Here is a 115,343-nt window from a genome sequence, read left to right as displayed (position 1 = left end):
CCAGCAGGTTGTCGACATCGCCAAGTCCATCCGCCCCTCAGCACGCGGCGAGCTGGAAATCACCGACGTCAACAACCACTATCTGCAACAAGGCCAGCTGGATGTACAAACTATGGGCCGTGGCTATGCCTGGCTGGATACCGGCACCCACGAATCCATGCTGGAAGCCAGCCAGTTCATTGCCACCATCGAAAGTCGCCAAGGCCTGAAAATTGCTTGCCTTGAGGAAATTGCCTACGTGCAGCACTGGATTGATGCAGCCCGGCTAGAGCAGCTGGCGCAACCGCTGAAAAAGAATGCCTACGGGCAATATCTGTTGCAGCTGCTGAAGTAAGAAAGCAAGCCATTCATGAAAATCATCGATACCGCCATTGCGGACGTCAAAATCATAGAACCAGCTGTATTTGGCGACGAGCGTGGCTTTTTCTTCGAAAGTTTCAATCAGAAGCGTTTTGAGGAGGCCATTGGGCGCAAGGTGGAATTTGTCCAGGACAACCACAGCCGCTCTGCCAAAGGTGTGTTGCGCGGGCTGCACTACCAAATGCCACCGTTTGCACAAAGTAAGCTGGTGCGCTGCACGCTGGGGGAAGTATATGACGTTGCAGTGGATATCCGCCGCAGCTCACCCACCTTTGGCCAGTCAGTCATGGTGATCTTGAGCGAAAGCAATAAACGACAAATATGGATACCCCAGGGATTTGCCCACGGCTTTCTCACAGTGAGTGAAGTTGCCGAAATTCAATATAAAACAGACGACTACTGGAATGCCCAGTCTGAACGTAGTATTTTGTGGTCCGATGCGCAGTTAGCTATTTCATGGCCACTGCAAGGCCAGCCCATTCTATCAATCAAAGACGAACAAGCTGGATTGTTCAGTCTGGCAGATACTTTTGCATAATTCCGCAATGACAAGACAAGTAAGCATCACAGCCTCTCTGGTGCTATTTCAAAATCCGAAAGATCAGATTACAGCTTTGCTGCATTCTGTGCAAAACAGCAACAGGAAAATTGATTTAATCATTATTGATAATTCTCCGACAAACGAACTGGAAAAAATATGCTCTGCGCATGAATATCATTTTGTCGGGGAAAATATTGGATTCGGAAAAGGACATAATCTTGCTATCAAATCACTACGTAGTGATTTTCACATCCTCTTGAATCCAGACATCACTTTTGAATCAAATTTAGTGAATCTGCTTATCATGCCGATGATAGAGGATCCATCAGTAGTAGGATGCAGCCCCAAAGTTCTTTATCCAGATGGCCGCCTACAACGGCTGACCAAGTTGTTACCCACACCTATCAATTTGCTTGCCCGGCGCTTTCTGCCCCCGTTAAGCAAAATGTTAGATTATGACTATGAAATGCAGTGGCTGGATCCAGACAAACCTTTTGAGCTTTCTAATGCAAGTGGTTGTCTTTTTGCTTTTCGTACAGATGTTTTCCAAAAACTAAACGGCTTTGATGAGCGATTTTTTATGTACATGGAAGACATTGATTTAAGTAGAAGAATGGCTGAAATAGGACGACTGCGATACATCCCGCAAGCAGAAGTAGTCCACATTCACGCCAAAGAGTCATATAAAAACAAAAAATTATTACTCATTCACTTAAAATCTGCATGGGTATATTTCAACAAATGGGGTTGGTTTTTTGATAAAAAAAGAAATTTATGCAACAAAAAAACATTAGCGCAAAAAACTACTGCAAATATTGGATAAACCATGCATAAAAAAGTTGAGCGAATCAAAAAAAATCGTTCGCAAATGATAACACTTTCTGAAAACAATACACCATTGCTGCGCAGAGGAAGACGCCGTGTTGGGCAACTATTAAAGACAAAATCTATTCCTCATGTATTGGCATATTGCATTGATCGTGCAGTAGCCATCGGAGTCCGGGTTACCAAAACCAAGATCATCATTCCCAGCTCTATTAAAATAAAGAGAAAACTCGGCATTCGCACACCATTGACAACAGCAATGGAAAAGGAAAGCAATCAAATCAGTTACAGCCTAAAAATATCAGGAGGCTTAGGCGACTCTATCATGATTGCACGCATGGTTCGTGATTTACAACAAGAGCTAGGAAACAGTTCCATTTTCGATGTTTATTTTCACTCTCCTGACTCGATAAAAGCTTTCTTTTGCCATATTCCAGGCTTTAGAAATGTATTGAATGTGGAAGCCTTCCCGGCCACTCAAAAATTTTATACATTTTCGCTAAACGTAAACCAATATGTCACATTTTGTCATGTGAGCCAATTTGAAGATAAAAATCTAACGCATGGCATGCAGCTACATAGCATGATTAAACATGCCGCTCTGGCAAACAAGAGTATCGAGAAATACATCCTGACCCATCCATCGCTGGATGGAGAGTTCTCCGACATCGCAACGCAAGAAGGGCATAGACGCTACCAGTACCTGCACGAGATGCTGGGGATTCCCTATGGCGGACATCAGCTTCAACTTGATCTGTCGCCAGAAGTCATTGCCCAACAAGGCCTCAGTAAAAAAACCTATATCACTATCCATGATGGCTGGGATACCAAGTTCAAGCTGGTCGCGCATCGTCCAACCAAATCCATGCCCCTACCCACTTTGGAAGCGATTGTCAGGCAGATAAAAGAAAAAAGACCCGATTTGATCATTGTGCAACTAGGTGGAGATACCGGAGGAGATATCAACGGTGTCGATATCAATCTGAAGGGAAAGCTTTCATTCAAAGAGTCCATGTCTATCCTGGCCGGCTCTCGCTTGCATATGGATACGGAGTCCGGCTTGGTGCATGTAGGTATTTCACTAGGGGTAAAGAGCGTGGTCATGTTTGGCCCTACCAATCTGGACTGGTTCGGCTATCCAGAAAACATCAATATTGGCCCCAAAGAGTGTGGAAATTGCTGGTGGGCGACCGATACCTGGATGGATGCCTGCCCTGCTGGTTATGACATTCCTCCCTGTACTGCCAGCATTAGCGCAGGAGATGTCGTAGCTGCGGTAGTGGCAGAATTACAATAAAATTGTGCACACTGAATTCCCCCATCACCAATATCTATCACCAAACAGGCGTATTTATGTTTAGCAATGCTATTGAAGACATCAAGGATGCTTATCACTCCCGGCACTTATGGCTGGCATTGGGGTGGCAAGATATTCGGCTACGCTATCGTAGATCAAAGATCGGCCCATTCTGGATTACCATCAGCATGGCTATTACCATTGCCGCTATGGGCCCGCTATATGGCATGCTATTCAAGAATGATCTCAACACCTTTATCCCCCGGCTTACCCTTGGGCTTATCCTATGGGGATATATGTCTGGCATGATGAATGATTTCAGCGACAGTTTTGCTGGCTCGGCCCACTACATCAGGCAAATGAAGCTACCGATGAGTCTGTTCATTTTCCGCATCATGTGGCGCCACACCATCATCATGGCACATAATCTGGTTATTTTTGTTATTGAGCTATTCCTGCTCCCCATCCAGCTTAACTGGCATGACCTGCTATTCATCCCTGGCATTGTTCTGGTGGCAGCAAACCTGTTCTGGATAGGCGTGCTCGCAGGTATTTTCTGTACGCGCTTTCGCGATATGCAGCCTATCGTCAGCAACCTGATCTCATTACTGTTTTTTGTTACACCGATTCTGTGGAATGTGGACCAACTCTCCCCCACAAAGCAGCATCTCATTTATTTGAACCCGTTTACCGGTTTTCTGGAAATTACCCGCCAGCCGTTATTAGGGCAGTTTCCTGCGCCATGGATTTGGGGATTTGCCATCGCCACCCTTGTGGTGGGCACTATCATTGCCCTAGCCCTATTCAGCCGCTACAAGCACAGAATTGCCTACTGGATTTAGAAAATAGCCATGCATATCTTTTTCAAAGACGTTACTGTCCGCTTTCCCATTTATGATGCCAAGCAGCGTTCGTTTCGCCAGACTCTGTTGTCTGCCGCCACTGGTGGCAACATCAACCATGACAGCAAGATCACCATGGTGGAGTCACTGAAGGGCATCAACCTGGACATCCGCAAGGGTGACCGCGTCGCTCTGATCGGCCACAATGGCTCAGGCAAAACTACGCTGTTGCGTGTCATGGCTGGCGTATACAAACCGGATATCGGCCATGTCGATATTCAGGGCAAGGTGACCAGCCTGCTGGACTCCCAACTGGGGATGGACCCTGAAGCAACCGGTTTTGAAAACATGCGTTTGCGTGGCCTGTTTTTGGGGCTAAAACCAAACCAGATTGAAGGAAAGATTGATGAGATTGCAGAGTTCAGCGAACTGGGTGATTTTCTCAATATGCCGGTACGTACCTATTCCAGTGGGATGGTACTGCGTTTGGCCTTTGCCATCTCCACCTGTATCCAGCCAGAAATCCTGTTGATGGACGAATGGATTAGCGTAGGGGATGAGAGCTTCAAGCACAAGGCAGAAAAGCGCCTGCATGAATTTGTAGATAATGCCGGGATCTTGATTTTCGCATCACATGATCATGAACTAACAAACCGTGTTTGTAATAAAAAAATACATTTAGAACATGGCAAAATTATCAATATTGAATAATTACTTAAGCGAAAAATTACAACCGCCTAATTATTGGAATGAAATACTTTTCAAACATACAATTCAATATAGACTATATTAATATATGACAACCAATTCAAAATTAGTAGCACTTAAAAAAAAGCAACAATTAATCATTAATCCAGGACATTCAATAATAAACAAAATTAAAAGCCGCTACCTAGCTTTACGTCTTAAAAAAAGTAGAATACAGACACTCACACATATAACAAGGTTAACAATCGCCAGTTTAATCAAAAAATTTGATATTAATAAAAAGATTAAAAAACCAAACGGTAAAGAGAAAATTTTTAGTGTTCGCATTACAGGCGGAATTGGCGATGCCGTCATTATCGCAAGGCTTGTTAATGATCTTACAAAGCAACTAAAAGATCATACGTTCGATATTTATTTTCAATCACCTGATATCGTTGAGCCCTTTTTCAGAAAGATCAAAGGATTTAGATCGGTTCTGCACATTTCCGCTTATGAAGACACAAGACAATACTATCAATTCTCCTTGATTGCGAATCAATATGTACATTTTGACATGAAGGGAACTAATTTAAAAAAAATAACACAATGCGAGCCAAGCATACTAAAAATGTATGCCCATTCTGAAGCAATAAAAGCGAAATATATTAGATTCATTAAAAGCCACCCTTACTTGGATGGCGCATTTGCCGATATTCTTGTTGAAACTGGGATTCGTCGGTATGAATTCCTTCACCAAACACTAGGCATCACTTACAGTGGCAATGCATTACCTATTGAAATTACAGCCAGCCTACCTACCGAATTAATTGGAAAAAAATACATTACTATCCACGACGGATGGGATAGCAACTTTCCATTGTCTTCAGCAAGGCCAACTAAAGCTGTCCCTACTGAGAAATGGAATGAAATAACCAAGAAGCTGAAGAAATCGCATCCAGAATTAACAATTGTACAGCTAGGGGGAAATACTGGCAGTACAATCGAAAATATAGATATTAATCTGAAAGATAAAATAAGCTTTGCCGAATCCACAGCAATCATTGCAGGGGCATCATTACATCTGGATGCCGAGTCGGGATTGGTACATATAGCCTCAGCCTTGAATGTCAAGTGCCTAGTCATATTCGGGCCGACCAATGTAGAATGGTTTTCATATCCGGAAAATATTAACATCGCTCCCAACCAATGTGGCAATTGTTGGTGGACTACGACTACGTGGATGGAAAAATGTTTAGAAAATCACGAAGTTCCTATCTGCACAAAAAAAACTGATTCTAATAAAATTGCCCAGCAAGTTATATCTTACATATTCAATCAAAATTAACCAATTGAATTCATAACCTATAAAGTCAAAATGTGCAAAACGAAATAAAACAGTTAACGGGACTTCGTGGAGTTGCTGCCATTGTCGTAGCAATTGCTCATTTCAACTTTTCCTCAATTTCATTCTTCAAATTTATTGCATTCCACAACGAATCAGTAGATCTATTTTTTTGCCTTAGCGCTTTTACACTATGCATTGTTTACAAGCCAGATCATCAATCATTAAATTTTAAAAATTATTTCGCATCACGCTTCGCACGGATTTACCCTCTATACATACTCACTCTTATTGCTTCAACAATTCTTTGTTTTAAATTAAAAATATATGGATTTGATTCTTATACTTTTGAATCTGGCATTTTTGAATTTATTAAGCAGGCGCTATTGATAAACGCCTTACCATTCTTTAGTGGTATTCACTGGAATCCTCCTGCATGGTCATTATCAGTTGAATTTTTTTGCTACTGTTTTATATTTCCTGTTTTTTTTATATTTAAAAATACACCATTAACAACCAATTCCGCCATTAGATTTTTAACAATTTTACTTTTATGTGCAACATCCGCCTATTACACTACTCATTTTTTTAATCCTGATATCTCCACTCCAGGACATCCACCAGCCAATATCACTGTCCATTCGGCACTGATTATTCGTGGAGTATTATTATTTACAGCCGGATGGCTGACTTATGAATCTTTCACAAAAAGGGACTGGCTATTTATTGCAAGCCAAAAATATAAAAATTGCATTTTTACTTTAATAGTAATTATTTTAATAGCAAAATATTTAAACAAAATCCCCGGTTCTGTATTATTTTTTCTTTGGCCAATATTAATACTCACTTTATTGGATGAGCAATTCTGGCTTTCAAAATTTTTATCAACAAGATTGATGCATCAAGTAGGATTAATTTCATACTCAGTATATCTTTGGCACTTTCCAATTAAACTTATCATAGAGCACTACCACTTACAATCAAAGATAAGGCTTGCCATTTTCATCCCAAGCGTGCTGACACTAACAATAGTAGTGTCTATAATATCTTACTACTTATTTGAAAAAACTCAGCGAGACAAATTAAAGCATTTCCTTCAAAATATATGAAAACGAATTATTACCAATTAGATGGCTTGCGTGGCATTGCAATTTTGATGACCATATTTACACATGCAAGCTTTGGAATGATGGGAGTTTTATCAATCACTCCCCTCTTTCAACAATCGAAAAATGAAATAATATTACCGGATTACATTAGACACATTGGCGACCAATCAGGCCATGGCGTTCAGCTATTTTTTATTATTAGTGCTATTTCGTTGGTATTTAGTCTATCCAGCAACACTTCATTTCACCTAAAACACTACTTAACAAAGCGTTTTTTTAGAATAGCCCCAGCATTTTATATTGGCATAATATACTACTTAGCAATTCTCGGATTTAAAAGTCGTCAATTTGCACCGAACGGAATATCAGCCAGTGACATATTAGTCACTTTGTCATTTTTTCACATCTGGTCGAGTAAAGCATATAATGCTGTAGTACCCGGCGGCTGGTCCATTAGTAACGAGGTGATGTTTTATGTACTACTACCAACGATGCTATGCATAATAAAAAAATCTCGTATTTCTTTTATACTATTAACAATAGTGAGTTATGCATACGCGCAGTTAAATTACATATGGATTTCAAATAACGCACAATGGAGTGCATTTCAATACTTCAACTTCACAAATCAACTGCCCGTATTCATGACTGGATTGCTCTTGGGCCACACCCTTTTTAATTTGAATATTACAAAATTCAAATCACCATTCATTTTAATAAAGTACTCTAAATCCTTATCAATAATTTTCATATTATTTGCAATTTTAGCATTGCCACAATTTAATATTGATCGTACACTTCAATCTCACTTGGCATTTACCATTATTGCTTGTCTTTCTATATACTTTATTTTTATCAACCCAAGTATTTTATTTACAAACAAAATACTTGTCCACATTGGGAAAGTATCATTTAGTATTTATCTTGCTCATTTTTCTTTGATGAGAATATGCCATCAGCTTGCCAGTATACTTATCCATACTCATGGTATAACTTTTCTTCTTGCATATTTTTTATTATTGTTTACACTTTCATACTTAATAGCCATTGTGACATACCGTATAATTGAGCTTCCATTTATTAAATTTTCACAAAAAATCACTTCATCAACAGCTGCTCAATAATATAGCAATACAGCATGCTGCCTTTTGAGTATTGAAATGAATTTAATCAAAAACAGTCTCTGGAATTTATCTGGTTCTATAATCCCCAGTTTGTTTGCAATTCCAAGCATTGGTTTCATAGCTCGTCGGCTAGGCATTGAGTCATTTGGTATATTTACCATTGCCTTTGCATTTATCGGCTATGCCAGTATGTTTGATGTGGGTATTTCCAGAGCAGCCATTCGCTTGGTCAGCCGCTCGCGACAGAATCGGGATGGATTGATCCTGATTATTGCCACCTCGACTATGGCTGTCATACTGCTCAGTCTAGTGGCGATGGCTGCACTGTTTTTTTCCACTCCCACAATTTGCCATTTCCTGAAAATATCACCAGAGCATCTGGACAATACCATCAGCGCCATACGCCTGCTATGTATCGCCATTCCATTTTTCTTGCTGACTCAGGTATGGACCGCGTATCTGGAAGGGATGGAGTTATTTTCCGAACTTAACATCCAGAAAACCTTAGCCGGTGTAGTAATGGCCTTACTGCCCGCTCTCATGCTGATCATCGGGTCTGGCCTGTATTATGCAATACTAGGTATTCTCTTTTCCCGAATCATTGCAGCTCTAATCAGTTATCTGTTTTGCAAGCGCCACATACCTATTTCCTTTAAGCTTGACCACGCCACACTCAAGGAGTTGCTCAGTTTCGGTGGTTGGCTGACCATCAGCAATATTATCAGCCCCATCATGGTATATATCGACCGCTTTGTGCTATCTAATGCACTGGGAGCAAAGAATGTCGCGTTCTATAGCTCGGCCTCTGAAGCGGTTACCCGACTGCTGATTATTCCCGCTTCCATTGCCAAGGCACTTTTCCCTAGGTTAAGCTTTGATAACCGAATAGAGCAACCCAGCTCGCTTTGGGAAAATTATCACTTCATATTATTCTGTCTTTGCCTCGCAATTGCCCTTCCTATTTTCATATTGTCTGGCTTTATCATGAAAATATGGATGGGTGAGGAATATGTATTGATTGGCACTGAAGCACTTCGGATTTTGTTGATTGGCTTCATCTTTAGCTCCATGGCTCATTTGCCATATGTCGAAATACAAGCACGTGGTCATTCTCATATTACTGCAGCAATTAATGCCATAGAACTACTACCCTACCTATGGCTTCTTTACCTGCTGATAGCTCATTTTGGCGTTATTGGTGCCGCCATCAGCTGGACTTGCCGCATGGTTCTGGATTTCTGTCTGCTCAAACTGGCTGCATTATGGCTGGCGAGTAAGGAGAAAAAGCAACAAGCATCTTGAATGGCTACCTGCATATGCTTAGCCGGTAGCCAGCAAGCATCAACCCGAAATCTGCTATCACGTATCTCTCCCAGCATGACAGTCATTTAACTAACTGATACACTGTTTTGTGTTATATCAGCTCATTTTGTGCATGAAAATAATGGGCTGCTAGACATTAACTTGATTGCCTTCATCAAATTTTCGTTTCGTATTTATTAAAATTTCCAGCTTTTTTTGCAGGTGCATAAAATGAATCTTAAAAATTCAACCATTATGGTGACCGGTGATGTGATGATTGACCGCTACTGGAGTGGTGATAGCCACCGTATTTCTCCAGAAGCTCCCGTGCCTGTAGTGCATATCCAAAAATCACGAGATGTACCTGGTGGTGCGGCCAATGTTGCCATGAATGTTGCAAATCTGGATGTAGCCACCACGCTACTATCTGCTCGTGGTGATGATAGCGATGGGCGTGCACTGGAGTCGCAGCTGCAAGAAAACAAAGTCAGCTGTGCATTTCTTACCGACCCCGCTTTGCAAACAATTGTCAAACTGAGAGTTCTTGCTCGACATCAGCAGGTGGTGCGCCTGGATTTTGAAGAAATACCCGACCATGAAACCCTGTTGCCATTGGTGGATATGTTTGAAAGTCGTATCCATTCCCAGGATGCCGTGATTTTTTCAGACTATGGCAAGGGGGGCTTAGTCCATATCCAGCAAATGATTCAGCTGGCAAGATCGGCAGGAAAACCAGTGCTGATCGACCCAAAAGGTACTGATTACTCCCCCTACCGTGGGGCAACTATTATTACCCCAAACCGGGAGGAGTTTGCTGCCGTTGCAGGCCGCCCACGCGATATGGCCGATTTTGTTCAGCGTGCCTTTAAACTAAGAGATGATCTGCAACTACAAGCCTTACTAGTTACACGATCTGAAGAAGGAATGAGCCTGTTCCTTGGCTCGCAACATATCCATATACCCACTCAAGCCCGTGAAGTATTTGATGTTTCTGGTGCTGGAGATACGGTCATTGCCACGCTGGCTGCTGGTATTGCGTCCGGAATGGGGTTTGAAGAGGCAGCTCACCTGGCTAATCGTGCAGCTGGCATCGTAGTTGGCAAAATGGGAACGTCACCCATCACTATCGAGGAGCTAATGAGCCATGCCTGAGCGTGTCATTGTAACGGGTGGGGCAGGCTTTATTGGCAGTAATATTGTACGCGGATTAAACGCTCGTGGAATTACTGATGTTATTGTTGTAGATGATCTGCAACAAGGTAATAAATTTTGCAATCTTGTTGATTTAAAAATATCTGATTACTTCGATCGTAGAGAATTCTACCAGCGATTTGCTGATGGATACTTTGGTAACGTTGAAGCTATTTTTCATGAGGGTGCTTGTTCCGATTCCATGGAGCATGATGGTGCATTCATGATGGACGTCAACTATCGCTGCAGTCGTGACTTGCTTGGAGCTTGCCAAAAAAATGGCACTCGCCTTTTATATGCATCGAGTGCCGCTACTTACGGCAAGGGCCAAACATTTATCGAGCACCCAGACAATGAGCATCCTTTAAATGTCTATGGCTACTCAAAGCTTTTGATGGATCAAGTAGTAAGACAAGTAGCTAATGTTAAATCTCAAATTGTCGGATTTCGTTATTTCAATGTTTACGGACCTAATGAACAGCATAAGGGCCGTATGGCATCAGTTGCCTTCCACAATTACAATCAATTAAAAGAAGACAAAACTGTAAAACTTTTTGGTGCCTACCTTGATTGTGGCGATGGCGAGCATACACGCGATTTCATTTATATTGATGATGTTGTAGCAGTTAATTTATGGTTTTATGACCACCCGGAAAAGAGTGGCATTTTCAATCTAGGTAGTGGTTATGCGCAACCATTTAATGATGTTGCACTTTCCGTTGTAAATACGTTCCGTAACATTGTTGGTGAGGCTCCTTTAGATCTTGCCAGTTGCGTGAAATCGGGCCTAATTCAATATATTGATTTCCCAGAGTCTTTGGTCGGGAAATACCAAAATTTTACGCAAGCAAACCTATCAAAACTACGTGCCATTGGTTGTGATTATCAATTTCATACCGTACAAACTGGTGTAGCCAAGTATATTAGACATCTGATGAAAGTAAATTCGTAATGAACATCATTATTGAACAAGATTTGAATAAATGGATCAAGCTTGGTGAAGAAGTTTCGAATCAGTTGAGTGTTCCTTTACAACATGCCGCAATGGTACTAAGGGGAGCACTCTCCATGGGAAGAAAGGTATTAAGCTGCGGCAATGGTGGTTCTGCTGGTGATGCACAACATATTGCTTCCGAGCTGGTCAATCGCTTTGAAACTGAAAGAATGGCATTACCAGCTATTTCTCTAGTTCCTGACAGTTCGGTAGTGACTGCCATTGCGAATGACTATGGTTATGAGGTGCTGTTTTCCCGTCAAGTGGAGGCTTTGGGACAATCTGGGGATATATTATTGGCATTTAGCACTTCAGGCAATTCAATCAATGTCATGCGCGCTATTGAAGCGGCTCATCATCGTAATCTGCGTGTGATTGCCTTCACGGGGAAGGATGGTGGTAAGATTGCTAAAATGCTTGGCAAGCAAGATGTGGAAATTCGTGTCCCATCGAATGAAACCGCACGTATCCAGGAAATGCACCTGTTCTCAATCCATAGTTTGTGCAAATACATAGACTTGCACTTTACTGAACAGCAATTCCAGAAACCTGAAAAAATCCAATTTGATCATGCTAGTTTGGCGACACTGACTGCTGGCCTTATGCCTATTGTATTCACCAATGGTGTTTTTGATATTCTGCACCGAGGGCATGTTCACATCTTGCAGCAAGCAAAAAAGCTAGGTGCTTATCTTGTTGTTGGTATTAACAGTGATGCTTCGGTCCGTCGTCTGGGCAAAGGGAGTGACCGCCCTATCAATAGCGAGAATGACCGAGCAGCTTTGATAGCCGCGCTGGAATGTGTTGATTTTGTTACCATTTTTAATGAGGATACGCCTGCGCAATTGATCTCCACAATCAAGCCAGATGTACTTGTCAAAGGCGGAGACTATCAACTTGATCAGATTGCTGGCGCCGATTTTGTAAAGCAGAATGGCGGTATTGTCACAACGATAGCCTTTGAACATGATCGTAGCACCACGCAACTAATTACCAGAATTCGAAATAGTTAATTTTGCAATATCCGCTTATTTTTTTCATAAAAACAAATAAGCCCGCCATCAGGCGGGCTTATTTTCAATTAGCCACTTGCTTAAGGTTTTACCACACCTGCAAATAACTCAGCATCCCCTCCGCTGCCTGGCGGCCTTCGAATACGGCGCGGACCACCAGGTCGGCACCGCGTACCTGGTCGCCGCCAGCGAAGATCTTGGCATGACTGGTCTGGTACTTGAATTTTGATTTTTCCGAGGCGATGGTGCGGCCGTTGGGCTGGCTGCTGATGCCGGCACGGTCAAACCAGCTGGCAGCTTCCACCTGGAAGCCGAAGGCGATGATGACGTGATCGCATTCGATACGCTCTTCGCTGCCCGCTACGATTTCGGCGTTACGACGGCCCTTGGCATCCGGCTCACCCAGGCGGGTTTCAGCCAGGATCACCGCCAGCGCGCCATTGGGTAGCTGTTCGATGCCTACCGGCTGGCTGTTCCAGCGGAACTCCACGCCCTCTTCCTTGGCATTGGCCACTTCGCGCTTGGAACCCGGCATATTGGCTTCGTCGCGGCGGTAGGCGCAGGTGACGCGCTTGGCACCCTGACGGATGGCGGTGCGGTTGCAGTCCATGGCGGTGTCGCCACCACCCAGTACCACCACACGCTTGCCGGCCATGGAAACGGCGGCTTCGCCTGCCGGCAGGGTTTCCATGCACTGACGCACGTTGTTCACCAGATAAGGCAGCGCTTCCAGCACGCCCGGCAGGTCTTCACCGGCAAAGCCACCCTTCATGTACTTGTAGGCTCCCATGCCCATGAACACGGCGTCGTACTGTTCCAGCAGGGCTTCGATTTCGATGTCCTTGCCGATTTCAGTATTCAGCACGAATTCCACACCCATGCCTTGCATGATTTCGCGGCGGCGTTGAACCACTGCCTTTTCCAGCTTGAATTCGGGAATGCCAAAGGTGAGCAGGCCGCCGATTTCTTCGTAGCGGTCGTACACCACCGGCTTCACGCCGTTGCGCACCAGCACGTCGGCACAGGCAAGGCCTGCCGGGCCGGCACCGATGACGGCGACTTTCTTGTCGCTCCAGATCACCTTGGACATGTCCGGACGCCAGCCTGCCTTGTAGGCTTCGTCGGTGATGTATTTTTCGATGCTGCCGATGGTGACGGCACCAAAACCACCCTGATTCAGCGTGCAGGCGCCTTCACACAGACGGTCTTGCGGGCAGACGCGGCCACAGATTTCCGGCAGGCTGTTGGTCTTGTGCGACATTTCGGCCGCTTCGAACAACTTGCCTTCGTCCACCAGCTTCAGCCAGTTGGGGATGTAATTGTGTACCGGGCATTCCCATTCGCAATAGGGATTGCCACAGGACAGGCAGCGCCCGGCCTGTTCGGCTGCATCCACCTGGTGCAGCGGCTGGTAGATTTCCTTGAACTCAATCTTGCGCACCGCAGCTTCGACTTTTTCGCCGGGGTTGCGGGAGAGCTTCATGAACTGGAATACGTCACTCATGATCGTTTCCTGACTGCGGGTCCGGCCGTATAGGGCAGCAGACCCTGTTGTTTCTATTGTGGCGGGGCAAGCGCCCCGCCCTTGATCGTCAATCCTTGAGCAGGCTGTCCAGCGTGGCGGCCTTCGGCTTCACCAGCCAGAAGTAGTCCACGTAGTCGTCGAAGTTTTGCAGCATGGCGCGGCCGGTTTCGGAGCCGGTCAGCTCGACATGCTTGGCAATCTTCTCCAGCAGGAAGGCACGGTACATGCCCATTGCTTCGCCGTTGATCAGGTGAATGTCGACCAGTTCATTGTTGTAGCGGTAAGCAAAGCGCTCGCCCGGGTCGTAGACGAAGGCAAAGCCACCAGTCATGCCGGCACCGAAGTTGTAGCCGGTTTCGCCCAGGACGATGACGGTACCGCCGGTCATGTATTCGCAGCAGTGGTCGCCAGCGCCTTCGATGACGGCCAGTGCGCCGGAGTTACGCACACCGAAACGCTCGCCAGCCACACCTGCGGCAAACAGCTGACCACCGGTGGCACCGTACAGGCAGGTGTTGCCGATGATGATGGCTTCGCCGCTGTCATAGGCTGCGTTCTTGGGCGGGTAGATGGTGACGCGGCCACCGGCCATGCCCTTGCCGACGTAGTCGTTGGCATCGCCTTCCAGTTCCAGGTGCAGGCCGGAGGCATTCCACACGCCAAAGCTCTGACCGGCGCTGCCGTTGAACTTGACCTTGAGGCAGCCAAACGGCAGGCCTGCCGCACCATGCACGCGGGCAATTTCGCCGGACAAGCGGGCACCGATGGAGCGATGGATGTTCTCGATCGGGTAGGACAGTTCCAGCATCTGCTTGTTATGGATGGCAGGCAAGGCATCCACCAGAATCTGCTCGGCCAGCTCGCCCTTGTCAAAGGACGGGTTGCTATCGCTGATGCAGAAGCGCGGCACGTCGTCCGGCACCGTGCCTTGCGACAGCAGCGGCGACAGGTCCAGCTTGTTCTGCTTGGCAGTTTCGCCTTCCAGTAGCTCCATCAGATCCATGCGGCCGATCAGCTCTTCCATGCTGCGTACGCCGAGCTTGGCCATCCACTCGCGGGTTTCGCGGGCAATGAACAGGAAGTAGTTCATCACCATTTCCGGCAGGCCAAGGAAGTACTTGGAGCGTAGCTTGATTTCCTGGGTGGCCACGCCGGTGGCGCAGTTATTCAGGTGGCAGATACGCAGGTATTTGCAACCCAGCGCCACCATCGGGCCGGTACCGAAGCCGAAGCTTTCTGCACCGAGGATGGCTGCCTTGATCACGTCCAGGCCGGTTTTCAGGCCACCGTCGGTCTGTACCCGTACCCGGCCACGCAGGCCGTTGGCACGCAGCACTTGCTGGGCTTCGGACAGGCCCAGCTCCCACGGCGAGCCGGCGTATTTCACCGAAGTCAGCGGCGAGGCGCCGGTACCACCGTCGTAACCGGAGATGGTGATCAGGTCGGCATAGGCCTTGGCCACGCCGGCGGCAATGGTGCCCACGCCCGGCTCGGCCACCAGCTTCACCGATACCAGCGCAGTCGGGTTGACCTGCTTCAGGTCGAAGATCAGCTGGGCCAGGTCTTCGATGGAGTAGATGTCGTGATGCGGCGGCGGCGAAATCAGGCTGATGCCTTCCTTGGCGTGACGCAGGCGGGCAATCAGGCCGGTGACCTTGTCGCCCGGCAACTGGCCGCCTTCGCCCGGCTTGGCGCCCTGGGCTACCTTGATCTGCAGCACTTCGGCATTCACCAGGTAATGCGGGGTGACGCCAAAGCGGCCAGAGGCCACCTGCTTGATCTTGGACATGCGCTCGGTGCCATAGCGCGAAGCATCTTCGCCACCCTCACCGGAGTTGGAACGGCCACCCAGACGGTTCATGGCGGTTGCCAGTGCCTCGTGAGCTTCCGGCGACAGCGCGCCCAGCGACATGCCGGCGGAGTCGAAGCGCTTGAGAATGGCTTCGATCGGCTCGACTTCGTCGATGGAGATCGGCTGCTCGGCCAGTTTTACCTTCATCAGGTCGCGCAGCATGGACACCGGACGGGTATTCACCGTATCGGCATATTGCTGGTAAGCCTGGTAGTCGTCGTTTTGTACCGCTTTTTGCAGCAGCTGCACCACGTCCGGGTTGTAGGCGTGGTATTCCTCGCCGTGCACGTACTTGAGCAGGCCGCCCTGCGAAATCTGGCGCATCGGGTTGAAGGCGAAGCGCAGCAGCTGTTGCTGGTCGTCTTCGAAGTCCTCGAAGCTGGCACCGGACACGCGGGACACGGTGCCCTTCAGGCACAGGTCCACCACATCCTTGTGGATACCCACGGCTTCAAACAGCTGGGCACCGCGATAGGAAGCGATGGTGGAAATACCCATCTTGGACAGCACTTTCAGCAGGCCCTTGTTGATGCCCTTGCGGTAGTGCTGCAGTGCTTCATTGATCTTGCAGTTGACCACACCGCTGTTCACCAGGTCGATGATGCTCTGGTAAGCCAGGTAAGGATAAACCGCAGTGGCACCATAACCGATGACACAGGCCATCTGGTGCGCGTCGCGCACGGTACCAGTTTCCAGCAGGATGTTAGTCTTGCAGCGCAGGCCGGTTTCGATCAGCGCATGGTGTACCGCACCAGTGGCAAACAGCGCATGGATAGGCAGGCGGCCCTGGGTGATGATGCGGTCAGACAGCACCACGATGACCGTGCCCTCTTTCACTGCTTCGATCACGTACTGGCACAGCTTTTCGATGGCTTGCTGCAGCGAGCTTTCGCTCGGGTCGTAGCACAGGTCGAAAGTGGTGGCCTTCAGATAGGTTTCCGGCCGGGTGGTCACGCGCACGAATTTTTCATGCGACAGCACCGGCGAGCGCACTTCCAGCCGCTTGGCGTGTTCGGCGCTCTCTTCAAACATATTGCGTTCCGGGCCAAACACGCTGTTAAGCGACATCACCACCGCTTCGCGGATGGGGTCGATCGGCGGGTTGGTTACCTGGGCAAACTGCTGACGCAGGTAGTCGAAGGGCGAGCGCACTTTCTGGCTCAATACCGCCATCGGGGTATCGTCGCCCATGGAGCCAACGGCTTCCTGACCGTCTTCGGCCAGGACACGCAGGATCTGGTCGCGCTCTTCATAGCTGAAGTTGTACAGCTTCTGCAGGCGGGTCAACTCATCCTTGGCCATGGCTTCGATGCCGGCGTCGTCTTCAATCGACAGTTCCAGATACTTGGCGCTGTCCTTGATCCACTGGCGATACGGCTTGGCGCTCTTGAGCATGGCGTCGATGTCTTCCGGCATCAGCAGCTCGCCGGTGGCCAGGTCGGCAGCAAACAGCTGGCCCGGCTTGACGCGGCCCTTGCGGACGACATCTTCCGGCTTGTAGTCCCACACGCCCACTTCGGAGGCGATGGTGAGGATATTGTCGCGGGTCAGCACCCAGCGTGCCGGACGCAGGCCGTTGCGGTCCAGCATGCAGGCAGCGTAGCGGCCATCGGTCAGCACGATGCCGGCCGGGCCATCCCACGGCTCCATGTGCATGGAGTTGTATTCGTAGAAGGCGCGCAGGTCCTTGTCGGTGGAGTCGACATTCTGCCAGGCCGGCGGTACCAGCAGGCGCAGCGCACGGAACAGCGGGATGCCGCCCATCAGCAGGCCTTCCAGCATATTGTCCAGGCTCATCGAGTCCGAGCCATCGGTCTGGACTATCGGACGGACTGCATCCATATCCAGATGCGGCGACGCCATGATGCGTTCGCGGGCGCGCGCCCAGTAACGGTTGCCCTGCACGGTGTTGATTTCACCGTTGTGCGCCAGGAAACGGAAAGGCTGTGCCAGCTTCCATTGCGGCCAGGTATTGGTAGAGAAGCGCTGGTGGAATACCGCCAGGCTGGATTCAAAACGCGGGTCGTTCAGGTCCAGGAAGAACTTGGGCAGGTTTTCCGGCGTCACCAGACCCTTGTAGGACAGGGTATGCGGCGACAGCGTGGGCAGGTAGAAGGACGGATCGTCCACCTTGTTGGCTTTTTCTGCCTGGCGACGGCCCATGTACAGACGGCGCTGGAAGGTGAGTTCGTCCATCCCGAAAGGACAGTTGACGAACACCTGCGAAATGGCCGGCAAGCTGGCCAGCGCCGCTTCGCCACAGGCGCTGATATCGGTGGGCACCACGCGGAAACCAGCCACTTCCAATTGCTGGGCTTCCAGGAACTCCTTCAGCCGGCGCAAGCTGCGAGCACCGATTTCACTGTCGGGGTGGTGGAATACCAGGCCGGCGGCGTACACTGCCTTGAGCGCGATATCGGCTTCGGCGGCTACTTCACGCAAAAAGCCATCCGGCTTGCGGAACAACAGGCCACAGCCATCACCCGATTTGCCATCTGCCGCCACCGCTCCACGGTGGGTCAGTTTGGCCAGCGAGGAGATGGCGGTTTCCACCAGCCAGTGGCTGGGTTTGTCGTCCAGCTGGGTGATGAGGCCGAAGCCACAGCTGTCCTGCTCGAAATCCGGGTGGTACAGGGTACCCTGCAACCAGCGCTGTCTGTCCATTGCTTTGTCCTGCTTATAATTGTGAATCGAATGAATTGATTCTAAGGGCAACTTGCTTGACCTTGCAACCAGTTATTGCCGTGTTTTCCGCAACGCAATAACTGTTTTAATTCAATGGCTTGATAGAAATTTTCTGAAAAAAAATCAGGGAAAACCCGCAAAACTGGCATATTTTTCTTCCATTTTTGTGACGCCCATATTCATATTTACGACTTTCCTTGTCGTGCGCAGCCTTTATCCAAAACCAGAAAAAATAGCTTGTTTTGAATATTGTCTGACAACATTCACGAGGCGATATGCGTAGCGATGCCACTACACCGGCAACACAGGATTTCGTCCGCAAGCTGGCCGACCAAGCCTTCGCACGTTCGGCTGGTGCGCCACTGATTGCCGGCAATAGTGTGCAGCTGCTGTATGACAGCAGCGATAACTTTCCGGCCTGGAAACAGGCGATTGCCGCTGCGGAAGATTCGGTATTCATTGAAATGTACATCGTGGCCAACGACCACTTTGGTCGCGAGATACGCCAGCTGCTGATGGACAAGGCTGCGGCAGGCATCAAGGTATGTCTGCTCTATGACTGGATGGGCTGCTGGAAACCCAGCCTGGGCGGATTTTTCCGGCCACTGCTCGCTGCCGGTGCCGAAGTCCGCGCCTATAATCCCCCCACGCTCACCGGCGGGCTGACCCTGCTGGGGCGCAATCATCGCAAGCTGATCGTGGTAGATCGCCAGACAGCTTTTATTTCCGGGCTGTGCATCAGCTCCAGCTGGGAAGGCCAGCCAGATGCGGGCATCGCTCCCTGGCGCGATACCGGGCTGGCCCTGCGCGGCCCGCTGGTGGCCGAGGCGCTGGCCGCGTTTGCCGACAGCTGGGCCAGCTGCGGCACGGCGTTGGCCGACACCTGGCAACAGCCACCCGGCCCGCAGCCAGAGGCCGGTACGATTGCCGCCCGGCTGATTGCCACCACCCCGTCCACCGCCCACATGATGCGGCTGGACATGCTGATTGCCAGCTTTGCCCGCCGTACGCTGTGGCTGACTGATGCCTACTTCATGGGCACCAGTACTTATCTGTCGGCACTCAAGCAGGCAGCACTGGATGGCGTGGATGTACGCCTTCTGGTGCCACGCTCCAGTGACATCCGCTGGATCGCCACTGTCTCGCGCACCATGTACCGGCCGCTGCTGGAATCCGGCGTGCGGGTATTCGAGTGGAACGGCTCGATGATTCACGCCAAGACGGCAGTGGCGGATAGCCGCTGGGCCCGTATCGGCTCCACCAATCTGAATATCTCCAGTTGGCTGGCCAACCGGGAAATCGACGTCGCCATCGAAGACGAAACGGTAGCCGGCGAACTGGCCGCGCGCTTTCTGCAGGATCTGCAGCAGTCAACCGAAGTGGTACTCAGCGGCCACAAGCGTACACCGGTCCTCACCCACCCACGCCAGCGCCAGTCGCCCTCCTTCCTGTTTCCGGCAGCCAGTCATGCTGCCCGCAGCAGTGCCAGTGCCGCCGCACGCCAGGCGGCGCGGATTGGTGATGCGCTGGGTGCGGTAGTGCGCGGTACCCGCAGCATTGATACCAGCGAGGCCGCTGCTTTTCTGACCATTGGCCTCGCCTTGCTGGCGCTGGCGCTGCTGGTAGTGCTATTTCCCTGGCTGGTGGCCGGGCCGCTGGCCTTCCTGCTCCTAGTCAGCGGTGGCGCCATTGTGCTGAAGGCGTTGGGGCTGTACCGCCGCCGCAATGAAAAAAAACAACAGTTGGCCGCGACAAAAAATAATCTCAAACCACCAGCCCCGCCGGCTGGCTAATGTGCCTTAAAACAAACCTTTAACTGCTGAAAATTCAGCGCAAAGCCTTGTCCGGCAAGGCTTTGCGCTGAATATTTGATCAAACCTGCAGAATATTTTCACCCTCTGATATTGCCTTGCAACACAAGGGCGGTAAAAGGTCTACAATGCGCGCTTTCTTGGGATGTTCTCCAAGCCGGCCGACGTGAAGGACGCACGCTAAACGTGCTCCCTAAGGAAGCCGGGGATCTGCGGCCACTCCACGTCAGCCTGCAGGACTCACCCCGGACTTCCGTGCGCACCGCGGCGCAAAGCGCCCCGTTTTTACGCGCCTCAAGGCCAGCCTCGCCAACCCGGCGACTGCGCCCCAACGCGCACCGAGTGACACTGCAGCAAGCTGCGGGCCGACAGGCGTTACAGGTGCACGGTATTGTCTTTGCCCTAGCAAAGGCTGCCTTCCTGAACGGCCATCCCCGGCTGTGGTGTCCGAGTTTTGACCGACAAGGACTCAGGTATGCGTTTTCACTTTCCCATCGTCATCATCGACGAGGACTTCCGCTCGGAAAACACCAGCGGCTCCGGCATCCGCGAACTGGCAGCAGCCATGGAGGCCGAAGGCATGAGCGTGATCGGTTACACCAGCTATGGTGACCTCACCTCCTTTGCCCAACAGCAAAGCCGGGCAGCCGGTTTCATCCTGTCCATCGACGACGAAGAATTCCAGACCGACGACGCCTCGGAAAACGCCCTGGGACAGCTGTACAGCTTCGTAGCAGAAATCCGCCGCCGCAACCCGGACATTCCGGTGTACCTGTATGGCGAAACCCGTACCGCGCGCCATATTCCCAACGACATCCTGCGCGAGCTGCATGGCTTCATCCATATGCACGAAGACACGCCGGAATTCGTGGCGCGCCACATCATCCGCGAATCCAAGAGCTATCTGGACAGCCTGGCCCCGCCGTTTTTCCGCGCGCTGGTGGACTACGCCCACGATGGCTCCTATTCCTGGCACTGCCCCGGCCACTCCGGTGGCGTGGCCTTCCTGAAGAGCCCGGTGGGCCAGATGTTCCACCAGTTCTTTGGCGAAAACATGCTGCGCGCCGACGTGTGCAATGCGGTGGATGAGCTGGGCCAGCTGCTGGACCACACCGGCCCGATTGCTGCCTCGGAACGCAATGCCGCACGCATCTTCAATGCCGATCACCTGTTCTTTGTCACCAACGGCACCTCGACCTCCAACAAGATCGTCTGGCATAGCTGCGTGGCCGCCGGCGACATCGTGCTGGTGGACCGCAACTGCCACAAGTCCAACCTGCACGCCATCATGATGACCGGTGCCATTCCGGTATTCCTGATGCCCACGCGCAACCACTACGGCATCATCGGCCCGATTCCCAAGTCGGAATTCCAGCTGGAAAACATCAAGAAGAAGATTCTGGCCAACCCCTTTGCCCGCGAAGCGCTGGAAAAGAACCCCAAACTCAAGCCGCGCATCCTTACCATCACCCAGTCCACCTACGATGGCATCCTGTACAACGTGGAAGAGATCAAGGGCATTCTGGATGGCGAAGTGGACACCCTGCACTTTGACGAAGCCTGGCTGCCGCATGCCAGCTTCCACGACTTCTATGGCGATTTCCACGCCATTGGCGAAGGCCGTCCGCGTTGCAAGGACAGCCTGATCTTCTCCACCCAGTCCACCCACAAGCTGCTGGCCGGCATCAGCCAGGCTTCGCAGATCCTGGTGCAGGACCCGCAAAACCGTCAGCTGGATACCGCCTGGTTCAACGAGGCTTATCTGATGCACACCTCCACCAGCCCGCAATACTCGATTATTGCCAGCTGCGATGTGGCTGCCGCCATGATGGAGCAGCCGGGCGGCCAGGCACTGGTGGAAGAATCGCTGGTGGAAGCGCTGGATTTCCGCCGCGCCATGCGCAAGGTGGACGTGGAATACGGCAACGACTGGTGGTTCAGCGTGTGGGGCCCGGACGAGCTGTCTGACGACGGCATCTGCGACCCGGTGGACTGGGAACTGAAACCCGGCGCGCACTGGCATGGTTTTGCCGGCATCGAAGAAGGCTTCAACCTGCTGGACCCGATCAAGGCCACCGTGCTGACGCCGGGCCTGGATGTGGACGGCAGCTTCGAAGAGATGGGCATTCCGGCCGCCATCGTCACCAAATACCTGACCGAACACGGCGTGGTAGTGGAAAAAACCGGCCTGTACAGCTTCTTCATCATGTTCACCATCGGCATCACCAAGGGCCGCTGGAACACGCTGATTTCGCTGCTGCAGCAGTTCAAGGACGATTTCGACAAGAACCAGCCGCTGTGGCGCGCCATGCCGGACTTTGTCGCCCGCTACCCGCAGTACGAACGCGTGGGTCTGCAGGACCTGTGCCAGCGCATCCATGCGCTGTACACCAAGCACGACATCGCCCGCCTGACCACCGAGATCTATCTGTCCGAGATGGAGCCGGCCATGCGTCCGTCCGATGCTTTCGCCAAGATGGCCCACCGCGAGATCGAACGCGTGCCGGTAGACCAACTGGAAGGCCGCGTCACCGCCGTGCTGCTGACCCCGTATCCGCCTGGCATTCCGCTGCTGATTCCGGGCGAGCGTTTCAACAAGACCATTGTTGACTACCTGCGCTTTGCCCAAGCTTTCAACCGTGAACTGCCGGGCTTCGAAACCGACGTGCACGGTCTGGTGGCTACCGAAGTGGAAGGCCGCAAGGTCTACTGCGTGGACTGCGTCAAATAAGCACAGTCACTGCTCCATGCCAAAGCCGCAGGCACTGTCCTGCGGCTTTTTCTTTGCAGCAGCCTGACGCCGCTTAAGGCGGCCAACAGAATAACGTAGCGTCTCTGGGGCGAGCCGACGCAGGCAGTACAAGGGTACGGCTAGGCGGCACCACGCCGCACCAGCTAGGTTGTTAGCGACGCCTAATGGCGGCACAAGGTATTGCGCCCGGTCGCCTTGGCCTGATACAGCGCGATATCGGCACGCGCATACACCTGGGCCAGGTCATCGCCCGGTAGCCACATGGTGAATCCAGCCGAGCAGGTATAGCCAAAGCCCGGCTGCTCGGCCAGCGGCCGCGACGCCTCCACCGATGCCAGCATGGCGCGCAAGGACAGCTCGGCCTCCGACTGGCTGTAGCCAGGCAACAGCAACAGAAACTCCTCGCCGCCCAGCCGGCCAAAACCGTCGTGCGGCCGCAACATCGGCTGGATGCGCTGCACAAAGTCGATGATGACGCAGTCGCCTGCCGGATGACCCAGGCGGTCGTTGATCTGCTTGAAATGATCGAGATCGATAATCGCCACCGCCAGCGGCATGCCGGTGACCTCGGCCCGACCCAGCAATTGCTCAAACAGCCGCATGATGCAGGAACGATTGCTGATGCTGGTCAGCGGATCGGTCTGCGCCGCACGCTGTGCCATATCGCGCGCCTGGCGCAACTCGCGCTCTGACACTTTCAGTTCGCTCATATCGGTGGCCACACACACCATGCTGCCATCCGGCTGCATCGCCTCGGTCATCCAGATCCAGCGGCCATCGGTCAGGTCAGCCTCGAAGGCTCGATAAGGCTGTTTGCCACGGCGTGAACGGGCCGACACCAGCCAGGCTTCAAAATCATGGGTATAAATCAGCGCGCCGATGCAGCGCTGGTAATTGCGCCGCATCAGTTCGGACCAACTGAGCGTTTCATCCGGCGCCACATCATAAGCCTGACAAAACGCCGCATTGGCGTAGCGCAACCGGTCATGGCGATCAAACAGCGCCAACAGCACGGGCGAATCATGCAGCGCCGCCTGCAGCTTGCTGGCCATGGCATTTTCTTCTTGTAAGGGCATCCCCTGGTTTCCCGCATACTTTGTTATGGGCCGACAGCGTGCTCTCACCTTCACACTGGCGTACCGCTCGGCAATGCCGACATTCTGTTTAAAGATAGTTGCCAATTCTTAATACAGCTAATGATTTTGCCGCACGCTCTTGCATTTTGCTGAGCGCTGGCAGGGCCAGTCAAAAGCCATGGCCATGGCAGTCAACTTGCCTTTCCCCCAGCCCGTAAGCTGAAGTCCCGCCCGGTACGGGCGCAGGAGAACAAGGAGAAGGCAATGCAACATTATGACTATATCGTGGTGGGTGGCGGCTCGGCTGGCTGCACCATCACCTGCCGGCTGGTCGAAGCCGGCAAGCGGGTGCTGCTGCTGGAGGATGGCCCGCCCGACAACAGCCCCTTCATCCACATGCCGGCCACCTTCATCAAGGTCATCGGCAGCGAGCGCAGCGTCATCTACCACAGCGAACCACAGGCCAGTGCTGCCGGTCGCCGCATGCATGTGCCGCAGGGCCGCACCCTGGGCGGCGGCAGCTCGATCAACGCCATGGTGTATATCCGTGGCACCGCCGCCGACTACGACGACTGGGCGGCCCAGGGCTGCACCGGCTGGGGCTGGGAACAGGTGTTGCCGGCATTCAAGAAAGCCGAAAACCATATGCGCTTGTCCGGCCCCTACCACGGCACCGAGGGGCCGCTACGGGTCAGCGATACCCGCTATCGCCACCCGCTGAGCCTGGCCTTCGTCAAAGCGGCACAAGAGTGCGGCCTGCCTTATAACGATGATTTCAACGGCCCCGTGCAGCAAGGCAGCGGCTTTTTTCATACCACCACTTTCAATGGCCAGCGCGGCAGCACCGCGGCCACCTATCTGGCAGCGGTAAGACAACGCGACAATTTGCAGGTGCGTACCGGCTGCTATGTGGAAAAGCTGCTGTGGCAGGGCCGCCGCGCCGTTGGCGTAGCCTGGCGTACGACCGATGGCCAGCACCACCAGGCCCACGCCGGGGCCGAAGTCATTCTGTGTGCCGGCGCGCTATCCACGCCCAAGATCCTGCTGCTATCCGGTGTTGGCCCGGCGGCACAGCTGCGCGAACAGGGCATTGAAGTGCTGCATGATGCGCCGGAGGTCGGCCAGAATTATCAGGATCATCTGGAGGTATCGGTGTATGGCCGCTGCCGCGAGCCGATCAGCCTGCTGGGGCAGGATCGCGGCTTCAAGGCCTTGCGCAACGGCTTGCAGTGGCAACTGCTGCGCAGCGGGTTGCTCACCTCCAATGTGGTGGAAAGCGGCGGCTTTGCCTGCACCGACGGCGGCAGCCGGCCGGATATCCAGTTTCACGTGCTGCCGGTGCTGGTGGGCGATGTGGAACGTGAGCCACTGCCCGGCCACGGCATCTCGATCAACCCCTGCCTGCTACGGCCGAAATCACGCGGCTCGGTCAGCCTGGCCAGTGCCGATGTCCGTGCCCCACTGCGCTTTGTCAGCGGCGCACTCAGCCATGAAGATGATGTGGCCGGCCTGCTGCGCGGGGTCAAGCTGGCACGGCGCATTCTGCGGGCAGCTTCGCTACAGCAGGTCATCTGCGAGGAGCTGCTGCCCTCCCCCGCCACACAGGCCAGCGATGCACTGCTGATCGAACACATCCGCAGCCATGCCAAGACCGTCTACCACCCGGTAGGCACTTGCCGCATGGGCAGCGATGCCGCTGCCGTGGTCAACCCGCGGCTGCAGGTCAATGGCGTGGAAGGGCTGCGCATCTGCGACGCCTCCATCATGCCCAGCATCATTTCCGGCAATACCAATGCGCCGGTCATCATGATTGCCGAGCGCTGCGCCGACTTCATCCTGCAAGCCTGACCCCCGGCCCCCAAGCGAAAAGCCCGCTGCCGCAAGGCAACGGGCTTTTGCTGGTTAAGCTGAAACAATCAGAAGGGCAGCACCAGCTTGGCCCACAGCGAACTACCCTCGGGCCGATTACGCACGGCAAACTCCTTCAGCAACCGCACTTCCAGCCCCGCCTTGCCCAATTGCACCCGCGCGGCCGGGCCGATGGCAAAGGCCTGGCCACGGAAACCATCGCCATTCACCGCCTGGCCATGCTGGGTATCGTCGGTGGTCTGCTTGACGAAATAGCCGTTCACGCCCAGCCGCCAGTCCTGGTTGACGGCATAGCTGAGTGCATAGTCAAAGTGGAACAGCTGGCCGGACTGGTAGTCAGTTGTACGGTTCTTGCTGTTGAAGGTGTAAGTGACCTTGGCCGAAGCCTCCCAGCCGCTGGCCGGAAGCCAGGACAAGGCCAGCACCGGGCGCAGGGAGTAATAGTTATTACCCAGGTTGAGCATGCTGTGCTGGTCGTAGCTACCGGTAGGCAGCGAGATATCCAGTGCCAGCACGCTGTGCAATGGCCCCTCATCCCCCCAGGCCAGTAGCGGCCCCACCACACTGTCACCCAGCCCGCTACGGCTGGCATGTTGCCCACCGGCATCCAGACTGAGTGTGGGCAGGGCGGTGAGTACAAAGCCACCCAGCCGCCCACCCCATAGCTGGCTATCCGACATATACAGCAGCCGGGGTACCACGACATCGGCAGTCAGGCCGAAGCCCGGCACCGAAGACTCACCCGCGCCATTATTGAACTGGCTGGCGTGATAGTGGTTGTAGTAGAACACGCCATACCAGCCGGCCGGCGGCAAGGCTCCGGCCAGAAAGCCCTCGGCCCCGACGCCGATGGTATCGGCGCCAGACTGGGTGGCCTGTGCAGCGGAGGACAGCATTACGCCAGCCAGCAGGCTAGCTGCCAGCAAGGGCATGGATTGTTTGATTCGCATGATGATGGACCTCGATGACCGCGGCAGGGGCCTGCCCTGCCCGGCGAAATGGGAAGGCAAAGCAGGGTTTAGCGGGTTGCGGTATCGCCGTGACACAGGGTGGCTGCAGACGCCATGCGGCGCGGCGCAGTCTCGCGCAGGCCCAGCGACAGCAAGGCCGGCAACAGCGCTGCTACCATGGCAATCCACATCACCACGGGCAGGCCGTAGCGGTCGGCAGCCATGCCGGCTGCCGTGGGGGCGACAAAGCCCCCCACCAGTTCGCCCACGCCCATGATCATGCCCAGTGCGGTGGCGATGACCGTGGGTGACACCGTTTCGGCGGGTATGGTGGCCATGAACAGGGTGAAACAGCCCAGGCCGGTATAGCTGAGAAACACCAGCAGCAGCAGGGTGCTGAAGTCGTTTACCTGTAACAGCACCAGCGGGCAGCAGGCGGCAATCAGCGAAAACACCACCATGGCAGGCTTGCGGCCGATACGGTCGGAGATGGCCGGCACCAGCGCCCCCCACACCACCCAGGCCAGGCCCAGGCTGCTCATCACCGCGCCCATGCGGGCCGGTGTCAGCCCCTTTACCTGCACCAGAAAAGTGGGGGTAAAGGAAATCAGGATGATGAACCAGGTGATATAGCTGCAGGCAATCAGCACGCACAACAGGATATTGCGATGCCGCAGGAGCTGCAGCATGCCGCGCGCCGGCAGGCCATGCCGTACTGACAAGGTGGCGGACGATACATGCGGTGCCCGCTCGCAGACATGACGCCAGATCAGCCAGGCAATCAGCAGGCCGGGGATGCAGGACAGGTAAAACGCCGTGCGCCAGCCATAGGCCGTGGCCAGGGCGATCAGCAGCGGCGGGCCGATCACCGCGCCCAGCAAGCCAGGGGCCGAACCATTGACGATGCCCATATTGAAACCACGCCGCGCCGGGGTGGACGCTTCGGCCAGCATGGACTGGGCAATCGGCAACACTGGCCCCTCTGCCACGCCCATCAGCGCACGGAACAACAACAGGCTGACAAAACCACCGACCAGCCCGGAGGCGGCGGAGAACAGCGAAAATGCCAGTACCGCCAGCAACAGCATGGGCTTGCGCGCCTGCAGACGGTCGGACAAAGCCCCCAGACCGACGCCGGACAAGGACCAGGTCAGCGCCAGGGCCGAAGCCAGCATGCCCAACTGGGCATTGTCCAGCTGCAGTTCGGCGGCGATGAAGGGGAACAGGAAGGATAGCGCCAGCCGGTCGAAAAACACGAAACCGAAGCTGAGCGCCAGGATGCCCAGCAACTTGTTTTCATAGGAAAGTCGCATGCTGGCGCCCTCCCCGGCAGACAGGCTGGCGGATACGGGCCAGCAAAATGGCAAATGGCATGACAAAGTCTCCTCTTTATTGTGATGAACACGACGGCCTGTTGCGACCGTGAGGACACTGTAGCCACTGCCCCGGCGCCATCCTTGCCTGAGCCGGACGCCGCTGTTATCCGCAGCGGACATGGTGTTAACCGGCGGCTGCCGGTGCGCAGCCTAGCGCGGGGCTGACTGGCTGCGACCTTGCAGGCGGGTATGGCTGGGCGTTTCGCCAAAACGCTGTTTGTAGCTGCGGCAGAAATGGGCGATGTGATTGAAGCCCCAGCGGAAAGCCAGCTCGCTCACTGACAGGTGGCGCAGCGCCGGATCTTGCAGATCGATACGGCAACGCTCAAGCCGCCTCCCCCACAGATAGCGGCTGACCGACAGGCCTTCCTGCTCGAAAATGCGCGCCAACTGGCGGGCAGACAGCCCCAGCGCACGGCTGATGCGTTCGCCGTCCAGCTCGTCTTCGGTCAGGTGCTGCTCGATATAGGCCTTGGCACGCCACAGACTGCACAGGGTCGACTTGCCGGCCTGCGCCTGGCCGCACTGCACGGCCCACAAGGAATGCAGCCATTCCAGCAACTGGCTGGCCTGATGCTCGCGCGCGGCAAGCTGTGCCTGCACGCCTTCGGCCAGCAGCTGGCGCACCGCCTGCGGCCCCCAGCCGGCAATACCGACACTGTGGTCGATCTTGACCAGCCCCTTCCCCTGCCAGCCACCCACCTGCTGCTCGAACAGCTGGCGCGGAATATCCAGCACCGCCATCTCCATCTGGTCGGGAAAACCATGGCCATAAGGCTGGGCGGTGTCATACAGCACCACATCACCCGGCACATGCAGCGCGCAGTCCACGCCCTGATGGCTGAAACCACGCCCCTGCAGCATCAGGCAGGCAAAGATGCTGTCGCGACCATCATGGCGGATGCTGTGGCCGCTGCGAGCCACGGCATGGGCATTGGCCTGGATGGTGGCCATGCGGAACAGGCCGAAGTCCTGATAGCGCAGGCTGGCGTCCAGCTCCTGCTCTGGCGGGCGCTGGCACTCCACATCGATCAGCAGCTGTCCTACTTGTTCGCGCCAGAAATCTACCCGTTCACTGCGGCTGACTGCACGGGTGGAAATGCTGACATCCGCCAGCACGCGGGCGGTCATCGGCGGCTCCCGGCTGACGGCAGGCAAGATACGGGACGACACATGGCAGGCGGCCACGCAGGCCGACCGGCGCGGTGGGTAATGGTGTGCATGGTTTCTCCTCCGGGTGGCCCTCTTGCGCGGGGCCGTACAGCCGGCGGTGTCATCACCGCTCGGCCTTGCCAGACGCGGAAGTAGCCCGGGCCTGACCTTGCTCCATATTATTAATATGTTAAGCAAAGTCAAGACCGGCCATTAGCCAGCCCCATGCTTACCAGCCATTCTCCAGCACCAGATGGCCCGGAGCGCTCAGCCGGCTCAGGCGGAAGCCCATTTTCATCAGCTGGCGGTGGGTGTCCTCCACCATGGCCGGATTACCACAGATCATGAAGCGGGAGCGCTCCACGGTCAGCGGCAGGCCGGCGGCCACAGCCAGTTCGCCACTGGCCAGCAAGGCCGGAATACGCTGCTGCAACATGCCCGGCTCAGCCGCCCGCGTCACCACCGGCAGATACTGCAGGCGCTCACCCCACTCCGCCCACAAGGGGTGCTGGCACAAGGCGGCAATTTCCTCGCGATAGGCCAGTTCGCTCACCTCGCGCACACAATGCACCAGCACGATATGGGCAAAGCGCTGCCATAGCTCGGGCTGCTGCAGGATGGATAGATAGGGGGCCAGGCCAGTACCGGTGGCCAGCAGCCACAGGTCCTCCCCGTCCGGCAGGCGGTCCACCGTGAAAAAGCCATTGGCCTTGTTGTCCAGCAGTACCTCGTCCCCCAGCTGCAAGTGCGTCAGGCGCGAGGTAAACAGGCCGTCCGGCACCACGATGGAAAAGAACTCCAGATACTCGTCCCAGTTGGCCGAGCACATGGAATAGGCACGCCACACCATGCCGCCGTTTTCCAGTGGCAAACCCAGCCGGGCAAACTGGCCAGGAACAAAGCGCCAGGATTCAGGGCGGCTCAGGCGGAAGCTGAGCAGCTTGTCGCTCCAGCGGGTCAGCGAAAGAATGGTCTGGCGGGTGAATTTTTCTTCTGCGGGTGCGGCCATGGCGAATACCTGATTAATTTACTCAGGTAATTTAGCGCAACAGGCCGCCTGCGGCAAGCCAAGGGCAGCAAGCCGCATCCGGCCCGCTACCCACCACCACATCAGTCAGCCAGCGCCTGGGCCAGATCCGCCAGGATGTCTTCGATGTCTTCCACGCCGATGGACAGGCGCAGCCCACCTTCGCGAATACCCAGCGCGGCCTTCTGTTCCGGCGGCATGCCGCCATGCGACATGGTGTAGCTGTGATTGACCAGCGACTCCACCCCACCCAGTGACTCGGCCAGGGCAAACAGCTGCAGCTTGCTGGCGACGCGGCTGGCTTCGGCGCGGCTGTCTTCTTTCAGCCAGATGGTGATGATGCCGCCAAAACGGCGCATCTGCTGCTTGGCAATTTCATGGCCGGGATGGTCGGCAAAGCCGGGGAAGAACACCTTTTCCACCTTGGGGTGGCCCTGCAAAAAGGCCGCCACTTGCTCGGCATTGTCGCAGTGGCGATCCATGCGCAGGTGCAGGGTCTTGATGCCGCGCAGGGTGAGGAAGCAATCCTGCGGCCCTGGCACGCCACCGGCCGAGTTCTGGATGAACTTGATGTCGGTAAACAGCTGCTGGTCATTGACCGCCACCAGCCCTAGCAGCACGTCGGAGTGGCCACCCAGGTATTTGGTGGCGGAATGCACCACGATATCAGCCCCCAGATCCAGCGGGTTTTGCAGATAAGGCGTGGCGAAGGTGCTGTCCACCGCCACCTTGGTGCCATGCTGGTGGGCAATCGCCGACAGCGCGCTGATGTCCACCAGATTCAGCAAGGGGTTGGTGGGCGATTCCAGCCACAGCAGCTTGGTGCGTGGGCTGATGATGGCAGCCAGATTGGCGGTGTCGGTGAGGTCGGCAAAGGTCACGGTGATGCCGGCCGGCTCCATCACCTTGGTCAACAGGCGGTAGGCGCCGCCGTACAGGTCGGCCACGGCAATGACTTCATCGCCCGGCTTAAGCGTGGCACGCAGCACGGCGTCGATGGCCGCCATACCGCTGGCAAAAGCCAGGCCATGCTGGGCGTTTTCCAGGCTGGCCAGGCAGCTTTCCAGCGCGGCGCGGGTGGGGGTGCCGGTGCGGGCATAGGCAAAGGGCAGTTGCTCGCCGATTTCGGCAAACTCGAACACCGAAGTCTGGTAGATCGGCGGCATCACCGCGCGGCTGTGCTGGCTGCTGTCATGACCGGAGTGGATGGTTTTGGTGGCAAATTTCATGATGTATTCCTGATTTTTCGCTGCTGCATGTTGCGGCAGCCCGCCGCCAACGGCTGGAATGGCCCGCATGGGCAGACCATACCGCTGGCATGAATAAAAGCACGATCACTGCAAAACCCGGCAGCTTGCCGGCATTTTCTTGATTATTCCCAATAATCAGCCGCAATTTTCTTTACAGCGTCAGCGATTGGGGCTATTTTTCGCCGTTTCAGATTCAAACGGCTGTACGAATGAAGCTAGAACGCGCTTTTGACATTCTCTTTCACCAACTGGAAACCCTGCCGCGCGCAGATTGCCTGTCTGCCAAAACCGGCCAGCAATGGCAGTCGCTCAGCAGCGCCGACGTGATGGAGGCGGTCAATGCCGTCAGCCTGGGCCTGCTGCAACTGGGCATGGTACGCGGTGACAAAGTAGCCATCGCCGCCGACAACTGCCCGGCCTGGACCATTGTCGATCTCGCCCTGCAACAAATCGGGGCCATCAGTGTACCGCTCTACCCCACCTGCACGCTGGATGATGCACGCTATATCCTGGCTCATGCCGAGGTCAAGCTGGCCTTCGTCGGCAGCGCTGCCTTGTACAAGAAGCTGGCGCAGGCGCTGGATGGACGCAGCTGCCCGCTGTACGCGCTGAACCCGCTGACCGGGCTGCCATGCTGGACCGAGCTGCGCGAGGCCGGCCGCCATGGCGACCTGCGCCAGCTGGCTGCGCTACGCAGCAGCATCCAGGCCGACGACGTGTTCACCATCATCTATACCTCGGGCACCACCGGTCGCGCCAAGGGTGTGATGTTGTCGCACCGCAATGTGGTCAGCACCGTCATCGCCACCGCCGAGCACACCCGCTTGCCGCCAGGCCAATGCCGGGCGCTGAGTTTCCTGCCGCTGTCGCATATCTTCGAGCGCGCCGGCGTGCTGTATTACCTGCTCACCGGTACCGCTGTGTATTTTGCCAGCGTCGACACCCTGTCCACCAGCCTGAGCGAAGTACGGCCGCATACTTTCAGCGCAGTACCGCGCGTGCTGGAAAAAGTGCATGAAAAACTGGTGGGCAAAACCAAGGAACTGGCTGGCTGGCGCCGCCGCCTCTACCTGTGGGCGATTAGCCGTGCCGAAGCCTATCAGCCGGATCAAGCGCCACGCGGCCTGGCTGCGCTGCAACACGCGCTTGCCGACCGGCTGGTCTACCGCAAGTGGCGTGCCGCCATGGGCGGCGAGCTGCGCTGGGTGAATGTCGGCTCGGCCGCACTGCAGCCACGGCTGGCGCGCCTGCTGTGGGCCAGCGGCATTGCCGTGGCCGAAGGCTATGGCATGAGCGAAACCGCGCCGGTGATCAGCGCCAATCCCTTTGTCGCAAAAGACGTACGCATTGGCAGCGTCGGCATTCCGCTCAAGGGCGTGGAGCTGAAACTGGCTGATGATGGTGAAATCCTGGTGCGCGGGCCAAATGTGATGGTGGGCTATTACAAGGAGCCGGCACTCACCGCCGCAACCGTACAGGATGGCTGGCTGCATACCGGTGATATCGGCGTACTGGAGCAGGGTTATCTGCGCATTACCGACCGCAAGAAGGAAATGTTCAAGACCAGTAACGGCAAATACATCGCCCCGCAATTGCTGGAAAACAAGCTGAAGGAATCCGCCTATATCGACCAGATCATGGTGGTGGGCGACGGGCAAAAATTCGCCGCAGCCCTGATCGTGCCCCTGTATGAGCGGCTGCAGGAGTGGTGCCAGGAACATGGCATCACTTACACTACCAATAGCGAGATGCGCCTGCATCCGCGCATCGTCGAGCTGATCGAGCGCGAAGTGAAACGCTTCAACCGGCACTTCGGCAGCTGGGAGCACATCAAGAAGTTTTCCCTGCTGGACAAGCCCTGGTGCGTGGACGCCGGCGAACTAGCCCCCACACTCAAGCTGCGGCGCAAGGTAATCAGCGAACGCTGCCGCGCCCTGATCGACAATATGTACCGCCACGCCTGAGCCCAGCGCCTGCTAGCGCGCCGGCCCCGGCTGGCGCCCAACACGCAGGAGCTTTCATGATTGCCGCGATTGACCACATCGTACTGACCACCGCCCGCCTGGATGAGTGCATCGCTTTTTATTGCGATGGGCTGGGCATGACGCTGGAACGCTTCATCGGCGGCACGCCACCGGTGGAAAGGCTGGCGCTGCGCTTTGGCCGGCAAAAGATCAATATCCATGTGCAGGGCAAGGAGTTCGAACCCAAGGCCCAGCTGCCCACACCTGGCGCGCTTGACCTGTGCTTTATCGCCGAGCTGCCGCTGGCCGAGGTCATCCAGCAGCTACAAGCCAGGCAGATTGCCATTATCGAAGGCCCGGTGCTGCGTACCGGTGCCACCGGCAAGATCAACTCGGTCTATGTACGCGACCCCGATCACAACCTGATCGAGATTTCCGAATACCTGTCCTAGCCCCCTGCCGGCACTGGCTCAACGCTGGTGCGCCAGCTCCAGCTTGCGCTCCACCCGCTTCTGCAGGCGCTCGAAGCTGGCGCTCATCATCCAGTACAGTGCAGCCGCGCCGAGGTAGAGCGGCAAGGGCTGGAAAGTCTGGGCGATCACTTCCTTGGTGGCCAGCATCAGCTCGGTCACGGTAATCACCGACACCAGCGAGGTGTCCTTGATCAGGCTGATCAGCGAGTTGGACAGGCTGGGCACCGACAGGCGCAGCGCTTGCGGTGCCACGATATAGCGCATGGTCTGCCACCAGCTCAAGCCCAGCGACAGGCCGGCATCCCACTGGCCGCGCTCAACCCCGGCGATACCGCCACGCAGGCTTTCCGACAGATAGGCCGCCACGTTCAGCGTCAGCGCCAGCACACCGGCAGGTACCGGCTCCAGTTCGATGCCGATGCCCGGCAAGCCGTAATAAATCACGAAAATCTGCACCAGCAGCGGCGTACCACGCATGGCGCTCACGTAAAAAGCCACCAGCTGCGACAGCACCGGCACCTTGCCCACCCGCAGCAGAGCCACCACAAAGCCCAGCAGCAAACCCAGCACCATGGCCACCACCGCAAACAGCAGTGTATACAGCGCGCCCTTGAGCATCACCGGCAAGGCGGCCTCGATCAGTCCTGCCCATTCCATGCATTCATCCCCATTCAGAAACAGCTGCGCCCCTGACTGGCAGGGGCGCAGTAATCAGCACATTCTAATGGTACTGACGGTAAAACACGATGCCCGCAGAGGGCCAGACCCGCTTACTTGGCAGCGGTCGGCGCCTTGGAGACATCAATACCAAACCACTTGACCGAAATCTTCTTGAAGCTGCCGTCGGCCTTCATGTCATTCAAGGCCTTGTCCACTGCCTGCTTGAACTTGGGGTTGTTCTTGGCAAACGGAATGCCCATGGTGGTGATGTCACCCACCGGATGGCCAGCCTTCAAGGGCAGCTTGGCTTGCTTGATGGCAAAGGGAATCAGCAGGCTGTCGTTGAGCGCGGCGTCGATACGGCCGGTGGCCAGATCCTGCAGGTTTTCCGGTGCCGACGGATACACCTTCACCTCGATGCCATTCACCGCCTTCACCATGTCGGCATAGTTGCTGCCCTGGCCCACGCCAACCTTCTTGCCTTTCAGGTCATCCAGCGACTTGAACACGCGGCTCTCGTTCTTGCGCACGATCAGCTGGGCGCTGGAATAGGTATAAGGCTGGGAAAAGTCGAAAGTTTCCTTGCGCTTGTCGGTAATGCCCACCTGATTGACCACCACGTCAAACTTGCCAGCCTGCAGGCCGGCCAAGAGGCCGCTCCACTCGCCGGTGGTGAATTCCGGCTTGACCTTCAGGCGCTTGGCCACTTCGGTAGCCACTTCCACATCAAAGCCGGTGAGCTGCTGATTGGCATCCTTGAAGGTAAAGGGCGGGTAGGTCCCTTCCACGGCAATTTTCAGCGTACCGCGCTGTTTCACGGTGTCCAGCAGGTCCGCCGCCAGAGCGTGGCCAGCGAAGGTGGCGATAAGGGTAGCCAGCAGAATTTTTTTCATATCAAAATAACCCTGAGTTATTTTAAACAAACAATTTAATCAAAGGCGGAATATATCAATACTCACGCCGGCAAGCCAGCAACTTCTACAGTGGACACAGCATACGCCGACTTCAACGCACAAACAGCCACACAGTCAGCAAGCTGCCCACCACCACCACAAAGCCGCGCAACTGCCGCTCCGGCAGGCGGTGCATCAGCCAGCCACCCACCACGCCACCGGCAATACCACCGGCGCCCAGCGCCAACACTGCCGACCAGTTGATCAACGGAGAAAAGGCAAAGATCGCCACGGCCGAGGCGTTCATGGTCATGGCCAGTGCATTCTTGGTGGCCGTGGCCATCCGCACCTGCTGACCGGCAATGGTGAGCGCGGCCAGCATCAAAAACCCGATGCCACCACCAAAATAACCGCCATAAACGGCAATCGCCCCCTGAATCAGCAAGAGCAAGGGAGTGGGCAGATGACGCGGCGGCGCATCCGGGTCCACCACCGGCTTGCGGCGAAAACTGCCCCAGGCAAACACGCTGGTGGCAAACAACACCAGCCAGGGTACCAGCCGGGTAAAGATGCTCACCGGCGTCGACAGCAATAACATTGCCCCCAGCACACCGCCAATCAGGCTGACCACAAACAGCTGCCGAAACGGCACTGGCCCTACCCCGCCCACCAGCTTGCGCCCGGCCAGCGCCGAGGTGATCTGGCTGGGAAACAGTGCGATGGTACTGCTCATATTGGCCGCCAGCGGATTCAGCCCGGCCAATAACAAGGCGGGAAAGGTAATGAAAGAACCGCCACCGGCCAGCGCATTCTGAATGCCTGCATACAAGCCTGCAGCGGCAATCAATGCCAGCAGGGGAAGTGGCAGGGACAAGGTAGACATAAACAGCTCCGCAGGAAATCGGCGACACGCCAGGCGCCATTCTGCCTTGGATACCAAAGAAAAACACTCGGGTTTTCCCGCAATGGCAACAACTTGAGTCGCGCAGCATCCCAAGAGCAGCTAACAAAATAGCGCAGCGCCCTGGGACAAGACGCACCGAAGCCGACAGTTGCAGTAGTACGGCAAGGCGGCGCAACACGGCAGCAGGTTTTTTGTTAGCGGCTCCAAGCAGACTGGCCGCCAGCCAGCAGCCCTGTTAGTCTGTCGGCATAAGCCGACAAGGCAGCCAGCATCCACTGCTGCAGGGAGAAAACATGAAGCTGATCAAAGGAGCCGCCGCCATCCTGGTGCTGGCCGTAGCAGGGTGGTGCGGCATTGCCCCGGGCATTGTTGGCATGCGTACCGAAGACAAGATGCGCAGCGACTTCGCCACGCTGGCCAACACAGCCACCGGGTCGGTGTTCAGTCTGCAGCAGTTTGATCGCGGCTGGTTCAGTTCCAGCGCCCGCGCCTTGCTGAAATTGCCGCTGAGCAATCAATTGCAAACCTTGCAGTTCGACTTTCACGTCAACCAGTTCCCCCTGCCCTTCGTGCGCTGGTCGCGCACTGACATCACCCTCACTCCACTGGATGCCCAAGGCCAGGCAGGCCAACCGTTGCCACTGCAGCTTTACACCATTCGCTCTACCGATGGCAGCAGCACCAACCACATTTCCGGGCAGGACGTCACACTGAGCAGCCCGACCGGCACGCTCACTTTCAGCATCGCCGGTACCACGCGGACCCAGCCCGGGCAGCCCATCACATACGACCTTACGCTGCCCGGTATCAGCTACCGCGCCGGTCCAGCAAGTGCTGGCGGTATCGAGCTGAGCATGGTCAATCTCAAGCTCAATGGCAGCCTGGCCGCCTTCAGCACACCGGATGAACCGTGGACCTCGCAGCTGACACAACAATTCGACAGTGCCAGCCTGCTGAGCAACAGCATGCCGCTGGCCCAGCTCGGCCCCGCCCATCTGGATGTCAGCGTGCGCGATAAGGCAGGCAATGTCGACATCAGCTACCGCACCCACTTGTCCAGCCTCAAGCTGACACCGTCCGGACTTCCTCCCGGGCTACAGCCCATCCAGCAGGACAATATCGACGTCGATTTCAGCTATAACAATCTGCACAAACAGACGCTGACCGCCTGGCAAACCGAAGCGCTGACATTGAACAACCGTGCCGATCTACGCGCCAACCCTGCCGCCATGCAGCAGGCATCCATGGCACTGGTCTACAAATACATGGGCGGCTTCCTGGCCCAATCCCCCAATTTCAAGCTGGACCGCCTGTCCTTCCACATGCCACAAGGCAGTTTCAAGGCCAACTTCGCCATCAGTTTCGATGGCTCCGGCGTCAAACCGGCCGACATCACCCTGGCGTGGCTGGCCGCACAAGGACAGCGCCGCAGCAGCCTGCAAGCCGGCATGACTCTGGAGCGTAGTCTGCTCGATGGCCTGCTCCCCCGCAGCGGTGGCCTCGGACAAACCGCCCAGGCAAGGGCAAGCGCCGATGCCATGCTCGCGCAATGGCAAGCACAGGGGCTGATCAAGGACGATGGCAAGTTCATCAGCAGCAGCCTGCAGATTGACGGCAGCGGCATCAAGGCCAACGGCCAGCCACTCAATCTGCCGGCAGCCATGGCCGGCATGAGTGGCATGAGTGGCATGAACGGCGCACCGGTTCAGCCGGCCCCCGCCGCGCCCATCACCCCGCTCCCATCCGTTGCCGCCACCCCAGCGGCCACCCCAGCTATCGCGCCAGCTGCGCCGGCCGATAACCAAGCCGTCCATACCGCTCCGGCAAGCCCCAAGCCCAGCCCAGCACCAGCCGAAGCCGCCGCACCGGCAGCCACCAGTCAGGCCGCACCGGCCAAACCGGCCACAGCACACCATGCCCTGCCCGGCCCGCAACGCGACCTCAGACACTGTCTGAGCCTGCCCAACGACCGCGCCATCATGCGCTGTGCCGAGCATTAAGCCAGCCGCACCAAGCCAGCTAACACCCCACCAAACAAAACGCCCCTGGGATGAACCATCCAGGGGCGTTTCACATGCAACAGCGGCCAAAGCCGCAGCTAACTTAGACGTTGAACAGGAAATTCATCACGTCACCATCCTGCACCACGTATTCCTTGCCTTCCGAGCGCATCTTGCCAGCTTCCTTGGCCTTGGCTTCGCCACCCAGGGTGACGAAATCGTTATAGGCAATGGTCTGGGCGCGGATGAAGCCGCGTTCGAAGTCGGTGTGGATCACACCGGCAGCCTGCGGGGCGGTATCGCCCACGTGGATGGTCCAGGCGCGTACTTCCTTCACCCCGGCGGTGAAGTAGGTTTGCAGGCCCAGCAGCTTGTAGCCAGCACGGATCAGACGGTCAAGACCCGGCTCTTCCAGGCCCATTTCCGCCAGGAACTCAGTCTTGTCCGCGTCTTCCAGATCGGCAATTTCGCTTTCGATAGCGGCGCACAATGCCACCACCGGCGCGCCTTCACGCTCGCCCAGTGCTTGCAGCTTGTCCAGGTAGGCATTGTTCTTGAAGCCGTCTTCGGACACGTTGGCCACATACATGGCTGGCTTGATGGTGAGCAGGCACAAGGGCTTGATGATGGTGATTTCTTCATCGGACAGCTTGAGCGAGCGCACCGGCAGGCCTTGGTCCAGATGTGGCATCAGCTTTTCCAGCACGGCGATCAGCGAGCGTGCGTCCTTGTCGCCGGACTTGGCTTTCTTGCCTTCGCGCTGCATGGCTTTTTCGACCGAAGACAGGTCGGCCAGTGCCAGTTCGGTGCCGATGGTTTCGATGTCGGCAATCGGATCGACCTTGCCAGCCACGTGCACGATGTTGTCGTCGTCAAAACAGCGCACTACGTTGACGATGGCGTCGGTTTCGCGGATGTTGGCCAGGAATTGGTTGCCCAGGCCTTCGCCCTTGGACGCACCAGCCACCAGGCCGGCGATATCGACGAATTCGACGATGGCCGGCTGGATTTTTTGCGGGTTGATGATCTTGGCCAGCTCGGCCAGACGCGGATCCGGCACTTCCACGATGCCCACGTTCGGCTCGATGGTGCAGAAGGGATAGTTGGCGGCTTCGATGCCGGCTTTGGTCAGCGCATTAAACAGGGTGGACTTGCCAACATTGGGCAGGCCAACAATACCGCACTTCAGACTCATGTCAGCATTCCTTGCAATCGATTCACAATCAGGCGGGCCGTTCGCGCCGGCCCGGTTCATTACTTGGCTGCAGTATGCAGCTCTTTCATGGCCATCGCCATATTGCCGGCAATGGCCAGCGGCAGATAATTCAGTGATTTGAGCACCGCGTCATCAATGGCGCCCTGCTCTTCTGCACGTGGCTTTTTCAGCACGAAATTGGCCACTTCATTACGGTCGCCCGGATGGCCAATGCCCAGACGCAAGCGCCAGAACGCCGGCGAGCTCAGCCGCGCGGCGATGTCTTTCAAGCCATTATGGCCGCCATGGCCGCCGCCCTGCTTGAGGCGGGCCGTGCCCGGTGGCAGGTCCAGCTCGTCGTGCACGACCAGGATTTCATCGGGCAGAATCTTGTAAAAATGCGCCAGCGCCAGCACGGCCTGACCGGACAGATTCATGAAGGTCAGCGGCTTGAGCAGCCAGATATCCTGGCCTTCAATCTGGACGCGGGCAATATCACCATGGAACTTGCCCTCGGTACGCCAGTTGCCCTTGTATTTCCAGCACAACTCGTCCAGCAGCCAGAAGCCGGCATTGTGACGGGTCTTTTCGTAATCCGGGCCGGGATTGCCCAGACCGACAATCATGCGAATGGCAGACATGATCGAGAATTCCAATAAAAAGGCTCGCTGCGGGCGGGTAGCCTCACAACGAGCCCTTGTCAAACAAGCACTAATGCTTAGGCGTTGGCCAGAGCAATGGCTGCGTCTTCGCCACGAACCAGGGCGGCGATTTCAACACCGGCCGGCAGTTTCAGGTCGGACAGGTGTACAGCTTCGCCTACCTTGATGGCAGACAGGTCAACTTCGATGAACTTCGGCAGGTCGCCCGGCAGTGCGCGAACTTCCACTTCATTGATGATGTGGCTGATCTTGGCGCCTTGCAGCTTAACGGCGTCCGATTGGTCGGCGTTAACGAAGTGCAGTTGAATCTTTACGTGTACTTTTTGGCTCAGGTCAACACGTTGGAAATCAATGTGCATCACTTGCTGTTTGTACGGGTGGTTCTGGAAGTCACGCAGGATGACAGCTTGCTTCTGGCCGTCAATAACCAGATCCAGAATCGCAGAGTGGAATGCTTCTTCCTTCAGTGCGTAGAATACGGTGTTGTGGTCCAGAACGATGGACTCAGCAGCACCATTGCCGTATACCACGGCCGGCAGTTTGCCAGCGTGACGCAGGCGGCGGCTCGCACCAGTACCCATCTCTTCGCGCTTGGCGGCGATCAATTCATAAGCCATGTAAAGCTCCAGTATTTCAAGTTAAAGGCACCAGCCCCGCCGCGACCAGCGGGCCTGATGTTACGGCAGGCAAGCGCCCGACGAAACCAGTTCCTCATTGAAGAGGTAGGACACCGATTCCTCGTTGTTGATGCGGCGCAGCGTCTCGGCCAGCAGGCCGGCGATGCTGGCAACCCGGATATTCGGGCAGGCCAAGGCCTGTGCAGTCAACGGAATGGTATCGGTGACAACGACCATGTCGATGTCAGAATTCTTGATGCGATCCACGGCCTGGCCGGAGAAAATCGCATGGGTAGCGTAGGCCAGCACGCGCTGGGCACCGCGCTCTTTCAGAGCGGAAGCGGCCTTGCACAGGGTGTTGGCGGTATCGATCATGTCATCCACGATCAGACAGGTACGGCCAGATACATCACCGATGATGTTCATCACCTCGGCCACATTGGCCTTGGGACGACGCTTGTCGATGATGGCGAGGTCGGTGTTCAGGGCCTTGGCCATGGCACGGGCACGTACCACACCACCCACGTCCGGGCTGACCACGATCAGATCGTCAATGCGCTGGGCACGGATGTCTTTCAGCAGCACCGGGGTGGCGTAGACGTTGTCCACCGGGATGTCGAAGAAACCCTGGATCTGGTCCGCGTGCAGATCGACGGTGAGTACACGGTCGATACCAGCGCTGGTCAGCATATTGGCTACCAGCTTGGCGGAGATCGGTACACGTGCCGAGCGCGGGCGACGGTCCTGACGGGCGTAGCCAAAATAAGGAATGGCTGCGGTAATCCGGCCGGCAGAAGCACGCTTGAGCGCATCGGCCATGGTCAGGATTTCCATCAGGTTGTCATTGGTGGGAGCACAGGTGGACTGCAGGATAAACACGTCGCGACCACGGACATTCTCCAGCAGTTCAACGGCGACTTCGCCATCGCTGAACTTGCCGACATCGGCGCGGCCGAGGGAGATATCCAGATGCTTGACCACGTTTTGAGCGAGTTCCGGGTTAGCGGTCCCGGTAAATACCATCAAACTGTCGTATGACGCCATGATTCCATTTGCCTTAGCAGGATAAAGAAAAAGCGTGTAAGGGATTCTTACACGCTTTTTTCATGCTCTCTCTATTGAGAGAAAGTCTTGGCTGGGGAGGTAGGGATCGAACCTACGAATGCCGGAATCAAAATCCGGTGCCTTACCACTTGGCGACTCCCCAATAAACTTTCATTCAATGTCCAGCAAGGGGTGGCTATTCAGCCCTTTTGCAACAAATCCCTTATATTTTACGGACATTGCCTGATAAACTTTATCGGCTTCTTCCTCAGACTGGCACTCCAGAAACACACATGCTCCTGAACCAGTCATCAGCGGCGAACCATATTTTTTCAACTCGCTCAGTACTTCATTCACCGCCGGGTACATCTCTGAAACAACTTGCTGCAGCTCGTTTCGTCGTTGCTGCGTTGTTTCGAGGATTCGCATTATGCTGATGGTGCCTTCCTCTGTCAACACCCTTCCGGCAAAATTCTGAAAGATTTTTGCCGTCGGGACATGAACACCGGGGTGAATGACCACGTACCATGCGGGTTTCAGATTGATTTCATTCAGTTTTTCGCCAATTCCAGTTGCCAGCGCATTTTTGCCAAAAATGAACACAGGAAGGTCCGCTCCCAGCGACAAACCCAGCTCCATTAATTTTTCACGTGAAAAATTTGTTTGCCACAGCCGGTTCAGCGCCAATAAAACCGTGGCGGCATCAGAACTGCCGCCGCCCAAACCACCGCCCATGGGGATGCGCTTGGTCAAACGGATGGTGGCGCCCAGGCTGCAGCCGCTAGCCTGCTGCAATAAACGGGCTGCCCGTACCGTTAGGTCCTGCTCCGGGGGCACGCCATCAATCGGGTTGAGCAAGACGATCTGGCCGTCGTCGCGCACGGCCAACTCCACCGTGTCGCTGTAGTCGATGAAGCGGAATACCGTTTCCAGTAGATGGTAGCCATCGGCGCGTTTGCCGACGATGTGCAGCAGCAGGTTGAGTTTGGCCGGCGCGGGATAACTGTGAAATTGTGGGGACATGCAGGAATTCATCCGGAGAAAATGCGGAAATGACAATGAATGGCTAGTGCCAGTTTTGCGGCAACAAACGCAAGGTCAGTTTGTCGCGCTGCATTTCTACCCGCTTGGGATAGAGACCGGGGGCATCGGCATCACTGACGAAGCGTATGGTCCAGCCCTGCTGGTCGAGGCTGCCATCGCTGGCAAACTGATAAGGCGCATCCGGGGCTGGCAGACCGCGTATCCACCACACCAGATTGCCCAGCGGCAGGGTCCAGCCCAGCACATCGTGGGTCAGGTCCTCGACATTGGCTGCCTGCCAGCTTTTGCCATCAGCCAGCAAGGTGACACCGGCAGCATCGCGCCGCAATTGCGCCACCGTACTGCCCAGCGGGCTGTTTACCGATAGGAGGTCGGCTTGGGGCTGGTGGGTCCAGTCAAATTGCCCAACTGAACCCTTGCCATCCATATTGATGGAAATGCGACCGCTTACCGTAAAGGGGCTATCCTGCGCGGCAGCACTGACCGTGCTGGCCGGGCGGAATACCGTTTCCGTGGCACAGCCGGCCAGCAGCAGGCTGCCTGCCAGCATAGTCAGGATGAACGCGTTCTTCATGGCAGACGGAAACGCTTGAGCGCATCCTGTAAAGTCTCATTGCCCGGATCGCGTACCAAGGCACGGTTCCACACCTTCAGCGCTTCCTGCTTGCGTCCTAGCTTCCACATCACCTCGCCCAGATGGGCGGCAACTTCACTATCCTGCATGGCGGCATAGGAGCGTTCCAGGTATTTCAGGGCAGATTCGCTGCGGCCCAGCTTGAACAGCACCCAACCCATGCTGTCCAGGATCATCGGATTATCCGGATCAGCCTTGAGTGCTTTCTCGATATAGCCGAGTGCTTCCTGGTGGCGGCTGCTGCGGTTGGCCAGGGTATAGCCCAGAGCATTGAGCGCCTGCGGATCATCCGGCTTTTCCTTGAGCAGGGCTTTGAGGTCGCGCTCGGCATCGCCCAGATTACCCAGCTGGTCGGCAACCAGTGCCCGGTCGTATAGCAGCTCGGGCGAGCGCGGCCAGCGTTCCAGGGCCTGGCTCAGAATGCGGTAAGACAGATCGTAGCGCTTGGCATTGCGCGCCATTTCAGCCTGCTGCATGGCCACCTGCACTTTTTCCTGCTCCCCCTCACCCAGCGGTGCCAGCCGCTGCAGCGCCTGGTCCAGTTTGCCATCAGCGGCATCCAGCGCTGCCAGCCGACCCTGTGCCGGCAGATATTGCTGTCCTTTGCCCACGCTTTGATACCAGCGATAAGCTGCACTCTTGTCCTGGCGATCTTCGGCTACCTGCCCCAGGGTGAAGCGGATGAAATCGGTTTCCGGGTGCTTTTGCTGCAAGGCGGCAGTCAGGCGCTGGTCGGCTGCGTCAAGATCCCGCAATTGATAGGCCAGCAGGCCAGTCGCGTACAGCAGCTCGGGATTATCCGGGTTTTGCTTGAGCAGGGCTTCGAACGCGCTACGCGCCTCGGCAAAGCGCTTGGCCCCTACCAGCAGACGCGGGTAAGCCGTGCGCAGTTCCAGTCCGGCATCGGGGCGGCGCTGCAGCTCGTGCTGCAGGAAGTCGATGGCCATTTCCAGCTTGATACGGCGCAGCCTGTCGGTCTGCCAGGCTACTGGCAGATCCCATTTGGGGGCGATCTGCGCCAGTCGGTCGAACTCGCGCTGGATGGTGACATCATCATTGATCTCGGCCGCCACCGCGATGACGGCGAAACGGGCTTCCGGCAGATCCGGATAGCGACTGGCCAGACGATTAACCATCGCCGATGCCGCCTTCTTGTCAGACTGACGGGCCGTCAGCCGAGCCAGTTGCACAAAAATGTCCGGTGCCCGCTGCGGTTCGCGCTTGAGCAGGTCTTCCACCAGCGGTTCGCTTTCCGCCAGCTTGCCGGAACGCAACATGGTGATGAACAGCTGCTCGCGCGGGACTTGCGAACTCGGGTCCAGTTCCATCCACAAGGCTAGCGAATCGGAGGCTTCTTTCAATTGCCCGGCAAACAGGGAGAACTCAGCAGCACGCTGGGCCAGCCGTGGGTCTTTGGTCTGGCGGGCCAGATCGAGATAGGTCACCGCAGACGAGCCGGCCGCACCGCGCTGGGCGGCAATTTCGCTGGCCAGTACGCCATAGACGATTTGCGGGGTCAGTTCCTGCTTGGGCAGCTTGGCATTGTCATCGGCGCTGGCGGCCGGTTCGTCGTCAGCCGCTTCCGCATTGCTTTGGGCCGGCGCACTGGAGTGCAAGGGGGATTTCAAGGTGGTGCAAGCTGACAACAGCAGCACCAGCAACAAGGAAATAGGTCGATTCAGCGGTTTCATTCGCATGGAGTCTGTGCCGGTTGAACGCGTAGAATAGCACGCTCGGTTATTTGATCTAGTCAATCTTGTCCTGAAAGCAAAAGCAGCATGCCTGAATTGCCTGAAGTCGAAACGACCCGTCGTGGTGTGGCACCTTATCTTGATGGCGCCACGCTGCAAGGTGCCATCGTACGTGACGGCCGCCTGCGCTGGCCGGTGCCACCTGATCTGGATGCCATTCTTTCCGGTTTGACAGTACGCGCAGTCACGCGCCGTGCCAAGTACCTGATCGTCCATTTCGATAGTGGTTCCCTGCTGATCCATCTGGGGATGTCCGGCAGCCTGCGCTATGTTCCGGCGACAACGCCGGTCCAGAAGCATGATCATATCGACCTGAAACTGGGCAGCCATGTGCTGCGCTACCGTGATCCGCGCCGCTTTGGTGCCATGCTGTGGCATGTCGGGCCCCTGGAGTTTCATCCCCTGCTACAGGCACTGGGGCCGGAACCGCTGACCGACGACTTTAACGGTGATGTGCTGTACGCCGCCATCAGCAAGCGTAGTGCAGCCATCAAACTGGTCATCATGGATAACCATGTAGTGGTTGGCGTGGGCAATATCTACGCCAACGAATCGCTGTTTCATGCCGGCATCAACCCCACCCGTGCCGCATGTGAGCTGAGCCGTGCTGACTGCCACGCACTGGCAACCGAAATCAAACGGGTGCTGGCGCTGGCGATCGAGGCCGGCGGCAGCACGCTGCGCGACTTCGTCAACACCGAAGGCAAGTCCGGCTACTTCCAGCAGGACTACTATGTCTACGACCGGCAGGAACAAGCCTGTCGCATCTGCAGCAGCCCGATTCGTCAGATACGGCAAGGTCAAAGGAGTTCCTACTATTGCCCGCTGTGTCAGCCATGCTAGAGTGGCTGGTCATTCAACCCCGCACATGAAGCGCCGCGCACCTTGAAGTCTACCGCCACTACGTCTTACCTCACCCGCGCCAGCCGTTTGCTGCGCCTGGTCTGTCACATTGCCCTGGGCATTTTCATCGTTGCCACCCGCTATCCGCGCCTGGCCCAAGCAGAACGCGCCGTGGTCACGCGCCGCTGGTCGGGGCATCTGCTGAAGATTCTCGGCATCACGGTGCGGGTGGAGGGTGTGAATCCGGGCTTCTATCCGCCCAATACCCTGCTGGTGGCCAACCATGTGTCCTGGCTGGATATTTTCGTACTGAGCAGCTGCACGGTGTCGCGCTTTGTGGCCAAGCGCGAAATCCGCTCCTGGCCGCTGATCGGCTGGGTGGTGAATGCTGGCGGTACGCTGTTTATCGACCGTAGCAATCGCCGCGATGCCAGCCGCGTCAATCAACTACTGGCCGATGCGCTGGGTAAGGGCAGCTGCATGGCGGTATTTCCAGAGGCCACAACGTCGGAAGGCACCGGCATTCTGCCGTTCAAGGCCTCGCTGTTTGAAGCCGCCCTGCCCTCGCGCAGCACGGTGCAACCGGTGTCGATGCGCTACCAGCTGCCCGATGGCCGCCTGACCACCGCCCCGGCCTACGCCGGTGACACCACCTTCTGGCAAAGCATCAAGCGGATACTGGCGCAGCCGGCCATGGAAGTCGCGCTGACCTACGGCCAGCCGCTGAAGGCGGGCGAAGGCGAGCTGACTACCCGCTTTGCCCTGTCGGAGCGCGCTTTCCGTGAAGTCAGCCTGGGCCTCAAGCTGCCACTTCCCGATAAGCCGGACACGGCAACGAAAACGTCTGTCGATCCTCAAGCCGAAGTGCAGTAAGGCTGCCGCCCCACAGGCAACCACTGTCGATGGACAGGATGTCTTCGGTCACGTGCAGGCCCAGTGCCGACCAGTGGCCACAAATAATGGGCGTGTGGCTGCTGCGCCGGCCCTTGGCCTCGAACCAGGGAATCAGGTTGGCCGGTGCCCCGTCCAACTCACCCTTGTAAGCCAGATCGATTTCCCCTTCCCGGGTGATGAAACGCATGCGTGTCATGGCATTGACGATGACGCGCAGCCGCTCGGCACCTTTTAGGTCGTCAGCCCAGCGCGTGGGCTTGTTGCCATACAGCCGTGACAGGAAGTCACGGTAGTAGGGACCAGACAAACCATTCTCCACCTCTTCAGCCAGCCGCAATGCCTTGTCTATGCTCCATTCCGGTAACAGGCCGGCATGCACCATGGCATAGCCTTGCTCAGCAATCATCAGTGGCTGACAGCGCAGCCAGTCCAGCAAGACCTTGCCATCCGCCGCGTTCAGGATGTCGTCCACCGTATCACTGCGGTGTAGCTTGCCAAAGCCTTCGGACACCGCCAGCAAATGCAGGTCGTGATTACCCAGCACGATCTGCACCCGGTCTTGCTGCTGAAATACCCAGCGCAGCACCTGCAAGGATTCCGGGCCGCGGTTGACCAGGTCACCGGTCAGCCACAGCGTATCCTTGCCGGGATTGAATTCGATTTGTCGCAGCAGTTGCTGAAAGGGGCCGAAACAGCCCTGGATATCGCCAATTGCGTATGTCGCCATCTTCACCTCTGACAATGCGGCAGGTCGCACCGGGCCAACCGCGGATAGTCTCATGATACCCCATGCTACAATGCACGGCCTTGGTTACCACGATGCTACGCCGCCCGACAGCCGCCCTGGCTTTCTCCCGGCCAGCCTCACCGCCGGAACTCCACCCATGTCCGCACCTCAGCTCAATCCGCCGCAGCGCGAAGCCATTCATCACCTTGACGGCCCTTTGCTGGTGCTGGCCGGAGCCGGTTCCGGCAAAACCCGCGTCATTACCTACAAGATCACCCACCTGATCCGCCACGGGAATATCCCGGCACGGCATATCGCCGCCATCACCTTTACCAACAAGGCGGCCCGCGAAATGCTGGAACGGGTGGGCAAGCTGCTCTCCGCGCAGGAAATCCGTGGCATTACCGTGTCCACCTTCCATTCGCTGGGCATGCAGATCCTGCGCCAGGAAGCGCCGCATCTCGGCTACAAGCCACAGTTTTCCATTCTGGATGCCTTCGATGCCGGCAAGATCATCGCCGACATCCTGAAAACCACGCACAAGGACGAAGTGCGCAAGGTGCAAAGCCAGATTTCGCTATGGAAAAACGATCTGAAGGGGCCGGACCAGATGCTGCTGGAAGCCCAGGGCGAATGGGAAAGCATCTGCGCCCGTACCTATCTGGCCTACCAGGACACGCTGACCGCCTACCAGGCGGTGGATTTTGACGACCTCATCCGCCTGCCGGTGCAGCTGTTCAAGACTCACCCGGACGTCCTGCTCAAATGGCAGGGCAAATTGCGCTATCTGCTGATCGACGAATACCAGGACACCAATACCTGCCAGTACCTGATGGTGAAGCTGCTGGCCGGGGTGCGCGGCCAGTTTACCGCTGTAGGCGACGACGACCAGTCCATCTACGCCTGGCGCGGCGCTAATATGGAAAACCTGCGCCTGCTGCAGCAGGATTTCCCACAGTTGAGAATCATCAAACTGGAACAGAATTACCGCTCCACCGCCCGGATTCTACGCGCCGCCAACTCAGTCATTTCCAACAATCCCAAGCTGTTTGAAAAGCAGCTGTGGAGCGAGTTGGGCCTGGGTGAGCCGATTCATGTGGTGCAGTGCAAAGACGAAGAGCACGAAGCGGAAATCGTGGTGCAACGGCTGCTGGCCCACAAATTCGAATACCGCACCGAATTCAAGGACTACGCCATCCTGTACCGAGGCAACTATCAGGCACGCATTTTCGAGCAGGCTCTGCGCAATCAGCGCATCCCCTACCAGATGGCTGGCGGTCAGAGCTTTTTCGACAAGCCGGAAATCAAGGATGTGCTGTCCTACCTGCGCCTGATCACCAACCCGGACGACGATCCTGCCTTTATCCGTGCCGTGACCACCCCCAAACGCGGCGTCGGCACAGGCACACTGGAAAAACTGGGTGGCTGGGCCGGCCAGTGCAGCAAGAGCCTGTTTGCCAGCGCCTTCGAGCCCGGTTTTCGCGTGCAGGTGCAAACAGCACAGCTGGAACCGCTCAGCCAGTTCTGCGACTTCATCAACCGCCTGCAATACCGTGCCACCCGCGAGCCGGCTGGCGAGCTGGCCATGGAGCTAGTCAAGGCCATCAACTACGAAGGCTGGCTGTACGACAGCGAAGACAGCCCGCGCATTGCCGAAACCAAGTGGAAAAACGTGCTGGAACTGGTCGCCTGGCTGGCGCGCAAGGGTGAGGCCGACGGCAAGAACCTGATCGAGCTATCGCAGACCATTGCCCTCATCACCATGCTGGAAGGGCGCGACGAAGGCGAGGTCGACGCCGTCAAGATGTCCACCCTGCACGCCTCCAAGGGCCTGGAATACCCTTATGTATTTCTGGTGGGCACTGAAGAAGGCATCCTGCCGCACAGCGAATCGGTGGATAACGGCATGGTGGAGGAAGAACGGCGGCTGATGTATGTGGGCATTACTCGCGCCCAGCGCATGCTCACCCTCACCTATTGTGTGAAACGCCGCCGCGCTGGTGAGTGGCAATTTGTCGAGCCATCGCGCTTTATTGCTGAGATCGATGGCGGCGATCTGCGTCACTTTGGCCGCCCTGGCGCCGAACCCATCGTCAGCAAGAGCGAAGGCAAATCCAAGCTGGCCAGCCTGACGGCCATGCTGGCCGAAAAAACCAAACCAGCCGACAGCTGATCGTCACCCAGATAAGCAGACATAAAAAAACGCGCTGCAAGCAGCGCGTTTTTCATTGGCAGAGACTTCTGCTTACTTGGCGTTATTCACCATGTATTCGACGGCAGCGCGGAATTCCGCATCGCTGCCACCAAAACCACCCTTGGGCGGCATGGCGTTCAGGCCCTTGGTGGCGATCTTTACCACTTCGTCCAGACCCACCTTGGTGCGTTCAGCCCAGGCAGCCTTGTCGCCAAACTTCGGTGCACCAGCCACGCCAGCAGCGTGACAGTTGGTGCAGACGGTTTCGTAGATCTTCTTGCCCACCACGGCCGGATCGGCCGGAGCACCAGCACCACCAACCGGCGGCTCGGTAAACTTGGCGCCAGCAGCATTGCCCATATAGGCCACGGCACGCTTCACTTCATCGTCGGTCAGGTCAGCAGCGCCACCCTTGGCCGGCATGGCATTGAAGCCTTGCAGTGCATGTTGGGTCAGCGTATCCCAGCCCTTGGCAATACGTGCGCCCCAAGCACCGGCATCACCAAATTTAGGCGAACCAGCCAGACCTTGACCGTGACAGGAAATACAGATCGCCTTGAATACCTGTTCACCATTACGCATGCCCGGAGGTGCGTCGCTGGCTTTCGATTCGCCAACCGGCTTCAGGCGAGCGGCAACAGCCTCCTTGGTCATGACCTCGGCATCAACGTTGTAACCACCAGTCGCCAGCTTGGCCAGCAACCAGATCGCCACTACCAAACCCACAACGACGCCAATCAGGACCTTGATGATCTGACCGGGAGCCATTCCGTTCTCATTACTCATTCGAGCCTCGCCTGAAAAAAATGACAATTAAGATGGGAGGGATTATACGGTAAGCCGCGAAGCAAGGCAAAAACCATACACTGGACTCGGACATGCCCTTTGCGCTATGATCCGCCCTGCTTTAGTCGCAAGATCACAGCGCACCCGTAGCTCAGTTGGATAGAGTGTCAGTTTCCGAAGCTGAAGGTCACAGGTTCGATCCCTGTCGGGTGCGCCAATAATATCAAACACTTACAGAAACTTCAGTGTAAGTGCTTTCTGAAAATCTCCCATCACCCCTCTCTACGGGACGACTTCGGGACGACTTTTCCACATACTACTGCTCCCCCATACTCAGCCATGTAGCGATCTACTTTAATAGGTTGTCGTTTTTTTTCAGTGAGTTTTACTCTCACAGCACTCCTCCAGCTACATCACCAAGATAGAAAAGCGTGGCACAACGGTAACAACATAATGCGTCTTGCTTCGCGTAGGTGACGGCATTACTTCAGTACTGCGGTGTCTCATTAGCAACTTCAGTATCGCTGAATAAAATGAGTAATTGGCTCCTGATGCCCAAGAGCCAAATCGAGTAAATCAGATTACTCGCCGATCTGGCTTTGCAGATAATTAGCCAGGCTGACATCGCGGATCAGGCTGAGCTGGGTTTCCAGCCAGTCTATGGTTTCTTCGCAATGTTCCAGCAGCTCCTGCAGCAGTTCGCGGCTGACAAAATCCTGCTTCTGTTCGCAATGGGCAATACCGGCTACCAGTTGCGGGCGCTGTACGTCGGTTTCATAGCGCAGGTCGCTGCGCAGGCACTCTTCCACCGTTTCGCCAATGTGTAGCTTGCCCAGATCTTGCAGATTGGGCAGGCCTTCCAGGAACAGGATGCGTTCGATCAGTTCGTCGGCTTCTTTCATCACCCGGATGGATTGCTTGTACTGGTAGTCGTTGAGGCGCTGCAGCCCCCAGTTACGGAACATGCGGGCATGCAGGAAATACTGGTTGATGGCGGTCAGTTCGTTGCGCAACAGCTGGTTGAGCAATTTGATAACGGTTTTGTCGGCTTTCATGATGTGTCCTTATGCCATCTGGCTTTGCAGGTAGTTGGCCAGGCCGGTCAGCTCGATCAGACGCAGTTGTTTTTCCAGGAAGTAGGCATGGTCCATTTCTGTGTCGTCCAGCTGCACCACCAGCATTTCACGGCTGACATAGTCGGCTTCCTGTTCGCACAGGGCAATCGCCTTTTTCAGTTCACGCGTGACCTTGTACTCCACGGCGAGATCGGACTTGAGCATGTCCGGCACCGTGCTGCCAATTTGCAGTGCTTCGCGCTTGCTCAGGTCGGGCTTGCCTTCCAGAAACAGGATGCGCTGGATGATGGCCTGGGCGTGTTCGCGCTCATGCGCCGATTCGTGCAGGGCCTTTTCTGCCAGCTTGTGCAGACCCATGTCGGCATACACTTCGCCATGCAGCAGGTATTGGTCGACGGCGGTCAGTTCTCCTGCCAGCAGTGTGTTGAGCAGATCGATGATGTTTTGTTTGCCTTGCATGGGGAAAGGTCCTTCCAGCAGTTGAACGGGGCAGGCCACACGGGCCATGGGCAGCGCCGCCAGTCAGCATTGATGCTGCCGGCAGGAGCAGCGGGACGTTCCTGCAGTTTAAATGACAATATTTATCAATACTACCAATAACCGCCGTGGGCGCTGCCGCCGGCGGTTATTGCATGCAGCGGATGTCCGGCAGCTCAGGCCACCAGCCCCCTCTCCTGGCTCAGTACGGCAAGCAAATCAGGGACCGCAGCATACAGTGCCTGTACTTCTTCTTGCTGTTCGCTGATCTCCTCATGCTGGCGGCAATACTCTTCCAGCGCCTGGCAGCAGCCAATGACCTGGCTGGCATTGATGATGCGGGCGGCACCCTTGATCTGGTGGGCTATCCGCCCTACGCCAGCGGCATTGCCCAGCAAGACCAGGGCGCGCAAGGAGTCCATGTCGTCTTGCAGGCCTTGTTGCAGATGCCCCAGTAACTGTTGCAACTGTTCGGCCTCCATGAAGGCGAGTTCGTCCAGGCTGTAGCTAGGCTCCTGTCGGGTATCGGCTTCACTGAGGCGGCCATGCATGTGCTGTTGCAAACAGCCGCGCAGGCCGGCCAGGCTGATCGGTTTGAACAGGCAGTCATCCATGCCCGCAGCACGGCAGCGTTCGCGTTCGTCCGGCAGTGCGTTGGCGGTAAAGCCCAACAGCAAGACAGGGTTCAGCTGCTCTTGCTCCTCTTGTTGGCGAATGGCTTGTGCCAACTGGTAGCCGTTCATTTCTGGCATGTTGCAGTCGGTAAAGACCACGTTGAATCGTCCCTGCTGCCACATGATCAGTCCCTCGCGCCCATGGGCGGCGACATCGGTCTGATGGCCGAGATAGCGCAGTTGCTGTGATAGCAGCAGGCGGTTTGCCACATTGTCATCCACCACCAGAATACGCAGCCTGAGCTTGTCCGACTGCCCGGCCTGCAGGCTGGCGGCTGGTGCCACATCCACTTCGACATAGGCTTGTTCTGACAGCGGCAGTCGCAATTCGATATCCAGGCGGGTGCCATCATACGGGCGGCTGCTGAGGGTGAGCGAGCCTTGCATCATTTCACACAAGGTGCGGCTGATGACCAGCCCCAGTCCGGTACCACTCTGGACATTGCGCTGCGAGGCAACGGCCTGCCCGAATGGCAGGAACAGGCGCTGCTGGTCTTCGGCAGAGATGCCGATGCCGGTATCGGTGACCCGTATCTGCACCAGCAGTTGCTGGTCGGACAGCACGCTCTGGCGTACGCGTACTGTTACGCTGCCCTGCTGGGTGAACTTGATGGCATTGCTGAGCAGATTGGACAGGATCTGCTTGAAACGCAGCGGATCAAGCATGACCTGCCATTGTGCCGGCGTAGCCGGATCGACATCCAGAAACAAGCCCAGCTGCTTCTGCCTGGCCAATCCATCGAAAATGCGCATGACAGAGCGTGTCTGCTCCAGCAGATTACAGGGTTCCGGGTTCAGGCTGAGGTGACCGGACTCGATGCGCACGATGTCGAGAATATCGCCGATCAGGCCCAGCAGGCCTTGTGCCGAGTCATAGGCCACTTGTAGCGAAGGCTGGTCCACCACGCCATGGTCGGCCTGGCGCAAGGCCAGTTCCAGCATGCCGATGACCGCGCTCATCGGGGTACGGATTTCATGGCTCATGGTGGCGAGGAAGGTGGTTTTGGCCTGGCTGGCCTTATCGGCCTGCTCCTTGGCCGCCTGCAGCTCTTCGATCAGCCGGCGGCGTTCGCTGATGTCTATCCAGCCGCAGATGACACCGCGGATCACACCTTCAGTATCTCGGAAGGGCTGTATCCAGTGAAAGGCTGAAATATGCTGGCGGTTGAGCATGACTTCACGGTCGCGCTGGATGGGCACGCCGTATTCGATGGCCAGCTGGTAATCCTGTGCCAGGGTGGAGCGGGTCTTGTCGTCGATATCGATAATGCCGCCGATATTGTCGCGATGGCCCATGGCCTCTTCGCGGGTCAGGGTCAGCGCCTGCAGATAGTGTTCGTTGCAGCTGAGCAACTGGCCTTTGCGATCCAGCACATACACCGGATAGGGTGTGACATCGATCAGCGTGGTCATGAAGTTGAGCTGGTCGCTCAGCGCCTTTTCTGCGGTCTGGCGTTTGGCGATCTGTTTGCGCAAGCGGCTGTTCCACGCCAGCGACACCAGCAGCAGCAAGCTGGCGACGGCAATCACCAGATAGATCAGGCCAAGGCTGTAGTCATACCAGCTCTGGTTGCTGGCCCCAACATTAGTGCGCCAGCGTTCATTGAACAGGTTGTCGAGGCTCTCCGGACCGATGCTGAACAGAGCCTTGTTCAGAATCGACAGCAGGATGCGATGATCGGTCGGCACCGCCAGCGACAGCACATTGCCGGGCAAACCGGTAATGTTTGCCTCGCGTAATTTGCCGTTGAACAACAGCGGCAGGTAGTAGCGGCTGTTCATGGTGGCCACCAGCGCCATGTCGGCCTTGCCGTTTTCCACCATGTCGAATGCGGAAACCGGGTTGTTGACCTCTTTGAAAGTGGCACCGGGGAAGATCGTCTCCCATTGCATGGCCTTGACCAGCCCACGATTGACCACCACCACCTTGTTGCGCATGTCTGCCACGCCCTGCGGCGGATCGGTGTTCATCCGCACCACCAGATTGTAGGAAAGCGGGGTCAGCGGCTCGGAAAACAGCAGATTGTCGGCACTACCGACATTGCGGATGGGCAAGGTGGTGAGGTCGGCCTCGCCGCGCCGCATGATCTCGAGAATGTTTTCCAGCGAATGCGCTTTGCGAATTTCCAGCCGGACGCCCAGACGCTGGGCGATCAGTTCCAGCAGCTCGGCGCTGGCCCCACGCCACACTCCCTGATCGTCAAAAAAGGAAATCGGGGCAAAGCTATGGCCAGCCGCCACCTTGAGCACGGGGTGCTGCTTGAGCCATTGTTTTTCTTCCGGGGTGAAGTCGATGGGAAATACATGTGGCTGCAGCAGCAAGGTTCCGCCACTCCAGCGCTGGATCAATTGCTGGTGCTGTTGTTCACGGATCAGGCTCAGTGCCTTGTCCAAGACCTGGCGTAATAGGGTCTGGCTGGCCTGCATGGCAAAGGTTTGGTTATTGCGCTTGCTGAACTGCTGAATGACTTTCAGGTCGTCAACGAGGTTCTGATTGGCAACATAATTGATAGAAGTGGCATCGCCGAAAAACAGATCGACCTGATGCGCCGCCAGCGCTGACAAGCCTTCGGCTACCGAGGCGTAGTCGCTCACCTCAGCTTCCGGGTAGCGCTCGCGCAACAAGGCCGGGGAATGATAATGCTGCGGCATGCCAATGCGCAGCTTGTGCGGATTGGGCTCGCCATAGCCAACCAGGATGGGCAGGTCTTCCAGATAGGGCTGGCTCAGGCTTACTCCAGCGGTGTCAGGGCGCAGCGCAACGCTGCTACTGAGCAGGTCGATATCGCCACGCTGCAGTGCCTGCAGTGCCAGTTGCGCACTAGGGTAGCGATAGACCTCAGGCTGCAAGCCCAGCCTGCGACTGACAAAGCCGAAGACATCAGCGTTCAGCCCCTGAAAGCTGCCGCCGGCATTACTGATATCAAGTGGGGGGACATCATCGGCAATCCCCAGCCGCAAACGCTTCTTGTGCTTCAGCCATTCTGCCTCATGTGCTGGCAGTTCCAGCGTCTGTACGCTGTACACGTTTTGCGCACGTAGCTGTAAAGCCACCGCCCCGCCGGCAGGCTGCGTAGCCGCACCGGCGATGGAGCTGGCCATCAGGCACAGCCAGACGAAGAACAGCCAAAATGAGCGCATGACTTTCCTACTGCCAAGGATTAAAGACGACCGTTCAATCTGCTGTTTGCTCGCCATGTCCGCCACTATGTGGCAAGCACGCGACAAGCCCGATTGAGCAAATCATGTCACTAGCTAGACCTTCCCGCGAAGATACGTGGAAACCCGCATTTTTCTAGCAAGTACCGTCTTAACAGTATTGGTGAAGATTCCGAAAATTGGAAAGTCGCCCTTTCAGGCAGTTGAATTTTGAAAATTATTTTCATCAACTAACTGACGGCCAGTACAGAAAACAGCAGACAGTCTGGGGAAACAGCAGGGGGAATGCCGGGGACCAGAACGACAGGAGTGCAAAAAACTTGCAGTGGCTGCTTTATTGCAGCTCTTCCACTTTTTCCATTTTACGGCTGCGCAAATCTACCACCCGATGTATCTCTACGCGGATTTCTCCCTTGTAAAGCAGATACATCAGCTTGGCAGCCTTGCGCGCCTGATCGTGCGTCGAGTGCCATGGACCACTGTCATCGACACCAAAATCGCGCGAAATGAGGCGCAAGCGGTACATTTCCCTCTCTCCTCATGATGCTGGACACTATATTTATAGGTTTTCGCACCATCATGCCAGAAACTGCCCCGCGTCAAAAAGAGATTGTCCGCAAACGCCGCCAAACTTCAATCAAACGCCGGCATGAATGGCAAAGTCCAGCGGGTGGCACACGCCTGCCATGGCGGCGGCAATGTCGGCACTAGCCTGCTGCCAGTAGCCCAGGCGCAGCAAACAGTCTGTTGCGACCAATGCGGCATCAATCATGAAGCGCTCGGCAACCAGCAGCTCTTCCACTTCGCGCAGCGACAGGCAGACATGCTCGGCCACTTCGCCATCCTGATTACAGGGCAGCTCGCTGGGCTGCAGCCATAAATCGTAGACATGCAGCCATTCGCGATGCAGGCCGCGCTGTACTGGGCGCTCAGCCAGTAGCAGGCCGGTTTGCGGCAACAGCTCCAGTCGGTCCGCCGGAATGCCGGCCTCTTCCCAACCTTCACGCTCCAGCGCCAGCTCGATGGATTCACCGGCAGCAATGCCGCCACCCATCAGATTGTCCATGCGATTGGGGTCCACCGCCTTGTCCGGGCTGCGCCGCCCCACCCACATGCGTACTTCGCCCTGCGGGGTGCGGGTCAGGCCATTCAGATGCACGGCACGGCTGGTCAGTCCAAGCGGACGGAAGGCCGCCCGCTCCAGTTCGAACAGCGGCGTGCCATCCGCCAGAAAGGCGGTGAAGTTTTCATTGCGCCAGCCATTAAGCCAGCCTGCCTCATGCCAGCGCCGTGCTGCTGCCTGCAGCTGCTTGCTGATGGCGGCGTAATCGCCCTCCACCATGCAGACCAGCCCGGCTGGCTGGCGGCGAAACAAGGACGCCTCACTCAGCAGCAGGCGCTCCAGCCAAACCTGATTGACACAGCCCAGTTGGTGCGGGCCAATGAAGAGCGGGGTGAATGCACTGCGATCGAAACGGGTGATCTTGGCCAGATACCCCAGGACTCCATCCACTTGCATGATGACTCCGAACAGATTGCCTATTGCGGGAAGGCGCCATCATAGGATGCGACAAGGATTTTGCCCAATTTTTTCAGCGTCTTGCGGGCGAAAAACAAATATTCCATGTGGAAGTGTTGCAGATTTCACACGCGCGGCTGACGCAGCAAATCTGCCAGACCGGAGTAGCGCACCGGGGCCAGCCGTACCGCCTGCTGCCATACCTCGTCGCTACCCGCCACAGCAAAACGGTGACGGGCACGGGTGATGGCGGTGTAGATCAGGGCGCGGTTGAGCACCGCTCCCGGCGTGGCTGGCAATTGCAGCCAAACTTCGTCGAATTCCGAACCCTGGCTTTTGTGCACGGTCATGGCAAACACGGTTTCGTGCTGCGGCAGACGTCCCGGGGCAAACTCGCGCCAGCTGCCATCTGCAGCCGGGAAAGCCACGCGCAAGCCTTGCGGCCGCTCCACGGTGAAACCGATATCGCCATTGAACAAGCCGACACCATAGTCATTAGCACTGACCATCACCGGCCGGCCCGCATACCAGTCGCGTCCAGCCTGTTTGCAACCGGTCTGCTCCAGCAAGGCCTCCATGCACTGGTTGGCCTGTTCGACCTGACGCCGCTCGGCCGCCAGCAGCATGAACTGCGCGAATGCCGCCTGTACCTGCTCCAGTGGCAGCTGTTGCTGGATGGCATCCAGATAGGGCTGACGGTGTGCCAGCAACCCGGCATCGTCCAGCTGTGCGGCCTGACGGATATCGTCGTGCTGGCCAGCCTGCAATAGCTGCAAGGCGGCAGTGGCGTCGCCTAGATTGACCAGCCGCGCCAGCTCCCCAATGCCAGAATCCGCGCGGAATCGATGGCTATGAGTCAACAGCACCACGCTGTCCGCCAGCGCACCCGCCCTGCCCTCGTCCGCCGGCAGCGGGCCGGCACCGGCCTGTGCTAGCCAGTCGCGGGTGGCCGGCAGATACGCCACCTGCCCGCACAAATCGCCCAATACCGCACCGGCATCCACCGATGCCAGCTGATCGCGGTCACCCAGCAGAATCAGCCGGGCCTGGGCCGGCAGCGCTTCCACCAGCCGTGCCATCAGCGCCAGATCAATCATCGAGGCTTCATCCACCACCAGCACATCCAGCGGCAATGGCTGGCCGGCATGATAGCGTGGCTGAGCAGCCCCTGGTCGCAAACCCAGCAAGCGGTGCAGGGTTTGTGCCTGTTGCGGCAACTGGGCACGCACGCTGTCCGCTACCGGCAGGCTATCGCGGGCATTGCGTACCGATTCGCTCAGTCGGGCTGCAGCCTTGCCGGTTGGTGCCGCCATCGCCATCACCTGCGGCCGCTCCGCCAGCATGGCCAACATGGCCAGCAAACGCACCACCGTGGTGGTTTTGCCGGTACCCGGGCCACCGGAAACCACCAGTAATCTTTGTCGGGCAGCCAGCGCAGCGGCCAGCTTTTGCCTATCCGGCTGCCCTGCCGGCATTGCTGGAAACAACTGGCGCAGCACCGGTTCCAGCGTGCTGGCCGGCAGCGGCCGGTGGTCGGCTGCCAGCTGTGTCAGCTTGTGTGCCAGGCTCTGTTCGTCAAACCAGTAGCGGGCGAAATACAGCCGCCCGGCCGCATCCAGAATCAGCGGGGCATAACTGCCAGGCGCGCCCAGCACCGGGGAAGCCTGCAGCAGCCGACGCTCTGCCCGGTGGGCAATGGGCAGGCAAACATGGCCTGCCTGATTGGCAGCCGCCAGCTCGCTGACCAGCGCCAGCGTGCTGTCATCCAGCGCCGGGTCCAGCCGCAACAGCAGTTGGGACAGCTGCTGTGGCAACAGGGGAGCTGTTGGCGTCTGGGGGGAATCACTCATGCGCGGGATTTCTGGAAAATGGCCTTGAGTTTGCCATTGGCCTGCAACTGGCTGATGGCGCGATTGAGAGCCGGCAGCCATTGGCGGAATTGCGGATGGACCCGTAACATGACTGGCTGCGAACTGATCTGGCTGCCCGGCTCGCAGCGCAGCTCCTCCGGCAACAGCGTCAGGCGTTCGATCTGGCGGCGCTCCAGCACCACGGCCTGCAACCGGCCAAGGCGCAATTTGCTCAGCACCTCGTTTTCACTCTGCGACATTTCGTAATGCACACCGTGACGGACGAACTCGGACTCGAAGGCGCTCAGCGGCTGCCCTTGCAGCAGGCCAATGGTCTGACCGCGCAATTCATCCAGCCCACGGCCAGCCCGGACATTACTGGGCCGGGTACAGAGCTGGTAATCCAGCGTACCAATCGGCAGGGTATAAAAGCCGCCCACCGGCGACAGGCTGCGCCAGGCCGGATTGACGCCCACTTCGACATCCAGCCGGGCCACTTCGAACAGCTGCTGGATACGCAGGGCCGGGTAGTACTCGATATCGAAACGCACCCCGCTAAGCTTGCCGATCTGCTCCAGCGTCTCGCGGTAGATGCCGGCCATCGGGCTATCCGGGGTGAAATTGTACGGGCCGGCATTATCCACCACCACGCCGGCGCGCAGGGTGATGTCAGCTGCCTGCGCCGGCAACAGCCACAGACAGCAGCACAGCAACAGAAAACTACGCACCCAACCTTGCCTCCAGCGCCGCGCAAATGGTGCTGAGCACCTTGATGCGCGCATAGTATTTGTTATTGGCTTCCACCAGCGTCCACGGCACCTTGCTGGTGCTGGTGCGATCGACCATATCGCTGACTGCCAGCTTGTAGGCATTCCACTTTTCACGGTTGCGCCAGTCTTCTTCGGTAATCTTGAAGCGCTTGAAGCCGGTTTCCTCGCGCAGCTTGAAACGCGCCATCTGTTCCTCGTTGCTGATGGCCAGCCAGAATTTCAGCACCACCGCACCGTTCTCGCTCAGCTGGTGCTCGAAGTCGTTGATTTCATAATAGGCACGCATCCAGTCACGCTCCTGGGCGAAGCCTTCTACCCGCTCCACCAGCACGCGGCCATACCAGGTGCGGTCGAAGATGGTAATACCGCCCTTGCCCGGCACCTGGCGCCAGAAACGCCACAGCCAGGGTTTGACGCGCTCTTCTTCCGTGGGGGCGGCCACCGGCACCACGCGGTAGCCGCGTGCATCCAGTGCCTGGGTGATGCGGCGGATGGTGCCACCCTTGCCGGCGGCGTCGTTGCCTTCAAAAGCCAGTACCAGCGAATGGTTCTTGAAGCGCTCGTCGCGGGTCAGACTGTTCAGCCGGCCTTGCAGTTCGGCCAGCCGCTTCTTGTATTCAGCCTTGTCCATTTGCTGGTCCAACTGCAAGGTGTCCAGGATGACCTTGTCGTCAATGGGGGCCAGCAGCGGCGGCGCTTCCGAAGCATCGACCACCGCACCAGCCTGGCTGATACGGTTGCGGATGGCCTTGAGAATGGTCTGACCCACCGTGAGGCTACGGAAATTGGCGTCTTCGCCATCCACCACAATCCACGGCGCGTAAGCGGTATTGGTCAGGCGGATCATGTGCTCGCCGTATTTGCGGATGGTGTCGTAGCGCTCCATATTGGCCTTGTCATCCGCGGTTACCCGCCAGCGGGTGGCCGGGTCCTTTTCCAGCTCTTTCAGCCGCTTGCGCTGCTTGTCCTTGGTCAGATGGAACCAGAACTTGAGTATCAGCGCGCCATCCTGGCTGATCATGCGTTCCAGCCGCATGATGTCGAAGATTTCGCGGTCGTAAGCGTCATGGTCGATCACGTCGTACACCCGGTCGAACAGCGCATCGGAATAATAGGAGCCAAAGAAAATGCCGATGCGGCCCTTGGCCGGCAGCTTTTGCCAGTAGCGCCACATCCAGGGCCGGGCGCGGGCTTCATCATTGGCTGAAGCGAAAGCCACGGTGTCGATCAGCCGTGGGTCCAGCCATTCGTTGATCAGGTTCATGGTTTCGCCACGGCCGGCACCATCGAAGCCGTGGATCAGGATCAGCACCGGGAAATCGGCCTTTTCCTTCAGGTCGTACTGCACGTCCAGCAAGGCTTCGCGCAATAGCGGCACTTGTTCACGATAGCTTTCTTTGCTGATGCTGTGGCCGATTTCTGCCGATTCAAACATTCCCGTCTCCCGTCATGAACTGCCTGTTGTTGGTGTTGGCCATGGCAGGCCTCAGGGCCTGTTGGCGCATTTTTACGCAGCCGGGCCATTTAAATGGAAGAAATACACAGCAAGCGGAGGCGCTTTGCCTGCCGTCAGGCAAGGCAGTCCTACCGATACTAGCCTAGCGTCAGTCTACTCCATGCCATTGGCAAGGCAATGATAGTTGCAGTCAGCGCAGCAAGCCATCCAGGTCGGCAAGTAAACCCTGTGCCGGCTGATCGTGCCAGATGCCCATGCCGGCCATGCCCATGCCGCGCAGGTAGAGATAACGCACGCCACCAAAACAGGCGGCAAAATCACGCCCGCGCGCACTGAAATAGCGCTGCAGCGCCACGCAATAAATCAGGTACTGCAAATAGTAGTGCTCACGCGCCACTGACTGCACCAAGCACTCGGGGGCATAGTCCGTGGCCTGCTCGCCCAGGTGGTTGGATTTGTAGTCCACCAGATACACCAGCCCATCCGCCTCGAACACCAGATCGACAAAGCCCTTGAGATAACCGCGTACCGTGCGGAAATCCAGCCCTGCGGCAGCCATGCGCAAGGGCTGGGCCAGACCGTTGGCCGGATCGCTCAGCACGCGGCGCAAGGCGGCCACATCCAGCTGGCGTACCGGCAGGGTGAATTCCATTTCCACCAGCTTGCGCCCGGCAGGCACCCCGGCCAACCGCACGCCGGGGGCCAGCTCGGCATCCAGCGTCTGGCGCAGCAGCTGCAGGGCTGCCGGCTGCCAGCTGTCGGCAAAACCATGGCGGCGCAATTGCTGGGCCACCACCGGCTGCAGCTGGGCATCGCTCATGCCGAAATCAATGTTTTCAAACATGGCATGCAGGCAGGTACCCGCTCGTGCGCCGCGAGGAAAGGCAAACGCGCTGTCGACTGCCAGCAGCTCGCCGCCCTCTGCCGGTGGCACCGGCAGGCCGCCGTCATGGTCTGGCCGTTCATTGGCCTTGCTGCTGCGGCCATGGGTGAGCGAAGTAAAACTGGCCACCCGCCACGGGCTGTAAACCGGCCGCTGGAACAGGCGCGCACTATAGTCCTGCCGCGCGTCCTGCGCCAGAGGCAAGGGGTTCTGCGCGCACTCGAGCGGGCGCAGGTGCAAGGCCGCTGGCAAGCGGCTGGCCAGCGCGGCCAGTTGCTGTTCCAGCATGGCAGGGCTGAATTCCAGCTCGCGCAGGCTGGCCAGATCCGGGCAATCCGCGGCGTGCAGCAGCCAGGACAGCGCCGCCGTCTGCATGTCCTTGACCCAGCCCCAGGCCAGATACTGGCGATGCTGGGCGCGGGTCAGCGCCACGTAGAGCAGGCGCAGTTTTTCCGCCAGCATTTCGCTGCCGGCCTGCTGGCGCACAGCGGCATCGGCCAGCACATCCGGGCTGAGCATGGCCTGCCCGCCTTCGCGGTAGCGCCAGAAGCTGGTATTGCGCCGCTCCAGTGCGCCATCCCACAGATAGGGGCAGAACACGATGGGGTATTGCAGGCCCTTGGAGGTATGGATGGTGACGATTTTCACCAGTGCGGCATCACTTTCCAGCCGCAGCATGGCTTCCTCGCCACCAGACGGGCTGGCCACCCTGCCCTCCAGCCAGGCCAGCAAGGGCGCCATGCCGTGGCGACTGTCGCTTTCGCTTTGCATGAGCTCGGCCAGATGCGACAGATTGGTCAGCCGCCGCTCGCCATCGGGCAGAGGCAACAGGCGCAGCGGCAGTTGCTCGCGCGCCAGGAAATGCCGCCAGGCGCTCATGAAGCCCTGCTCCAGCCAGCGCTGGTGGTCGGCGGCATTGGCCAGCAGCCGCGCCTCCCACTGTGTTTCGTCTTCCACCTCGGCCAGCAGGCGGGCGGCATCCAGCCCGTACAGCTCGGTAACCAGTGCGGCGCGCAGCCGGCTTTCGCTGGCCGGTTCGGCCCAGGCGCGCAGCAGGGCGAGCAGCTCGGCCGCCTCCTGGCTGGCAAACACGCTTTCCTGGGTGAGCGCCACGCTGGCCACGCCACGCTCGGCCAGAGCCTGACGCATCTGTTCGCCCTGACGATGGGTGGACACCAGCACGGCAATGTCACCGCCACGCAAGGGACGGCGCTGGCCACCCTTGATGATGGCGGCCCGGTCTTGTCCGCCCAGCGTCAGTAGGCGGGCGATTTCATGGGCGCAGCCCTGTGCGCTGGCGCGGGCGGCGCTGTCCTTGTTCTGCGGCTTGTCGCCCTCCGGCGGCTGCCACAGCACGGTAAAGGCTGCGTCCTCATCCGCCACTTCCAGCATGGCACCGGAGCTGGGCGCGGCATGCACCGGCTGATAGCTGATGGCATCCAGCAAGAATGGCCGGGCGCGGCCAAACAGCTGGTTGACCACACCCACCAGCGGCGCATCCGAGCGGCGGTTGGTATCCAGCGAGTATTGCTGGGTGGCGGGCGCATCCTGCCGCGCATCCAGATAGGCAAAGATATCGGCACCACGAAAGCTGTAAATCGCCTGCTTGGGGTCGCCCACCAGAAACAGCGGCCGGCCCTGCAAGGCAAAACAGCTGCGGAAGATGTCGTACTGGATGGGGTCGGTATCCTGGAATTCGTCGATCAGTGCCACGCGGAAACTGCGCGCCACGGCGGCTGCCAGTTGCGCGCCGCCATCGGCAGCTTCCAGCGCCGCGCCCAGCTCGGTCAGCAGATCGTCAAAGCTGCGCACCCGTTCCTGACTGCGGCGGCGGGCCAGTTCCTCGTTCACCCAGGCAATCAGTTCCAGCTTGAGCCCGGCCAGTGATAGCTGCAGCTGGGCCAGATAGCCATCCCAGGCGGCGAGCCAGTCGCCGATACGCTGGAATAGCAGATGCTCCGGCGCGACAAAACCCTTTTTCATGGCCTTGACCAGCGCCTCTGGCCTCAGCTTGTCCAGTCGTTTCAGTGCATCGCGGCCCAGGATGGGCAGGCTGTCCGGCTCGGCCAGCCATTGCTGCAGCTCGGCCATACTGCTTTCCAGCTGTGCCCGGCTGTGGCTGGTGGCCTTGAAACCTTCGGTGGCCAGCAGCAGATCAAAACCGCTCTGTATCACCAGCGCATCCGCCGCCAGTTGCTGCCAGCACTGCTCCAGCTGCTGCAAGGCCTGTTGCAGATCGCGCTGCGCCGGCATCACCATCTGCAGATAGGGCTTGGCCAGCCAGGGGCGGATTTCGGTGAGCCAGCCATCCGGGGTTTCCCCCGCCTCGGCCAATACCTGCGACAACAAGGGGCTGGTGACCACCCGCCGCCGCCAGAAATCGTCCACCACCTCCACCAGCAGGCGGTCGTCGTCGCTGACCAGCTCGGCGGCAAAGGTCTGGCCACTTTCAAAAGCGGCATCGGTCAGCACGCGCTGGCAGAAACCATGAATGGTATAAATGGCCGCGCCATCAAAACCGGTAATGGCCGCCAGCAGGCGCTGCTCGGCCAGATCACGGGCGGCGCCGGGGGCAAACCGCCGTGCCAGAGCCTGCAGGAAATCATTGCCCGCCTGCTTGCCCTGCAATACCTCGAGAAAATCGCTGAGTTGCTGGCGCAGACGCTCGCGCAATTCAGCGGTGGCGGCCTTGGTGTAGGTCACCACCAGCAGGCTGTCGATGCCGGGCGGGGCTTCGCCGTTGACCTCCTCCAGCAACAGCCGCAGATACAGCGCAGCAATAGTCCAGGTCTTGCCGGTGCCCGCCGAGGCCTCGATCAGGTTGACCCCGGCCAGCGGGCATTCCAGCGCATTCAGTACCTGCAGGCTCATACCTGGCCCTCCAGCCGCGCCAGCAGCGGCAATAACAGTGTTTCGGCCAATTGGGCAAACAGCGGGTCGGCCAGCGGGTCAAGGTGGCGGAACACCAGCCGGTTGACCGGTTCCTCGCATTGCGCAGTGGCAAAATCGCCAACAAAGCTGGGGTCCCATTTGTCCAGCGCCTTGGCCAGCGCCAGTTGCGGTGCGCTGTCCAGCTTGTGCAGCTGCTCGGCATAGGCCCAGCTGGTGCGGCCAAAAAACGGCAAGGGCTGTTGCTGTCCCTGCTGCCAGCGCACCACCCAGGGCGAGAGCAAGGCCAGAGCGTCTGGCTCGTCGTCCAGCCGCAGGTGGCCGCTGTCGTCATACAACAGCGACTGGCAGGCAATGCCGGCCGGACGCATGGCGCATAACAAGAGATGAGTCAGCCACCATTCCAGCCGCTCGGCAGCATTCATCTTGCCGATCACCAGCCGGATCTGCCCTTCAGCCCGCAGGCCGCCCAGCTCTCCGGCCAGGGTCAGGCCATGCAGCTGGATATTCACCGGCTGCGGCGGCAGCGTCGCTTCGCTCAGTACCGCAGGCAGCCGGTATGCCAGCCGCGCCGCACTGGCACTTTCACTGCCCAGCCAGGCCTGGCCAAGCGCAGCTGGCGGCAACAGGCCAGCCCCCGCCAGCCGCTGCTTGACCGGAGCCACCGGCTTGCCGGCCAGCATGCGTTCCACCAGCTGGCTGCGCAGGGTGCGGCTGGCATCGCGATCCACGCTGAATGGCTCACGCACCGGCAGCGCATCCTGCTGGCCTTGCAGGCGAATGGCCAGACGCTCGGCCAGCCAGGCACGCGGCGGGTTTTTCCAGAAGCGGATGAAGTCATTGACATGCACCACGCTGCTGCCCGGTACTGGTGGCAGCTCAGTAGCAAAAGGCCGGGGCTGGCTGGGCGGAGCTGCCAGCGCCTGGGCAAAGCTGGGCTCGAAACTGGCCAGCCGTGCTTCGACTCCGTCATAGCAGCGTGGCGAAAACGGCTGCAAGGGATGGCGTAGCAGCAGCTGCGCGGTGGCCACATCGCCGCACATGGCCTTGAAGCAGTCCTGCAATTCGGCAATCAGCGGCGATGGCGGCAGCGATTCGTTATTGCGTGCCGACAAGCCGACATAAGACAGATACAGCCGCTGGCGTGCCGACAGAATGGCTTCCAGAAACAGGTAGCGGTCGTCAAAGCGGCGCGAGCGGTCACCACGGCGCGGATGGCGCGCCACCAGATCAAAGCTGACCGGGCGCTCATCACGCGGATAGGCACCGTCGTTCATGCCGATCAGGCACAACACCCGAAAGGGAATCGAGCGCATCGGCACCATGGCGCAGAAGGTGATGCCGCCGGACAGAAAGCCCAGCGGCGAGGCGACGGTGAGCTTGCGCTGCAGCCAGTCGCGCAGCACGGCCAGGCTGAAGGGCTGGGCAAAGTCGGCCATGGCGGCATCGTCCACCAGCTCCTGCAGGGCATCGCGTAATACTTCCAGCGCCAGTTCGCCGTCTTCGTCCACCGCAAACAGGCGGTCGCTGGCCAGCAGCAGCCGTTCGGCCCAGTCGGCCGCAGTGGCTGGCGTGGCCCAGTCGCTGGCCAGCTCGTCCAGCAGCGCATAGCAGCTGGCAAAGCGCGCCAGGGCCTCGCTCAGCTGGCCGCTGGCACCGGCTTGCGGCAACAGCCCAGCGAACAGTCCGCTGTCATCGCCGGCCATGGCTGGTGGCAGGATACTGCCCAGCAGCAGGCGGTCCAGCCCCCAGCGCCAGGTAAACAGCGCATCGGCCGGCAGGCCCAGTGCCGCCTTGTGCGCGGCATCGCGCCCCCAGCGAATGCCACTGGCCCGTACCCAGTCCTGGATGAAGGGCAGGTCTTCCGCGCTCAGGCCAAAGCGCTGCAACAATGCAGGGCTGTCGAGCAAGGCCAGTACCTGGTCGGCAGCAAAGCGTGAATCCAGCAAATGCAGCAGATTGCCGATGGCCGCCAGCAGCGGTTCTTCGCGTTCCACGCGGCGGTCGGCAATGGCATAGGGCAGATTGGGCGCATCGTCGCGCTGGCCGAATACCGCATCGATATAGGGTGCGTAGCTGTTGATGTCCGGCGTGAGCACCGCGATGTCGGCGGCGCTGAGTGTGGGGTCGTCCGCCAGCATGGCCAGCAGCCGGTCTTTCAGTACTTCCAGTTCGCGCATGGCACCGTGGGTGGCATGCAGCTCGATCGAGGTATCGTCCGGGTTCAGCCACTGGCCATCATGGCCGGGCATGTCCAGTTGCAGAATATCGCGCTGCAGGCGGGCCAGCAGGCTGTCGCCGGTGGCCTCGGCAAACAGCGGGCGGGCATCCAGCTCGGCATCGGCAGCAATCAGCTCGAAAAAGTCTCGTCCCTGCTTGCCCAGCGAGGCCAGCAGCGGGTGGCCTTCGGTGGCGAACAGGTCGCCCTTTTCCCGCAGTTTGAGCTTGCGGCGGGTATCGACGATATCGCCCCAGTAGGCTTCGCAGGGATTGAGGGTGAACAGGCAGACATCAGTCAGCTCGGCCAGACGCTTGATCAGCGCCAGATACATCGGTGCCAGGCTGGCAATGCCAAACAGGGTAATGCGCTCCGGCAGATGCTCCGGACGCAGCTCGGCAAAGAACTCATCCAGCATGCGCACGCGATGGCGGCCGGGGTCCTGCGCGGCCAGCAGCTGCCACAAGGCGGCCTGCCAGGCTTCGTCCTCGCCCAGATCCAGCCGCTCGCCCCGCTCCCAGGCACGAATCCAGTCCGGGCGGAATACCAGGTATTGGTCGAAAATATCGGCCACCTTGCCGGCCAGCTCGAAAGCCGCCGTCTCGCCACCGGCGGCATAGCGCTGCAGTGGAGCAAACACTTCGCCTTCCAGCGTGGGCAGCAGTTGCAGCAAGCGCCAGCTGAGTACCTCGGGCGTAAACGAGGACTTGCGCGGCAGCTCCGGCATGACTTTTTGCATCAGCCGCCAGGCAAAGGCAGCCGGCAGCACGAAATCGATATTGGCGGCTATGCCACACTGCTGCGCCAGATCCAGCGTCATCCAGCGCCCCATGCCCCGGCTCTGCACGATGACCGTTTCCGCAGCAAACGGGTTGGCCAGCGGCTGTGCCTGCAACATCGCGGCATACAGCTGACCCAATTGCTCCAGACGATTGGACTGATAGAGAAAAAGCATGGCGGGAACACGGCTAAAAGCAAGGATGTCAGTGTACCATCAGCCTCTGGCCGCCATCACGCGATGCCCAAGGCATAACACTCAGGAATCCGCATGTATCCCTATCTGATCATCAAGCATGCCCACATGGGCCTGGCTTACCTCACCATTTTGCTGTTTGCCGTGCGCGGCGGACTGATGCTGGCCGAGCAACAGCGCATTCTGGCGCTCAAACCCTTGCGCATCCTGCCGCATGTCATCGACACCCTGTTGCTGGCGCTGGGGGTGACCCTGGTGGTGATGGGCGGCTGGCCGGTACTGCAAAGCCCGTGGCTGCTGGCCAAGATCGGTGGTCTGCTGCTTTATGTCCTGCTGGGCACCATCGCCCTCAAGCGTGGCCGTACCAAGCAGATACGCAGCATGGCCCTGCTGGCCGCCTTGCTGGTGGTGGGCTATATCGTGCTGGTGGCCAAAACCAAGCTGGCGCTGCCGCTATAAGCGCAGCGAACAAAAACCCTGTTGCGGCCTTGCGCCTCCTCGCCGTACTGCCTGTACGGTCTGCGTTGGCGCGCCTTGCCTCAGGGAGGCTACGCTATTTTGTTCTCCGCTCCTGGCTGCTGACCAATATGCGGGAATGGCATGCGCCGTCCCGCCCACTTCCCACTCGCCATCCAGCGGCTTGACCCAGAACAAGTCCCGCGTCACATCGCTCTGCTACTGTCTTGCGGTTTCAACCGCTGACACCAAGCCATCATGCCTGCCACACGACCTCTGCCGGAGCTGGTTTGCCCGGCGGGCAGCCTGCCCGCCCTCAAGGCCGCCGTGGACAACGGTGCCGACACCGTCTACCTCGGCCTGAAAAACGACACCAATGCCCGCAATTTCGCCGGCCTGAATTTTGACGACCGCACCGCGCGCGAGGGCATACGCTATGCCCACCAGCATGAGCGCAAGGTCTTGCTGGCCATCAACACTTATGCCCAGGGCGGGGATATCAGCCGCTGGCATCGTGCCATCGACGAAGGGGCGGATCTGGGCGTGGATGCCATCATCCTGGCCGATATCGGCCTGATGGAATATGCCCGCCGCCGCTACCCCGAGCTACGCCTGCACATGTCGGTGCAAAGCTCGGCCACCAATTACGAAGCCATCAATCTGGCACAAGAGCTGTTCGATATCCGCCGCGCCGTGCTGCCACGGGTGCTGACACTGGATCAGGTAAAACAGGTCATCGACCACACCCGGGTGGAAATCGAAGTATTCGGTTTCGGCAGCCTGTGCGTGATGGTGGAAGGCCGCTGCCTGCTGTCCAGCTATGCCACCGGCGAATCACCCAATAGCCACGGGGTCTGTTCCCCGGCCAAATTCGTGCGCTGGGAACACGGCAGTCAGGCGCTGGGCGCCCGGCTCAATGGCATCCTGATCGACGAATACCAGCAAGGCGAGCCGGCCGGCTACCCCACGCTGTGCAAGGGGCGCTTCGAAGTGGAAGGCGATACCTATTACGCACTGGAAGAACCCACCAGCCTCAACGTAATGGCCATGCTGCCGCAAATCATCGATATCGGTGTGGCCGCCATCAAGGTGGAAGGCCGCCAGCGCAGCCCGGCCTATGTGGCACAAGTCACCCGCACCCTGCGCGAAGCACTGGATGCGGCCGGACGCGAGCCGCAGCGCTTCTCGGTGAAACCGGGCTGGACCCAGGCATTGTCCAAGCTGGCGGAAGGCCAGCAGCAGACCCTGGGTGCCTATAACCGGCCATGGAAATGAATGAACGCGTGCCGGCAGGCTCACACGCCATGCCGGCCCAACAAGCAGGGCTGATATGAATACATTGCAACTGACGCTGGGGCCGGTACTGTTTTACTGGTCGCGCGACGATATCCTGCGGTTTTACAGCGAAGCTGCCGACTGGCCGCTGGAAACCATCTATCTGGGCGAAGCCGTCTGCTCGCGCCGCCAGCAACTGCGCGGCCAGGACTGGATCGCCCTGGGCAAGGAACTGGCCGAAAGCGGCCGCCACGTAGTGCTATCCAGCCTGGCACTGATCGAGAGCGAGTCCGACCTGCGCCGCCTGCGCAAGCTGGTGGAAAACGGCGAACTGCAACTGGAAGCCAACGATCTGGGCGCGGCCCGGTTGGCACAGCAGCAAGGCCGCCCCTTTGTCGCCGGCCATCACCTGAATATCTACAACGCCGATACTCTGGCCCTGCTGCAATCGCTGGGCGCGCGGCGCTGGATTCCACCGGTGGAAATGGACCGCGACACGCTGGCCGCCGTGCTGCAGCAAGTCAGCGACAAAGGACTGAATATCGAAACCGAGCTGTTCGCCTGGGGCCGCCTGCCACTAGCGCTGTCCGCCCGCTGCTTTACCGCACGTCACTACAATCTGTCCAAGGACGATTGCCAGTTCCGCTGCCTGGAGCATCCGGATGGCCTACGGCTGAATACCCGCGAGCAGCAAGCCTTCCTCACCATCAACGGCATCCAGACCATGTCGGATGGCTGCCACTCCCTGCTGCCGCACTTGGCTGATATTGCCGCCATGGGCGTACGGGCCGTGCGCATCAGCCCGCAGTGGCAGCACACCGAGCGCGTGGTGGCGGGCTACCAGCAAGCCATCCAGGCGCTGAACAGCCCGCTGCACACCGACATCGATCTGGCTCCCTACGCCGACAGCCGCCTGGTGGATGGCTACTGGCGTGGCGAAGCTGGCATCGCCGCCATTGGAGAAGCCCATCATGCGCATTCCTGAACTCACCCTGCCCGCCAGCATGGCCAGCCTGCTAGGCCGGCTGCCGGCTACCCCGCCCTGCTGGGCGTTGGTGACCACCCTGAATCAATTGAAAAAACGCGACATACTGCCGGCCGATATGAGCTTGCTGGCTGGCCACAGTTTTGAAGTGCATGTGCAGGATGCTGGCCTGCGACTGGGCTTTTCTGCCGACGAAGAAAACTTCAAGGTGGCCAGCGTCGGCGATACACCAGATCTGCGGCTGTCCGCCAATCTGGCCGACTTTGCCCGCATGATGTTGCGCGAGGAAGATCCGGACACCCTGTTTTTCAATCGCAAGCTGATCATCGAAGGCGATACCGAGCTGGGCCTGATCGTGAAAAACCTGCTGGACAGCGTGGACTGGAGCAGCACCCCGCTACAGCGTTTCATGGCCGTATAAAAGCAGCAGCAAGCTACCACGCAAAAAGCCCGGCATAGGCCGGGCTTTTGACTGTACTGCAAAGCGGAATCAGGAAACCAGCTGCGCCGCCGCCTTGCGCTTGGCCGACAAGTCTAGACCAGGCAAATCAGCCATCACATCCGGGTGATCGGCCAGCGTCTCGACCACGAAATCGACAAACACGCGGGTACGCGGTGCGATATGGTCGCGATGCGGGAAGCAGATGTAGATGGAACGCTCCAGCGATACCACATCAGTCAGTACCGCTTCCAGCTCGCCATTACGGATCAGGTGCACCACTTCATGCCCTGGCAGCTGTGCCACGCCCATGCCCAAACGCGCCAGCTCGCATACCGCTTCCATCTCGTTCAGGGTATAGGTACCGGTCACTTCCAGCGGAATACGCTCACCCTTGCGGTCGAACTCCCACTTGTACAGCCGGCCCGAAGTCGGAAACTGGAAGTTGATGCAGTCGTGATTGCTCAATTCTTCGGTCGTTTCCGGACGGCCATGCTTGTCCCAGTATTCGGGAGAAGCCACCACGTATTGCGGAATCTGTGCCAGATTACGCGCCACCATGCGGCTATCCGGCATCATGCCGATGCGCACTCCCACATCGTAGCCATCTTCGATCAAATCACTGAAATGGTCGTCCAGGCCAAAGAACACCCGGATCTTGGGATAGCGTTCGCAGAACTCGCCCATGATGGGCAAAATGAAGCGGCGACCAAAAGAGTTGGGCATGCTGACGCGCAGATGGCCGGCCGGCTCATCGCGGCTGGCTTTCAGCTGATTGATGGCCGAATCGAGATTGTTCACCGGTCCGCGGCATTGCGCATAGAAACGGCGTCCATCCTCCGTCAGGGTCAGTTGGCGGGTAGTCCGGTTAAACAGGCGAACCTCCAGCTCCTGCTCCAGTCGCGCAATGCTTTGACTGATAGCCGCTGGCGATACGCCCAGTTTTCTTGCAGCATCCGAGAAACTGCCATTCTCGGCAGTGGTCATGAAGACCATCAAGGCTTTTAAAGTATCCATAGCTGAAACGTTCCCTGAGCGGCATTGAACTCATGCGACCGATTAATGCACGGCATTCCCCGCCCCGGCTGCATGATTTGCCAACTTCATTATTAAGTAGTTCTTCTTTAAAAAGCGTACACCAGATCCAGTGAATAATGAAGTTTGACTTACGTTTACGGTCTGAAATGCCAGTAATCTGTTTCAAATTTCACAATTTCATGGTGTCTTTTGGCACAAGCAAGCAAAAATCAGTCTGATTTTAAAATACCAAGTGCATCTTGCCATTGGCATTTAACATCAATAACGACAAGCCCTGATCCCGCACAAACTCAGCCCCTCACCGCCTTCCCCCACAGTCATCCATCCAACAGACCAAAATCAGGCGAGTGGCATACGCTTACCAATCAATATTGTTCAAGACTGCAGCAAAAGATAGTTCAAGCTGAAACAAAGCTGATCCAACGCAGTCCTCAGTGGATGTACTCCCCGGCTGCACTAGCATTCTGCGGCACAAACGGCCGGCCAACCCTGTGCGATATCAAGCAGCATCAGCACCAGGGCATGTCCATCGCACACATCACTCGTCACCTGAATAGCCGTCATTTCCACACAGGCAATCAACGCAGCCTCCAACACACACCGCCAGTTTTTCCAGCAAAATTTCCACTTTCTCTGACCATGCCTTGGCTTCCGCGTGAAAATTTCTCAGCCGGCACCTGCTGCCGGCAAGCCAGTAGCCACTTTCACGCCAGTGCCGTCTTCCGCTACGGTAGCTCTCTTGTCCTCAGGAAAAAGCATCCCACACCCCCGGAAAATTCTGCGCAATCTTACTGAACATAGAGAAATTACTTATTCAGCATAGCGATCGCTCTACTTGGGCCTTTACCTACTGGTTTCGCCGGGTAGCTGCTTAATAAACTCCAGACCAGCCAGCAAGCATCGCTAGTGGAGTCAGGCGCTCAAACTGCCACGCCTTCCTGATGAACGCTGGAACATTGCAAGCGGACCACCGTCTTGGCCACCCGACAATGAAGGTCACGTCATCATGCATAGCAAGCTTCCCTTTGCTCACCCCATACCGGGCAATCTGTCCCCGGCCAGTCAGAAAACCCTGCTGGACTGGATCCATACCGTCGGCCAGATCGAGACCGAAAGCGAACTCAAGCTCTATCTGGACCACCTGCAATCCCAGCTTCCTACCAAGCACATGGTGATCACCCTGGGACGCATCAACCAGCACCAGCAACTGCACCGGGTGGAAAAAGTGGTAAATGTCAGCTTTCCGGAAGACTGGGTAGAGCACTACATGAGCCATAACTACATCAGTTGTGACCCGGTGCTGCGCTCGGTCATGGGGCAGGGTCCCATCCACTGGGCCGACAAGTTCTCCCGAGCCAAGGGCCAACAGGAAAAACAGTTCATTCAGGAACTGACCTCCATCGGTATGGGCAACGGCATCAGCTTCAGCGCCCTGTCCGAACGGCAGAACCTGGTCTGCGTGCTGTCAGTCTCTGGTAGTGAAATCGGCAAGGACAGCCAGCTCACCGAAATGCTGAACAGCCTGCTACTGCACCTACGCCAGGCTGCTGGCAGGGTAGCCAATCTGGCTCCGGCCGCTCCTGCGGCCATGCCGCTATCGCAACGCGAATTCGATATTTTCCACTGGATGAGTCATGGCAAGACCAACTGGGAAATTGCCACCATCCTGGGTATCAGTGAACGGACGGTGAAATTCCACGTTGCCAACATCATCCGCAAACTGAATGCCAACAACCGTACCCACGCCATCGTCATCGGCCTGCAATTGGGGCTGACCACCGTAGCCGGCACAATGTAGCTGTTGGCAAGGCTACAGGGCAGGCACTACAGCCAGTAACGACACTGCCAGCTTGCCGCTAGAATCGGCGCTCCAATGGCAACCGCGTCGCATTGATACGACGTGGCACTGTCGGCGGAGTTTCAATCTGCAAGTCTCTTCTTGATTGACCCATGCACTCACCTGAAACATTCGGCCCCGGCTTCACGGGGCCTTTTTTTGGCTGTGTGGCATGGTCGGTCACCGTCCGTGCTACCGCTATTCCGTGCACCATCACCCGCCTCTTCCAGCCAAAACCCTGTCACAAGGCGGGGCGATTTGTTACAGTCGCTGCTCCTGCTGATTCCTTTGCCTACCGGCCATGAATGCCTTTACCAGTTGCAACCCAGCCACCGCCGAGGTGGTGTTTACCCGTCCTGGCTGGAGCCAGGCCCAGCTTGATGATGCTCTGCAGCGGCTGAAACGCGCCCAGTCCGGCTGGGCGGCCCTGAGCGTGTCCCAACGCGCCGAGCGCATGCTGCAATTGGCCGTGCAACTGGAAACCCACCGTGAGCAACTGGCGGCGCTGGTGACACTGGAGGTGGGCAAACGCACCGCTGAGTGCCTGGCCGAAATCGACAAGTCGGCGCAACTGATACGCTATTACGCCGAGTTGGCCCCCACCCTGCTGGCTCCCCAATCCATTCCCACCCAGGCCAGCCAGAGCGGTGTTGCCTTCGAGGCGCTGGGCTGCGTGCTGGCGGTGATGCCGTGGAACTACCCCATCTGGCAATTGCTGCGTTTTGCCGTACCGGCGCTGATGGCAGGCAATACCTGCCTGGTGAAACCCGCGCCCTCGGTACCGCAATGCACCCAGTTGCTGCTGGAGCTGGTGCACGGCGCCGGGCTGGATTGCCTCGACATTGCCTGGATCGATCACCAACTGGTGGAAGAAGCCATCCGCCGCAGCGACGCCGTGGCCTTTACCGGTTCCACCCATACCGGGCGCATCATCGCCAGCCTGGCTGGCAAGCATCTGAAGAAGACCGTACTGGAACTGGGCGGCAGCAATCCCTTTATCGTGCTGGCCGATGCCGATGTCGAAGCCGCCGCGCAGGATGCGGTCAATTCGCGCTTCCGCGATGCCGGCCAAAGCTGTAATGCGGCCAAGCGCATGATCGTGGTGCCGGAAATCGCCGAGCAATTTGTTGCCGCCTTTGTCGCCGCCGCCAGCGCATTGCGCCCGGGCGACCCGCGCGACCCGGCCACCACCCTGTCGCCACTGACCCGGGCCGATCTGCGCGAGGCACTGCATGCACAGGTACTGGATGCCTGTCATCAGGGCGCCAGCCTGCTGCTGGGTGGCCAGTTGCCTCCGGCACCCGGTTTCTTCTATCCGGCCACAGTGCTGGATCATGTGCATGCCGGCTGCCGTGTCTATCACGAAGAAGTCTTCGGCCCGGTGGCCAGCATCCTGCGTGCCCGTGACGAGGCTGATGCGATCCGGCTGGCCAATGACACGCCGTTTGGCCTGGGCGCCTCCATCTATACCGCAGACACCACCCATGGCTGGGAATTAGCGCGGCAACTGGATGTGGGCAGCGTCTTTCTCAACCGCCACACCAGCTCGGATCTGCGTCTGCCCTTTGGCGGCGTAAAAGCCTCTGGCTATGGGCGCGAGCTGTCGGAGTTCGGCCTGTATGAATTCGTCAACGTCAAAACCTATTGGCAGAAATAAGCAGCACGGCGGCCGGGGTAGCGATGCGCTACACTGGCCGGCTGTTCCGCTCCTGGCCGCCCTGCACCGTTTGTCATGAAGTTTCCTCTGTCATCCACCGCCATTCTCGCCGGGCTGGTCTTGCTGGCCTGCCTGGGCTATTTCGGCCTGATTGCCACCGCCCCACCCTTGCTACAGGGTAGTGTCGCTGGCTGGCCGCGTTCCATCCTGCTGGCCTTGCTGCTGTTCCTGCTGTTTTTCGCGGTCACCCTGTGGCATATCCGGGCGCAAGACCGAAAGTCCGCCAGATGAGCCCGGCCACGGTTTTCTTCCTGTTATTCATTGTCGCCAGCCTGCTGCTGACTCGCCGGGCAGCACGCCTTACCCGTTCTGCCGATGACTTCTATACCGCCGGCGGACAATTACCGGCCTGGCAAAATGGCTTGGCACTGGCGGGAGATTTTTTATCAGCTGCCGCCTTTCTCGGCTCCATCGGCATGTATCTGGGGCAGGGCTACGATTCCCTGGTGTATGCGGTCGGTACGCTGGCCGGCTGGCCGCTGTTGATGCTGCTGCTGGCGGACAAACTGCGGGCGCTGGGGCGCTACAGTGTGGCCGAGGTATTGGCCGGCCGTTTTGACGAGCGCTCGGTACGCCTGATGAGCATCATCAGCTCGCTCACCATCACGCTGTTTTATCTGATCGTGCAACTGGTAGGCGCTGGCAAACTGTTGCAGCTGCTATTCGGCCTGCCCTATCTGGCCGCAGTCGGGCTGGTGGTGGTGCTGATGGTGCTGCAAGTGGGGCTGGGTGGCATGCTGGCCACCAGCTGGCTGCAGATGACCAAGGCCGCGCTGATGCTGCTGTGCGCACTGCTGCTGGCCGGCGGTGTGCTGCAACGCTTTGGCTACAGCGCGCCGGCCCTGTTTGCCCAGGTAGACCGGCTCAGCCATGGTCAGGCGCTGCTGCCAGGAAAATCTCTCTCCGATCCACTGGATGCGCTATCGCTGGGCCTGGGGCTTAGCCTGGGCCTGCTGGGGCTGCCGCATATCCTGCTGCGCTTTTTCACTGTGGCGGATGGCCGCGCCGCCCGCCACTCGGTGGGCTGGGCTACCGGCATCGTCGGTCTGTTTTTCCTGCTGAATATCTTTATCGGCTATGGCGCACTGGTACTGGTCGGGCCTGCAGCCCCATTCCATGACGCCGCCGGCAAGCTGCTGGGCGGTGGCAATATGGCGGCGCTGCATCTGGCCGCGCTACTGGGCGGGCCATGGCTGCAGGCACTGATTGCCGGCGTGGCCTTTGCCACCATCCTGGCGGTGCTGGCCGGGCTGGCCATGGCGGGTGCCAGTGCCATCAGCCACGATCTGTATGCCTTGTGGCTATGCCGTGGTCAGGCCGATCCACAACGGGAATGGCAGCTGTCGCGACTGGCTACCCTGCTGCTGGGCGTGGCTGCCGTGCTGTTGTCCACCCTGTTCCAGAATCTGAATATCGCCTTTCTGGTGGGCCTGGCCTTTGCCATCGCCGCCTCCAGCAATTTCCCGGTTCTGCTACTGACCCTGCACTGGCGCGGCCTCACTGCGCGCGGGGCGCTGGCTGGCGGCTGCTGCGGCATGCTGGCGGCACTGGGGCTGATCATCAGCGGCCCTACCGTGTGGGTGGGCATGCTCGGCCATGCCCGGCCGCTGTTTCCCTATGCCAACCCGGCGCTGTTTTCCGTGCCGCTGGCCTTTGCCGCTGCCTGGCTGGCCTCGGTCCTCGACAAGACGCCGGGACGCAGCATTGACGCGGCGCAGCCACGCGCCGACACTGCCAACCAAGCCCCAGTCTCATCCGGGCCAGCCATGCAGCAAACCGACTGGCCGCCAGCACAACACCGCAATAGAAAAACCACATGACCACACTGACTCTGTACGGCAACTGTTTCTCCGGCCATAGCTACAAGGTGCGCCTGGCACTGATGCTGGCCGATGTATCCCATGACTACGTTCATGTCGACCTGGCGCTGCCGCGCGCCGAACGCGCCGAAGACTTCCGCGCTGCCAGCCGCTTTGGCGAGGTGCCGGTCTTGGTGGCTGATGGCACGGCGATGTGCCAGTCCAATGCCATCCTGCAATGGCTGGCCGACAATTACGGCCGGCTGGACGGCGCTCCGGGCGAGCGCCAGCTGGTACGCGAATGGCTGTGCTGGGAGAGCAACCGCATCGGCTTCTCCCTGCCGAATCTGCGCCTGGCATGCAAGTTCTCCCCGCAGCCGGCCGAGGTCACCGCTTGGTTGGAAGCGCGTGTGCGCGATGATCTGGCCGTGCTGGACAGCACCCTGAGCGCGCACAATTATCTGATCGGTGCCACGCCGACCATCGCCGACCTGTCGGCCAGCGCCTATCTGTGGTGGCTGGGTGATGCCGGACTGGACATCGCCGGCTGGCCGCAGGTGGCCGCCTGGCTGCAGCGCATCAGCCAGTTGCCCGGCTGGCAGCATCCGGACGAATTGATGGCGGCGGACATTCCGGACTGAAGCAAACACGGGGAAGCGTGATGGAACGGCCATCCTGCATCAAACACTGGCGCGAACTGCAAGAGCCAGACAACGCCAGTTATCCGGACAGCAGCGAGTTGCTGTCCATCGGCTCGCCGCTGGGCCGCTTTTTTGGCCTGCAGCGCATCGGCATTCATCACGAACTGCTGCCTCCTGGCCGACGCACCTCCTGGCCCCATGCGGAAAAGACCGAAGACGAATTCGTCTACGTGCTGGAAGGCGAACCGGATGTCTGGCTGGATGGTGTGCTGCACCGGCTGCAGCCCGGTGACACGGTAGGTTTTCCCGCTGGCAGCGGTATCGCCCACAGTTTCCTCAACAACACCGCACACGATGTACGGCTGCTGTGCGTGGGCGACCGCGAAGACAACCAGCTGCACTACCCGCTACACCCGGCGCGCAATCGCGCGCTTGGCCCCCGTCACTGGGATGATTGCCCCGGCCAGTTGCAAGGCAAACACGACGGCCTGCCGGATGCCTTGCGCGCACAACAGGACCATGACTGACATGCCCCAGTTTCTCGCCGCCGCTGCCGCCATCATCGGGGAGCCACATCTGCTGACCCAGGCCGAAGATACCGCCCCCTACGCGCTGGACTACCGCCGTCGCTATCAGGGCCTGCCGCTAGCGGTGGCACTGCCAGCCAACACGGCAGAAGTAGCCGCGCTGCTGCAGCTGTGCCAGGCGCATCGGGTCGCGGTGGTACCTCAGGGCGGCAACACCTCCACCTGTGGCGCGGCCACACCGGATGCCTCCGGCCGTCAGTTGGTAATCGGCCTTGGCCGGCTCAACCAGCTGCGCGCCCTCGATACCGCCAACAATAGCATCACGGTAGAGGCCGGCATGACGCTGGCCCAGGTACAGCAGCTGGCTGCAGATGCCGGCCGGCTGTTTCCGCTATCGCTGGCCAGCGAAGGCAGCTGCCAGATCGGCGGCAATCTTTCCACCAATGCCGGCGGGCTGGCGGTGCTGCGCTACGGCACCATGCGCGAACTGACACTGGGGCTGGAAGTGGTGCTGCCGGGCGGTCAGGTACTGCACCAGCTGTCCGGCCTGCGCAAGGACACCAGCGGGCTGGACGTGAAGCAGCTGTTCATTGGGGCGGAAGGCCAGTTGGGACTGATTACCGCCGCCACGCTCAAGCTGTTCCCGCTCCCCACCGCCCACGCCACTACCTGGCTGGGCGTGGACAGCAGCCAGGCAGCCATCGGCCTGCTGTCGGCCTTGCGCCAGGCTTTTGGCGACCGGCTGACCACCTTTGAAATCATGTCGGAAGCCTGTCAGCAGCTGCTGGACAAATACCACCCCGGCCAACTGCCCTTCATCCAGCCGTGGGCGGTACTGGCCGAGCTATCCGACAGCGGCGACAGCCATGCGCTGCAACAGAAACTGGTGGAATGGCTGGCAACCCAGGAGATTGCCGACGGCGTGCTGGCACATAGCGAGGCCGAACGCCAGCGCCTGTGGCGGCTGCGTGAAGAAATGTCGGAAACGCAAAAGCGCGATGGCCCCAGCATCAAGCACGATATCGGCGTCCCCAGTTCAGCCATTCCCGACTTTCTGCAGCAGTGTGAAAGCGCGCTGCGCCAGTCCTTTCCCGGTGTACGCATCATTGCCTTCGGCCATGCAGGAGATGGCAATCTGCATTACAACATCAGCTACACCCGGCCGGACAATGCCCATTTGTTTGAGGACGAGGACAGTGTCAACGCCATCGTCTACGACCAGGTGTATCGCCATCAGGGCACGCTGGCGGCAGAGCATGGCGTGGGCCAACTCAAGGGCCACTGGCTGCAACGCTACAAGGACCCGGTTGCCCTGCAGCTGATGCGCAGCATCAAGCAGCTGCTGGATCCGCACGGGCTGATGAACCCCGGCAAGTGGCTGTCCGGCAGCGGCGATTAATCCAGCGCCGCCAGATCAACGGCCAGCCGGGCAAGCAGCTCCGGCCAGTCGCCAGCCTGCTGCTGACGATACAAGCGCAGTGCCGGATACCACGGCGTGTGCTCTCCCTCCCAGCCCCAGCGCCAGTCGGTATGGCTGGCCGACAACAACAGCCAGCACGGCAGCCCCAGACAACCGGCCAGATGGGCCAGCGCGGTATCCACCGTCACCAAGCCATCCAGTTGCGCCAGTAGCCCCGCCGTATCAGCCAGATCAGCCAGCCCCGCCTCGCCGGGCAGCAATTGCGGCCATTGGCCCAGCCATGCCTGCTCATCTGCCGCCACCGGCAGTTGCAGGCTGAGCCACTCGATATGGGGTAATTGCAATAGCGCTTCCAGCAAGCGGACATCCGGCAGCGAGCGGTGATGATCAAAAGGATGCCGGGCATGGCCACGCCATGCCAGCGCCAGCCGCAGCTTGCGCTGCCTGGCCGGCAAGCTGGGCGCTGGCTGCAGGGAAAAACCGGCTGGCGGCACGGCAGCCGGATCGGGCTGCAGCAGCAAGGGCAAACTCATGGAAAACACATGGCAGTCGTGTGCCGGCAAGGCCATGTCCAGACTGGTGAGCGGCAGGAATTGCACCGGGCAGGCCAATGCCATGCTGTGCAACAGGCGCTTCAGCTCCGGCCGGCATACCACGGTCAGGCGCTCAGCCTGTAGCAAGGGCAGATAGCGGCAAAACTGCAGGGCATCACCCAGGCCCTGCTCCAGCCACACCAGCAAATGCTGCCCAGCCAAGGACTCACCCTGCCAGCGCGGCGAAGCAAGAGTTGACAGGCCAAGTTCGACTGGCGGACGCAGCAGGCGGGCTTCCTGTGCCTGCCAGCCTTCATGCCAGCACCCCTGCGCCAGCAGCAAATAGCCCAGATTCTGCATATAGCGTGGCTGTTGCGGCTGGAGAGCTACCGCCTGCTGCCAGGCGGCTTCGGCACGCTCGGCCTGCCGCAACTCACTGCAGGCCAGTCCCCAGATAGATGCCTGGTGGGCATCTGCCTGCTCAAGCGGCACGTATTGCTCCAGCAAACGCATGGCAGCGCTGGCCATGCCCTGTTGCAGACAGGCCGCCGCCAGAGCCGCCGCCTCGGCGCTCGTCAACAAGGGCAAATGCAATGCCCGCTGCAACAGCTCCGCAGCTGCTAGCCATCGCCGCTGCCGCTGATACAGCAGCAGCAAATCGTGCAGCGCCACCACATGATCCGGCTGCACATGCAACAAACGACGCCAGCAGGCTTCCTCCTGCTGCGTGCGGCCATCTTGCTGATAACGCAGTGCCAGGCGGTACAGGCTGTCCTGGTGTTGCGGATCGGCAGCCAGCTCTGCCCAAAAATGCTGCTCTGCCAGCGCAGCCTCGCCACGCTCCTCGTACAGGCAGCCCAGGTTGTAATGGGCGTCGGCCACCGCCACATCCAGCTGCAGCGCCTGCTGCCAGCATTGGCCGGCCAGCTCGCCCTGCCCCAGCCTGGCCGCACAGACGCCCAGCAGATTCCACATCGGCGCATTATCCGGCTCGGCCTGCAGGCAATCCTGTGCGGCCAGCAAGGCTGCGGACAGATTCTGCTCGGCCAGCAGGGTTGCGGCACGCAGGGCCAGTGGCGACAGCCTCATCAAACAGGGCTCCTTGTACGGCAACAGACGGTAAAAAGCCGCCCATGGGCGGCTCCGGTACTGCATTTTAGCGACTTACAGGTGGAACTTGGCAAACTCGCCATTCATCTGTCCGGCGCGGCCTGCCAGGCTCTGCAAGGTGGTACTGGCCTGCTGCAGCATTTCGTCATTTTCCAGCACCCGGCTGTTGATCTGCTCCGAGCTTTGCGCAATCAGCGTGCTGGCATTGTGCTGCTCCTGGGTGGAGTGGGAAATCTCCGACATCTTGCTCACCACTTCCAGCATGGAGTGACGGATGGACTGGATGGTGGCCACCGCCTGCTGGGTCAGCACCACGCCATCGTTCACTACAGTCACCGTCTGCTGCACATCGCCCACCGCCTTGCCGGTTTCACTGCGAATGGCACTGACCATGCCGGCAATCTGCACCGTGGCCTGGGCCGTGCGCTCGGCCAGTTTGCGTACCTCGTCGGCCACCACGGCAAAGCCACGCCCCTGCTCGCCAGCACGCGCAGCTTCGATGGCGGCATTCAGTGCCAGCAGATTGGTCTGGTCGGCAATATCGCGTATCACCTCGGTGATGCCGGAAATCTGCTGTGAGCGCTGCTCTAGCGCTGCCAGCATGCTTTCCAGCGAGCGAACCGACTGCACCGTACTTTCCATACCATCGGCCAGACACAGCAGGCCCTGTGCACCAGATTCCAGACCGGTGCCGGTGGCGGTAGCCAGCTGGTCGGCCTCACGCGCATTGTCGGCAATATGGGCAATGCTGACGGTAATCTGCTCCAGCGTCGCCGCATTGGACGAGGACATGTCGGAAATGCTGCGTGCACTGTCCGCCACATCCAGCACCTGGCTGGATACCTGCCCCACACCGTCCACCACGCCGCCTGCGTTGTCGCGTAGACCACGGAACAGCGTTGCCAGCTGCGTAACGAACTGATTGAAAGCACGCGCGGTGGCGGCGATTTCGTCCTGCCCTTCGTCCTTCAGCCGCAAGGTGAGATCACCATCACCATGCGCAATATCTTCCATGGCGGCTTTCAGCGCCACCAGACCACCCAGCATGCGTCCCAACAACACCCCGGCCAGCGGAATCAGCAGGGCGAAAACCAGCGCGCTCAAGCCGGCCACGGTCAGCAGCAGGGTATTGAGCGGTGCCAGGATGTCATCCTTGTGCGTGGCCAGCCCGATCAGCCAGTCGCTGTCCGGAATGCGCTGCACGGAGAGCAACATGTCCTGCTCGCCCATGCGCATCTGCTGCAAACTGGCCGAACCGGCCAGCTCGGCCAGCTTGTCCGCCGTCAATTCGGGGGCCAGCTGGCTGATAGGCTTGAGGGTGAGCGCTGCCTGCGGATGTGCCAGCAGCTTGCCCTTGCTATCCACGATAAAGGCATAGCCATTGCCACGGATCTGTAGCGACAGCACCGACTTCACCAGGCTATCGACGAATACATCGCCACCGACCACGCCCACCTGGCTACCGCCATGGCTGATGGGCGCGGCCACGGTAATGGTGAGTTTCTTGCTGGCCTCATCCACATAGGGCTCGGTCACGATCGGCTTGCCGGCGGCCATGGCCTGCTTATACCAGTCGCGCTCGGTCACCTTGTAGTCGGCCGGGGCAGTCCAGTCGTCGGAAAACAGCGAGTGGCCATCGGCAAAACCGGCGTAATTCACATTGAAACCGGCCTTGGCTCCCACCTTGAGAAAACGCAGGGCATCCGCCTCGGTCGCCACGCTGGCCTGGGCGGCGATTTCCTGCTTTTTCTCATCCAGCCAGGTTTTCACCACAGTGCTCTGGCCCTTCAGCGCAGAGTCGAATTCGTGATTCAGTCCGCTGAGAATTTCACCCCGCATCTGGATGAACACGATCAGCACCAGTACCAGGCCAAACAGCGCCATCAGCAAGGCGTTGAAAGCAATCAGTTTGCTGCGCAAGGATTTCATGTTTCCCCCTTACCGGACGGGTGCCGGACTTGTTTTAACCATCATGACCGGGGCAGGCTTGCTGTGCGGAATAACCGGCCCTTCATCTATCTTTGCATTAAATTATGAAATACTTATTTACAATTTGATCCAGAACAGTAAAGGCGGTTTACAGCAGGCAATGCTATATCAGGCCTAGTACAAGGCAGCACAAATGACACAGCAGCCGGCATGGCTGCTGACAGTAGGGGCAGGACAAGCAGGCAAAAAAAATCCCCTGAGGGTTCTCAGGGGCCAACACGAGGAAGAAACATCTGGCTGGGGTTACCAGCTGATGCTTCGAGGGGCTAACACCACAAAAGGCCTTGCGGCCTTCAGTGCGATGCACAATTTAGCGCAAAAGCTCTATTCTGTCCATTCAATTCAGCGGCTTAGACCCGCTAACAAAACCCCCGCGCCTGCCTTGCGCCTCCTTGCCCTACTCTTTGTACTGTCTGCGTCGGCGCGCCTTGGCCCGGGTTCTCTACGCGCTTTTGTTAGCAGTTCTTAGCGCTCATGCCCACTGGTAATCCTTGAACATTTCACGCAATTTCATCTTCTGCAGCTTGCCGGTGGCGGTATGCGGCAGCTCGTCCAGGAACACCACGTCATCCGGCGTCCACCACTTGGCAATCTTGCCTTCGTAAAAGCCGATCAGCTCTTCGCGGGTGGCGCTGGCACCGGGCTTGAGCACCACCACCATCAGCGGACGCTCGTCCCACTTGGGATGCAGCACGCCAATAGCGGCGGCTTCGGCCACTGCCGGGTGCCCCACCAGGATGTTTTCCAGTTCGATGGAGCTGATCCACTCGCCACCAGACTTGATCACGTCCTTGGTGCGGTCGGTAATCTTCATGTAGCCATCACGGTCGATGGTGACCACGTCGCCGGTATTGAACCAGCCATCCTCGGTATGCGAGTCGTCCAGCTCACGCTTGAAGTAGCGCGACAACACCCAGGAACCCTTGACCTGCAGATTGCCAAAGGCCACGCCATCGTTGGGCAGCGGTTTGCCTTCATCATCGACAATACGAATGGCCACGCCGTAAATCGGCCGGCCCTGCTTGGTTTGCAAGCCGCGCAGCGTCGGGGTGTCACAGCCCTTGTGCTTGAACTTGGGGGTGCTGGTGGTACCACAGGGCGACAGCTCGGTCATGCCCCACAGCTGGCGCAGTTCGGCACCATGCTCGGCCAGTTGATCGACCATGCTTTCCGGCGCAGCCGAGCCACCGACGATAACGCGCTTCAGGCTGTGAATCTTCAGATGATTCTTCTGACAGTGCTGTAGCAGCATCATCCAGATGGTGGGCACACCGGCGGCCATGGTCACGCCTTCGGACTCGATCAGCTCGTACAGATTGACGCCGTCCATCTTGGGGCCGGGCAATACCAGCTTGGCACCGTTCATGGTGCAGCTGTAGGGCAGGCCCCAGCCATTGACGTGGAACATCGGCACCACCGGCATGATGGCACCCTGGGCCGAGATATCCAGACTGTCCGGCAGCGAGCTGGCAAAGGCATGCAGTACAGTGGAACGGTGCGAATACAGCACACCCTTGGGGTTGCCGGTAGTACCCGAGGTGTAGCACAGGCTGGAGGCGGTGTTTTCGTCGAAATCCGGCCACTGGTATTGGTCGCTGTGGCTGTTGACCAGGTCTTCGTAGCACAGCAGGTTGTCCAGCGTGGACTCGCGCGGCATGTGGGCGCGGTCGGTCAGCAGCACAAAGTGCTGCACGGTGGTCAGTTCGGCGGCAATCTGCTCGACGACGGGCAGAAAGCTCAAATCGAACATCAGGACTTTGTCTTCGCCGTGATTGATGATGTAGCTGATCTGCTCGGCAAACAGGCGCGGATTGACGGTATGGCAGATAGCACCGGAGCCGGAGGTGGCAAAGTAGATTTCGTAGTGGCGGTAGCCATTCCAGGCCAAGGTGCCCACGGTATCGCCGTGCTGCACGCCAAGGCCGGCCAGGGCATTGGCCAGCTGCCGGCTGCGGCGCGCTGCTTCACGGTAGGTATAGCGGTGAATCGGGCCTTCCACGGTGCGCGACACGATCTCGCTATCGCCATGGTAGGTTTCGGCATGTTGCAGCAGGGCGGAGATCAGCAGCGGCTGCTCCATCATTTGTCCACGCATCTTGTTTCCCCTCTATTGTCGTGGTTTGGAATGCATCAAAAGACCATAGGCATTTTGGGGCATTTGCTCCAATCACATTTTCTGATGCAAACAGGAAAGACCTGCTGATGAAAACAGAGGTTTACAGGGAATAAGACAGGAAGCTTCCTAGCGCTTGCTTGGCAGAAAAGATGACAAAGCATTGCTGCAGCAAGGCTGCCACCGGCCCGCCTGCGATGCATTCCACCCGGCCGGCAACTCCACTGCAAAGCTGCACGACAAGCAGCTTGCCAGTTGGCCACCCATGGCACTGTGCTGGCAATACAACAGCTGATGCGTTTTAGCTTTTCACGGGGCGCTTGGCCAGCATGCGTTGCAAGGTGCGTCTATGCATGCCCATGGCGCGGGCCGTCGCCGAGATATTGCCATCGTTCTCGTTCAGCACTCGTTGCAAGTGCTCCCAGGTGACCCGCCGCAGCGACATCGGCTGCGGCGCCAGCGGCAGCTCCGGATTGGCCATCACCTGCTGAAAAGCCGCCAGGATGTCATCCACCGTGGCCGGCTTGGCCAGATATTGCACCGCGCCCAGCTTGGTCGCCTCTACCGCGGTGGCGATACTGGCATAGCCGGTGAGCACCACCACCGCTGCATGGGGATAGCACTGCCGTAATGCAGGCAATAGCCGCAAGCCACTTTCACCTTCCAGATTCAGGTCCAGCAGGATGCGCAGCGGTGGCTCATCGCGCGCTTGCAGTGCGCCAGCGCCATCTGCGGCACACTCGACACGAAAGCCCCGCCGCGTCAGCGAACGCGCCAACACCATGGCAAAAGCCTGGTCGTCATCAACCAGCAGGAAATCCAGCGCCATGTCACGCCTCCCCTTGCAAGGGCAACCGCACGCAGGCGTGCACGCCACCCTCGGCACGGTTATCCAGGGTCAGCGTTCCACCCAGCCGTGCCAGCGTGGCGTGGCTGAGCATCACCCCCAGCCCCATGCCGGCCGGCTTGTCCGAATCTTGCGGTGCCAGGCCGGCGCGCTGCAATTGCTGCGCGCTGAGGCAGCCTTCGCGATTGATGATGTCCAATTGCAACTGCCCCTCCGGCAAGGATGCGATCACCGTCAGCTCGCCACCACCTGCCTCGGCCGCATTATTGATCAGATTGAAAAAGGCCGGCCAGAATGCCGCATCCAGCCGCACCAGCGGGTCGGCTCCGGCCGGGGCCTGCCATTCCAGCCGCACATCCGGCCGCAAGCTACGCCAGCCGGACAGCTGCTGCGCCAGGGTGGCAAACAGCGCAATGGTAGCACCCTGTGGCTGAATGCCCTGCTTCAGCCGCGTCAGCGCCTGGGCACAACTACCCAATTGCGCCCGCATCAGTTGCAGGTCCTCGCACAGCGGCTGATCGGCCGCATGCTGCTGCAGCATGTCATCCACCAGCAAGGTCAGGGTATTGATGGGCGTGGATAGCGAATGCGCCGCACCAGCCGCCTGCATGCCCACTGCCAGCAGTTGTTCATCGCGCAGCTGGGTTTCCCGTGCGGCCGCCAGCGCCGCCTCGCGCGCCGCCAGCTGGCGGGCCAGCCAGGACACAAAGCTGGTAATCAGCAGCGCCGACAGGGCAAAGGTCAGCCACATGCCGACCAGATGCAGGGAAAAGGCATAGGCCGCATCGCTGCCCTGCAAGGGCCAGGGCAGATGCCAGCCAAACAGCGCGGCATAAGCCAGCATGCTGAGCAAGGACAAGCCCCAGGCAAACAGGCCGGGTGACAGCAAGGCAGCAAACAACACCGGTGGCAGATACAAGGAGGCCAGCGGATTGGCCGCGCCACCGCTGAAAGCCATGCATTCGGTCAAAGCCAGCACATCCGCCAGCAAGCCCAGCCGCAGTAATGGCAAGGCCGGACTGCCGTGCAGCAGCCGCTTGCTCAGTACACCATTGAACAAGGCCAGCGTGGCCAGTGCCTGCAGCAGCAACAGCCAGGGCAGTGCCAGACCTGTCAGCCAGCACAGCAATAGCAACAGGCCACCAGCGGCCAGCATCAGCCAGCGCAGACGGGCAATCAGGCGCACCGCATCCGGCAGATCGGCAACCAGGCGGGAAGAAGAGGAAAACAGTTGGGCCAGCATGGCCGACACTTTAGCATCCCGCAGCGCCAGTGGTGGCTGCGACATAATGCCGCACACCCCCAACTGGCATGGCCAGAGGCTGATACCGGCGCGGCGCAGCCCATGACCGCGGCAACTGGCCGCGATGGTAGCTGCCCCGCTCGTCGCCGCCCGGCCAGTCTGCTAGTCTTGCAACACTTTTTGTCGAACTGTGCCGGATGAAACATTTGAAACTCGCAGGCTGCGGCCTGATCCTGTTTATCGCGCTGGGGCCACTGGTGGGCTTGCTGGCCAGCGGTGTGCTGCCCTTGCTGGCCTACATGATCGGCGCGCTGCCGGCCGCGCTGGCCGGCATATTGCTAGTGCTGCTGCGCCTGTCGCTGGATAGCGGCATCAGCCGCTGGCAGCAAAGCTGGCCACGCTGGCGACTGCTGGCTGTGGCCGCCCTGCCCGGCGCACTGACCGGCGGGGTGATCACCCTGTATTACAGCCGCTGGCTACAGCCGGCGCTATACGACCCGCTATTCAACTATTATGTCGGCGCCGTGGCGGGCGGGGTATGCAACGCACTGTTCTGGCTGTTGCGCAGCCAGCCCGAGCCAGGCCGCTGATCGGCCACACCTGCGGCAGGCGACAAAAAGAAAGCCCGCCTGGTCGGGGCGGGCAATAACACCTTGGAGTGCGTCCCGGCAGGCTTGGACCTACCGGCGTATCTGGCACCAACAATACGCTGTTGCAAATGCCAGGCCAATGCGACAGATTGCCGCAGTGTCTCAGTCGGCCTTGCACAAGCGTACCTGCAGGCCACCACTATCGCGGTTTGCCAATGTCAGGCTCAGCCCATGCAGGCTGGCAATGCGCTCGACAATGGACAAGCCGAGCCCGCTGCCCGCCACATCCTGTCCGGGGGGCCGGAAAAAACGCTCATGCACCCGATCCAGCCATTCCGGCGCAATACCCGGCCCGTTATCCCGCACCACAATGCCAGTCGCCGCTGCCTGCAACTCGATGCAGGCACCGGGCGGGCAATAGCGCACCGCGTTGTCCAGCAGGTTGCGCAGCATCAGCGTAAGCAAGGTGGCATCACCACTCAGCGGCAAGACCTGCGCTGGGTTGTCCTGCCATTGCAGCTGTAGCTGTAGCTGCATATTGTTGGTGGCCGCAACTGCGGCGACATCGGCCATGGCATCGCCACAGACAGTGGCCCAGTCCACAGGCTGCGCGGCTGGCAAACCCTGTAGCGGATCCAGCCGGGACAAGGCCAGCAATTGCTCCACCAGCCGGGTGGCCCGGCCAATGCCCTGCTGCAACTGCCGCAGCGCATGCTGGCGGCCGGTCTCATCCGGCATCAGCGCCATGACCTCGGCCTGTACCTGCAAGGCCGCCAGCGGCGTGCGCAGCTCATGTGCGGCATCCGCAGTGAAACGGCGTTCGTGCTCCACCGTGTCGGCAATACGGGCAAATAGCGCATTCAAGGCACGTACCATGGGCAATACCTCGCCCGGTACGTCTTCAGCCAGCGGGCTACTATCCAGCGCACTGCGGCGGCCAAGGTCGGCGGCCACCTGCTGCAAGGGCCGCAAGCCCTTGCGCACCGCCCACAGGATCAGCAGCAGCAATACCGGCAAACCCAGCAACCACGGCAGTAGCTGCCCTTGTATCACCTTGAGCACCACCTCATGGCGCAGCTTCTGCCGCTGCCCTACCGCCACCAATCGTGAACCATCCGGTGCCGGCAGATAGAACAAGCGCCACTCATCCTTGTCACCATGGCCGCTCACCGTATAAAACCCGCGCCGGCCAGCCTCAAAGCTGAAATGACGCCCCTTGCCATCACTCAGCAGCAAATCACCGGCCTCATTCCATACCGCTACACCAATATCATCATCTTCGGCATCACCACGATCGCCGCCGCGAATCAGCTTCTTGGTCTTGGGCAATACCGGCAGCGGATCGTCACCATGCTCGCCCATGTTGACGCTGAGCAATTGCCGGGCAAACAGGGTGAGTTGGGTATCGTACAATTCGTCCACTTCATGGTGGGCGACATAGGCGGCCACCGCAGTAGACACCAGCCAGATCAGCGGTACGGTAATCAGCAGCAGCACCGCCAGACGGCGCTGCAAGGTGCGCTGGCGCTTGATCATTGCAGCTCGCCCAGCGCATAGCCGATGCCACGCTGCGTGCGGATAAAACCAGCACCCAGTTTTTTGCGCAGATGGTGGACATACACCTCCACTGCATTGCTTTCCAGCTCCTGCCCCCAGCCGTATAGCTTTTCTTCGATCAACTCACGCGACAATACCCGCCCCTTGCTGGATAGCAGCAGCTCCAGCAGGGCCAGTTCGCGCGCGGTCAGTTCCAGTGCCTTGTCATCCAGCCAGGCGGTGCGGGCAACCGGATCAAAGCTGACCGCACCATGCACCAGCCGGCTCACGCTCTGACCATGGCGCCGGCGAATCAGCGCCCGCAAGCGTGCCGCCACTTCACTCAGCGCAAACGGCTTGACCAGATAATCATCCGCGCCGGCATCCAGCCCTTGCAGGCGCTCGTCCAGCGTATCGCGGGCAGTCAGCACCAGTACCGGCACATCCTGTCCAGCCTGACGCCAGGCGGCGAGGATATCCATGCCATCCATGCCGGGCAGTCCCAAATCCAGCACCACGGCATCAAACGGGGCAGCCGATAGCGCGGCCAGCCCTTCCCGCCCCTGGCGAAACCAGTCGACCACGAAACCCAGCTGGCCCAGCCCCATTTTGAGGCCGTCACCAATCAGCGGATCATCCTCCACCACCAATATGCGCATGTTTACTTCCTTGTTTCGAACTCCGGCTCAGGCATGGCCTGCTCGCCGCCGTCCGGCGGCATGGGCTTGACGCCGGTGACCATGGCCTTAACCAGATTGACGCCACCCAGCCGGCTCATCACCAATGCCGCCAGCACATGCAGACCGACACTGCCAATCAGGATATTGGCCAGTGCCTCATGCAGCTCCTGCATGCCGTCATCGCCCCAGAAGGCATCGGTGCCCAGCAGATAACCGCTCACGCCCAGACTCAGCACCAGCGCCATCAGCCACAGCATCATCAATGCACCCAGCGGGTTATGCCCGGCATGGGCATCCAGCCGTCCCTGGCGCATATCCTGCCAGTGTGCCCGCAAGCGGCGTGGCGTAGGAAAGAAATCGGCAAAACGGGCATGCCTGCTGCCCACAAAACCCCATACCACGCGTGACAGCACCAGAGCAGCCGCCAGATAACCAGCCCAGCGATGCGGGCCTTCACCATCTTCCAGTACGAAATAATTGCCCAGCACACAGGCCGCCAGCGTCCAGTGAAACACCCGGACAAAACGGTCCCACACCTTGATTCCCTGTGTATTGTCAGCCATCAATCTATTTCCTTTCAGCAAAAGAGCAGGCCGGCGCCTGATGGCCGCCGGCTCTCCCGCACCGGGAACGTGCCCCGGCATGCAACACCTTATTGCTGTACTTCGCTCTTCACCGGCTTGCCGGTCTTGGTATCGAAGTAGATTTCCACTTTCTTGTCATCCTTGTTCTTGCCATAGATCTCGTAGCACTGGCCGCTCACCTTGAACTTGTCGATCTTGTAGCCCTGGCCTTCCAGCTGCTTCTTGAAATCTTCCTGCTTGATCCACTCGCTCTTGGGGTGGGTTTCACACTTGGCACCAGCAAAAACGGCAGGGGCAGCAAAGGCAGCGAACAGGGCGGTCAGCAACAGTTTTTTCATTTCTCGAATCTCCAGGATTAAACCGGTTCATTCCGGTGGCAGGGCTATTTAAACGCAGCAGTCTTAAACCCAACTTAAAACCACGCTGCGTCATCCGCACGTCACCAAAGCCACATCGCGCTGTCATCTGCACCATGCAGCATGACGCGGTACACCACGGCAGAACGGACCCGACATGCAGCCCGACACCGCCTCCACCAGCAGCCGCCACTACCGCGCCATCTGGATTTCCGATGTACATCTGGGCACCTCCGGTTGCCGCGCCGATCATTTACTCGACTTCCTCAAGCACAACGAATCCGACCACCTCTATCTGGTGGGCGATATCGTAGACGGCTGGCAACTGAAAAAATCCTGGTACTGGAAGCAAAGCCACAACGACGTGGTGCAAAAGGTGCTGCGCAAAGCACGCAAGGGTTGTCAGGTGGTGTATGTACCGGGCAACCACGACGAAGCCGCCCGCCACTACGTGGGGCTGGACTTCGGCGGCATCGCCATCCGCCGCGAGGCCGAACACACCACCGCAGACGGGAAGCGCCTGCTGATCATCCACGGCGACGAATTCGATGGTGTCATCCAGCACATCAAGTGGCTGGCCTATGTCGGTGACTCGCTCTACACCGTCATCCTGGAACTGAACCGTGGCTTTAACTGGCTGCGCAAGCAACTGGGCATGCCGTACTGGTCGCTATCGCAATACCTCAAGCACAAGGTAAAAAACGCGGTCAACTTCATCAGCGACTTCGAAAAAATCCTCGCCGGAGAAGCCCGCCGCCGCGACTACGACGGCGTGATTTGCGGCCACATCCACAAGGCCGAAGTGCGGGATATCGACGGCATCCTCTATGGCAATAGTGGTGATTGGGTAGAAAGCCTGTCAGCCCTGGTGGAACACGCCGACGGCCGGCTGGAAGTGGTGTACTGGACCGAACTGCAATCCGCAGCAGAACCGGTCCGCCGCAAAAACAAGCACACCGGCAGGGCGGGCCAGCCCGCCACCGGCCAACAGGAAGCATCACAACCAGCCTGGCTGCCACAACCGGCAGCCCCGGCCTTGCTTACACGGGCAGACACCACGGCCCAGCTGTCCGACCCCAACCAGGAGACACCATGCGCATCCTGATCGTCACTGACGCCTGGAAACCGCAAGTCAACGGCGTAGTCCGTACCCTCACCGAAACCAGCCGTGAGCTCACCCAGTTCGGCCATCAGGTGGACATGATCACGCCACTGGAATTCAAGACCCTGCCCTGCCCCACCTACCCCGACATCCGCCTGTCCATCCTGCCCTACCGCCAGGTAGCACGACGAATTGCCGAACTCGCACCGCACGCCATCCACATTGCCACCGAAGGCCCGCTGGGACTGGCGGCACGCCGCTACTGCCTGCGCCACAAACTGGCCTTTACCACCGCCTATCACACCCGTTTCCCGGAATACATCGCCGCCCGTACCCGCCTGCCGCTGTCCATCAGCTATGCCTGGATGCGCCATTTCCACAATGCCGGTGCCGCCACCATGGTGCCTACCCAGTCCATTGCCGACGACCTGCGCGCCCGCGGTTTTACCAAGGTGGTGTTATGGAGCCGTGGCGTGGATACCAGCCTGTTCACGCCCGGCACACGCGAGCGTCTGGATGAAAGCACGGCCCCGCGCTTTGTCTACATCGGCCGGGTCGCCGTGGAAAAGAACATCGAAGCCTTCCTCAAGCTCGACCTGCCCGGCAGCAAATGGGTAGTGGGCGATGGCCCGCTGATGGCCCGTCTGCAACGCGAATATCCTGAAGTTCACTTCGCCGGTGTCTTCCCGCAAAACGAGCTGGCCCGCTTCTACCGCGCGGCCGACGTCTTTGTCTTTCCCAGCCTGACCGACACCTTTGGCCTGGTGCTGCTGGAGGCCATGGCCTGCGGCACACCGGTCGCCGCCTACCCGGTGGCCGGGCCACTGGATGTAGTCGGTAACAGCGGGGCTGGCGTGCTTGCCGAAGACCTGCGCCAGGCCTGTCTGGATGCGATGAACATCGACCGCAGCCATGTACGCCGGATTGCCGAAGGATTCTCCTGGGCCGCCGCCGCACGCCAGTTCGAACAGCATCTGCATCCCAATTCACAAGAACGTATCGCCACTCTCAAGCCGCAGGCGGGCTGATGCCACAGAAACAAGCCGCGTTGCAAAACAGGTTGCGCCGCCCATGGCAGCTGGGACAAGACTTCAGCACATTGCCATGGCCGCAGCCAGCACCACGCTGCAAAAAAAACTTGAGTCCGCAGATCACAGGCCTATACTGAAATCATTCAGTAACAGGGAGGGTTTGGGATGAGTCATTGGCCGGATTCCGACAACCTTGTTCAACTTTGTGTTCAGAACCCATCACCTTCTCAGGTTTGATGGCGGCTGCTTCAGCGTAGCCGGGAGCACTACCAGCGTCCATCACGGATGCATCAACGACAGGTCGTCGGTAAGCCAGACACGAAACAACAGACTTTGCTTAAGCTTGATGAGTTAGCCGGGGCTTGAATGCCCTTATCCGCCACCCTAACAGGCAGCGATCATGATGTTACCGCCCACGCAACCAAGGGCATTGTTCATGTAATATCAGTGCTTTACGACTTATCTGGTGCTGTGCAAACAGCCTGTTCTTTGGTAATGACCTGTTCGCGGGTTTCAGAACATCGTTGGCAAACATGTTCACCGCGGCTCGGGTTGCAGTCTTGTATGTGATGTTTGCGTTATCCCGCAAATCCTTCTGAAACATGCAGTGACACACCTCGGAGGGCGGCCAGTCAAGCCGCCCTCTTTCATATTCTAGTCCTGCTGCAGCCTGATCCGTTCAATCACCACCCGCGCCAGATGCTGGGTACTGACACCCGGCGACATCACATCCGGCGTGGCAATACCATCCAGCAATGTCGTCCGCACTGCCTGCTCGATACGCAGCGCCAGTTCCGGGCGCTGCCACCACACCCGCAGCAGCATGGCTGCACTGAGAATGGCAGCCAGCGGATTGGCAATGCCCTGGCCGGCGATATCCGGGGCCGACCCGTGCACTGGCTCGGCAATGGCCGCCGCCACTCCCAGGTTCAATGAAGGTGCCAGGCCCAGGCCACCGCCGAAAGCCGCCACCAGATCCGACAAAATATCTCCATACAGATTGGGGGCCAGCAGCATGTCAAAGCTTTCCGGTGCCTGCGCCAGACGCATGGCTGCGGTATCCACCAGCATTTCATCCACAGCGATCTCGGGGTAGTCCTGCGCCACTTCCCTGGCACAGTCGCGGAACAAGCCATCGGTACGGGGCAGGATATTGGCCTTGTGAATGATGGTGATGCGCTGGCGGCCAGCATTGCGCGCCAGTTCGAATGCGCTACGCGCCACCCGCAGGGATGCCTTGCGGGTAATGCGCTTGATGGCCACGGCCACTTCACCGTCAGACTGCTCGTCACCTACATACAGGTCTTCGGTATTTTCGCGGACGATGATCAGATCAATACCACTACGGCTGCTGGCCAGCGGCAAACTGAGCGTGGGGCGGATATTGGCATGGCAGCCCAGTTCGCGGCGCAATTGCACAATGGGCGAGCGATAGCCCTCTACCAGTTGCATGGGCGAGCTGACGGCACCAAAAAACACCGCCCCGCATTCGCGGGCAGCCGCCAGGGTGCGCTCAGGCAGCGCCTTGCCATTGCGGCAGAACTCTTCCCAGCCCGCATCCGCAAATACCAGCTGCAAACCAGGCAGCACCGCCTGTAACACGCCCACAGCCACCGGCACCACTTCATGACCAATCCCGTCTCCGGGAATCACACACAGCTTCATCGCTCGCTCCGCTTTCTGTCTGCAGAACAACAGATTGTACTCGTGACAACACCTGCCACCTAAAAAATAATGACAAAAGAATGTCGCCTCAGTTTGGCTTGGTACACTGTCGGACAACCGCGACCAGGCAAACACACTTATGCATTAGCGCAGACCACAATACAATTTGCTGATCTAAATCAATCACCCATTAAGAACAATCAGGAATAAACACAGCGGAAAGAAATCGTTAGGGCTACCCCATTCTTTAAGGTAACATCCTGTTCCAGTTGACTTTCCCGCCAGGCCCCCAGCCCTGCAAACCATTGGTAGCGGCCAGGCTTGGTATCGCAGCGATTTGATCATTATGCACAATGACATAGTGAGAACGGCTTGCAATGTTTAGTCAAGCGGACCCGAAAAGGGTAAAATCGCGGCAACCACTCATTCCTTGATTTCTTTTGGATAGCGAGCAGCAATTTATATGTCCTCCCCCAATCTGACCGCTGAAAAGGTCTTGTCGGTTCACCACTGGAACGACACCCTGTTCACCTTCACCTGCACCCGCGATGCCGGTCTGCGCTTCATTAATGGCCAATTCGTCATGATCGGCCTGGAAGTGAACGGCAAGCCGCTGATGCGCGCCTACTCCATTGTCAGCTCCAATTACGAAGAGCATCTGGAGTTCTACAGCATCAAGGTTCAAGACGGCCCGCTGACTTCGCGCCTGCAGCACTTGCAGGTCGGCGATACCGTGATGATCAGCAAAAAGCCCACCGGCACCCTGGTACAAGACAACCTGCTGCCGGGCAAAAACCTGTACCTGTTGTCCACCGGTACTGGTCTGGCACCGTTCATGTCCATCATCAAGGACCCGGAAGTTTACGAACGCTACGACAAGGTCATTCTGACCCACGGCGTACGCTGGGTCAGCGAGCTGGGCTATCACGACTACATCACCAATGAACTGCCGGAAAACGAGTTCTTTGGCGATATCGTGAAAGAAAAGCTGATCTACTATCCGACCGTGACCCGCGAGCCCTTCCGCAACCAGGGCCGCCTGACCGATCTGATCACCAATGGCAAGATGTGTGCCGATATCGGCCTGCCGCAGCTGAACCCGGAAAACGACCGCGTGCTGATCTGCGGTAGCCCGTCCATGCTGCACGACCTGTGCGAAATCCTGAATGGCCTCGGCTTCAAGGAATCTCCGCGCATGGGCGAGCCGGGCGACTACGCCATCGAACGCGCCTTCGTGGAAAAGTGATCTGACTTTTCACTGGCAACAGACAAAACGCCATCCAGCAGGATGGCGTTTTTCTTTGCCTGCACACCACGGCAGCTGGCGCTGGTGGAAATGACAGACGCAAAAAGGGAGGCCGCAGCCTCCCTTTACTTATTGCGAGCCAGACGCTGACGTCTGATTAGTTTGCTGCGGAAGCCGGAGCGGCTTTCTTGGCAGCGTGCTTTTTAGCGTGGTGTTTTTTGGCAGCGTGCTTCTTGGCCGGAGCGGAAGCATCAGCAGCCTGGGCTTTCTGAGCGGAAGCTTCTACTTTCTTGGCAGCGTGCTTTTTAGCGTGATGCTTTTTGGCAGCGTGCTTTTTGGCCGGAGCGGAAGCATCAGCAGCTTGGGCTTTTTGAGCGGAAGCGTCTACTTTCTTGGCAGCGTGCTTTTTAGCGTGGTGCTTTTTGGTAGCTTTCTTGGCCGGAGCGGAAGCGTCAGCAGCTTGGGCTTTCTGAGCGGAAGCATCTACTTTCTTGGCAGCGTGCTTTTTAGCATGGTGCTTTTTGGTAGCCTTCTTGGCCGGAGCGGAAGCGTCAGCAGCTTGGGCTTTCTGAGCGGAAGCGTCTACTTTCTTGGCAGCGTGCTTTTTAGCATGGTGCTTTTTGGTAGCCTTCTTGGCCGGAGCGGAAGCGTCAGCAGCTTGGGCTTTTTGAGCGGAAGCGTCTACTTTCTTGGCAGCGTGCTTTTTAGCATGGTGCTTTTTGGTAGCCTTCTTGGCCGGGGCGGAAGCGTCAGCAGCTTGTGCTTTCTGAGCAGAAGCTTCTACTTTCTTTTCGCCCTTTTTGGCGTGATGAATCTTGGCAGCTTTGGCTTTCGGTGCGGAAGCAGCAGCCGGAGCGGAAGCGTTGGTGGCGGCGAAACCAGCAGCGGAGCTCAGACCGAAGGCGGCAGACAAAACGAGCAGGGTCAGTTTTTTCATGTTGCGTTCTCCAATATCAAGTGGGGAGTGTTCTTTCCGAGACACCGCAGCGGTGTTTCCATGAGTCGTATCCTAGCCCTGCCCGTCTAGCCCGTCTGTGAGTGCTATGTAAGCCCGTGTAACGCTAAGTACAAACCTAGCGGCGCGTTACGGTGACTACTTGGTAAACGCCACCAAACAAGGTTTCCTTGTGCCAGTCAAAAGCCTCAGCTTCGCTGGCATAGCTGGAAATTTCGTTTTCCCACAGTGCTTCGGCAAAAGGCTCCAGCACCCGGTTGACCCACTTGAGTAACCAACCAATAGGCTGCCAGGCAGCTGGTTTGTGATAATCGACAAACACCGCTTTGCCACCTGCAGGCACCTGCGACAGCATGTTGTCGACAATGTCATGTTTTAAATCATCCGGCACTTCATGCAGCAGAAAGAAGCTGCAGATCAGATCGGCCGGCTGCTCCAGCCGGTAGCTGGCCGCATCGGCTCGCACTACTCGCGCCTGCGGGTAGGCCGCCAGCTTGCGCGCGCCATGCTCAACCTGAACCGGAGTGATATCAGTCAGCACAAACTGGCCGTGCTTTCTGACCTTGGCAGCTGCCTTTTCCACCAGATCGCCATACACATGGGCAACTTGCCATACCCGCATGCCGGGCCGGATTTGCTGCAGATAACGGCGCATCAGACGCTGGTCATTCAGAAACAGCAGCGTACTGACCACCAGATTGCGGTCCAGCAGCGCGGCGCGGCGCGGGTTGACATAGGCCCAGTCGTAAACTTCAGTCATGTAGTCCGGCACCCCTTCGTAATAGGGGTTGCACGGTAGCGGTGGGTGGTTGCGGCTCATGGTGGCACCTTGGCATTAGCTATTCATCAACAAAGTTTAGCAAATGCTAATATGCAAACTATTGAGCTAGGCCAAGCTTTCCCCTGATCCGGCAACATGCTGTTTACCAATGCAAAACGGCCCATTCGGGCCGTTGGTACGCGCAGGAGACAGGTTAGTCTGCCAGGGTGAGCACCACCGGCGTGTGATCGGACGGTCGCTCCCACTTGCGCGGGGCCTTGTCGATGACACATGCGCTGGCGCGCGCCTGCAGCGCCGGCGTAATCAGGATGTGGTCGATACGCACACCCTTGTTGCGACGGAACATCATCGCGCGGTAATCCCACCAGCTGTACTGCTTGTCCTCCTGATTGAACAGGCGAAAGCTGTCGGCCAGCCCAAGGCTGATCAGGCCGCGAAAGGCCTCGCGCTCGGGCGTGCTGCACAGCACCTGCTCGTGCCAGCTTTCCGGATCGTACACATCACGGTCTTCCGGCGCGATATTGTAGTCACCCAACAGGGCCAGCTGTGGATGGCGGCTGAGTTCGTCGGCCACATAGGCATGCAGTTTGCCCAGCCATTCCAGCTTGTAGGGGTATTTGGGTGAATCGACCGCCTCGCCATTGACGAAGTAGCCACAGATCACGCGCACGCCGTTGACCGTGGCGGCAATCACCCGCCGCTGCGGGTCGTCGTAGCCGGGAATGCCCAGCACCACATCCTCCAGCGGCAAGGGCTGACGTACCAGAATGGCCACGCCGTTATAGGTTTTCTGGCCAAACCAGGCGGCGCGGTAACCGGCAGCCTCGATATCGGCCAGCGGAAACACATCCTGATCCATCTTCAATTCCTGCAGACAAAGCACATCCACCGGACTATCCGCCAGCCACTGCAGTACTTGTGGCAGACGGACCTTGAGTGAATTGACATTCCAGGTGGCTAATTGCATATCTTCAGTTCTCGTTTACAGATGAAAGCAGCTGCTAGCAGGCAGCCACTATACATTACATATAAGGTATCAGCCCGGCTGGCGGCAGGAAGCAAACATGTCCAGCTGCTTGTTGTAGACGCTGGTATGCACACCCAGCAAGCCCAGCAGCGAGTGGAACAGATTGTCATGCGAATAAGGCTCAGCCTTGCGGCCTTCCAGGCAGCGCTGGTTCAAGCCGACTTCCTGCTGGAAACTGTCGGAGAACCACATCATCGCCCCGATGTGCTTTTGCGCTTCCGGGGCAAACAGGTAGGGCGTGCCATGCAGGTACATGCCGTTTTCGCCCAGCGATTCGCCATGGTCAGCCATATACAGCATGCCGGTGTTATAGCGCTGCTGGTTGGCACGCAGGAAGTCGATGATGCCGGACAGTACGGTATCGGTATACAGGATGGTGTTGTCGAAACCGTTGACGATCTGTTCGCGCGGGCAGCGTGACAGCTCGCTGGTCTGGCATACCGGCTTGAACTGCTCCAGCGCCGGCGGATAACGCTTGTAATAGGCCGGGCCGTGACTGCCCATCTGGTGCAGTACCAACACCACGTCGCGGTCAGACTGGTCGATCAGTTGCTGGGCATTCTTGATCAGGATTTCATCCCAGCACTCGCCCGTGGTACACAGCTTGTCATCCTTGCTGTTGCTGACGTCTTCCAGCGTCACGCGGTTACACACATCCTTGCAGCCCGACTGGTTATCGCGCCAGATCACGTTGTAACCGGCACGCTTGAGTATATCCAGCACGTTTTGCTGCCGTGCTGCCTTGTCGCCACTGTAATTGTCGCGGCCGATATTGGAGAACATGCAGGGCACCGAGACCGCAGTTTCCGTGCCGCAGGAGTGCACATCGGGCAGATTGATCAAACCGCTCTGGGCTGACAACTTGGGATTGGTATTGCGCGGGTAGCCATTGAGCGAAAAATGATCGGCACGGGCGGTTTCGCCCACCACCAGCACGAATACCGTCTTGCGCTTGTGCTGCTGCCAGCTGGGGTCGCGTTTGGCATCTTCGCCCAGCGGGCTGATCACCACCGGGCCACTATTGTAATGGTCCTGCACATAGCCATTGGTGGCCTGGATATAGTTGAAAGGTGTCAGGTAATGACGCAGCTGGCGGTTGTTGCGAAACAGTGAGGCGAAATCCTGATAAGCAGCAAAGGCGATACCCAACAGCACTGCGGCAGAAATCAGGATGGTCAGTAGACGTGCACCACTCTCACGCAGTGGCGAACGCCATTGTATCTGGCGCCGGCACACCCACCAGGCAGGCAGTATGCCCAGTACGATGACAAAAAACGCCATCTTGCCGGTCAGCAGGTCGCGCACTTCCTTGTTATCGGTCTGGACTGCGTTTTGCACCATGTGTACATCAATCATGACCCCGTACTGGTTCATGAAGTAGGTAATGAAAGAGGTGGTCAGCAGTAATAAGGCCATCACCGGCTTGCCGATATACGGCCAGTTGAACAGCGACAGCACCAGATTGTAAAACGCCGTCACCAGCAGGAAGGATTCCAGCAGCAGCTTGATGCCGTGGCCATCCAGCGGCCCGACAATACGCAACATTTCCTGCCAGAACGGCAGGTTGTAGAACAATACCAGCGCGAGCGACACCAGCAGGGTGAGTCGCTCGGGCCGAATGGAGCGGTTAAAAACCATCTTGCCCTCGTCAACAAGGGGCCATCGCACATCAGCATGGTGCAGCTGGCCCGGCAATGGAACAGACCGGCCATGGCGGCGACGGTCTGCCTTGATTATTTGGTTGCCATGGCCGACAGAATGACGTAGCCAGTCATGGCAGAAAATCGACGCCATCTTACCCGATTAGTTGGGTAGCAATAGGGCATTTCTGTAGTGATTGTTTTAACAGATCTGCGCACCCAGGCCGCAGCAAGGAAGCGTGGTATCACACAGCAGGACAAGCAGCATGGCAGATGCTGGCTTGAACAAATAAACAACAGCAAATTTGATCAAATTTGCCGGATCACGGTATTGCTGGCTAGAATGGACTCATGTTCATCACCGGTAGAACCAAATTGTCCAGACAAACCAAACCCCTGCAGTCCCAGCAACATCCCCTCTGCCCCACCAAAAACCCCAACCGTTCCACGCTGCGTCCCTTTAGCGACGCCTTTACCCTGCGCACGCCCGGCTTTGCCCAGCATCAGCGTCCGCATCGTCCCGACAAGGCAGACAACGAACCTTCCAGCTGATTTTAGTGAAATGGCGATTCAGCCCTGCGCCCGGTCATGTACCAAGATGGCAATAGGCAGTTTCTCCGAGGCGTCATCTCACTGAAAGCACGATCCAACACCGCCTAACGGCGGTGTTTTCATGTCTGCGATGGATCTGCAGGCAAAAAAATACCCCCAAGGGGGATTGGGGGTAGGGAAAAGACACAATATCGATGTCCGTTGAGGGGCAGAGATAAGCGTCTGGCTCGCTTGCTGCTCTTGGAGATAACCCGTTGAGCAAAGATTAGAGCCAGGGCTAATCAGGGGAGTTCCCTCCCCCGTGTAAATATTTGTCGTGGTTCAAGCTGCCTGTTCCACCATGCCGGAATGGCGCAGCAAGGCGTCAATCTGCGGGTCGCGGCCACGGAAGGCACGGAAGGATTCCAGTGCAGAGCGGCTGCCGCCAACGGCTAGCACCTCATCCCAGAAACGCTTGCCGGTGACCGCATTGGCACCGCCCGCCTCTTCGAAAGCGGCATAGGCATCTGCCGACAGCACTTCCGCCCACTTGTAGCTGTAGTAGCCCGCCGAATAACCGCCGGCAAAGATATGGCTGAAGCTATTGGGGAAACGGTTGTAAGCCGGCGGGAAGTTGACTGCCACTTCCTCGCGCACCGTCTCCAGCAAGGCCATCCAGTCGCCGCTGCTGGCGTCGAAGTCGGTATACAGCAGCATGTCGAACAAGGAGAACTCCAGCTGACGCACGGTCATCATGCCGCTCTGGAAGTTCTTGGCCGCCAGCATCTTGTCGAACAGTGCGCGCGGCAGGGTTTCGCCGGTGTCGGCATGGGCAGTCATGCCTTGCAGCACATCCCATTCCCAGCAGAAGTTTTCCATGAACTGGCTGGGCAGCTCCACGGCATCCCATTCCACGCCATTGATGCCGGATACACCCAGTTCCTCGACCTGGGTCAGCATATGGTGCAGACCATGGCCGAATTCGTGGAACAGGGTGATGACTTCGTCGTGGGTGAACAGCGCCGGCTTGTCGCCGACCGGGCGGGTGAAGTTGCAAGTAAGGTAGGCCACCGGGGTTTGCAGTGTATCGCCCTTCTTGCGGCGGCCACGGGCATCGTCCATCCACGCACCGGGGCGCTTGCCCTCGCGCGAGTACAGGTCGAAATAGAAGCTGCCCACCAGTTGGCCATCCTTGAGGATGTCGTAGAAACGGACATCGGGATGCCATACCGGCGCGCTGCTGTCGCGCACTTCCACGCCGTACAGGGTGTTGACCACGCCGAACAGGCCAGGCAGCACCTTGCTTTCCGGGAAGTATTGCTTCACTTCCTGTTCGGAGAAGGCATAGCGCGCCACGCGCAGCTTCTCTGCGGCATAGGCGATGTCCCAGGCTTGCAGGTCGGAGAGACCCAGCTCCTTGCTGGCAAAGGCTTCCAGCTCGGCACGGTCTTTTGCCGCAAACGGCTTGGCACGGGCGGCCAGATCGCGCAGGAAGGCAATTACCTGTGCCGGGCTTTCCGCCATCTTGGTGTAGAGCGACAGCTCAGCATAATTGGCAAAGCCCAGCAGTTGGGCTTCTTCGCGCGTCAGCTGCAGCTTTTCGCGGATGATTTCGGTGTTGTCGTGCTCGGGCAGGCCAAACTCCGAGGCACGCTTGACGTAAGCGTCGTACAGCTTCTGGCGCAGCGCGCGGTTGTGCGCGTACTGCATCACCGGAAAGTAGAAGGGGAACTGCAAAGTGATCTTGTAGCCGGTTTTCTCATCAGCCTGGGCGGCAGCGGCAAACAGGGCCAGCGCATCTTCCGGCACACCATCCAGCTCGGCGGCATCGTCCAGGTACAGGCTGAAAGCGTCGGTAGCGTCCATCACATTCTGTTCGAAACGGGCAGACAGCTCGGCCAGCTTGCTCTGGATGGCGGCATAACGCTGGCGCTGTGCTTCCGGCAATTCGGCACCGGACAGGCGGAAGTCGCGCAGATCGTTCTGGATGATTTTCTGGCGGGCGGCATTGTAGCCGGCATAGGCCGGGCTGGCCTCGATGGCCTTGAACTGGCCTAGCAGGTCCAGGTTCTGTCCCAGTTCGGTCCAGAAAGCGGAAATCGGCGCAATATTCGCGTTATAGGCATCGCGCAGTTCCGGGGTATTCACCACCGCATTCAGATGCCCTACCACACCCCAGGCACGCGACAGGCGCTCGGTGGCATCGGTGAGTGGATCAACAAAATCCTCCCAGCTCGGGCTGTCCGCATGGGCGGACAGCTGGGCCACGGTATGGCGCGCCTCGGTCAACAATTGTTCGATGGCCGGGCTGATGTGTTCGGGGCGAATCTCGGCAAAGCGTGGCAGTCCGGTAAAGTCGAGGAGCGGGTTCTGGCTCATTGTTCACTTCCTGTGGGCAATTGGCAGTGGCTGGCACAGCACTGCGCCGGTATCGAAATCAGGCTGCACACCAGCGAACCGGCAGCAACCATTGCTATATGATAGGGAATCCTGAACCTGTTAGATGAGGACGTTCTGATGAATCGCAATATCCGCCCCTATGATGGCAGCGCACCGCAGATTGCCGACTCCTGCTATATCGACCCGGCCGCCGTGGTGATTGGCGACGTGACGCTGGCAGAGGATGCCTCGGTGTGGCCGTTTGCCGTCATCCGTGGCGACGTCAACGCCATTCATATTGGCGAGGGCAGCAATATCCAGGACTTTGCCATGCTGCATGTCACCCACAAGCGCGACAGCGACCCGGTGGGCGCGCCGCTGCATATCGGCAAGCATGTCACCATCGGCCATCACGTCACCCTGCACGGCTGCACCATTGGCAACGAGGTGCTGGTGGGCATAGGCAGCATCATTCTCGACCGCGCCATCATCGAAGACCGCGTACTGATTGGCGCCGGCAGCCTGGTGCCGCCGGGCAAGCGGCTGGAATCCGGCTACCTCTACCTGGGCAACCCGGTAAAGCAGGCGCGCAAGTTGAGCGAGCAGGAGCTGGACTATTTCAAGTATTCCGCCGAGCACTATATCCGCGTGGCCAACAAGCATAAGCCGAATCTGGAATAAATTTTTACCGGAGAACCACCATGCCGCCACGCTTGCGTAATGCCAAAGAGAATGATGCCGCGGCCATTGCCGCGCTGATGCTGCCGGAGAGCAGCAGCCAGGGCGGTACGCTGCATGGTGATTTCCCGCTGGAAAAGATCAGCCACTGGCTGGCACAAGCTGCCGCAGACAATATGCCGGTACTGGTGGCGGAAGACGATGCTGGCCTGCTGGGTGTGCTGTTTACCAGTAGTAGCCAGCGACAGGAACAGCCACTGGCGGCCACCATGGCCCGGCTGCATCAAGGCAGGGCCCCCTTCTATTTTTATGGCCCGGTATGTCTTGCACCACGCGCTCGCGGCCAGGGCTTGCTGGCCAGCATGGGGCAACAGCTGCATCAGCAACTGCCGGGCTACAAGGCCCTGCTGTTCATCAATGCCGAAAATCAGGCTTCGCTACGTGCCCATGCCAAACTGGGCATGCAGGTTGAGGGGCATTTTGAGACGGATGGCCAGCATTGCCTGCTGCTATGCGAGCCCTGACCCGGGCTTGCATTATTTTAAATCTACTATTTAAATAAATTATTAAAAAACCCGGCCATTCCTATTCAATTAAATCATTTGGCATTAAGTCAGGCCACGGGAATGTCATATCCCCGGTCTACACTGCGCAGCATTATCCGTCCTGAAGCAGCATGTCATGTCCCTGATCAAGCGCTTATGGCTGACCATTCTGTTTACCGTGGCCAGCCTGCTTATCGTGCTGGCCGTCACCAGCCAGCAGTTGTTCTCGCTTACCCAGCACGTGGACGACTATAGCCAGCATCAGCAGCTGTCGGCCAATCTCTACCAGTTCAAGGCCGGTGTACTGAGCCTGGCACGCGCCGACCCCTTGCAGCCGGACACCGCCCAGCACCTGCAGCAGATCAAGCAGCAAGTCGCACGACTGAGCGTGAATATCGCCGCCAACCTGCCCGACGCGCAGGCCAAGACCTTCAAGGAGCAGACCGGCCAGCTGTGGCAGGAATACACCCGCAATCTGGAAAGTGCGCTCACCATTGCCCAGAGCGCGCCGCAGGATGCGCTGTCGATTCCGGAGCAAGCCTATCAGCAAAGCCTGGTGCCGCTGGTGGCGCTGCTCGACAAACAACTGGCACTGGCCAGCAGTAGCCAGAGCAGCGAAGAAGCCGCCATGCACGGCATGCTGGGCCGGCTGGCCGTGCTCATTCTGGGGCCGCTGGCGCTGGCCAGCCTGGCCGTGGTGCTGATCCAGCTGGCACTGGCGCGCCGCCTGAAAGGGCAGATGGCCGCCATGGGCCATGCCGTCGATGCGCTGAGCGAGGGCAATCTGGCCTCGCGCCTGCCGGAAAACGGCAAGGACGAGCTGGCGCAGATGTCGGCCCGCATCAACCGCTTTCTCGAGCGCCTGAGCGAGCTACTGACCAATGTGCACCAGCACGCCAGCCGCAACCAGCGCGACAGCCAGCACCTGCAATTACTCACCAGCCAGGCGGCGGATGCCAGCCGTCTGCAAACCGGCAAGGCCAATCTGAGCAATGAGGCAGCCGCGCAAATTGCCAGCCAGGCCGACAGCGTGGCGCAATTCATTGAGCAGGCAGAGGCCGGCTCGCGCCAGGCCTTGCAACGCACCGAACAGGCACGTCAGCTGGGCAATGCCAATGCCAGCGCCATGCAGCATCTGGCCGCCCGTATCGGCATTGCCATGCAGGAAATGCAGCAGTTGAACCAGTCGATTGGCGACATCGCCCAGATCAGCACGCTGATCCGCGATGTGGCCGACCAGACCAATCTGCTGGCACTGAATGCCGCCATCGAGGCCGCCCGCGCCGGCGAGCAAGGACGTGGCTTTGCCGTGGTGGCCGACGAAGTGCGCAAGCTGTCCGAGCGCACCGCCAGCGCCACCTCGCGTATTTTCGACAGCCTGGCCAAGGTGGAAACCGTCAAGCAGTCCTTGGGCGATGCCATCGATACCGCCGGCAAGGCCAGCCACGACAACCAGCATGCCCAGCAATCGCTGGATGCCGCCCTCTCCAGCGTGGATGAAACCCTAGCAAGGCTGGACGAGCTGATGGGCAATATCAGCCATTCGCGCCAGCAGCAGAGCGAGGCTGGCAACAGCATCCGCCAGCCCGGTCATGCGCCAGCTGGCGGAATCGGCCAGCGTGCTGAACCAGGCGCTCAGCTGGTTCCGCCTGCACACAGCCTAGTCCGCCATCCGGGTGTGACCTGACATAAAACCGTCACACCCGCGTCATGATCTTGCCGTAGCGTGTTGGCTTTCCATTGTGGACAGCCTGCCATGTCGCTCGTCAAACGCCTCTGGCTTACCATTGCCTTCACCCTGCTCAGCCTGGTGCTGGCACTGTCGCTGACCGGTGTGCAACTGTATTCGCTGACCCATCAATTCGAACAATACCGCCAGCGTCAGGCGCTGTCGGCCCACCTGAATCAACTGAAAGCCGCCATGCTCAGCCTGGCGCGCGCCGACCCCATGCTGGACAGCACCGCCCGCCAGCTGGCCGATACCAGCCGGCAGGTACAGCAACTGCGCGGTGACATCCTGCCCGCCCTGCCCAGCGAACGGCGCGACAGCTTCGACCAGACACTGACCCAGCGCTGGGAAGCCTTTACCCGCCAGATTGCCAGCGCGCTGAAAATTGCCGAAACCTCGCCGGAAGATGCGCTGAACATTCCGGATGCCGCCTACAAGATGCACATGCTGCCGCTAATCGAAGCCATCGATCAGCAACTGCAAGCCGAGCACGATGGCCTGAGCATGGTCGAAGCCGACATGCAGACCACGGTGGGCCGGCTGTTGTTTGCCATTCTCGGCCCGCTGGTGCTGGTGGGCATCGTCGTGGTGCTGCTGCAGCTGGCAACCGCCCGCGCCCTGAAAAACCGCATTCTGATGATGTGCCTGGCTGCCGACAAGATTGCCGCCGGCAATACCGCTGCCCGCTTGCCCGACACCAGCCAGGATGAGCTTGGCCAGGCCGCCCGCCATGTCAACCTGGCACTGGACAAGCTGCTGGAGGTGATGCAGGACGTGCATGTCTCGGCCATCCACAGCGAAGGCCAGAGCCAGCAAGTGCTGGAGCTGACCACCCGCGTGGTGGAGCAGACCCGCCAGCAAATCCAGTATGGCGAGCAAAGCCAGCAAGTGGCCCAGCTGCTGGCCGGGCTGAGTGCCGACATCCTGCAGCAAAGCCGCCAGCCGGGTGGCCTGTCCAGCGAGCGCCTGCAGGCCAAGCTGGAAAGCACGGTGGCCGAGCTACAAAAGCTGGGCCGCGCCGTCGAGGATATCAGCCAGCTGGGACTGCGCATTCGCGACATGGCCGAACAGAGCAGCCTGCTGGCTCACGAGGCCGCGGTGGAGGCCACCAAGGTCAGGCGCATGACCGACAAGGAGCTGATTTTCTTCCGCCGCTCCGACGAACACTACCAGCGCCTGGCAGAACGCCACCGCGACAAGCTGTCGCAACTGGGCACTCGCCCGGAAGTACTTAACAGCACACAGGGTGAGACCACCATCCGCGCCAGCCACAGCGGACCGCATACCGCCCAGGCCCACGACGCCGGCTGAGGCGGTGATTTGCCCATGAAAAACGGCAGCCATTACTGGCTGCCGTTTTACCTTTACTGTGTAGCAACGGGCTGATTACAGCGCGGCCAAGGCTGCCTCGTAATCCGGCTCGTTGCCGATTTCGGCTACCAGCTCGCTGTGCAGCACGGTGTTGTCGGCATCCAGCACCACCACGGCGCGGGCGGTCAGGCCGGCCAGCGGGCCAGCAGCCAGCTTCACGCCCCAGGCTTGCAGGAAGTCGGCATTGCGGAAGGTGGACAGGTTCACCACGTTCTCGATGCCTTCGGCGCCGCAGAAGCGCTTCTGGGCAAACGGCAGGTCGGCGGATACGCACAGCACCACGGTGTCGGCCTTGCCGGCAGCCTTTTCATTGAACTTGCGTACCGAGGTGGCGCAGGTCGGGGTATCGACGCTGGGGAAGATGTTGACGATTTTCTTCTTGCCGGCGAAATCAGCCAGGGTCACGTCGGCCAGATCACCATTGGTCAGCGTCAGGGCCGGAGCCTTGTCGCCCTTGACCGGCAGGGTGCCAGCCACTTCAACCGGGTTACCGCGCAGGGTTACAGATGCCATCTTCATGTCCTTCAAGCAAGAGCGGCCAATGCTGTGACTGGCCGCCGGGGTGGGGATGCACTCAGTGTGGGGCCTGGCGGCAGAAAATCAACCCTGATACCAGTCCGTCTATTCTTCCAGCTTGAGTCCCAGCTCGTTCAGCACTTCACGCGCACTGCGAAACGCTTCCACGGCAGCAGGTGCGCCGCCATACACCGCGCTGTGCAGCAGCACTTCGCGGATTTCCACCAGGCTGGCGCCATTGTTGATGGCACCACGCACATGGCCTTTCAGCTCGGTGCTGCGACCCAGCGCCGCCAGCATGGCGCAGGTGATCAGGCTGCGGGTTTTCAGGTCCAGCCCCTCGCGCTGCCACGTGCTGCCCCAGGCATGTTCGTTCAGCCAGTCCTGCAAGGGGGCGGAAAAGCCATCCAGATTGCTCATCGCCCGTTCGACAAAAGCCTCGCCCATCACCTGGGTGCGGCGGGCCTTGCCGGCGGCGCGGTCTTGTTCGCTCATGTCTGCTCCTTATGAAGATGAAGGGATTCTGCCGGGGATGGGTCGCGGCTCAGGACAACAGGCTGCCCAGCACTTGCACCAGCCGCGCGCATTCGGCATCGGTGCCGATGCTGATGCGCAGATACTGATTGATACGTGGCGCAGTGAAGTGACGCACGATCACCGCCTGCTGGCGCAAGCCGTTGGCCAGCATGGCGGCATCGTGCTGCGGGTGGCGGGCAAACACGAAATTGGCCGCCGAGGGCAATACTTCAAAGCCCAGCGCCTGCAGCTGCGTGGTCAGCTGTGCGCGCGTGCGCATCACCGCCTGACAGGTGTGGCGGAAGTAGTCGTCATCCTCAAACGAGGCCACCGCACCAGCCAGCGCCAGCCGGTCCAGCGGGTAGGCGTTGAAGCTGTTTTTCACCCGCTCCAGCCCCTCGATCAGCTCGGTTTGGCCAATGGCGTAACCCACGCGTAGCCCGGCCAGCGAGCGGGATTTGGACAGGGTGTGCACCACCAGCAGGTTGGGATAGTCATTCACCAGCGCGATGGCAGTTTCACCACCAAAATCGACATAGGCTTCGTCGATCACAACAACTTGGTCCGGGTGATCGTCCAGCAACTGGCGGATGGCCGACAGTGGCAGCAGGCGGCCAGTAGGCGCGTTCGGATTGGCCAGAATCACCCCGCCGCAGGGCTGGCGGTAGTCTTCCACCTGGATGCTCAGGCTGTCATCCAGCGGCACCTGCTGCGCCTGAATGCCAAACAGGCCGCAATACACCGGATAAAAACCATAGCTGATGTCCGGCATCAGCAAGGGCTGCTCGTGCTTGAGCAGGGCCTGGAACACCATGCCCAGCACCTCGTCCGAGCTGTTGCCCACGAACACCTGCTGCTTGCTCACGCCATGGTAGCGGGCAATGGCGTCCTTCAGCTTGTCGCCGCTCGGGTCCGGATACAGGCGCAGGCTGTCGTCGGTGGCCGCACGGATGGCCGCCAGCACCTTGGGCGAGGGCCCGTAGGGATTTTCATTGGTATTGAGCTTGATCAGCGTATCCAGCTTGGGCTGTTCGCCCGGCACATAGGGCGTGAGCTGATGCACCACCGGACTCCAGAAACGACTCATGATTCAACCTTTCCCGGCTACGCCAAGCGCAGCCTGCATACATTAACGTCCTGCGCTGCGTGCGGACAGCAACACGCCGCCCAGAATGGCAGCAATTCCCAACAGGTGGTAGCCATGGATGGCTTCACCCAATAGCAGCATGGACAACACGGCACCAAAGGCTGGCATCAGGTGAATGAAACTGCCCGCCCGTGCCGCGCCCACTCGCGCCACGCCTTGATTGTAAAAATGATAAGCCAGCACCGAAGGCAGCGTACCGACATAGGCAAAGCTGGCCAGCGTGGACAGATTCGGCACGGCCCGCCGTCCGTGGGCATATTCCAGCAGGAACAAGGGCAGGATGGCCAGCAAGCCGATGGCCACCAGCAGGGTCAGCAGGCCCAGTCGGTCCAGCCCCGCCGGCAGGCCGCGCAGCAGCAGGGTGTACAGTGCCCAGGCCAGCATAGCGGCAAACACCAGTGCATCACCCTGATTGATATCCAGAGCCAACAGTCGCGCCGGCTCGCCATGCGCCACCAGCAGCAACACCCCGCTAAAGGACAGCAGCACTGCCAGCAGCTGGCCACGATTCAGCGGCATGCGGAAGCACAAGGCCCCCAGCAGCACGATCAGGATGGGGATAAAGGAATTGAGCAGCACCCCGTTGGTGGCGCTGGTGGACTGCAAACCCAGATACACCAGCGAATTGAAGGCGGCGATGCCCAGCAAGGCCAGCAGGATGATGCGCCTCCAGTGTGGCTGCCACAGTTTGCGCTGCGCCAGCAGGGGCTTGAGTCCCAGCGGCAGCAGGATGCACAAGGCAATCAGCCAGCGGCCAAAAGCCAGGGTCAAGGGTGGGATGCTGGCATGGACGGCACGGCCCAGTACGAAATTGCCAGCCCAGAACAGGGCGGCCAAGGTGAGCAGGCAATAGGCAACAGTGTTGGAAGAACGCGGAGAAGTCATGGCTTGAACCATGCCATGCCGGGTGGAAAGCTGGCAACTATTTTGCGGTGCAACATGCATGCACTCATGTCTGCGAGCAGACCGGCCAGAGTGAAGATTGCCACACACCACCTCGTCTGCCCGCTACGCGGAACCGTTTTCATGGCGGGACTGCCCGCCGAGCAGGCAGGCCGGGCAAGGTGCCGCCGAACTCGCCATTCGCTAAGGTCGAATGGCTCAAACAGGGTGGCGGCTTAAAACCTTGCCCGGTCCCGGCTACAACGGCGCGCGCCACGGGAATTGGGTCGCATCACAACGTGGAGTGAATGGGGGTGACGCCTTGTATCCAGAACAAGAATGTCAATCTTCCAGGCAAAAAAAACCGGAGCCGTAGCCCCGGTCAACGACATCCCCCACGAGATGTATTCCCCATCAACAAACTGCAAGGAGCTGCTGCGGCCGCCGTCAAGGCGCGCCGGACAGCATCCAGTCAGAAGCGGTCAGCATAAGCGGGCAGCTGATGGTCTGTCGATGTTTTTGTGAAATATTTCCAACACAATTGATCAAAAATTATTATATACAATCATACAAACAACAACTTACCGAATAACACATATCTTTTACGTAATTGTTTGATCAAATAATACAATCACTTGCAGAGCAGGCTGGAGGATGGCGGCAGGCCCCAGCCGGGAAAGGCCGCCGCCGACGAGCACGCTGCAAGACCGCTGCCAGCGTGCAAAATGTTAAACAAATGCCACAGTCAGCTGGCCAGCGCCGTCAGCCGTGCCAGCGCATCGGCAGCGTGAAACCGCCCTTTGCCATCACGCGCCACGCGGGCCAGCGCGTGTTGCGGATCATGCGTGAAGAATAACCGTCCTTGTCGGGCCAGCAAGTCATCCAGCAAACCACGCTTTTCATCGATCAGCTGTTCCGGAAACCGGTCGTAACCCATGGTGATGGGCACATGCATCCAGGACGCGCCGGGGATAAGGTCGGCGGCATACAGCACCGGGCCTTCGCCCAGCGGAATTTCGGTCAACAGCATGCCAGGGGTATGGCCATCGCTCAGGTGAAAGCGGTAATCCACCGGCAGGCAGTCTGGCGTTTCGCCATCGGTCAGCACCAGCCGGCCACTGTTTTCCAGCAGGGTAATCAGTTCGGGAATGAAGGAGGCGCGGTCGCGGGCATGCGGCTCCTTGGCACGCTGCCAGGCAGTGCGGCTGACCACGAACTGCGCCTTGGGAAACAGCAGCCGCGCCGGGCCACCATCCCAGGCGGCCAGCAGGCCGCCGACATGATCAAAATGCAGGTGAGACAGGATGACCACATCGATATCTTCGTGGCTGCTACCGGCGGCCGCCAGATTGTCCAGCAGCACATGGCCGTCTTCCACCACACCGTAGCGGGTTTTCAGCTCCGGGGCAAAAAAGGCGCCGATACCGGCCTCCAGCAGAATGCGCCGGCCATCTTCCTCGCGCACCAGCAGGCAGCGACAGGCCAGCGGCACCCGGTGTTGCTCGTCCGGGGCCAGCCACTGGCTCCACATGGCGCGCGGCGCATTGCCGAACATGGCGCCGCCGTCCAGTTTCTGGGAATTGCCAAGCAGGGAAGTCAGGGTACGCATGGTTGCTCCGCTCAAGATGCAGTGCCGATGATTATCAAGCAAGCGCTCGGTTCTGTCATCCGCTTTGCAGGCACGGCCATGCTCAGCCAGCCTGCCCCTCGTCGCAGTGGCCGATGAACAACGCCTCCTGCTCCACCTTGAGCTGGCGCTCCAGCATGGCGGCGCACAGATCAGCCAGCATGGGTGGCAGCGGCAGCCGGGCCAGCCTGGCCAGTGCCTGCTGGTCTTCCTCTTTCAAGGGCTGGCCACCATGCGCCAATGTCAGTTCGTCCGCCTGCATGTGCCAGGGCTGCCAGGCGCAGCCCGCCTGCCCGGCCAGCTCGCCCACCTGCAGGGCGATGGCTACACCAGCCGGGTCCAGGTCACAGGCCACCTGCACCGGCAAGTGCAATACCGCCAGCAGATGGCCCACCGCCTGCAGCCAGCGCCGGTGTGGATAACCGGGCACCCAGATGGTGAGCACCGGTTCGGCCTGCCGGGTCAGTACCTCGAACACGCTGAGGTTTTCCACGATGCGCACCATCTGCACCACGCCACGTACCGCATCTACTTGCTGCAACGCTTCTGGTGCCAGCGCCAGCCCGCTTTGCAACAGCCCGGCCGACAGCAGCAGCTGACCTCCGGCATAGAGTTCCAGCGGGCCAGACAAAAACACATGCGGGGTATGGCGCGAGATGCCGCAAGCCTCCAGCGCAATGCCAAACTCGGCCAGCCAGCGCCGGTCGGCCTCGCCAAAAGCCTTGCTGCGCCCCAGTGCATATTGCGAAAACTGGCGCTCGGTGCCCCACAGTCCGGCCGATAGCCAGCCATCCAGTGCCTGGGCAATTTTCAGCCGCCGCTCCAGTGTGGAGGATTGCAGGCGCTGGGCCAGGCTGTCGGCCAGGCCTTGCAGGATGCCGTTCTGCGGCTGCCAGCCGCGCCACAGTTGCACGACTTCGTCGCGTGCGTCGGCATCCGGCAGACCGATCAGGCTGCGCAGCTGGTAGACCTCGCGCCAGCTAACCCAAAACGGCTCCCACTGGCCGAGCCGGCCCGGCTCGGCATGCAGCTCCACCTCGCACCAGCCGCATTCCAGCAAGCGCCGCAGCAGGTCTTCC

94 protein-coding genes, 2 tRNA genes and 1 pseudogene (2 of these 97 running past the window's edge) are annotated in these 115,343 nt (G+C 58.6%); 45 read left to right on the top strand and 52 right to left on the bottom strand.

Annotated features, from left to right (window positions below; translation table 11 throughout):
* The 14 genes and pseudogenes from rfbA to rfaE2 all read left to right on the top strand — a co-directional run.
* On the top strand, nucleotides 1–334 hold the final stretch of the coding sequence (gene rfbA / locus H2Z84_RS07170; protein ID WP_181835368.1) for a glucose-1-phosphate thymidylyltransferase RfbA. It extends 536 nt beyond the left edge of the window; 334 of the gene's 870 nt are visible here — the last part of the coding sequence; its start codon lies beyond the left edge, outside the window; its stop codon occupies nucleotides 332–334.
* Nucleotides 335–349: 15 nt separating this feature from the next.
* Nucleotides 350–898: a dTDP-4-dehydrorhamnose 3,5-epimerase gene (rfbC, locus tag H2Z84_RS07165; RefSeq protein WP_181835367.1), complete on the top strand. Its 549-nt coding sequence runs from the start codon at nucleotides 350–352 to the stop codon at nucleotides 896–898.
* Between the two features lie 7 nt (nucleotides 899–905).
* Nucleotides 906–1,724 carry a glycosyltransferase family 2 protein gene (locus H2Z84_RS07160; RefSeq protein WP_181835366.1) on the top strand — a complete coding sequence of 273 codons (819 nt, stop codon included), beginning with the start codon at nucleotides 906–908 and terminating at the stop codon, nucleotides 1,722–1,724.
* A 3-nt stretch (nucleotides 1,725–1,727) separates the two neighbouring features.
* The gene (locus H2Z84_RS07155) at nucleotides 1,728–3,023 is read left to right on the top strand and encodes a glycosyltransferase family 9 protein (RefSeq protein WP_181835365.1); all 1,296 of its coding nucleotides are present in this window, start codon (nucleotides 1,728–1,730) and stop codon (nucleotides 3,021–3,023) included.
* Between the two features lie 56 nt (nucleotides 3,024–3,079).
* Entirely contained in the window at nucleotides 3,080–3,865 is a 786-nt protein-coding gene (locus H2Z84_RS07150) for an ABC transporter permease (protein ID WP_181835364.1), read from the top strand.
* Between the two features lie 9 nt (nucleotides 3,866–3,874).
* Nucleotides 3,875–4,576: an ABC transporter ATP-binding protein gene (locus H2Z84_RS07145; protein ID WP_181835363.1), complete on the top strand. Its 702-nt coding sequence runs from the start codon at nucleotides 3,875–3,877 to the stop codon at nucleotides 4,574–4,576.
* 85 nt (nucleotides 4,577–4,661) lie between these two features.
* Nucleotides 4,662–5,897 carry a glycosyltransferase family 9 protein gene (locus H2Z84_RS07140; RefSeq protein WP_181835362.1) on the top strand — a complete coding sequence of 412 codons (1,236 nt, stop codon included), beginning with the start codon at nucleotides 4,662–4,664 and terminating at the stop codon, nucleotides 5,895–5,897.
* Nucleotides 5,898–5,929: 32 nt separating this feature from the next.
* Entirely contained in the window at nucleotides 5,930–7,003 is a 1,074-nt protein-coding gene (locus H2Z84_RS07135; protein ID WP_181835361.1) for an acyltransferase family protein, read from the top strand.
* On the top strand, nucleotides 7,000–8,127 hold the full coding sequence (locus tag H2Z84_RS07130) for an acyltransferase family protein (protein WP_181835360.1): 1,128 nt from the start codon (nucleotides 7,000–7,002) through the stop codon (nucleotides 8,125–8,127). The genes H2Z84_RS07135 and H2Z84_RS07130 overlap by 4 nt, the downstream gene beginning before the upstream one ends.
* Nucleotides 8,128–8,163: 36 nt before the next feature.
* The gene (locus tag H2Z84_RS07125; RefSeq protein ID WP_181835359.1) at nucleotides 8,164–9,429 is read left to right on the top strand and encodes a flippase; all 1,266 of its coding nucleotides are present in this window, start codon (nucleotides 8,164–8,166) and stop codon (nucleotides 9,427–9,429) included.
* A gap of 231 nt (nucleotides 9,430–9,660) precedes the next feature.
* Nucleotides 9,661–10,581, top strand: a complete 921-nt coding sequence (gene rfaE1, locus H2Z84_RS07120; protein ID WP_181835358.1) for a D-glycero-beta-D-manno-heptose-7-phosphate kinase — start codon at nucleotides 9,661–9,663, stop codon at nucleotides 10,579–10,581.
* Nucleotides 10,574–11,572, top strand: coding sequence for an ADP-glyceromanno-heptose 6-epimerase (gene rfaD / locus H2Z84_RS07115; protein WP_181835357.1), 999 nt, complete (start codon nucleotides 10,574–10,576; stop codon nucleotides 11,570–11,572). Before rfaE1 ends, rfaD begins: the two co-directional genes overlap by 8 nt.
* Nucleotides 11,572–12,066 (top strand): annotated as a pseudogene (locus H2Z84_RS21600) (D-sedoheptulose-7-phosphate isomerase); the annotation flags it as partial. The gene rfaD and the pseudogene H2Z84_RS21600, both read left to right, overlap by 1 nt.
* Before the next feature lie 24 nt (nucleotides 12,067–12,090).
* Nucleotides 12,091–12,627: a D-glycero-beta-D-manno-heptose 1-phosphate adenylyltransferase gene (gene rfaE2 / locus H2Z84_RS21595; protein ID WP_439823298.1), complete on the top strand. Its 537-nt coding sequence runs from the start codon at nucleotides 12,091–12,093 to the stop codon at nucleotides 12,625–12,627.
* Nucleotides 12,628–12,715: 88 nt separating this feature from the next.
* On the opposite strand, the gene H2Z84_RS07105 is transcribed toward rfaE2, so the two are convergent.
* On the bottom strand, nucleotides 12,716–14,131 hold the full coding sequence (locus H2Z84_RS07105) for an FAD-dependent oxidoreductase (RefSeq protein WP_181835355.1): 1,416 nt from the start codon (nucleotides 14,129–14,131) through the stop codon (nucleotides 12,716–12,718).
* A gap of 88 nt (nucleotides 14,132–14,219) precedes the next feature.
* Nucleotides 14,220–18,668, bottom strand: coding sequence for a glutamate synthase large subunit (gene gltB, locus H2Z84_RS07100; protein WP_181835354.1), 4,449 nt, complete (start codon nucleotides 18,666–18,668; stop codon nucleotides 14,220–14,222).
* Between the two features lie 296 nt (nucleotides 18,669–18,964).
* On the opposite strand from gltB, the gene H2Z84_RS07095 reads away from it, so the two are divergent.
* Nucleotides 18,965–20,482, top strand: coding sequence for a phospholipase D-like domain-containing protein (locus H2Z84_RS07095; protein ID WP_181835353.1), 1,518 nt, complete (start codon nucleotides 18,965–18,967; stop codon nucleotides 20,480–20,482).
* A 493-nt stretch (nucleotides 20,483–20,975) separates the two neighbouring features.
* Nucleotides 20,976–23,231 (top strand): arginine/lysine/ornithine decarboxylase, encoded by a 2,256-nt coding sequence (locus H2Z84_RS07090; RefSeq protein WP_181835352.1) that lies wholly within the window; start codon nucleotides 20,976–20,978, stop codon nucleotides 23,229–23,231.
* Between the two features lie 182 nt (nucleotides 23,232–23,413).
* On the opposite strand, the gene H2Z84_RS07085 is transcribed toward H2Z84_RS07090, so the two are convergent.
* A complete protein-coding gene (locus tag H2Z84_RS07085) occupies nucleotides 23,414–24,304 on the bottom strand; it encodes a GGDEF domain-containing protein (RefSeq protein WP_181835351.1) in 891 nt (296 codons plus the stop codon).
* Between the two features lie 288 nt (nucleotides 24,305–24,592).
* Here H2Z84_RS07085 and H2Z84_RS07080 point away from each other — a divergent pair, with 288 nt between their 5' ends.
* On the top strand, nucleotides 24,593–26,176 hold the full coding sequence (locus H2Z84_RS07080) for a GMC family oxidoreductase (protein ID WP_181835350.1): 1,584 nt from the start codon (nucleotides 24,593–24,595) through the stop codon (nucleotides 26,174–26,176).
* A gap of 68 nt (nucleotides 26,177–26,244) precedes the next feature.
* Here H2Z84_RS07080 and H2Z84_RS07075 read toward each other — a convergent pair whose 3' ends face one another.
* The 5 genes from H2Z84_RS07075 to H2Z84_RS07055 all read right to left on the bottom strand — a co-directional run bounded on the left by H2Z84_RS07075 (nucleotide 26,245) and on the right by H2Z84_RS07055 (nucleotide 31,931).
* Nucleotides 26,245–27,147: a SphA family protein gene (locus H2Z84_RS07075; RefSeq protein WP_181835349.1), complete on the bottom strand. Its 903-nt coding sequence runs from the start codon at nucleotides 27,145–27,147 to the stop codon at nucleotides 26,245–26,247.
* A gap of 68 nt (nucleotides 27,148–27,215) precedes the next feature.
* On the bottom strand, nucleotides 27,216–28,460 hold the full coding sequence (locus H2Z84_RS07070) for an MFS transporter (protein ID WP_181835348.1): 1,245 nt from the start codon (nucleotides 28,458–28,460) through the stop codon (nucleotides 27,216–27,218).
* Nucleotides 28,461–28,673: 213 nt separating this feature from the next.
* Nucleotides 28,674–29,654, bottom strand: a complete 981-nt coding sequence (locus H2Z84_RS07065; RefSeq protein ID WP_103524208.1) for a helix-turn-helix domain-containing protein — start codon at nucleotides 29,652–29,654, stop codon at nucleotides 28,674–28,676.
* A gap of 250 nt (nucleotides 29,655–29,904) precedes the next feature.
* Nucleotides 29,905–30,684 carry a ferredoxin--NADP reductase gene (locus tag H2Z84_RS07060; RefSeq protein WP_181835347.1) on the bottom strand — a complete coding sequence of 260 codons (780 nt, stop codon included), beginning with the start codon at nucleotides 30,682–30,684 and terminating at the stop codon, nucleotides 29,905–29,907.
* 101 nt (nucleotides 30,685–30,785) lie between these two features.
* A complete protein-coding gene (locus tag H2Z84_RS07055; protein ID WP_181835346.1) occupies nucleotides 30,786–31,931 on the bottom strand; it encodes a trans-sulfuration enzyme family protein in 1,146 nt (381 codons plus the stop codon).
* A gap of 230 nt (nucleotides 31,932–32,161) precedes the next feature.
* Here H2Z84_RS07055 and H2Z84_RS07050 point away from each other — a divergent pair, with 230 nt between their 5' ends.
* Nucleotides 32,162–33,916, top strand: a complete 1,755-nt coding sequence (locus tag H2Z84_RS07050) for an AMP-dependent synthetase/ligase (protein ID WP_181835345.1) — start codon at nucleotides 32,162–32,164, stop codon at nucleotides 33,914–33,916.
* Nucleotides 33,917–33,972: 56 nt separating this feature from the next.
* Nucleotides 33,973–34,368: a VOC family protein gene (locus H2Z84_RS07045; RefSeq protein WP_103524205.1), complete on the top strand. Its 396-nt coding sequence runs from the start codon at nucleotides 33,973–33,975 to the stop codon at nucleotides 34,366–34,368.
* Nucleotides 34,369–34,386: 18 nt separating this feature from the next.
* Here H2Z84_RS07045 and H2Z84_RS07040 read toward each other — a convergent pair whose 3' ends face one another.
* The 3 genes from H2Z84_RS07040 to H2Z84_RS07030 all read right to left on the bottom strand — a co-directional run bounded on the left by H2Z84_RS07040 (nucleotide 34,387) and on the right by H2Z84_RS07030 (nucleotide 36,825).
* Complete coding sequence (locus H2Z84_RS07040; protein WP_103524204.1) at nucleotides 34,387–35,046, bottom strand: amino acid ABC transporter permease; 660 nt, start codon at nucleotides 35,044–35,046, stop codon at nucleotides 34,387–34,389.
* A 113-nt stretch (nucleotides 35,047–35,159) separates the two neighbouring features.
* Nucleotides 35,160–35,942: a transporter substrate-binding domain-containing protein gene (locus tag H2Z84_RS07035; protein WP_103524203.1), complete on the bottom strand. Its 783-nt coding sequence runs from the start codon at nucleotides 35,940–35,942 to the stop codon at nucleotides 35,160–35,162.
* 112 nt (nucleotides 35,943–36,054) lie between these two features.
* Entirely contained in the window at nucleotides 36,055–36,825 is a 771-nt protein-coding gene (locus H2Z84_RS07030) for a sulfite exporter TauE/SafE family protein (RefSeq protein ID WP_181835344.1), read from the bottom strand.
* A gap of 314 nt (nucleotides 36,826–37,139) precedes the next feature.
* Between H2Z84_RS07030 and H2Z84_RS07025 the strand changes: the two genes are divergently transcribed.
* On the top strand, nucleotides 37,140–38,846 hold the full coding sequence (locus H2Z84_RS07025) for a DUF945 family protein (RefSeq protein ID WP_181835343.1): 1,707 nt from the start codon (nucleotides 37,140–37,142) through the stop codon (nucleotides 38,844–38,846).
* 103 nt (nucleotides 38,847–38,949) lie between these two features.
* Here the strand turns inward: H2Z84_RS07025 and ychF are convergent, their stop codons facing one another.
* The 8 genes from ychF to H2Z84_RS06985 all read right to left on the bottom strand — a co-directional run bounded on the left by ychF (nucleotide 38,950) and on the right by H2Z84_RS06985 (nucleotide 45,739).
* Nucleotides 38,950–40,041, bottom strand: coding sequence for a redox-regulated ATPase YchF (gene ychF / locus H2Z84_RS07020; RefSeq protein WP_181835342.1), 1,092 nt, complete (start codon nucleotides 40,039–40,041; stop codon nucleotides 38,950–38,952).
* Between the two features lie 59 nt (nucleotides 40,042–40,100).
* A complete protein-coding gene (gene pth, locus H2Z84_RS07015) occupies nucleotides 40,101–40,685 on the bottom strand; it encodes an aminoacyl-tRNA hydrolase (protein WP_199105804.1) in 585 nt (194 codons plus the stop codon).
* Between the two features lie 74 nt (nucleotides 40,686–40,759).
* The gene (locus H2Z84_RS07010) at nucleotides 40,760–41,320 is read right to left on the bottom strand and encodes a 50S ribosomal protein L25/general stress protein Ctc (RefSeq protein WP_181835341.1); all 561 of its coding nucleotides are present in this window, start codon (nucleotides 41,318–41,320) and stop codon (nucleotides 40,760–40,762) included.
* A 60-nt stretch (nucleotides 41,321–41,380) separates the two neighbouring features.
* Entirely contained in the window at nucleotides 41,381–42,364 is a 984-nt protein-coding gene (locus tag H2Z84_RS07005; protein WP_124642207.1) for a ribose-phosphate pyrophosphokinase, read from the bottom strand.
* 88 nt (nucleotides 42,365–42,452) lie between these two features.
* Nucleotides 42,453–42,527 (bottom strand) — tRNA-Gln (locus tag H2Z84_RS07000).
* An 8-nt stretch (nucleotides 42,528–42,535) separates the two neighbouring features.
* A complete protein-coding gene (gene ispE, locus H2Z84_RS06995; RefSeq protein ID WP_181835340.1) occupies nucleotides 42,536–43,387 on the bottom strand; it encodes a 4-(cytidine 5'-diphospho)-2-C-methyl-D-erythritol kinase in 852 nt (283 codons plus the stop codon).
* 43 nt (nucleotides 43,388–43,430) lie between these two features.
* Complete coding sequence (lolB, locus tag H2Z84_RS06990; RefSeq protein ID WP_181835339.1) at nucleotides 43,431–43,982, bottom strand: lipoprotein insertase outer membrane protein LolB; 552 nt, start codon at nucleotides 43,980–43,982, stop codon at nucleotides 43,431–43,433.
* Nucleotides 43,979–45,739 carry a tetratricopeptide repeat protein gene (locus H2Z84_RS06985; protein WP_181835338.1) on the bottom strand — a complete coding sequence of 587 codons (1,761 nt, stop codon included), beginning with the start codon at nucleotides 45,737–45,739 and terminating at the stop codon, nucleotides 43,979–43,981. The genes lolB and H2Z84_RS06985 overlap by 4 nt, the downstream gene beginning before the upstream one ends.
* An 81-nt stretch (nucleotides 45,740–45,820) precedes the next feature.
* Here H2Z84_RS06985 and mutM point away from each other — a divergent pair, with 81 nt between their 5' ends.
* Entirely contained in the window at nucleotides 45,821–46,636 is an 816-nt protein-coding gene (gene mutM, locus H2Z84_RS06980) for a bifunctional DNA-formamidopyrimidine glycosylase/DNA-(apurinic or apyrimidinic site) lyase (RefSeq protein ID WP_181835337.1), read from the top strand.
* A 42-nt stretch (nucleotides 46,637–46,678) separates the two neighbouring features.
* Nucleotides 46,679–47,509: a lysophospholipid acyltransferase family protein gene (locus tag H2Z84_RS06975; RefSeq protein WP_181835336.1), complete on the top strand. Its 831-nt coding sequence runs from the start codon at nucleotides 46,679–46,681 to the stop codon at nucleotides 47,507–47,509.
* On the opposite strand, the gene H2Z84_RS06970 is transcribed toward H2Z84_RS06975, so the two are convergent.
* On the bottom strand, nucleotides 47,436–48,257 hold the full coding sequence (locus H2Z84_RS06970; RefSeq protein ID WP_181835335.1) for a symmetrical bis(5'-nucleosyl)-tetraphosphatase: 822 nt from the start codon (nucleotides 48,255–48,257) through the stop codon (nucleotides 47,436–47,438). The genes H2Z84_RS06975 and H2Z84_RS06970 overlap by 74 nt on opposite strands.
* A gap of 157 nt (nucleotides 48,258–48,414) precedes the next feature.
* On the opposite strand from H2Z84_RS06970, the gene H2Z84_RS06965 reads away from it, so the two are divergent.
* Nucleotides 48,415–50,430 carry a UvrD-helicase domain-containing protein gene (locus H2Z84_RS06965; protein ID WP_181835334.1) on the top strand — a complete coding sequence of 672 codons (2,016 nt, stop codon included), beginning with the start codon at nucleotides 48,415–48,417 and terminating at the stop codon, nucleotides 50,428–50,430.
* Between the two features lie 72 nt (nucleotides 50,431–50,502).
* Here H2Z84_RS06965 and H2Z84_RS06960 read toward each other — a convergent pair whose 3' ends face one another.
* A complete protein-coding gene (locus H2Z84_RS06960) occupies nucleotides 50,503–51,219 on the bottom strand; it encodes a c-type cytochrome (protein WP_258869322.1) in 717 nt (238 codons plus the stop codon).
* Between the two features lie 158 nt (nucleotides 51,220–51,377).
* Here H2Z84_RS06960 and H2Z84_RS06955 point away from each other — a divergent pair.
* Nucleotides 51,378–51,454 (top strand) — tRNA-Arg (locus tag H2Z84_RS06955).
* Nucleotides 51,455–51,818: 364 nt separating this feature from the next.
* On the opposite strand, the gene bfr (H2Z84_RS06950) is transcribed toward H2Z84_RS06955, so the two are convergent.
* The 10 genes from bfr (H2Z84_RS06950) to recC all read right to left on the bottom strand — a co-directional run bounded on the left by bfr (H2Z84_RS06950) (nucleotide 51,819) and on the right by recC (nucleotide 69,163).
* Nucleotides 51,819–52,292: a bacterioferritin gene (gene bfr / locus H2Z84_RS06950; RefSeq protein WP_181835332.1), complete on the bottom strand. Its 474-nt coding sequence runs from the start codon at nucleotides 52,290–52,292 to the stop codon at nucleotides 51,819–51,821.
* A 9-nt stretch (nucleotides 52,293–52,301) separates the two neighbouring features.
* Entirely contained in the window at nucleotides 52,302–52,772 is a 471-nt protein-coding gene (bfr, locus tag H2Z84_RS06945) for a bacterioferritin (RefSeq protein WP_181835331.1), read from the bottom strand.
* A gap of 194 nt (nucleotides 52,773–52,966) precedes the next feature.
* Nucleotides 52,967–56,605: an ATP-binding protein gene (locus H2Z84_RS06940; RefSeq protein WP_181835330.1), complete on the bottom strand. Its 3,639-nt coding sequence runs from the start codon at nucleotides 56,603–56,605 to the stop codon at nucleotides 52,967–52,969.
* 352 nt (nucleotides 56,606–56,957) lie between these two features.
* Nucleotides 56,958–57,149, bottom strand: coding sequence for a hypothetical protein (locus tag H2Z84_RS06935; RefSeq protein ID WP_181835329.1), 192 nt, complete (start codon nucleotides 57,147–57,149; stop codon nucleotides 56,958–56,960).
* Nucleotides 57,150–57,260: 111 nt separating this feature from the next.
* Entirely contained in the window at nucleotides 57,261–58,142 is an 882-nt protein-coding gene (locus H2Z84_RS06930) for an NUDIX hydrolase (protein ID WP_181835328.1), read from the bottom strand.
* Nucleotides 58,143–58,267: 125 nt separating this feature from the next.
* Nucleotides 58,268–59,992, bottom strand: coding sequence for an exodeoxyribonuclease V subunit alpha (recD, locus tag H2Z84_RS06925; RefSeq protein WP_181835327.1), 1,725 nt, complete (start codon nucleotides 59,990–59,992; stop codon nucleotides 58,268–58,270).
* Nucleotides 59,989–60,720 carry a substrate-binding periplasmic protein gene (locus tag H2Z84_RS06920; RefSeq protein WP_181835326.1) on the bottom strand — a complete coding sequence of 244 codons (732 nt, stop codon included), beginning with the start codon at nucleotides 60,718–60,720 and terminating at the stop codon, nucleotides 59,989–59,991. Before H2Z84_RS06920 ends, recD begins: the two co-directional genes overlap by 4 nt.
* The gene (gene pap / locus H2Z84_RS06915; protein ID WP_181835325.1) at nucleotides 60,713–62,197 is read right to left on the bottom strand and encodes a polyphosphate:AMP phosphotransferase; all 1,485 of its coding nucleotides are present in this window, start codon (nucleotides 62,195–62,197) and stop codon (nucleotides 60,713–60,715) included. The genes H2Z84_RS06920 and pap overlap by 8 nt, the downstream gene beginning before the upstream one ends.
* A gap of 211 nt (nucleotides 62,198–62,408) precedes the next feature.
* On the bottom strand, nucleotides 62,409–65,972 hold the full coding sequence (gene recB, locus H2Z84_RS06910) for an exodeoxyribonuclease V subunit beta (protein ID WP_181835324.1): 3,564 nt from the start codon (nucleotides 65,970–65,972) through the stop codon (nucleotides 62,409–62,411).
* A complete protein-coding gene (gene recC, locus H2Z84_RS06905) occupies nucleotides 65,969–69,163 on the bottom strand; it encodes an exodeoxyribonuclease V subunit gamma (protein ID WP_181835323.1) in 3,195 nt (1,064 codons plus the stop codon). The genes recB and recC overlap by 4 nt, the downstream gene beginning before the upstream one ends.
* A 93-nt stretch (nucleotides 69,164–69,256) precedes the next feature.
* Here recC and H2Z84_RS06900 point away from each other — a divergent pair, with 93 nt between their 5' ends.
* From H2Z84_RS06900 to ubiT, 4 genes are all read left to right on the top strand, one after another.
* Complete coding sequence (locus H2Z84_RS06900) at nucleotides 69,257–69,640, top strand: SirB2 family protein (RefSeq protein WP_181835322.1); 384 nt, start codon at nucleotides 69,257–69,259, stop codon at nucleotides 69,638–69,640.
* Between the two features lie 255 nt (nucleotides 69,641–69,895).
* Nucleotides 69,896–70,912: a ubiquinone anaerobic biosynthesis protein UbiU gene (gene ubiU / locus H2Z84_RS06895; protein ID WP_181835321.1), complete on the top strand. Its 1,017-nt coding sequence runs from the start codon at nucleotides 69,896–69,898 to the stop codon at nucleotides 70,910–70,912.
* Nucleotides 70,913–70,967: 55 nt separating this feature from the next.
* On the top strand, nucleotides 70,968–71,897 hold the full coding sequence (locus H2Z84_RS06890) for a U32 family peptidase (RefSeq protein ID WP_181835320.1): 930 nt from the start codon (nucleotides 70,968–70,970) through the stop codon (nucleotides 71,895–71,897).
* On the top strand, nucleotides 71,884–72,318 hold the full coding sequence (gene ubiT, locus H2Z84_RS06885; RefSeq protein WP_181835319.1) for a ubiquinone anaerobic biosynthesis accessory factor UbiT: 435 nt from the start codon (nucleotides 71,884–71,886) through the stop codon (nucleotides 72,316–72,318). The genes H2Z84_RS06890 and ubiT overlap by 14 nt, the downstream gene beginning before the upstream one ends.
* A 69-nt stretch (nucleotides 72,319–72,387) precedes the next feature.
* On the opposite strand, the gene H2Z84_RS06880 is transcribed toward ubiT, so the two are convergent.
* On the bottom strand, nucleotides 72,388–73,353 hold the full coding sequence (locus tag H2Z84_RS06880) for a LysR family transcriptional regulator (RefSeq protein WP_181835318.1): 966 nt from the start codon (nucleotides 73,351–73,353) through the stop codon (nucleotides 72,388–72,390).
* Between the two features lie 1,027 nt (nucleotides 73,354–74,380).
* Between H2Z84_RS06880 and H2Z84_RS06875 the strand changes: the two genes are divergently transcribed.
* The 7 genes from H2Z84_RS06875 (at nucleotide 74,381) to H2Z84_RS06845 (ending at nucleotide 81,294) form a co-directional block, all read left to right on the top strand.
* A complete protein-coding gene (locus H2Z84_RS06875) occupies nucleotides 74,381–75,172 on the top strand; it encodes a helix-turn-helix transcriptional regulator (RefSeq protein ID WP_181835317.1) in 792 nt (263 codons plus the stop codon).
* Nucleotides 75,173–75,512: 340 nt separating this feature from the next.
* Nucleotides 75,513–76,868: an aldehyde dehydrogenase family protein gene (locus H2Z84_RS06870; protein WP_181835316.1), complete on the top strand. Its 1,356-nt coding sequence runs from the start codon at nucleotides 75,513–75,515 to the stop codon at nucleotides 76,866–76,868.
* 75 nt (nucleotides 76,869–76,943) lie between these two features.
* Complete coding sequence (locus tag H2Z84_RS06865; RefSeq protein ID WP_181835315.1) at nucleotides 76,944–77,159, top strand: DUF485 domain-containing protein; 216 nt, start codon at nucleotides 76,944–76,946, stop codon at nucleotides 77,157–77,159.
* A complete protein-coding gene (locus H2Z84_RS06860) occupies nucleotides 77,156–78,748 on the top strand; it encodes a sodium:solute symporter family transporter (protein WP_181835314.1) in 1,593 nt (530 codons plus the stop codon). Before H2Z84_RS06865 ends, H2Z84_RS06860 begins: the two co-directional genes overlap by 4 nt.
* A complete protein-coding gene (locus tag H2Z84_RS06855; RefSeq protein ID WP_181835313.1) occupies nucleotides 78,745–79,368 on the top strand; it encodes a glutathione S-transferase family protein in 624 nt (207 codons plus the stop codon). The genes H2Z84_RS06860 and H2Z84_RS06855 overlap by 4 nt, the downstream gene beginning before the upstream one ends.
* 20 nt (nucleotides 79,369–79,388) lie before the next feature.
* A complete protein-coding gene (locus H2Z84_RS06850) occupies nucleotides 79,389–79,895 on the top strand; it encodes a cupin domain-containing protein (protein ID WP_181835312.1) in 507 nt (168 codons plus the stop codon).
* A 1-nt stretch (nucleotide 79,896) separates the two neighbouring features.
* Entirely contained in the window at nucleotides 79,897–81,294 is a 1,398-nt protein-coding gene (locus tag H2Z84_RS06845) for an FAD-binding oxidoreductase (RefSeq protein WP_181835311.1), read from the top strand.
* On the opposite strand, the gene H2Z84_RS06840 is transcribed toward H2Z84_RS06845, so the two are convergent.
* The 5 genes from H2Z84_RS06840 to H2Z84_RS06820 form a co-directional block, all read right to left on the bottom strand.
* Entirely contained in the window at nucleotides 81,291–82,937 is a 1,647-nt protein-coding gene (locus H2Z84_RS06840) for a tetratricopeptide repeat-containing glycosyltransferase family protein (protein WP_181835310.1), read from the bottom strand. The two genes, H2Z84_RS06845 and H2Z84_RS06840, sit on opposite strands and share 4 nt — an antisense overlap.
* 75 nt (nucleotides 82,938–83,012) lie before the next feature.
* Nucleotides 83,013–84,887 (bottom strand): methyl-accepting chemotaxis protein, encoded by a 1,875-nt coding sequence (locus tag H2Z84_RS06835; protein ID WP_181835309.1) that lies wholly within the window; start codon nucleotides 84,885–84,887, stop codon nucleotides 83,013–83,015.
* 532 nt (nucleotides 84,888–85,419) lie between these two features.
* Nucleotides 85,420–87,042: a 3-(methylthio)propionyl-CoA ligase gene (locus H2Z84_RS06830; protein WP_181835308.1), complete on the bottom strand. Its 1,623-nt coding sequence runs from the start codon at nucleotides 87,040–87,042 to the stop codon at nucleotides 85,420–85,422.
* A 319-nt stretch (nucleotides 87,043–87,361) separates the two neighbouring features.
* A complete protein-coding gene (locus H2Z84_RS06825) occupies nucleotides 87,362–87,889 on the bottom strand; it encodes a response regulator transcription factor (RefSeq protein WP_181835307.1) in 528 nt (175 codons plus the stop codon).
* Nucleotide 87,890: 1 nt separating this feature from the next.
* A complete protein-coding gene (locus tag H2Z84_RS06820) occupies nucleotides 87,891–89,195 on the bottom strand; it encodes a sensor histidine kinase (RefSeq protein WP_258869320.1) in 1,305 nt (434 codons plus the stop codon).
* Nucleotides 89,196–89,347: 152 nt separating this feature from the next.
* On the opposite strand from H2Z84_RS06820, the gene H2Z84_RS06815 reads away from it, so the two are divergent.
* A complete protein-coding gene (locus tag H2Z84_RS06815; protein WP_181835306.1) occupies nucleotides 89,348–89,740 on the top strand; it encodes a hypothetical protein in 393 nt (130 codons plus the stop codon).
* Between the two features lie 162 nt (nucleotides 89,741–89,902).
* Here H2Z84_RS06815 and H2Z84_RS06810 read toward each other — a convergent pair whose 3' ends face one another.
* The 4 genes from H2Z84_RS06810 to H2Z84_RS06795 form a co-directional block, all read right to left on the bottom strand.
* Entirely contained in the window at nucleotides 89,903–91,276 is a 1,374-nt protein-coding gene (locus H2Z84_RS06810) for an ATP-binding protein (RefSeq protein ID WP_181835305.1), read from the bottom strand.
* Nucleotides 91,273–91,935 carry a response regulator gene (locus H2Z84_RS06805; protein WP_181835304.1) on the bottom strand — a complete coding sequence of 221 codons (663 nt, stop codon included), beginning with the start codon at nucleotides 91,933–91,935 and terminating at the stop codon, nucleotides 91,273–91,275. The genes H2Z84_RS06810 and H2Z84_RS06805 overlap by 4 nt, the downstream gene beginning before the upstream one ends.
* Nucleotides 91,936–91,937: 2 nt before the next feature.
* Nucleotides 91,938–92,519: a cytochrome b/b6 domain-containing protein gene (locus tag H2Z84_RS06800; RefSeq protein ID WP_181835303.1), complete on the bottom strand. Its 582-nt coding sequence runs from the start codon at nucleotides 92,517–92,519 to the stop codon at nucleotides 91,938–91,940.
* Nucleotides 92,520–92,608: 89 nt separating this feature from the next.
* Nucleotides 92,609–92,878 carry a PepSY domain-containing protein gene (locus H2Z84_RS06795; protein WP_124642133.1) on the bottom strand — a complete coding sequence of 90 codons (270 nt, stop codon included), beginning with the start codon at nucleotides 92,876–92,878 and terminating at the stop codon, nucleotides 92,609–92,611.
* Between the two features lie 175 nt (nucleotides 92,879–93,053).
* On the opposite strand from H2Z84_RS06795, the gene H2Z84_RS06790 reads away from it, so the two are divergent.
* Nucleotides 93,054–94,001 (top strand): UDP-2,3-diacylglucosamine diphosphatase, encoded by a 948-nt coding sequence (locus H2Z84_RS06790; RefSeq protein WP_181835302.1) that lies wholly within the window; start codon nucleotides 93,054–93,056, stop codon nucleotides 93,999–94,001.
* On the top strand, nucleotides 93,989–95,026 hold the full coding sequence (locus tag H2Z84_RS06785; protein ID WP_181835301.1) for a glycosyltransferase family 4 protein: 1,038 nt from the start codon (nucleotides 93,989–93,991) through the stop codon (nucleotides 95,024–95,026). Before H2Z84_RS06790 ends, H2Z84_RS06785 begins: the two co-directional genes overlap by 13 nt.
* A gap of 657 nt (nucleotides 95,027–95,683) precedes the next feature.
* Here H2Z84_RS06785 and H2Z84_RS06780 read toward each other — a convergent pair.
* Nucleotides 95,684–96,694 (bottom strand): isocitrate/isopropylmalate dehydrogenase family protein, encoded by a 1,011-nt coding sequence (locus H2Z84_RS06780; RefSeq protein WP_181835300.1) that lies wholly within the window; start codon nucleotides 96,692–96,694, stop codon nucleotides 95,684–95,686.
* Nucleotides 96,695–97,157: 463 nt separating this feature from the next.
* Here H2Z84_RS06780 and H2Z84_RS06775 point away from each other — a divergent pair, with 463 nt between their 5' ends.
* Complete coding sequence (locus H2Z84_RS06775) at nucleotides 97,158–97,940, top strand: ferredoxin--NADP reductase (RefSeq protein WP_103526362.1); 783 nt, start codon at nucleotides 97,158–97,160, stop codon at nucleotides 97,938–97,940.
* 196 nt (nucleotides 97,941–98,136) lie between these two features.
* A complete protein-coding gene (locus H2Z84_RS06770) occupies nucleotides 98,137–98,967 on the top strand; it encodes a hypothetical protein (protein ID WP_181835299.1) in 831 nt (276 codons plus the stop codon).
* Nucleotides 98,968–99,013: 46 nt separating this feature from the next.
* Here the strand turns inward: H2Z84_RS06770 and rquA are convergent, their stop codons facing one another.
* From rquA to H2Z84_RS06755, 3 genes are all read right to left on the bottom strand, one after another.
* On the bottom strand, nucleotides 99,014–99,715 hold the full coding sequence (rquA, locus tag H2Z84_RS06765; RefSeq protein WP_181835298.1) for a rhodoquinone biosynthesis methyltransferase RquA: 702 nt from the start codon (nucleotides 99,713–99,715) through the stop codon (nucleotides 99,014–99,016).
* Between the two features lie 154 nt (nucleotides 99,716–99,869).
* Nucleotides 99,870–100,643 carry an exodeoxyribonuclease III gene (gene xth / locus H2Z84_RS06760; protein WP_181835297.1) on the bottom strand — a complete coding sequence of 258 codons (774 nt, stop codon included), beginning with the start codon at nucleotides 100,641–100,643 and terminating at the stop codon, nucleotides 99,870–99,872.
* 69 nt (nucleotides 100,644–100,712) lie between these two features.
* The gene (locus tag H2Z84_RS06755; protein WP_181835296.1) at nucleotides 100,713–102,341 is read right to left on the bottom strand and encodes a phosphoethanolamine transferase; all 1,629 of its coding nucleotides are present in this window, start codon (nucleotides 102,339–102,341) and stop codon (nucleotides 100,713–100,715) included.
* A 377-nt stretch (nucleotides 102,342–102,718) separates the two neighbouring features.
* On the opposite strand from H2Z84_RS06755, the gene H2Z84_RS06745 reads away from it, so the two are divergent.
* Nucleotides 102,719–102,895 (top strand): hypothetical protein, encoded by a 177-nt coding sequence (locus tag H2Z84_RS06745; RefSeq protein WP_181835295.1) that lies wholly within the window; start codon nucleotides 102,719–102,721, stop codon nucleotides 102,893–102,895.
* A 321-nt stretch (nucleotides 102,896–103,216) separates the two neighbouring features.
* Here the strand turns inward: H2Z84_RS06745 and H2Z84_RS06740 are convergent, their stop codons facing one another.
* Nucleotides 103,217–105,253 (bottom strand): M3 family metallopeptidase, encoded by a 2,037-nt coding sequence (locus H2Z84_RS06740; protein ID WP_181835294.1) that lies wholly within the window; start codon nucleotides 105,251–105,253, stop codon nucleotides 103,217–103,219.
* A 138-nt stretch (nucleotides 105,254–105,391) separates the two neighbouring features.
* Between H2Z84_RS06740 and H2Z84_RS06735 the strand changes: the two genes are divergently transcribed.
* From H2Z84_RS06735 to H2Z84_RS06720, 4 genes are all read left to right on the top strand, one after another.
* On the top strand, nucleotides 105,392–105,934 hold the full coding sequence (locus H2Z84_RS06735) for a gamma carbonic anhydrase family protein (RefSeq protein ID WP_181835293.1): 543 nt from the start codon (nucleotides 105,392–105,394) through the stop codon (nucleotides 105,932–105,934).
* A gap of 20 nt (nucleotides 105,935–105,954) precedes the next feature.
* Nucleotides 105,955–106,455: a GNAT family N-acetyltransferase gene (locus H2Z84_RS06730; RefSeq protein WP_181835292.1), complete on the top strand. Its 501-nt coding sequence runs from the start codon at nucleotides 105,955–105,957 to the stop codon at nucleotides 106,453–106,455.
* Between the two features lie 157 nt (nucleotides 106,456–106,612).
* Complete coding sequence (locus H2Z84_RS06725) at nucleotides 106,613–108,163, top strand: methyl-accepting chemotaxis protein (RefSeq protein WP_181835291.1); 1,551 nt, start codon at nucleotides 106,613–106,615, stop codon at nucleotides 108,161–108,163.
* Between the two features lie 69 nt (nucleotides 108,164–108,232).
* On the top strand, nucleotides 108,233–109,516 hold the full coding sequence (locus H2Z84_RS06720; protein ID WP_181835290.1) for a HAMP domain-containing protein: 1,284 nt from the start codon (nucleotides 108,233–108,235) through the stop codon (nucleotides 109,514–109,516).
* Between the two features lie 75 nt (nucleotides 109,517–109,591).
* On the opposite strand, the gene tpx is transcribed toward H2Z84_RS06720, so the two are convergent.
* From tpx to H2Z84_RS06690, 6 genes are all read right to left on the bottom strand, one after another.
* A complete protein-coding gene (gene tpx / locus H2Z84_RS06715; RefSeq protein ID WP_181835289.1) occupies nucleotides 109,592–110,089 on the bottom strand; it encodes a thiol peroxidase in 498 nt (165 codons plus the stop codon).
* Nucleotides 110,090–110,197: 108 nt separating this feature from the next.
* Nucleotides 110,198–110,587 (bottom strand): carboxymuconolactone decarboxylase family protein, encoded by a 390-nt coding sequence (locus tag H2Z84_RS06710; RefSeq protein ID WP_045847912.1) that lies wholly within the window; start codon nucleotides 110,585–110,587, stop codon nucleotides 110,198–110,200.
* A gap of 49 nt (nucleotides 110,588–110,636) precedes the next feature.
* Nucleotides 110,637–111,695, bottom strand: a complete 1,059-nt coding sequence (gene hisC / locus H2Z84_RS06705; protein ID WP_181835288.1) for a histidinol-phosphate transaminase — start codon at nucleotides 111,693–111,695, stop codon at nucleotides 110,637–110,639.
* Between the two features lie 42 nt (nucleotides 111,696–111,737).
* A complete protein-coding gene (locus H2Z84_RS06700; RefSeq protein WP_181835287.1) occupies nucleotides 111,738–112,640 on the bottom strand; it encodes a DMT family transporter in 903 nt (300 codons plus the stop codon).
* A 742-nt stretch (nucleotides 112,641–113,382) separates the two neighbouring features.
* Nucleotides 113,383–114,246 carry an MBL fold metallo-hydrolase gene (locus H2Z84_RS06695; RefSeq protein WP_181835286.1) on the bottom strand — a complete coding sequence of 288 codons (864 nt, stop codon included), beginning with the start codon at nucleotides 114,244–114,246 and terminating at the stop codon, nucleotides 113,383–113,385.
* An 82-nt stretch (nucleotides 114,247–114,328) separates the two neighbouring features.
* Nucleotides 114,329–115,343 carry the 3' portion of a DUF2399 domain-containing protein gene (locus H2Z84_RS06690; protein WP_181835285.1) on the bottom strand. The gene runs 215 nt beyond the window's last position, so the window shows 1,015 of its 1,230 coding nt (coding positions 216–1,230); its start codon lies beyond the right edge, outside the window — the gene reads right to left on this strand; the stop codon is at nucleotides 114,329–114,331.

This window comes from Aquitalea aquatica, assembly GCF_013911085.1.
Taxonomy (GTDB): Bacteria; Pseudomonadota; Gammaproteobacteria; order Burkholderiales; family Chromobacteriaceae; genus Aquitalea; species Aquitalea aquatica.
Note: the sequence above shows the minus strand (reverse complement) of the source record. Positions and strands in the feature narration are given on the sequence as shown.

Bases quoted from the DNA above. Each gene is read 5' to 3' on its own strand.
- rfbC (WP_181835367.1), top strand. From the start codon at position 350: ATGAAAATCATCGATACCGCCATTGCGGACGTCAAAATCATAGAACCA.
- H2Z84_RS07160 (WP_181835366.1), top strand. From the start codon at position 906: ATGACAAGACAAGTAAGCATCACAGCCTCTCTGGTGCTATTTCAAAAT.
- H2Z84_RS07155 (WP_181835365.1), top strand. From the start codon at position 1,728: ATGCATAAAAAAGTTGAGCGAATCAAAAAAAATCGTTCGCAAATGATA.
- H2Z84_RS07150 (WP_181835364.1), top strand. From the start codon at position 3,080: ATGTTTAGCAATGCTATTGAAGACATCAAGGATGCTTATCACTCCCGG.
- H2Z84_RS07145 (WP_181835363.1), top strand. From the start codon at position 3,875: ATGCATATCTTTTTCAAAGACGTTACTGTCCGCTTTCCCATTTATGAT.
- H2Z84_RS07140 (WP_181835362.1), top strand. From the start codon at position 4,662: ATGACAACCAATTCAAAATTAGTAGCACTTAAAAAAAAGCAACAATTA.
- H2Z84_RS07130 (WP_181835360.1), top strand. From the start codon at position 7,000: ATGAAAACGAATTATTACCAATTAGATGGCTTGCGTGGCATTGCAATT.
- H2Z84_RS07125 (WP_181835359.1), top strand. From the start codon at position 8,164: ATGAATTTAATCAAAAACAGTCTCTGGAATTTATCTGGTTCTATAATC.
- rfaE1 (WP_181835358.1), top strand. From the start codon at position 9,661: ATGAATCTTAAAAATTCAACCATTATGGTGACCGGTGATGTGATGATT.
- rfaD (WP_181835357.1), top strand. From the start codon at position 10,574: ATGCCTGAGCGTGTCATTGTAACGGGTGGGGCAGGCTTTATTGGCAGT.
- rfaE2 (WP_439823298.1), top strand. From the start codon at position 12,091: ATGCACCTGTTCTCAATCCATAGTTTGTGCAAATACATAGACTTGCAC.
- H2Z84_RS07105 (WP_181835355.1), bottom strand. From the start codon at position 14,131: ATGAGTGACGTATTCCAGTTCATGAAGCTCTCCCGCAACCCCGGCGAA.
- gltB (WP_181835354.1), bottom strand. From the start codon at position 18,668: ATGGACAGACAGCGCTGGTTGCAGGGTACCCTGTACCACCCGGATTTC.
- H2Z84_RS07095 (WP_181835353.1), top strand. From the start codon at position 18,965: ATGCGTAGCGATGCCACTACACCGGCAACACAGGATTTCGTCCGCAAG.
- H2Z84_RS07090 (WP_181835352.1), top strand. From the start codon at position 20,976: ATGCGTTTTCACTTTCCCATCGTCATCATCGACGAGGACTTCCGCTCG.
- H2Z84_RS07085 (WP_181835351.1), bottom strand. From the start codon at position 24,304: ATGGCCAGCAAGCTGCAGGCGGCGCTGCATGATTCGCCCGTGCTGTTG.
- H2Z84_RS07080 (WP_181835350.1), top strand. From the start codon at position 24,593: ATGCAACATTATGACTATATCGTGGTGGGTGGCGGCTCGGCTGGCTGC.
- H2Z84_RS07075 (WP_181835349.1), bottom strand. From the start codon at position 27,147: ATGCGAATCAAACAATCCATGCCCTTGCTGGCAGCTAGCCTGCTGGCT.
- H2Z84_RS07070 (WP_181835348.1), bottom strand. From the start codon at position 28,460: ATGCGACTTTCCTATGAAAACAAGTTGCTGGGCATCCTGGCGCTCAGC.
- H2Z84_RS07065 (WP_103524208.1), bottom strand. From the start codon at position 29,654: ATGACCGCCCGCGTGCTGGCGGATGTCAGCATTTCCACCCGTGCAGTC.
- H2Z84_RS07060 (WP_181835347.1), bottom strand. From the start codon at position 30,684: ATGGCCGCACCCGCAGAAGAAAAATTCACCCGCCAGACCATTCTTTCG.
- H2Z84_RS07055 (WP_181835346.1), bottom strand. From the start codon at position 31,931: ATGAAATTTGCCACCAAAACCATCCACTCCGGTCATGACAGCAGCCAG.
- H2Z84_RS07050 (WP_181835345.1), top strand. From the start codon at position 32,162: ATGAAGCTAGAACGCGCTTTTGACATTCTCTTTCACCAACTGGAAACC.
- H2Z84_RS07045 (WP_103524205.1), top strand. From the start codon at position 33,973: ATGATTGCCGCGATTGACCACATCGTACTGACCACCGCCCGCCTGGAT.
- H2Z84_RS07040 (WP_103524204.1), bottom strand. From the start codon at position 35,046: ATGGAATGGGCAGGACTGATCGAGGCCGCCTTGCCGGTGATGCTCAAG.
- H2Z84_RS07035 (WP_103524203.1), bottom strand. From the start codon at position 35,942: ATGAAAAAAATTCTGCTGGCTACCCTTATCGCCACCTTCGCTGGCCAC.
- H2Z84_RS07030 (WP_181835344.1), bottom strand. From the start codon at position 36,825: ATGTCTACCTTGTCCCTGCCACTTCCCCTGCTGGCATTGATTGCCGCT.
- H2Z84_RS07025 (WP_181835343.1), top strand. From the start codon at position 37,140: ATGAAGCTGATCAAAGGAGCCGCCGCCATCCTGGTGCTGGCCGTAGCA.
- ychF (WP_181835342.1), bottom strand. From the start codon at position 40,041: ATGAGTCTGAAGTGCGGTATTGTTGGCCTGCCCAATGTTGGCAAGTCC.
- H2Z84_RS07010 (WP_181835341.1), bottom strand. From the start codon at position 41,320: ATGGCTTATGAATTGATCGCCGCCAAGCGCGAAGAGATGGGTACTGGT.
- H2Z84_RS07005 (WP_124642207.1), bottom strand. From the start codon at position 42,364: ATGGCGTCATACGACAGTTTGATGGTATTTACCGGGACCGCTAACCCG.
- ispE (WP_181835340.1), bottom strand. From the start codon at position 43,387: ATGTCCCCACAATTTCACAGTTATCCCGCGCCGGCCAAACTCAACCTG.
- lolB (WP_181835339.1), bottom strand. From the start codon at position 43,982: ATGAAGAACGCGTTCATCCTGACTATGCTGGCAGGCAGCCTGCTGCTG.
- H2Z84_RS06985 (WP_181835338.1), bottom strand. From the start codon at position 45,739: ATGCGAATGAAACCGCTGAATCGACCTATTTCCTTGTTGCTGGTGCTG.
- mutM (WP_181835337.1), top strand. From the start codon at position 45,821: ATGCCTGAATTGCCTGAAGTCGAAACGACCCGTCGTGGTGTGGCACCT.
- H2Z84_RS06970 (WP_181835335.1), bottom strand. From the start codon at position 48,257: ATGGCGACATACGCAATTGGCGATATCCAGGGCTGTTTCGGCCCCTTT.
- H2Z84_RS06965 (WP_181835334.1), top strand. From the start codon at position 48,415: ATGTCCGCACCTCAGCTCAATCCGCCGCAGCGCGAAGCCATTCATCAC.
- H2Z84_RS06960 (WP_258869322.1), bottom strand. From the start codon at position 51,219: ATGGCTCCCGGTCAGATCATCAAGGTCCTGATTGGCGTCGTTGTGGGT.
- bfr (WP_181835332.1), bottom strand. From the start codon at position 52,292: ATGAAAGCCGACAAAACCGTTATCAAATTGCTCAACCAGCTGTTGCGC.
- bfr (WP_181835331.1), bottom strand. From the start codon at position 52,772: ATGCAAGGCAAACAAAACATCATCGATCTGCTCAACACACTGCTGGCA.
- H2Z84_RS06940 (WP_181835330.1), bottom strand. From the start codon at position 56,605: ATGCGCTCATTTTGGCTGTTCTTCGTCTGGCTGTGCCTGATGGCCAGC.
- H2Z84_RS06935 (WP_181835329.1), bottom strand. From the start codon at position 57,149: ATGTACCGCTTGCGCCTCATTTCGCGCGATTTTGGTGTCGATGACAGT.
- H2Z84_RS06930 (WP_181835328.1), bottom strand. From the start codon at position 58,142: ATGCAAGTGGATGGAGTCCTGGGGTATCTGGCCAAGATCACCCGTTTC.
- recD (WP_181835327.1), bottom strand. From the start codon at position 59,992: ATGAGTGATTCCCCCCAGACGCCAACAGCTCCCCTGTTGCCACAGCAG.
- pap (WP_181835325.1), bottom strand. From the start codon at position 62,197: ATGTTTGAATCGGCAGAAATCGGCCACAGCATCAGCAAAGAAAGCTAT.
- recB (WP_181835324.1), bottom strand. From the start codon at position 65,972: ATGAGCCTGCAGGTACTGAATGCGCTGGAATGCCCGCTGGCCGGGGTC.
- recC (WP_181835323.1), bottom strand. From the start codon at position 69,163: ATGCTTTTTCTCTATCAGTCCAATCGTCTGGAGCAATTGGGTCAGCTG.
- H2Z84_RS06900 (WP_181835322.1), top strand. From the start codon at position 69,257: ATGTATCCCTATCTGATCATCAAGCATGCCCACATGGGCCTGGCTTAC.
- ubiU (WP_181835321.1), top strand. From the start codon at position 69,896: ATGCCTGCCACACGACCTCTGCCGGAGCTGGTTTGCCCGGCGGGCAGC.
- H2Z84_RS06890 (WP_181835320.1), top strand. From the start codon at position 70,968: ATGAATACATTGCAACTGACGCTGGGGCCGGTACTGTTTTACTGGTCG.
- ubiT (WP_181835319.1), top strand. From the start codon at position 71,884: ATGCGCATTCCTGAACTCACCCTGCCCGCCAGCATGGCCAGCCTGCTA.
- H2Z84_RS06880 (WP_181835318.1), bottom strand. From the start codon at position 73,353: ATGGATACTTTAAAAGCCTTGATGGTCTTCATGACCACTGCCGAGAAT.
- H2Z84_RS06875 (WP_181835317.1), top strand. From the start codon at position 74,381: ATGCATAGCAAGCTTCCCTTTGCTCACCCCATACCGGGCAATCTGTCC.
- H2Z84_RS06870 (WP_181835316.1), top strand. From the start codon at position 75,513: ATGAATGCCTTTACCAGTTGCAACCCAGCCACCGCCGAGGTGGTGTTT.
- H2Z84_RS06865 (WP_181835315.1), top strand. From the start codon at position 76,944: ATGAAGTTTCCTCTGTCATCCACCGCCATTCTCGCCGGGCTGGTCTTG.
- H2Z84_RS06860 (WP_181835314.1), top strand. From the start codon at position 77,156: ATGAGCCCGGCCACGGTTTTCTTCCTGTTATTCATTGTCGCCAGCCTG.
- H2Z84_RS06855 (WP_181835313.1), top strand. From the start codon at position 78,745: ATGACCACACTGACTCTGTACGGCAACTGTTTCTCCGGCCATAGCTAC.
- H2Z84_RS06850 (WP_181835312.1), top strand. From the start codon at position 79,389: ATGGAACGGCCATCCTGCATCAAACACTGGCGCGAACTGCAAGAGCCA.
- H2Z84_RS06845 (WP_181835311.1), top strand. From the start codon at position 79,897: ATGCCCCAGTTTCTCGCCGCCGCTGCCGCCATCATCGGGGAGCCACAT.
- H2Z84_RS06840 (WP_181835310.1), bottom strand. From the start codon at position 82,937: ATGAGGCTGTCGCCACTGGCCCTGCGTGCCGCAACCCTGCTGGCCGAG.
- H2Z84_RS06835 (WP_181835309.1), bottom strand. From the start codon at position 84,887: ATGAAATCCTTGCGCAGCAAACTGATTGCTTTCAACGCCTTGCTGATG.
- H2Z84_RS06830 (WP_181835308.1), bottom strand. From the start codon at position 87,042: ATGCGTGGACAAATGATGGAGCAGCCGCTGCTGATCTCCGCCCTGCTG.
- H2Z84_RS06825 (WP_181835307.1), bottom strand. From the start codon at position 87,889: ATGGCGCTGGATTTCCTGCTGGTTGATGACGACCAGGCTTTTGCCATG.
- H2Z84_RS06820 (WP_258869320.1), bottom strand. From the start codon at position 89,195: ATGTCGCAGCCACCACTGGCGCTGCGGGATGCTAAAGTGTCGGCCATG.
- H2Z84_RS06815 (WP_181835306.1), top strand. From the start codon at position 89,348: ATGAAACATTTGAAACTCGCAGGCTGCGGCCTGATCCTGTTTATCGCG.
- H2Z84_RS06810 (WP_181835305.1), bottom strand. From the start codon at position 91,276: ATGATCAAGCGCCAGCGCACCTTGCAGCGCCGTCTGGCGGTGCTGCTG.
- H2Z84_RS06805 (WP_181835304.1), bottom strand. From the start codon at position 91,935: ATGCGCATATTGGTGGTGGAGGATGATCCGCTGATTGGTGACGGCCTC.
- H2Z84_RS06800 (WP_181835303.1), bottom strand. From the start codon at position 92,519: ATGGCTGACAATACACAGGGAATCAAGGTGTGGGACCGTTTTGTCCGG.
- H2Z84_RS06795 (WP_124642133.1), bottom strand. From the start codon at position 92,878: ATGAAAAAACTGTTGCTGACCGCCCTGTTCGCTGCCTTTGCTGCCCCT.
- H2Z84_RS06790 (WP_181835302.1), top strand. From the start codon at position 93,054: ATGCAGCCCGACACCGCCTCCACCAGCAGCCGCCACTACCGCGCCATC.
- H2Z84_RS06785 (WP_181835301.1), top strand. From the start codon at position 93,989: ATGCGCATCCTGATCGTCACTGACGCCTGGAAACCGCAAGTCAACGGC.
- H2Z84_RS06780 (WP_181835300.1), bottom strand. From the start codon at position 96,694: ATGAAGCTGTGTGTGATTCCCGGAGACGGGATTGGTCATGAAGTGGTG.
- H2Z84_RS06775 (WP_103526362.1), top strand. From the start codon at position 97,158: ATGTCCTCCCCCAATCTGACCGCTGAAAAGGTCTTGTCGGTTCACCAC.
- rquA (WP_181835298.1), bottom strand. From the start codon at position 99,715: ATGAGCCGCAACCACCCACCGCTACCGTGCAACCCCTATTACGAAGGG.
- xth (WP_181835297.1), bottom strand. From the start codon at position 100,643: ATGCAATTAGCCACCTGGAATGTCAATTCACTCAAGGTCCGTCTGCCA.
- H2Z84_RS06755 (WP_181835296.1), bottom strand. From the start codon at position 102,341: ATGGTTTTTAACCGCTCCATTCGGCCCGAGCGACTCACCCTGCTGGTG.
- H2Z84_RS06740 (WP_181835294.1), bottom strand. From the start codon at position 105,253: ATGAGCCAGAACCCGCTCCTCGACTTTACCGGACTGCCACGCTTTGCC.
- H2Z84_RS06735 (WP_181835293.1), top strand. From the start codon at position 105,392: ATGAATCGCAATATCCGCCCCTATGATGGCAGCGCACCGCAGATTGCC.
- H2Z84_RS06730 (WP_181835292.1), top strand. From the start codon at position 105,955: ATGCCGCCACGCTTGCGTAATGCCAAAGAGAATGATGCCGCGGCCATT.
- H2Z84_RS06725 (WP_181835291.1), top strand. From the start codon at position 106,613: ATGTCCCTGATCAAGCGCTTATGGCTGACCATTCTGTTTACCGTGGCC.
- H2Z84_RS06720 (WP_181835290.1), top strand. From the start codon at position 108,233: ATGTCGCTCGTCAAACGCCTCTGGCTTACCATTGCCTTCACCCTGCTC.
- tpx (WP_181835289.1), bottom strand. From the start codon at position 110,089: ATGGCATCTGTAACCCTGCGCGGTAACCCGGTTGAAGTGGCTGGCACC.
- H2Z84_RS06710 (WP_045847912.1), bottom strand. From the start codon at position 110,587: ATGAGCGAACAAGACCGCGCCGCCGGCAAGGCCCGCCGCACCCAGGTG.
- hisC (WP_181835288.1), bottom strand. From the start codon at position 111,695: ATGAGTCGTTTCTGGAGTCCGGTGGTGCATCAGCTCACGCCCTATGTG.
- H2Z84_RS06700 (WP_181835287.1), bottom strand. From the start codon at position 112,640: ATGACTTCTCCGCGTTCTTCCAACACTGTTGCCTATTGCCTGCTCACC.
- H2Z84_RS06695 (WP_181835286.1), bottom strand. From the start codon at position 114,246: ATGCGTACCCTGACTTCCCTGCTTGGCAATTCCCAGAAACTGGACGGC.